The organism is Mycobacterium sp. URHB0044 (genome assembly GCF_000620625.1).
GTDB lineage: Bacteria > Actinomycetota > Actinomycetes > Mycobacteriales > Mycobacteriaceae > Mycobacterium.
Map to the genome: position 1 here is coordinate 1 of NZ_JIAW01000018.1, position 115343 is coordinate 115343.

The window sequence follows — 115343 nt, forward strand, 5'->3', positions numbered from 1 at the left end:
CGACGGTGCGACGGGCTTGAGCCGGGAGAGCTCCGACCACGACATGACACCCGGGTTCAGGTGCGGCAGCAGCCCGGTCTCCTCCAGCACCCGGATCGCCATCGCCCGCACGTAGTCCAGCGTTGAGTCGTACCCCCGCTCGTCGAGCCACTGTCGAGCTTCGTCCCAGCGCTCCTCCGGCCGGTCACCGAGGGTGAAAAGTGCTTCCTTGCAGCCCAACTCGGCACCCCGGCGGGCGACCTCGAGAATCTCGTCGGGCTCCATGTACATGCCCATGCCCGCCGCGCGCAGCTTGCCGGGCACCGTGACGAAGGTGCAGTAATGGCAGGTATCGCGGCACAGATGCGTCACCGGGATGAACACCTTGCGCGAATAGCTGATGGGTAGCCGTCCGGCCGGACCCCGCCGGCCCGCCGCCTCCAGACCCGCGTCACGCACCCGCGCGGCGCTGGCACACAGGTCGGCCAGATCATCGCCGCGGGCAGTCATCGCGATCGCGGCCTCATCGACATTGAGCGCCACCCCGTCACGGGCCCGTCTCAACACCCGCCGCAAAGCGGCCACATCAGAACTCATTCGATAACTCGCTCAGAGGTTTCCGGGCTTGCTCAGCTGGTCCTGCCAGCGCCGTTCTGACTCGGTCACGAGAGCCCCTGCCATCCGTTCGATTGGTATGCGCAACAGAGCTCGCATCACAACGCCTGAACCGGGCACCAAGGCAATGAACCGGCCTCGCCAACTTATAGCGCACCCGTCCGCTTCCTCTTCGAGTGAAACCTCGCCCTGATAGTCCCTGACCGGCGTCCAGCCCAGTAATACATACTGCTGGCCGCGTGGCGGCACCGCCTCAACGATCAGCTCACGTACGACTAGACCAAGGGGGAAGGTCAAGCGTCGAGTTGCCTGCGCCCCCGACGGCACGTCGGGCGGGGGTTCCCACCGGCTGGAACGTACTCCCGGCGCCCACGTCGACCAGCTCGGCACGTCGTGCAATGTGTCGAATACCACCCCTCGAGGTGCCCGGCACAATCGTCGTACCTCGAAACTCAGGGGCTCACTCACTTTGGGGTCCGGCGTCAGCTGGGCACAACTGCATTGGCCAAGCCTACGTAGCCGATGCCCGCTGGCGGTCCATCAGACTTCGTGCCGCGCAACGCCGCAACCAGCCGACCCATATTCGCCGCTGAGTCCATTGCTAGGCTGAGATCACCCGCCGGAGCGTGATCGAGCAGGATCAGCTCGTCGACACCCGCTTCGACGTACGCCTTGAGCCGTTCCGCGACGTCCTCCGCGGTCCCGCTCACATGCGCGACGTCGCTGACCGCTTGCGGTGATACCTTGCGCGCCTCGGTGTACCACTCCTCTTTCGTCATCCGCTCGGGAACCAGGTGCCGCGCGTAGCCATAGTCTGGGCCGGCAGGATGCGTGAAACCATGCTGATCCCAATCGCTTCCGCGAGCGCAGCCGTAGATGTATGCATTCCATCGCATGTAGTCGGTCGCAGCTACCCGCTCGATGACCTCGGGATCGTCGTGCATCAGCACCATGGCAACCGCAGTGAACCCCAGCTTCTCGGGATCGCGTCCATGACGCTCTGCGGCTTCGCGAACCTTCACAATGTCGTCGGCCACCTGCTCGGGACCGCCCTGACAGAAGGACGGGATCACCGTCATCATCCCGTCGTAGCATTCGCCGATGATGTCGATATTGTCGGACGACGAACCGCAGGCGCCGTAAATTCGGGCGGTATTGTCACCGTATTGCGGGAGGTCGATTATTCCGCCCTTCATCGAGTACTTTTCGCCGTTGTATAGAATTGGCTCGCCAGGCCGATCAAGAATTGCGCGGATAATGCGCGAGGCGTCGTAGAACTTTGCCGTAGCACCGACACGTGAATGCCCGTACTGGAGCGCATTCTTGGCCTCCGAAACGCCCAGCGCCACTGTCGCCCGGCCGCCGGAGAGATGGTCGAGTGTGAGTATCTGCTGCGCCAGTCGAGTCGGCGAATTGCGGAGGGTGTCGATAGCCGCGATCGTTAGTCCGATCTTCTCTGTCTGGGCCGCAACCACGCCGGCAAGCATCAGCGCGTCGCAGAAACCGTGCTGGTGCTTCCACATCTTGGCGATCTCGAGGTCATAGAACGCCTCGTTGGGAACATTCCCCGAAATCTGGTCGGTGAAAGCGACGACATCCAGGCCGAGCTGTTCACACGCGATCGCCTGATTTACCGAATCGCGAACAGGCGTAAACATGCCCCCATAGACGCCGATTTTCAGATCTTTCCCAGTCACAGACGACTCCTAAGTAGTAGAGATTCCGCGCCCGCCCGCGGTAGGCAGGTCGTCAGATCGCAATGTCAGCTTGCATCGCCGCGGCTGGCTCGCTGTGATTACGATCACGGCGCGCAGATACATTCTTTCCACACACCTTTACAACTGTCAAGGTTGAACTTTCAGCATGACGAAAGTCCAAAACAAGATTGACTGCGGCAAGGCGTTCAGCCGCTAAAAAAGGGGCCAAAATCGTCACCATCACTAAAGACACGTTCACGTGGACGTGTACGCGTAAACACGGCGCGATCGCCGACGAGGACACCCTGGCAGCATCTACCGAGGCGCACGGCTACTCGACGGCCCTGGACCGAAGATGGAGCCGACCTCGCGTCCGATTCTGTTCCGCGAAACCTCACTGGGCATCACGACTAGCCCGCCGAAGGCGCCAAATTACCCACCCGGGACCAGTCCCGATGATTTCACGGGGTCACGTCTTTGTGACGTCGACCCGCAACCGCCGCAGCTTCGTCTCCTTGATATACCAACGGCCGCTGGCTTTTTCGTACGTCTCGAAGTAGTGGCCGTAACCATGAGCAGTCTGGTTCGATGACTCGTCGCCCCATCGCAATAGGTCTTCCATCGCCCAGATCCCCGTCGCCGTCGAATCCGACGTGATCTCGATCTCCGGGCAGTGGCCGTGATGGATGCTGTCGCATCCGGCAAGGAGACGGCTCACCTCATCGGCGATTTCGGGCCCGATCAGCACACGGCCCGCGACGTCGTCGCCGAAGTCCAAACGTCCGTCCGGCGCGAAGACCGCCTGGAAGCCATGCCAGTCCTTGGCATCGACGCAGCGGAAGTAGCGGGCCTTCAGATTCTTGATTTCTTCTATGGCTAACAGCTTTTCAATGCCGTCCACGTCCGCCGCTCCTTACCGCGATCGTCAGTTCGATACATCTTGGCGCCGCGGACCCCAAATGGTCATGGAGACCGTCGACAGGTCGAGAGTTTCGCTCAGCGGCATCTTCCCTTGTGCCATGCGGGCCATCAACCCCGCGAGCACATCGTCAACTTCCCCATCGAGCTCGTACACAGCGAGATAACGATGCGAAGGCGGTGGCAAAGTCGGCAGATCATCGCCGACAGGCGGCTCGAACACGGTCATGTCATACCGCCGTGCAGCCACCACGCCGGGACAATCCACCACATCGGGAAGATGCCGAGTGTCGTACCACTCGTTGAACGCTTCGTCTTGACCCTCCAGGGCGTTGCTGAAGACCAACATTAGCGACTTAGACATCGACTACCTTTCTCGAACCGTAAAATGGATGGCACCGTCTACAGCGAGTTATCACACTGCAGCGCTCGCTAATTCACCGACAAACTCCTGATGGGGCGAGTCGGCGATAGGACTCATGGCGGCGTGGACCGTTGTGCCCTCCGCCGTGCTATCGAGACCCTCAACTCGGGCCGGTAGTTCGAAAGAACCTGGGCATCTGTTTCCCGTCGAACCGTAGATGTCAGATTGCCACTCTCGAGGCCGGCGAGTAGGAGTTGTTTGGTCGCCGCCAACGCATCGGCACTGTGGTTACGCAGTTCGATGGCGGCCCGTAACGCTGCGTCGTCGACGTCCTCGTCGGGCCACACCTCGGCTACCATCCCTGCGGCGAGTGCCCCTGCTGCGTCGAGGATGCGCCCACGCAACATCAGATCGGCGGCGCGATTGGTACCAACGACTCTGGGCAAGAGGAAGCTAATGCCCATCTCGGCGGCAAGTACGCCTATGCGCGTCTGGGGAAGGCTGAATGCCGCTGATTCTCCCGCAAAGACGATGTCGGCGCCCAACGCTAGAGCAAGGCCGCCTCCGACGGCGGGTCCACGAACGGCGGCGACGACAACGGCGCGGGAGGCGCGCAGCCGCAACGGAATGTCAGCCAGCCGGTTCATTTGATCGACCAGAACCGCTGCCCCGCCCCGGCTTTCCGGATCGCCATCGTAATCGTTCATGTCGAACCCCGAACAGAACGCCCGGCCAACAGACCGAAGGAGTACCACCCGATGAGACCGCTCAGCTGCGAGGAGATCGAGGGCGCCGTGGATCCTTTCGACAGCGATGTCGTCCAACGCATTGAGCCGGTGCGGTCGGTTCAACGATATTCTCAAGACACCGTCGCTGGGGACATCGACGCTGACCCCGTCTTGGGTCGATGCTTCTTCGAGGCCGTTGGACACCACAGGCTTTCGTGCATTCGGCGATAGAGCGCGGTTCATTGTCGCGTGCCGCACCGACGGCCCCCACTCATGTCACCAACCACGCGAAGGCGATGAGCACCGACGCTACCGCGACTCCCCACAGCTCGTAGAGAACCCTCAAACCGATTGGCGCAGACCTCAACTCCATGAAATCCAGAAGCACCCACCGCACCTTGACGAAGGCGAGCACGATGATTTGTGTCCAGATGAGCGCTTGACTCTCGCTCAATCCGGCGCCGCCATGTCCGACCGTGAGCCAGAAGGCCACTAGTGTGACGCCGAGCAGCAACGCATATGACACGGTTGCTCGTTGGCGCACCAGTTCATTCATGATTCAGCCCCTTAGGTAGAACAGCGCGAACAGGACTATCCACAGGAGGTCCACCATGTGCCAGTAGATTCCACAGGTCTCGATGACCCCCATGCTCTTCGCGTCTGAGGAGACACCGGGACTCAGCGCTCGAATTCTCCGGCGCATGTAGACGAGCACGCCGATGCCCACCGAAGCATGCAACAAGTGCACGAATGTCATGACGAAGAAGAACATGAAGAAGTCGTTGGTGACGGGGGTGATCCCCTGCCCCAGCTTGGTCCCGTACTCGATCAGCTTCAGAACCGCAAAGGCCACGCCCAATGCCAGACCGCCCCTGGCCAGTTTGTCGGCCACGTCTAGCGCGCCCCTACGCGCCGCACTGATCGCCAACACCACCAGCCACGAACTGGTCAGCAGGATGACGGTATAGGCGAGGCCGAACGCCGGGATAACCGTGCTCTGCGCGGCGTGGAAGGCTTCGTAGTGATCGGCGCGATACCAGCCGTATATTCCGAACATCTCGGCGAAGATGAGCATGTCCAGGATCGCGAAGACCCAGATTCCCGGCTCCCCTGGGATGCGCCGCAGCCGTCTGACGCCGTCGCCCTTGACGCCCGAAGTTGTCGCGCTCATGTCAGATCCCCGCAACCGACGGGATGCGAATCGATTGGAGTTCGGTGTCATCGTTCGGCGTCTGGTCGGTGGACGATTCGCCGGCAAGCGCCGCCCGCGCAAGCGGGAGCCGCCGCACCTGCACGATCGCCATAACCAGTACCCACGCGAAGAACGAGACACCCGGCACCCAGAACGTCACCAAGCCGTTGTAGCTGAACGGGCCATTGTAGAAGAAAACCGATAGCGCTGAGAACAATTCGAGTGCGCCCGCCCACAGCGAGAAGTAGCCGGTCCAGCGCGGGAACATCGTCTGCTTGTTGGCGTCACTGAGGATGGCGAACCCGGTGAGCGTCTGCCACAACATGAACGGCGGCCAGGGGATGAGGAACAGGAACCAGATGAGATCGTAGAGCAACTGGGTAGTGTCCGGCGCTAGTGTATCGACGCGAAAGGCCATCGCAGATCCGATGACCCCGCACAGCATGCCGATCAACGCTCCTGTGAGACCTGTCAGGATTAGAACGCCGGTGGCCAGCGGTGACGAATTCGCGTACTTGCGAATCTGATAGGCGAGCGTCAGCGACCATGTGAGTAAGAAGGTCAGGCCACCGACGAGGACCAGCAGCATACCGATCAGAATCTGATACTTGATGTCCGATAGGTGCGCGGCCAGTTCGCCGGGTTTCGTCGAGGGCGACCAAACGGGCAGCAGCCCCGAAGCACCGAAACCTCCTCCGCAGATGATGACCCAGGCGATACCCGACCAGCCGCCAAGCCATTCCAATCGCCTGTCGTAACTGTCCGGATCTACCCGTCCCGTCGAGGTCATCTCCAGCTCCTCCGCTTCGTTGGGTGTGCTGCGCGTCGCGCCGCCGCCCCGATGCCTATTGGGCGCCACTGGCAAATATACGTCTGCGCTACAGCAATAGCAATGTGTAGCGTGATTAGTCTCCGGTCCCACCGTTCGCCGAACCCAAGCGCGCCAACGCAACCCGAAGGCGCAGCGACGCGCCCGCCGTCAGTCCACTTGGCGTGCAGCGTCATCGGCGAGCACATTCTTTCCGTCCCTGACCTGACGCATCACGATGAGTTCACCCTTGTAGCCCCGGTGATCCCACGGTCCGTACGAGATGTGATTGCCGGGGCCGCCCGCGGCGGCGTCGAGCCGGCGAATCGTCTCGAGGCCGCGGCGCAACCCGTCACGCGAATGCGGCCGGGACCGAGCCAACCCGTGCGCGACGACGTTGCCCATGTCGTAGCCCTGTGCGGTGTAACAGTGCACGGGTCGGCGGCCGAACCGCTTCTCGAAGCGATCGAGCATGGACGTGAACGTCGCGTTCCGCTCGTCGAACTGGTCGACTCCCACCCAGCCCTCGAAGTTGTCGATCAGTCCGACGTAGGGGGTCAACCCCTCGATCGTGCCCATGAAGATCGACATCGTGATCCGTGCCGCGTCGTACCCGTCGGCGGCCAGCTTCTGCGAGGCGCCCAGGATCGCGAATGCGTTGGCGCCGAATCCGACGTACACGTACGCCTGGGCGCCCGCGTCCTTCATCGCGGTCACTGCAGCCAGCGCTGCGTCGCCGTCGATGAACGACCCCACCGGCACGTCCGCAACCACCGAGACGCCGCGCGCATGAGCCCGACTCTTGAGGTAAATCGTGTACTCGTCACCGAGCAGGTTGTCCTCGCGGATGATGCCGATCCGGCTGGCGCCGCACACGTCGACCGCGTGGTCGACGATGATGATGGCCTCATCGGAGAACGTTCCATTTGGCGTCAGGAACGTCCACGGCCCCGCGAGATCGAGCCCGCCGCTCTGCGCGATCAGCGGGATTTCCATCTTCTCGACATAGGGCTTGACTACAGGCACGTTCTCGGACGTGTGGGGTCCGATGAGCGCGATCGGTTGAAAGTCCCGGATCACCTCGTCCACGGCCTCGAGCACGCTCGTCGCCCGCGCGTACGGCAGCCCCTCGAGTTCGACGACCTTCAGTTCGACGGGGCGGTCCAGCAGTCCGGACTCGGTGGCCTCGTCGAACGCCAACTGCGTCGCGTCGTACTGATCGTGGAGGGGCTGCAGTCCGACACCCCAGTCTTGGATGATCGCCACCCGATGAGGCTCCTTGACGCCGGAGCCAACCTTGGACAGCGTGCTGGAGATTGCTTCTGGGTAGTCGGCCACGGCCACTCCTCTGTGGGTCGGACGAACCGCTTGTGACATGTCCTTGCCGAACGATGCCGTGGGTCGTACGCTAGGAAGGAATCGACTCACTTGTCAAGTACGTCCAGACGCCGACATGCACGCAATGCCCTGCGAAGCAGGGCCTTTCGCACAGGCGCAACGCCATGACTTCCGACTGACAGTGGATCGGGGCCAATCGCTCGGCACGTCGCTGGCCAGATGGTGGTGGTTGACGGCGACTCCACCCCAGGCGTCACGCGGTGAAAGCATTCTTGACAAGTGTGTCGGCTCACGCATACCGTAATCAAACGCCGCATACGTCAACGATTCGCGGTGACTTCTACACGGCGCCGGCCACGCGGCGAACCGATTGAGCTGAAGGACAAGTACATGGGCAAGTTGGACGGCAAGGTCGCCTTCATCACCGGTGCAGGCAGGGGCCAGGGCAGGGCGCACGCGGTAAGGCTCGCCGAAGAAGGCGCCGATGTCATCGCCGTCGACATCTGCGCCGACCTGCCCACGGTGCCGTACTCACTGTCCACGCGCGAAGACCTCGAGCACACCGCCAAGCTCGTCGGCGACACGGGTTCGAAGATCGTCACCAAGATTGCCGATGTCCGTGACATCGCTGCACTGCGCGCTGCGTTCAACGACGGCGTGGCGGAACTCGGTGGACGGATCGACATCGTGGTGGCCAACGCCGGGATCATGCACTTCGGCGACGTCGACGAGAACCACGAGGACGACGACGCGTCGTGGGAGCTCGCGGTGGCAGTCCTCCTCGGGGGCGTGCGCAACACGATCAAGGTCAGCCGTCAGGCGTTGATCGACGGCGGGCGCGGCGGCGCGATCATCATCATCAGCTCAGCGGCGGGCCTCAAGGGCATGTCCGACGGCAACGGCGGACCCGATGGCTACGTCGCCTCCAAGCACGGCGTCGTCGGATTGATGCGGACCTACGCCAACATCCTTGCCCTGCACAGCATTCGAGTGAACACCATCCACCCCACCGGGGTGATGACGCCGATGATCATGAACGAGTCATTCGCCAACTGGGTCACCACCCACCCGGAGATCGCCGACCGGATGACCAACCCGATGCCGGTGCCCGCGCTCGACCCGACCGATGTCAGCCACACCGTCGCGTTCCTCGCTTCAGACGAAGCGAAGTACATCACCGGCGTGACGCTGCCGGTCGACGCCGGTTTCAACGCACGTTTGTAGGACCGGAGGCGAATTCGTAGGCGAGCAAACGAGGCACTCATGTCGCAGAACGATTCACCCATCCGCGCCACGGTCGATCTCGATCACCATTCGCCGGACTACCGTGACCACGCCTACGAGAAGTTCCGTGCGATGCAGGAATCCGGTTGCCCGGTAGCTTTTTCCGAGCATCACGGCGGTTTCTGGGCACTCGCCGACTACGCTTCTGTCTTCGACGGTGCCCGCGACGACGACCTGTTCAACTCGTATCCCTCCGTTGGGGTGCCAGCGAGCGGGATGCCCTTCGCCATCATCCCTATCGAAAGTGACCCGCCCCAGACCAAGGAGTTGCGCGAGGCAACGCTTCCTCAGTTCTCCCCCGGAGCGGCCGACCGGCTACGGCCACTCACGTTGCAACTGGCCGATGAGTTGATCGACGAATTCATCGAGGACGGCTCATGCGACATCGTCGCAGCTTTCACCACTCCGCTTCCCGCCCGTTTGATCCTGCGGCTGCTGGGATGGGACGAGACCCGCTATCGCGAGTGGTCGTCGTGGGTCCATTCGGTCGTCCACGAGCGGGCGAAGAATCCCGACCTCGCCGGGGCGGCGGGTATGGAGCTGTTCGCCGAGATCAACAAGCAGTTGACCGAGCGACGCGAGAAGGGATTGGGCGGCGACCTGTTCAGCTCGATCATTCGCGGCACGCTGGACGGTCAACCGCTGGACGACATTCAGATCTCGATGTACGGATTTCTGATGATGCTCGGCGGTATGGACACCACCAGCGGGCTGACCGGCAACGTGCTGCTGCGCATCAGCGAGAACGAAGACCTGCGAAAGCGACTCATCGACGATCCTGGGCTGATCGTCACGGGCACCGACGAGTTCCTCCGGCTCGATGGGCCGCTGCTCGGTATCGCTAGGACGGTATCGCGCGACTGCGAGTTCCACGGTCAGCAGCTCGGGGCCGGCGACCGCGCCATCCTCATGTGGGGCGCTGCGAACCGGGACCCCGAAGTGTTCGCCGATCCCGATACGGTCGACCTGACGCGCAAGGAAGCCCGCAAGCACATGGCGTTCGGCATTGGCATCCACCGCTGCCTCGGCTCGCATTTCGCCAAGGTGTTCTTCCAGGTGATGCTGGAGAAGGTGCTCGAGCGCCTGCCCGACTTCGCACTCGCCGGCGAGTACCGGCGATTCGACGACGCGAGCGAAGTTCACGCCGTCTGCAGTCTGCCGATCACGTTCACCCCCGGAAAACGCATTTCGCCGCGCACTTGAACCGTCGCCACCTGCCCCGTGAGCGGTTGAGTCAGTTTCAACGACGAACATTCCGAGTTCGGCGAGACCATGTCGAACCTGCTCGACGTGCCTGCCGTCGGCGCCAACAGCATCAGCGAAGGAATGTTGTGTTCGACCGGCGAATCATGTTGCTACACAATCTGAGCAACCGTCAGGCGAGGATGTTCTTGCCATCGCGCACTTGCCGCACGACGATATAGTCGCCCTTGTATCCGCGGTGGTCGTTGGGCCCGAAGCTGATAACCGTGCCTTTGCCTCCGTTGGCGGCCGGGAGCATCCTCACTTGCTCGAGGCCCTCGCGGAACCCGTAACGATCTTTGGGTTTCGACAGCCCTATGCCTTCGGCGGCCGCCATGCCGATGTCCCAGCCGATCGTGGTGTAGCAGTGGTCGGGGCGGCGACCGTAACGCTTCTCGAATCGGTCCAGCATCGCCTGACCCACTTCGTTGTTCTCGGAGAATTGATCGATGCCGGCCCAGCCCTCGTACATGTCCAGCGTGAAGCCGTAGCCCAGTCCGGGGATGGTGCCCATGAACATCGAGGACATGATTTTGACTGGGTCCCAGTCCATCTTCGGCATCACGTTGAGAATGTTCGGTCCGACGGGCGTTCCCCAGCCCATGAATGCCAGCGATTCGGCTCCGGACCGCTGCACTGCCTCGAGGTGCGCCGCCACCGCACTCTCGGTTGAAATTGTGTCGACGATGCGAAGTTCCTTGATCGTCAGGCCCACCCGGCGAGCGGCGAGTCGAAAAAATTTGAAGTACTCGTCGCCCAGTAGGTTGTCCTCTTGGATTACGCCGACTGTCTTCACACCTTGTGAGTGAAGCCACCGAGCCATGATGATGCCTTCGTCGCAGAAGGTTCCGTTGGGAATGTCGAAACACCAGGGACCGTCAAAGTCCAGCGTTCCGCACATGCTGATGGTCGGGATCTCCTCCCGATTTATATAGCGACCGAAGGACTTCATGTTTTCGGTGACCCACGGGCCGAGCATGCCCATGATGTTCTCTTCGCCTACGAGTTTGCGCCAAGTGTTGAGCAGCGGCTCGAACTGGCCGTAGGGCCAGGCCTCTTGCTGGCGCACAACGAGTTCGACAGGTCGATCAAGTATTCCGCATTCGGCCGCTTCATCGAATGCCAAGCGCATGGCATCGAATTGATCAGTGATCGGGTCGCAGTCGACGGAGAAGTCTTGCAACACACCGAGTCTGTACGGGTCCAGGTAGAAGTCGAGACCCATCTTCGCCGCGGATCGAGGTGCAGTTCCGCTGTCATTCACGGCCATGATTCTCCCGTACCACAGTCGGAGCTACTCGCCGTGGGTGCGAGCTACCAACATGTTCGATGATGAAGTGAGCATACTGACTTGGGACATACATGACAAGAGTGTCGATTATTGGACCGACGCGAGACTGCGGACGATCGGCTTGCGCCGCTTGATAGAAGATGGCTTCGAAGCCGTCCATGAAGCGCGCGTCATGAAAGTGCTCCTAGATCCCAAGCAGTGCCTCGGAACAATTATCTCGGGTACTTCGCGTTCGCCGGCGCATAGGCTGACGCCATGCCAGTCGACCTCGAGCGGACCGATTGGACCGCGCTGGGGTAACCACGCTCGCGGTCGGACGTCGCCCGAATGCGGTGGAGACCGGTCGACTGGGCCGCGATCGACGAGACCCGAGCCCGTCAGGGTTCCGACAGGCTCGCCATCATCACCGTGGTTGTCGCCCACTGCCCAGACGTCATCGCGCCGTCGACCGTGAGGATCTGGCCGTTGACGTAGGACGCGCCGTCGCTGCACAAGTAGGAGACGGCCGAGGCGATGTCATCCTCGTTGCCGAGGCGGGCCGCGGGAATGATGCGACCGACATCGGCGAGCAGGCCGGCGGGCAACAGCTCGAAGGTCTTGCCCATGTCGGTGATTCCCGAAGCGATGCTGTTCACCCGTACGCCGCTGCCCGCGAGTTCCATTGCCGCGGTGCGCGAAACCATGTCCAGCGCCGCCTTGCTTGCCGAGTAGGTCGCCAGAAACGGCGCAGGTTGACTGCCTCCGATGCTGCTCATGTTGACCACGACGCCGTATCCTCGTTCGGACATGCCCGGCGCGAACGCCTTCATGAGGCGCACCGCAGCGAACACGTTGACGTCGAAGATCGTCTTCCACGCATCGAGGTCGGCCATCGTGATGGGTGACCACTGCTCCTCTGCGGCAGCGTTGTTCACCAGGATGTCGATCGGCCCCGCCTCGGCACACAGACCTTCGACATGCGCGTCATTGGACACGTCTGCGGTGATTACCCTCGCCTGGCCGCCCGCCGCCTCGATCTCGGCGGCCACGGCCTCGAGCGCATCGCGGCCCCGACCGACCAGCACGGTGTCGGCCCCCTCCGCCGCCAAGCGGCGCGCCGACGCTCGACCTAGGCCGCGACCCGCCCCGGTGACCAACGCGGCCCGACCGTCGTGTGATCGCTCCATCCGGTCGGTCACGGGACGTACACGCTGTCGTGCAGGAACACGATGCGACCAATCACCAAGATGAGTGGCTGTGCGATGAAGATGGCGACGTTCATCGTGGCGATCCACACGGCGAGTCTGGCGAACTCCCGCGTCATGCCGACGGGCAGGGTGTGGACGCGAAAGAGCTTCTCGTTCTGATAATTTCCATCGTCATCCTCGCGAAGCGTCAACGTGATGAACACCGCGAAAAGGAGGAAGGGAATTGCTGGCCAGACGAAGGAGAGCGACCCACGATCCGAGGTCCACGCCAAACCGACTGGCTCGACGTAGCTGTACCAGCCCGCCAACGTCATCAAGCGCTCACCGAGGATGTCGACGACGTAGAACACCGCCATGCACGACGCGATCAGGAGTGCGGTCGGAGCGACCTTCGGCAACATGCGCTGCAATCCTGCGTGGATCTTCGGCACCACCTTCAGGAGGATGACGCACTCGACGGCGAAGAAGACGCCGTAACCGAAGATGACCCCGACCGGTTTCCAGTACGTCTGATACCAGGTCGACGTCCATCCGCTGAACTGCAGGAAGTCCCGGTTGTACACCAGGTACGAACCCCAGTCCGCCGGCCACTCGATCCAGAACATCGTGGTCCCCGCGAGGAAGAGTAGGGCGGGCATGGAGAACGTGCGCGTGCGCACCAGTTGAACGGCGAACGAGATGAACAGCACCGCCCACACCGCAGGGAACACGTAGGTGAAGACCCAGGGCACGTACGCGTCGTCGAGATGATCGGAAGGGTAAGGGGGTTCGACGACCGTGGCGCTGTTGTCTGTCAGCACCAGGGTCCCCACTACCAGCGCCGTGAGTACGGCGACCACCACCCACGGCAACCACGCAGCGGTCCGGGACGGCGGAGTGACGATTGCACTCGCCGGCGGCGCCTCCTTCGGTGAATCTATGGACATCGTCGTCCTCTCATCTGTGGTTGCAAAGTCATTACCAAGCAACTGCTTTGGCCGCGCTGCGACCGATGACACCCGCTTCGCGGAGACCGCGATACTCCTCGTCCGAGAGTCCTACTTGCCCCAGCCAGACCGCGTCGTCGTGTTCACCGAGCATGGGTGCGGGACCTGCCAGACGCTGCCCTGCAATCGACGACCAACGCACGGGAATGCTGGCGTGGGTGTTGACCCCCGTCTTCGCGTGCTCGATCGTTTCGAAGAACCCGCGGTGCTCGAGTTGTTCCTGTTGGGGCACCATGTGGCCCAACACCACTTCTCCGACTGCGACACCACCAGTCAACAGTGCACCGACGACGTCGGCGACCGTGCTGCCGGATGTCCACTCGAGGATCGCCGCGTCGATCTCGTCGTGCCGTTCGCGCCGCTGCAACACCGACCACGGCGCCCAGTCCGTCCGCTCGATGAGTGCACAGAGGGCCTGCCAGCTCGCGTCGTCGACAACGGACAGGGCCACCCAGCGTCGGTCCCCAAGGCCCACCGGATCCGGCTCGGAGGTGGGGTAAACGCCTTGTGGTGCGTACATGTTCGAGCGGTTGCCGGTGCGCTCACGATCGACCCCGTACGCGCTCTGCTCAATGACGACTTCAGCGGCGACGCTGAGGGCCGCGGAGATCATCGGGGCCTCGACCAGCACACCGTCTTCGCCGGCGGCCACCCGCTCGAGGGCCAGGATGAGCGCGAGCGTGGCGTGACTGCCTGCGATGGGATCACATGGTCCGTTGGGGATTTCGGGCGTCGAATCGGGCCAGCCCGTCACGCTGGCCATGCCCGAGGCCATCTCCATGGTCTGCGCGTAGCCGCCGCGGTCGCGCCACGGGCCATCCAAGCCGTAAGCCGGCATCCGCACCATCACCGCTCGCGAATTCACCTGGTGCACTTCGTCCCAGCTCAGTCCCCAGGACTCCATCACGTGGGGGCTGTAGTTCTCGACCACGACGTCGCACGTGGCGATCAGCCGGCGGGCCAGTTGACGTCCCTCGTCGGTGCTCATGTCGACCGTCACCGAGCGCTTGCCGGTGTTGGTGCCGGCGAAGATGCCCGAGAATTCGGGCCAGTCCGGATCGGACATTGGCTTGCACGTGTTGTTGCGGATCGCGTCGGGCCGCTTGCCGCCCTCGATGTGAATGACCTCCGCCCCGAGGGTGGCAAGGAGGTGGCCGACGATCGGACCCGCCCAGTTCGCGGTGAAGTCGGCGACACGAACACCTTCGAACGGCCTGCCGCGCTTGGGCTCGGGCGTCGATGGCGACCAGTCCGGCAGGCGGCCCGAACCGAGCACGGGGGCCGGACCACGCTGCGGTTGATCCACTCCGTGCATGCGCCACGGCACAGCGGGCTGTAGAAACCCGCCGCTGGCATTGGTCTCGAACGCCTTGCGCTCGGCGAGGTGTTCCACTTCGGGGATCGAAGCGCCCGTACCCACCAGTGCCGCCGGCACCCGCAGTACGTCGGCGATCTCAAGTATCTCGGCACAGGTGCGCTGCGAGGCCCACTCGTCGATCGCACCCATGAGCTCGTGGCGTCGGCGGAAGCGGTGCGCCATGATTCCCAGCTCGGCGTCGTCCATCCAATCGGTGCGATCGATGAGCGAACAGAAGTCCAGCCACTGCTGACCGGTGACCACCATGAAGCCGACGTAACCGTCCTTGGTGGCGTGGATGTCAGGGAGGTTGCGTGCTCGGATCGGCCGCAGCGGTGTGCCCGCGATGGTGTACCAAGACACCGGATGCACGGTGGTGGCCAAGATCAACGACTCGAGCAGCGACACGTCGAGAAGTGCTGCGCCTCCGCCGAACAGAGCGGCGCCCGTGTGGACGGCGGCGAACATTCCCGCCACCCACTCGCCGAGCCGGCCGCCGGCCATCAGTGGCGGCCGCTCCGGCGCCCCGCGTTGACCGGGACCACCCGACATGGCTTGCAGCGTGAGGTCGGTCGCGGGCCGGTCCACCCAGGGGCCGTCCAAGCCGAAGTCTGTGATGGCCGTGATGACGGCACCTGCGTTCAGCGCCCTCATCTGGGCCGGGGGCAGCGCTCGGGCGATGTCACTGTGCGGTGACCACAGAATCACGTCGGCTGCGCTGACCGCGGCCCGTAGCTCGGCGGCCTCCGTCACCACCACTGATGTGGCCCCTGCGGCCAGGAACTGGAACAGCGCTCCGTCACCGCTCGCCGAGCCGGAATGCGACCACGCGCGAAGGGGATCTCCAGCCGGATCCTCCACGCGCACGACCTCGGCGCCGCAGTCGGCGAGCAACCTCGCGCAGTAGCCACCGGCGAGGTCACCGGCCAGGCTGAGCACCCGAGCGGTGGCAATTGTCGGTGCGGTCACGTGTGTGGCCCTCCCAGTAGTCAGCGGCCTCGCCGCAGCGCCGCAGTCGTCAAATCACCTGCGCACGATCCGAATCAGCAGAAGCCCGTACTCATTCGAGCAGCCGACCTTGCGCTGTGCACAAAACCGACTGTATTGTCGATTTTATAGCAATGTGGCGTCGGCCTCAATAGGCTTCGCCATCTGATTCAGCCCCACGTAGCAACGGGAGGAAATTGTGCTCAAGCTTTTCAGCGTCGACGACCACATCGTCGAGCCGGCAGACGTGTGGACCAAACGTCTGCCTAAGAAGTTCCAGGAGAAGGGCCCGCACGTCATCGAGGCCGAGGAACGTCAGTTCTGGGTGTACGAGGACCAGCGCTCGGCCACCATGGGACTGAACGCCGTCGCGGGCAAGGCGCCCGAGGACTGGGGCACGGATCCGGTGCGCTTCACCGACCTCATTCCCGGTTGCTACGACGCGGCCGCCCGTGCCGACGACTTCCGCGCCGACGGCATCGTCGGTAGCGTGCTGTTCCCGTCGCTTCCCGGATTCGGCGGCCGCGTGTTCTTCGAGATGAAGGATAAGGAACTCGCCGACCTCTGTGTCCGCGCCTACAACGACTTCGTCATGGACGAGTGGTGTGCCGCGGCCCCGGACATCTTCGTTCCCACGATCATCACGCAGTTGTGGGACCCGAAACTCGCTGCGGCGGAGATGCGCCGGTGCGCCGACAAGGGAGCGCGGGCGGTGTCGTTCCCCGAGAATCCGGCTTACCTGAAGCAGCCGTCGCTGCACACCGATCATTGGGACCCGATGTTCCACGCCTTCGAGGAGACCGGTCTGGTGTGCTCCATGCACCTGGGCTCCAGCGGCCACATCCCAATGCCAACGCCTGATTCCCACTTCAGCGTCGCCATCACCGCGGCACCCGCGGTGGTCGGCATCGAGACGATCACCGACATGTTGTTCGGAACGCTGCCCCGCCGCTTTCCCGACGTGCAGTTCGTCATGACCGAGGGCGGCGTCGGTTACATCCCCTACGTGCTCGAGCGCGCTGACTTCGTCTGGGGCAAGCACCGCTTCTGGGCACCGTTCGGCGATGTCAAGCCGTCCGAGATCTTCCATCGCCAGTTCGCCGTCTGCGCGGTCAACGAAGCCTTCGGACTGAGCCAGGAGGCCATCGACCTGATCGGCATCGACAACATCCTGTGGGAATCGGACTACCCGCACTCGGAGACCACGTGGCCCGGCAGTCAGACCGAGGCCGCCAAGGTGCTGGGCCACCTGACCGACGAAGAGCGCGACAAGATCACCTATAAGAACGCCGAGCGCATCTTCAACTTCCCCGTGTCCGCGGAAGCCGGAGTCGGCGGGCGGGCCGAACGCCCGAAGAACGTCTACGGCAACGGTGTTCGACCCGAGGCGATCAAGGCGTACAAGATCGACGTGTCGACCGACGACGACTCCGGACCTGATGCCACCAGCATCGTGGCGGGGACGCAAGCGACCAGGTAGGGCGGCACCAGCTGAACGGATCGACCGGTGGGGAGCTGGCCGGTCCGTTCAGTTCGGCTACCCCGTGGCGACTGGTACGCGCGGGAAGTTGAGCATGCGGCGTGCGCTTTCCTCGACTTGCGATCAATCGATCGGCGGTTGCGTGCGTTGTCCACGCAACCTCTCCGCGATCCTCTGCAAGGCATCCAGCCTGACCTGTTGTGCCGCGATCTCCTCGTGATCAACAGGATCGGCAGCGTTGAGTTGCTCGACTAGCGACCGCGTATGGGCGAGCTCCTTGAACAGCCGCGCGTCGGCCTCTTGGAAGGTGATCAGATCCATTTCTTCGGCAAGCGGATCGTGTTTTGGCGCAATGCCTTCACTGCTCATAAGACTTCTTCCTCGTTCGTGTACCTACACCGAATCCAATTCCGTCAACACTTCCTCGGTGTGCTCCCCCGGCGCGGGCGCGTGGCGTCGTACTTCGAACGGTTCGCCGTCCACGATGGCCGCCGAACCGACATACGCCACCGGACCCGCAACGGGATGCACGCCCTCGACGAACACGTTGCGTCGCGCAACATGGGGATCAGCCGCGACTTCCGCGACGCTCTGATGGGCTGCGCCCAAGGCGAATCCGTGCTGAGCGGCCAGCCGCAACCATTCGCCCAGCGGCTTCGTCGCGATCACGTCCGCCACGAGTCGCCGCTCGGCGGCGTCTCCCCAGTCCACCGAAGAATTGGACGAGTCGGCCTGACGCCCCACTAGGTCTTCACGACCGGCGGCGACCGCCCACTTGTCCCAGAACCGCTGTTCGATGCACCCGAACAACACGACTCGCGAATCGGCCGTTTCGTAGAACTGGTAGCGCGATCCAGTCAGCTCACCATCGGACCGAGCCGCCATACCGGATCGATCCGTGATTCGATCCGCGTTGCGCTGCAACACTATCGGTAACCATGCTGTCGCCGCCGTAGCATCCGACCCCGCCACGTCGATGTAGGCACCCTTGCCGGTCTCACGCGCGCGTAACAGCGCCGCGACGGCGTGCAGGGCGGCGTGTAACGCTCCCACACTGGTGGCTTCGCCCCCCAGGTTCGCCCCATCCTGGTCGAACGTGCCGTGTCGCAACAGCCCGCCCTCGCACCGTTCTACCGCGTGCGCACCGACGAGCGCGTTCATCAACATCCCATGCGTCGGAATGTTGGCGTACGGTCCATCGGCGCCGAAACCCGTGTGCTGCACATAGACCAGCGAGGGCTTGCGCCGCCGCATCTCGTCCGGGCCGATTCCGAGTCGGTCGCAGACGCCGGGCCGATTGCCGTCCACGAACACGTCGGCGGTATCGATCAATCGCCAGAACGTCTCACGATCGGCGTCGGCACGCAGGTCCAACAGGACCGAGCGCTTGTTGCGGTTTACCTGAGCGTGCGCCACGCTCACGCCGGGAACGATCTGGCCAAGGAAGTAGCGCAGATAATCACCGGCCGGCGGTGCTTCGACCTTGATGACGTCGGCACCGAGATCACCCAAGAGCATGCCGACGGTGTCGCCGTTGAGCAGTACCGCCGATTCCACGACACGCACTCCGTCGAGCAGATTGGCCATTCGTCCTCCGTAGCTGTGCGGGAAAGCGTGTCTAGCGCAACAGGAGGGGGGATCCCGCCCGGCGGTGTTGGGGTGCGCCGAACACGGGCGCGTTCATGTGTCCCGGCGGTGCGGCGACGATGCTGGGTATCGCATTGACGAAGGCCGCCACGGACGTCCACGACTGTGAGTCCATCCAGTGCTCACCGCCGGGGTCGCTGACGTGCCCGCCGTGACGGACGCCTTGGGCGAACGACTGACCACGTGCATAGCGGACCTGCAGCGACGGCGTTCCTTCCACGGTGATGATCCAGTCGTTGTCGACGTCCCAACCCGGCAGTTCCAGATCGCACACCCACCGGCACGTGATCCGCACGAACGGTGCGCCGTCGATCAACCCCGTCCAGGAGAACTCGGTACCCGCGACCGTTCCCGGTGGTACCGGAGCGGTGACGTCCGTCAGCTCTCGTTGCGTGGTTGCGAACCGGGCGTCGACGACGACCTCGTCGAGCCGCTGCCCCAGTTGAGCGGCCATCGCGTACGGAGTCTGCCGGTACATGTGGTCGAACATCGCGATGATCTGATCGCGGGGAAAGTCCTGCGGCTTCGCGCCGAACCCGAGCAACGGATAGACGTGGGCGTCGAGATCCGTGCAGTCCATTCGTTCGAGGACGTCGACGTGGTCCACCTCCAACGTATGTCCGGCGAGGGTGATCGCCAGGCGTTCTGCAACGAAACCGGGAGAAGATCCAACTGCCAGCACTGTCGAACCACCGCGCCGGCATGCGTCTTCGACTTCGCCGGCGTAGTCGGCGCTGATTCCTGCCGGGAAGAAGTAGTCATGCGCGAGAAGGAGATTCTTTCCGCTGGCTAGCAGACGCAACGCGTCGGCGTGACTTTCGCTGGGCCCCAATGCGACTAGCGGCGTGAAGACCACGACATCGGCATCGAGCGCATCGATCTCTGACCGCGCTCTGGTAACTCGGACACCGGTCGGCGCAAGGCCGACGAGCTCTCCCGCGTCACGCCCCTCCTTGTCTTCGGAGAAGGCGAAGACGCCGACGACGTCGAACTCGTCGGGACGTTGCAAGAGCACCCGCAACACGAATCCACCCAGCCGGCCAGGTCCCCAGACGACGACCTTCGTCCGGACTGTCACAAGACAGCCGCCGTGGAAGCGACTAGGTTTCGGGACGGCGTCAACGGAAGGTCGAGCGCCGAGATCAAACCGGTGGGAGCACCGGCCATCTCAGGGATCAGGTTGACCATCCGCATCGCGGTACCGCTGACGGACCCCCATACATCGCCGCTGCGGCCCAGATCGAGATCGCATCGCATGGATGGGTTTCCCTCGATCACGATGCGATAATTGGATTCGCCGACGCCGTCGAACCTCGGCCAGTCGGGTGCCACGTCGGCGGCCATCCTGGTGATGTGTTCTGCGGTGATCACCGTGCGCCCGGCGACTCGGCCCTCACACGCCACGCGACGGGCGACCACGGTGCCCGCCTCCATCAGACCCACGGAGGTGTTCAGGTCTGCGTCGTGGACCGCGAAGTCGTTCGTTCCCACCACTTCGTCGAGTGCGACGCCCATGCGGTCGGCAAGTTGGTGCACCATCGGGCCCCAGAACGCCACGAAGGCTCCGCCGCTGGCGATCGGCGCCTCGTAGGACGGTGAATGACCGAAGCCCATGATGCCGCGAATGACCGGTTCCACGTCGTAGTGGTCATAGATGCCGATCTCCTGAACAAGGACGTGCTCAACCGTGTCCGACATCGTCAACAGCGCCATCGGCAGCAGGTCGCTGGAGAAGCCGGGGTCGAGACCCGTCGACAGGAACGTCGACCCGCCCTTCGCGGCCGCCGCTTCGAGCGGCTCCCTCAACGTGGCGGGGCCGACAGGTGGGTAGAGCATCCCGAGCAGGGAGATGGTCACGACGTCGATGCCGCGCTCGAGCGCCGTCGCGATCTCGGCGACCACGTCAGCTTCCCGACCGAGCCCGTTCGCGCAGTAGCTCAACACGTCGGGATTACCGGCGAGCGCTTCTTCGAGGGAGCCGACCGCCGCGATGCCCACGCCATCCATCCCCACCAGTTCGCCGGCGTCACCGCCGACCTTGTCGGGCGTGGAGACCCACAGGCTCACCAGCTCCAAATCGGGGTGACCGATGATGCCCTTCAGCGCTTGCTGCCCGGTGGCACCCGTGCCGACGTGCGCTACTCGGACTTTTCGCCCTCGCGTAGTTTCCCTTACCGACATGGTGATCTCCAATGATCGACGAACACTTATCCGACACACTAGTCGATTATATGGCGGGCTGTGCCAGACTTCGGAATTCACCCATTCAGGATGTGCGCCCAGCCTGCATCACATTCTTCGTGGCGTCGGTAGCCAGGAAGGGTCCGATCACGGCACCGCTGCGCTGGCAGGCCCCGCAAGCAAACGCAAGGCCATCAACGGCAAAATGGTCGTCAAGAGGAAGGTAACGTTCAGCATCACGATCCACGACACCAAAATTGAGAGCTGACCGGGTTTACGTCGCACTACGGTCCGTGCAATAACCTCAAAGACGTCCTCGCCCTTGGTGTTCCGCCACGTTAGCCCAAATACTACGAGCACCATGAACGGGACCTGCTCCAAGATCGGCCACAGCAGTGGGAAGCGCCCCTCGCCGACGGCGACCGTCGGCCCGAACGCGTACTGGTACTGCCACCACCCAAAACCATGTGCTGCGCCCTCGAGCGTCAGATCGAAGACGTAGAACAGCGGAAATGACACGATCGTGGTTGCGAGGTACGGGTTGGCCTCCGGCCAGCGCTCCTTGGCAACGTGAAATGTCTTCTCGAGCGCCAGGAAGAACGTCGTGTAGAAGAAGACGTATCCGGGGATGAACCACCAGCATCGCACCGGTGAGGTCCAGATGGTCTCGCCCCATTCATACGTCGAAAAGGCCGGACTGTAGAGCAGGTAGGTGCCCCAGTCTCCGTAGGTCTCCTGCCAGAACGCCGTGGCGGAAGCGATCGCAATGAGCAGGACGCGACTAAGTCTGCCTTCGCGCACCGATTGCGCGAACCCGATGCCGACAATGACGAGCGCGATGGCCGTGACGCCCAGTTCCCACGGCAGTCGTCCCGCGGGGCGCAGCAGTGTGCCGCCGCTGTGCCCGGCGACGAAGAGGACAAGGACCATCAGCGCAATTGCGCAGAGGAGAGCGCCCACTGCGCGCCCGCGGCCGGCACCGGAAGCACCCCTCAAGTAGCGCGCCGCCACCGTCCCGGATTGATCTGCTTCTGCTACCACGCACACCCCTACCACTGGTCCCATTGCGCTACCGCCCGGGCGAGGTGAATACCGCGTCACCCGGCGGTACCTTGAATCAACCAAAAACCAACAGTCTTGTCAATAGGTTGCGGGCGGCGCGACGCGGTGGATGAGATCGAGCAGCGCGCGGAAGTCCCGATGATTGCCGCGCAATGCATTCCGGGGAGCCGTTGTAGCTATATGTATCTGGTTGATCTGCTGTGGTTGATCATGTTCAGCCAGCTGTGCCGGTGAACTGCTCAGCCCGCCGGTTCAGCGTGCGCGCTGGCCCAGATCAGGTGAGCGATGCTGTACGCGACCATCGATTGCTTGACGGGCGCACCTGCCACGCGCCAGTGGTACCAGAACCGCTCCATCATCGACTGAATTGCCAGCCCCTGAACCATCGGATCAACGCCGGGCAGCCGCTTTCCGCCACGCAATTTGAGCAGTGCCTGGCCCAGGATCTTCGCGCCGGTCATCTCCGCGTTGACGCTCCACTCACGAAGTTCAGGGTCGGCATACGCGGCCTGGAACGCGGCGTAGACGAACGATCCGTGCTGATCCCAGAAGCCGAAGTACTCCTCCACCCAGCGCGCTACGTCCTCGATCGAGGAATTCACAGACAGCCGGCGCAACCCCTCCGCCGCCACGATGCCCGCCTCCTCGGCATCGTGCCCGATCGCGAGGAGCACGTCCTGCTTGCTGGTGAAATACGTATAGAAGGAGGCCCGCCGAATCTCGCTGGCCTCGGTGATGTCGTTGATGGTGGTCGCGTCGTAGCCCTTCTCCAAGAGGAGTCGCTTCGCTTCGCGAAGGATTCGCGTCTTGGTTCGCAGACCCTTGTTGCCCAGATCTGCCACCGGACCGGCTTGGCGAACCTGCGTTTGCGGACGTGGAGACGTTCTCGGCATGTACCAATTTTGACATGACTGTCGGCCGAGCGAGCGTTGACCACTCAAACGTCGTGCCAACTGACCTAACGCGCCGGCGCGCGCTTCCGTCGGGTGTCGCGCCGCAGCCCTTCCATCAGTAGGTCGAGACCGTAGATGAAGGTGTTCTGCGCATCGGCGGCGGAATGCCGAATCGCGGGGCTTTCGGCAGCAGCTGCGAGGTGGGTATGCCCCTTCACCTCACGCGGTATCGATCTCTTCGGCGCGTTCAACCAGGCCTCACGACGTTGAACATCACCAGTCACGTAGGTCATCAACGCCTCCAACGCACGGGCCGCGTCCACGGGCGCGAAACCACCCTTGGCCAGCAGCGCCATCGATCCTTCGGCAAGTCGTAACCCGTGTGGGGTGGCGAAGTACGGCACGTGCTTCCAGACGAATGTGGCCAGCCCGGCGGTCTCGCCCATCGTGCGCCACGTCGACAAACACAGTTCGCGAAGTGCGGAATCCCACCGACCAGTGGGCACTTCGACCTGTTGCAGCAATGCGTCTGCGACGAGGACGAGAAGGGCCTCCTTGTTCGGCACGTGTGAGTACAGCGTCATCGGTGCCTTGTCGGTGGCCTCGGCCAATCTACGCATCGTGAGCGCCGCGAGTCCCTCCTCGCGGGCGATCCCTACGGCCACCTCGATGAGTACGTCCCGCGACAACGTCGACCGAGAAGCGTCATCCGAGGGATGAGTCGATGTCACGGTCACGATTCCTTCCCGATCCGATGAGCGGCAACTGTTCTCATCTCCACGCAGCATGGTACGCGGGGAACCGAATCAACGACCGAAAAGCTTTGCCCCCTTGACGCGCTGACCCCTTCGACGTAGCGTCGCAGCGACCTACCCGTACATAGTACGGGTAGGACGCAATCACCTCATCCCTCGACGAAGAGGAACGCCAGAACATGCCAGCCGAGCTCGACCGCCTGTTCCGCCTCGATGCACAACGCGTCGTAGTCATTGGCGGTGCAGCGGGAATCGGGCGAGCCACCGTCCTGCTCCTGGCGGAAGCCGGCGCTGAAGTCATCGTTGCCGACCGTGACGAGGCAGCCGCTAAATCAGTCTCCGAGGAAGTGAGACAGAACGGCGGAACAGCTGAGAGCGTGGGCGTCGACATCACCTCTGAAGACTCAGTGAAGGATCTGTTCAGCGGGGTTGGTCGCATCGGTGTCTCGGTAAACTGCGTCGGGATTTACCCGAAGACACCGCTCCTCGAAACGTCCACTGCCGCCTGGGATTCAGTGCATGACGTGAATCTCAAGGGCGCGTTTCTGTGTATTCGCGAGGCCGGTCGTGCCATGGTTGCCGACGAGGTGGCCGGCTCGATCATCAGCGTGTCGTCGATCAGTTCACTTCATCCGGCGGTCATCGGAAACGCCGCATCCGGCGCCTCCAAGGGCGGGCTGAACGTCCTCACCAAGACGGCAGCCCTCGAGCTCGGCCCACATGGAATCCGCGTCAACGCCCTACTCCCGGGTGGAACGCTCACTGAGAATGCGATGCGCCCAAGCCCGGTAACACGCACGGGCCCCATCCTCGGCGAGGGGCGCGTGCTGATGGGCCGCATGGCGCAACCGGTGGAAATGGCCGCGGGAATACTCTTCCTAGCCGCCCCTGCTTCCAGCTACATGACCGGCCAGATGATCGTCCTCGACGGCGGCTTCCTCGTCACGTAACCGCCGACTACCCGACCCCAGAACTCGAACGAGAGGCAGCAATCGTGGTACATCGCGTAACACAGTGCCGCACAGGTCAATTCGGCGCTCCCGCGTTCATTCGGGCCGCCATCGAGTGGGCGGGACTCGATAGATCATGGCGATAGACCGCAACGTTGTCGGACGGCGTGTCGTCGAGGACTTCGACCACATGTCGAACGAGTTTGCCGCGGATCCGCACGGTTCCTTTCGTGAATTGCGGGAGCGTTGCCCGGTTTCCTACTCGGAGAAGCATGGCGGCCATTGGCTACTCACCCGCTATGAGGACGTCGCCGCCGCGCTGAAGAACGACGACGCCTTCTCTTCGGCTCGACCCGCGGGCACGGACGGAGTGGCGGTACACATTCCGTCGATGCCTGCTCCCATGCAGATTCCCATTGAGATGGACCCGCCGGAATCGCTGAAGTACCGTCGTGCCCTACATCCGTTCCTGTCTCCGGCCGCCGTCGCAGCGCGGGGGCCAAGGATTCAGCAGCACGTCGAGAAGTGTGTCGACGCGTTCATCGAGCGCGGCGAAGGTGACTTGATCATCGATCTGGCCAGTTTGGCGCCGGCATACGTGATCACCGACATGATTGGCTTGCCGATCGAATACGCCCCGCGTTTCTCGGTGATCATGCACGCCATCACCTCCCATATCCCCCACAGTCCTCCGTGGGAGGAAGCCGTCGCGGACATTCCGTGGCTGATCGGCGTCATCAACGAGGCGATCGCGCAACCGACGGACGGCGTCGATGGAACTGTGCTGAGTTCGTTGGCCGGCGCGGCCGTCGACGGCGAGCCGATACGGCCGGAGATCATCGAGTCGATGGTCATGCTGTTGATAGGTGGTGGCGTAGACACCACCACGTCATTGGCCGGCCAAGCGTTCATGTGGCTGCACCAGCACCCTGACAAGCGAGAATGGTTACGGCACAACCTCAACGAGTTGAGCTGGATCTCCGAGGAGTTCCTGCGATATAGCTCGCCGGTTACTACCCAGGCTCGCACCTGCGTTCAAGCGATCGAAGTTGGTGGACAGGTACTGCAACCGGGTGAGCGAGTGTTGTTGTGCCTCGCCGCGGCGAACCACGATCCGGACCAATTCCCCGATCCCGACGACGTTCTGTTCGACCGCGAGGTCAACCGACACTTGGCCTTCGGGGTGGGCACACATCGTTGTATCGGCTCGAACCTGGCCCGAGCAACATTCGAGGCGATGGTCATCCAAGTCTTGACCCGCCTACCCGACTACCGCGTGAACGAAGAGCTCGCTGCGTTGTATCCGGCACAGGGCCTCGTCAACGGCTACGTCCGCCTGCCCGTGACGTTTACCCCCGCCCTCCGGTCGGACGTGCGTTGACGCCCGCGAACCAGCCTCGACAGCTCCATCGGTCGGACGCCAAAACGACAGCACAACAGCGTGATCCGTTCCGCATCGGGTACATCCAGGACTGGGGTATCGGAATCACCGCGGTGGACGAGATGATCTCGGCCGCGCGCATGGCATTTGACGACGCGTATGAGACTGGAATCATCGATCGACCAGTCGAACTAGTGGTGCGCGAGGTTGACGGCATGCCACTGCGGCAGTTCCACGTAATGCGCGACGTGTATCTCGATCTCGTACACGAGGAACACTGCATCGGCATCATCGGGCCACACTTCACCGACCAGGTCACCAGCCTGCTGCCCATCATCGAACGCGAGCGGGTGCCAATGCTCACGATGTGCAGTTCGGCCGACGTCCCAGGCGAGTATTGCTTCACCCTGGGCAACATCTCCACCACGGACGAAGCGGTGGTGATGGCCGAGTACCTGCAGCTGCACGGCGCCAAGGCCGTCGCGGTGCTGCGGGAGGACAACTACCTCGGCCAGGAGTTCAACACGTATTTTCGCGCCGCCGCCAAACGGCTGAGCTTGCCAATAGTCGCCGATCGACTGCTTCCGGCGTTCGTCGACGCGCAGGCGGCTCGCGACGAGGTCGCACCGCTGCGCACCGCGGAGGCTGACGCGATCGTCTACATGGGCCTTGGGCTCACTGCGCAGCAGGTCCTCACGACAGTGAACGACATGACCTCCTCCGACTGGAACCCCGTCCGCCTGTGCAGCTCGATCTTCGTCGGTTGGCCGCTCGACGGCTTCTTCGGTTTGACCATCGGGAGTTACGAGGGGTGGATCGGCACCGATGAGTTCGACGAGCGCAATGACGTCTTCGCAGTACTGCGCCAACGCTTCGCCGCCAAGCATCGAGGCGACTCGTGGAGCCCACACTGCTATGCCGCACTGGGTTACGACGTCGGCCAGGCGACTGCGTGGGGGCTACACATGGCCAAACCACACGACCCGGAAGGTCTGAAGCGCGGCCTGGAGCGTGTCCATCGGCTTCCCGCCGCTGCCGGAGGCCCAGGAACCTACATCAGCTTCGGCCGCCATGACCGACGCGGATACAAGGGCCCCTTCGTCGTGTTGCGCCGAATTCGAAATGGCCACTGCGAACGCGTTTCGTGACTCTTGAACGACCGGCAAAGGAGGGAGAGTGGGATGCGAATTGATGTCGACCTTGGACGATGCCAGGGTCATACGCTTTGTGCCATAACGGCACCCGAGCTGTTCGACCTCGATGACAGCGACGGCCACGCGGTGGTCAAGGTGGCGGACGGCCTGGCGCCGGCGGCGTTGGAGGCGCAAGCCCACCGCGCATTTCAGACGTGCCCCGAACGAGCAATCACCCTCGCACCATGACCAGCTGACCCAATAGGACACCGCGATGACGAATTACATGCCGTTGAACGGCATCAAGGTACTCGACCTCGGCATCCTCGTGCCCGCGGCGTTGGCCTCCGGCAAGTTGGCCGCGTTGGGAGCCGACGTGGTCAAGGTCGAGCAACCGCCCGCCGGTGACCGCATCCGGCTAATACCTCCTTACGCCGACGATGGAAAGAGCCCCCAACACATGGCTCAGAACTGGGGCAAGCGGTCAATTGGGCTCGATGCCAAGACCGACGAGGGGCGCGAGTCGATCCTTGCGCTCATCGATGTCGCCGACGTGATCGTCGAGAATCAACTAGCCGGATTCTGGGCACAGTGCGGGATCGATTTCATCGCCTTGCGTGCAAGGCGCCCCGAGCTGATCGTCTGTTCCATCACCGGGTTTGGCCAGTCTGGACCATGGTCTCGGTTACCCGCGCACGGGCTCAACATGGACGCCTTGGGCGACGGCCTCAACGTTGAGTGGAAGGACGGGCAACCCCATTTGGGGTGGGCATACACCAGCTGGGGGAACGAACTCGGCGCGACGTCGGCAGCTCTGGCCGTATGCGCGGCGCTCATCTCCGTCAAGGCCGGTGGACCCGGTGAGTGGATCGACGTCTCGTGTTGGGACGCGCTTGTCGAGACTCATCGGACCGAGATCGCGATGACTCAGCGCACTGGCCAACCCTTCTCCCTGCGTGAGATGCCCGCCATGTCCCTCTACACGACGTATGCGGCAAGTGACGGACGGCCGGTGATGTTCGGGGCACTCGAACCGAAGTTCTGGCGCCGGTTCTGCGAGGGCATAGGCCGCGATGATCTCGTCGCCGCTCACGACCAGACAGCTATCTCCTTTGCCGACAACGCATTAGACCTCCGCAAGGCGCTCGAGGCGGTGTTCGCAACGGCGACCTCCGATGAATGGCTTCAGCGGTTCCTCGATTGGGACATTCCCGGTGGCCCCGTCTACGACGTGCCGGCCATCATGCAGACCGCGCACTACTCCGCGCGCCAATTGGTCGAAGGCGATCCCGGATCCTGGCCTCAGGTCAAGATGGCCTTCAGGTGGCAGAAGAGCAACAGTCGCGCCGGATCGGGGCTGACACCGCCACCTGAATTCAACCAAGACGAAGCAACGGTGCGGGCGCAATGGCTGAGCGAGGTTCCATGCGGCGGGACTGTGTAACCACCAGCGTCTTCGAGCAGGACTATTATCCGACGGTCTTGTCAAGAATGGGCATTCGAAGGTAAGTTGACCTGGTCTCGTCTGAGACCCAACGCGATCGAGGGAGTCACGTGCCGATCACCAACCCACCGGTCGAACTGCTACCGAAACCCACCCTCCTCATCGGAGACCAACGCATCGACGACAGTTCGGGCGGAGTCTTCGGCCACGTGTACGGGGCAACGGGGAAGGGCACGGCCGACGTCACCCTGGCGGGTGCGCGGGAGATCGATCTTGCGGTCGCGGCGGCCCGCTCGGCGCTGCCCGCATGGCGCGCAACCACGCCCGATCAGAGACGCGAGCTCCTGCTTCGTGCCGCCGCGCTGTTGCGCGAGCATTCCGACGAACTCGTCGCGATCTCTCAGGTGGACAACAGCATGCCCGTGTTCGCGGCCACCGGTGGCCCGGCCGTGGCGGCGGACGCCTTCTCGTACTACGCCGGGTGGGCCGACAAGCTGACCGGCGACGTGGTGCCTACCTGGCCGACGCCGTCATTGGACTACGTGACCCACAATCCCTACGGCGTCGTCGGGATCATCATTCCCTGGAACGGCCCGATCTACGCCGTCGGCATGACCGTGGCTCCCGCATTGGCTGCAGGCAACTGCGTTTTGTTGAAGCCGCCGGAGTTGGCCCCATTCGCGGCGATTCGCATCGGGGAACTCTTCCTCGAGGCCGGTTTCCCGCCGGGGGTGCTCAACGTCGTGGCGGCCGGACCAGAAGGCGGCAACGCCATGGTGGCCCATCCCGGCATCGACAAGATCCACTTCACGGGCAGCGGGGCGACGGCGAAGCGGATCCTCGACACCGCCAAGGACGGACTCAAGCCCGTCGGCCTCGAACTCGGGGGCAAGTCGGCAAACCTCATCTTCGCCGACGCCGACCTCAACAGCGCGGCGATGCAAGCCGTGTTGGGCATGCAGGGCAGTGGCCAAGGGTGCATCAACGGCACGCGCGTCCTGGTCGAACGTCCGGTGTACGAGGAGGTGCTCACCCTCATCCAGGGCATCCTCGGTGGTCTCGAGGTCGGCGATCCCCTCGTCGCGAGCACGTTCTTCGGGCCCGTCATCAATGCGCTTGCGGCCGAACGGATCATGGGCGTCATCGACACCGCCAAGCGTGGAGACGCGCGGCTCGTCGCCGGCGGTGACCGGCTTGGCGGGGAACTGGCCGACGGCTACTTCGTCGCGCCGACGGTCTTCGCCGACGTCGACAACTCGTCCGCGCTCGCGCGCGAGGAGATCTTCGGCCCCGTCGTCGCCGTGATGCCGTTCGACACCGAAGAGGAGGCCGTGCGCATCGCCAACGACTCCCCCTACGGCTTGGCGGCTTACGTCCAGACCTCGAACCTCAAACGTGCGCACACAGTGGCGCAGCAATTGGAGGTGGGGCTGGTCTGGGTGAACGGCTTCCTGGGCATCCCCACCTCGGTGCCGTTCGGCGGCGTCAAGCAAAGCGGGTGGGGGCGTTTGGGCGGCCTCGAGGGCATCCGCGAGTTCACCCAGCCCAAGAACGTTTTCGTCAACTTGATGTGACTGGAGTAGAGAAGCGGATGACTGAGACCGAAAACGCAACCGCGCGACCAACCATCGACTTCGACCACCACTCAGCGGAGTTCGCAGACAACTGGCGCGCGGCGACGAGTGAGTTGCGAACCCAATGCCCCGTCGCCTGGACCGAAGCGCACGGCGGTTACTGGGTGGTGTCCCGCTACGAGGACGTCAAGACTGTCGCGCTCGACGATAAGACGTACTCCTCCGACAACGACATGACCGGCGAACGCAACGGATACAAGGGCACGGCCATCCCGCCCGCACCCATGCAGCTGATCCCACTCGAGGTCGACCCACCGCGCTTCAATCAGTACCGCCAACTACTGAACCCGAAGTTCTCCCCCGCCGCCGCCGAACCGTGGCGCCCCTTCCTGCGGCAGGTTTCCGACGCGCTCATCGACCAGTTCTGCGAGTCCGGACAGTGCGACTTGGTGAAGGACATCGCCAGCCCCGTGCCGGCCATGCTCACCATGAAGCTACTGGGACTACCGCTCGCGGACTGGGAGGACGTCGCCACACCGTTCCACGAAATCTCCTGGGCGGTACCCGGTTCGGAGATGTACCAGCGCGCCATCGAGGGCATCTTCCGTGTCCTAGGGCGGCTGTCCGAGGAACTTGCCAAGCGCCGCGACGAACCAGCCGACGACCTGCTGACCTTCTTGTTGAACTCCAAGATCGACGACCAGGCCCTGTCCGAGGAGGAAATCCTCAAGATCTGCTTCCTGCAGCTCATCGGAGGTGTGGACACCAGCACCGGACTGCTGTCCCACGCGTACGCGTGGCTGTCCGAACACCCGGACGAACGTGCGCGCCTGCTCAACGAGCCTGAACTGCTGAAGCGGGCCACCGAGGAATTCCTACGGTGGGCGTCGCCGGCACCCGCGCTCGCGCGCACCGTCGCGGTCGAGACCGAACTTGGCGGCCAGCGCCTATGCCCGGGCGACCGGTTACTGCTGTCCTGGGCCTCGGCCAACCAGGACGCCGAAATGTTCGAGGACCCGGAGGAGGTCAACCTGGACCGTTGGCCAAACCGGCACCAAGCCTTCGGTCTTGGTGCGCACCGCTGCTTGGGTTCGAACTTGGGCCGCGTGCAGTTCCAAGAAGTCCTGAAGGCGACGCTGCGTCGCATCCCCGACCTCAAGGTGGACCTCACCGCCGCGCAGCGCTATCCGTCGCTTGGTCAGGTCAACGGCTTCTCAACGCTGCCAGCCACGTTCACCCCGAGCGCGCCCGTTGGCGAGCAACTGCCGCTCGGCTGAGGGTCACTGGCTCCACTCGCTCAGTAAGGTGCCTGCATCCATTGGTTCCGTCGGAGGCGGTGTAGGGATGGGTGGCTGGCTGCGGGAGAACCGTGGGGCCGGCATGGGCTCGAGGTTGTCGCCATCTTGAAAGAACGTGCCGCGTTCGGTGATGTGCGGCTCGGTCTCCACCTCGGCGAAGCTCAGCACCGGGGTCACGCAGGCATCACCTAGTCCCGTCGCTTCGCTCGCCCCCATGGTGCCGTCGAACACCTTGGCCCAGTGGTCGCGGTCGTGGGCGGCGAATGCCGCGGTGAAAGCGGCCCGCAACTCGTCCCAGCGGCCGACGTCGTTCTGGCCGGGCAGCGCGGCGGGGTCGAGTTCGAGACCGGCCAGCAGCTGCGCGTAGAACTGTGGCTCGATGGCGCCGACCGCGACGTAACGCCCGTCGGCGGTCTCATAGGTGTCGTAGTACGGCGCCCCGGTGTCGAGCATGTTGGTACCCCGCACGTCGCTCCACACCCCCAAACTCCGCATGCTCCACATCATCTGGATGAGCACCGACGACCCGTCGACCATCGCCGCGTCGATCACCTGGCCCTTGCCCGAAGTCTGCCGCTCCCACAGCGCCGCGAGAATGCCGACGAGCAGGAACATCGACCCGCCGCCGAAGTCACCGGCCAAGTTCAGCGGCGGCACCGGCCGCTCGCCCTTGCGCCCGACGGCGTGCAGCAGCCCGTTGAGCGAGATGTAGTTGATGTCATGGCCGGCCTGCTGTGCGCGCGGTCCCGTCTGACCCCACCCGGTCATGCGCCCATAGACCAAGCGCTCGTTGACCTTCGCGCATACCTGCGGACCCAAGCCAAGGCGCTCGGTGACCCCGGGCCGGAAGCCCTCGATCAAGACATCGGCCTTGGCGACAAGCGCCAGTACCAACTCGCGACCCTCGTCGCTCTTCAGATCGGCGGCCACCGAACGTCGGTTGCGCAACATGGAATCCCTGCCCTGGGCGAATCCGCCGGCGCTGCGAGGCCGCTCGACGCGCACCACGTCCGCACCCAAATCCCCGAGGATCATCGCGGCGTGTGGTCCCGGCCCGATGCCCGCCAACTCGACGACACGTAAACCCTCGAGTGGTCCACCCATTTAGCTGTTCGTCCACTCGGGTGCTCGCTTCTCGGCGAAGGCGACGGCCCCCTCCCTGGCGTCCTTGGACGCAAACACCGGTCCGATGATTTCGAACTGCCGAGTCCACCGTTCCTCTGCCGGCCATTCGCGCGACTCGATCATGACCCGCTTGGTGGCCGCAACGGCCAGCGGTCCATTGGCGGTGATCTGCTCCGCCAACGCAATCGCGCCTTCGAGTGCGCCGCCGGGCTGGGTCAGCACGTTGACCATGCCCAACTCGTGCGCCCGAGGAGCGGGGAGGTTCTCCCCCGTCAGTGCGAGCTGCATCGCGATCGCGGAGGGAATCCGCAGCGGGAGGCGAAACAATCCTCCACCACCGGCGACCAGCCCGCGCTTGACCTCCGGAATGCCAAACGCAGAATCCTCTGCGGCGACGATGAGGTCGGTGGCCAGGGCGACCTCGGTGCCGCCCGCGAGCGCATACCCCTCGACCGCGGCGATCAGCGGCTTCGAAGGAGGACGCTCGGTGAAGCCCAGCCCGCGGCCTTCGACGGCGACGTTCTCCCCGCGCGCGAAGGCCTTGAGATCCATCCCAGCACAGAAGGTTCCGCCTGCGCCGGTGATGATGCCAACCGAGAGGGAGGGGTCCCCGTCGAGCCGGTCCATGGCATCGGCGAGGCCCTGGCTCACGGCGGCGTCGATGGCATTCTTCGCACGGGGCCGGTTGATGGTGACGATCAGAATTCGGTCCCGTTGTTCGACGAGCACCGGGTCGTTGCCGTTGATGTCTTCACTCACGGCTTAACATTATAATTATATGTCGGATTGTCAAATGTCGTCCACGCGGCGGTGCCGGCTGCCTATACGCGTATGGTTAGCGTCGGAACACGATCGAGGACAGCCGGAGAGACAGTGGTCAAGCGACGAAACGTAGTCGAGCGGACTCCGCTTACCCGCGCGCTGATCGCCTCGGTCGCTGCCGACCTGATCAGGGCGGAGGGGCTCGAGGCGCTCACGATGCGCAGCGTCGCCGCCAAGCTCGGGGTTTCGGCAATGGCCCTCTATCACCACGTCGAGGACAAGGACGAGATCATCCGCCTGGTGGGTGACGACATTCTCGGAGGCATCGAACTGCCGGACCCCGAATCCGGCGATTGGCGTGAGCTTCTCACCACGACGGCGTTCGCCGCGCACGAGGCATTGCTGAGCGTGCCCGGAATGACGTCGGTCCTGTTGACGCACAAGCTGCTTCCCAACGCTCGTCGGATACTCACGTTCTGCCTGCGGCAGTTCGAGCGCGCGGGATTGAGCAGAGCAGAGGCCAACGTCGCCTACGCCGGTCTGCATCAGCTCAGCGTCGGCAGGCTACTGATCGAAACCGGCGCCAACTTCGAGGTGCACTCCCGTCTTTCAGACGACGAGGAGCTCGCGATGTACATGAAAGCCCTTCACAGCAAGGCATCGTTCGAGCAAGCGATGTCAGCGCTACTCGATCAATACGACCGTTCCGCCAAAGGTCGGGAGCCCTCGTCGAAGCGGCGTCGCTGAGCACGCGACGGACCTGGTATACACGTAAAGCAATCGTCGGCGGCGCCGGCTCGGATGCCCGTAGGAGGACCTCATGGCCAGCTTCGACCCGGTGGACTACGGACTACCAGACGAACTCGTGGTGCAGGCCGACGGTCCGGTGCGCCTGGTGACCCTGAATCGTCCGGGCGACCTGAACGGCGCCAATCGCCCCATGCACCAGGCACTTGCCGGATTGTGGGCTCAACTCGACCGGGACGACGACGCGCGTGCAGTCGTTCTCACCGGCAGCGGGAAGGCATTCAGCGCCGGTGGCGACTTCGACTACATGCAGGAGAACATCGACGACGAGGCGATGCGCGCGGCGACGATGGCCGAGGGTCGCGCCATCATCGAGGGCATGGTCCGGTGCCGGCTTCCGGTGATCGCCGCAGTGAACGGGCCCGCCGTCGGGCTGGGCTGCAGTCTGGCGTTGCTCTGCGACATCGTGCTCATGGCGGAAGGCAGCTTCCTGGCGGATCCACACCTGCGCATGGGGCTGGTGCCCGGCGATGGAGGGATGACGTGGCCTGCCCTCATTGGTTTGTCGCGCGCGAAGGAGTACCTGTTCCTCGGCGCTCGCGTTCCAGCCGAGGACGCGGTCCGAATGGGCCTGGCGAGCCGCACCGTGGCACCCGCGACACTGCTCGACGAGGCACTCGAACTCGCCAGAAAGTTGACGCAGGTCCCCGCCGCGGCGCTGCAAGACACCAAGCGCGCGTTGAATTCCTATCTCGAGGTGCAACTGGACCATGCGTTCGCCGGCGGACTGTCCGGCGAGCTCACCAGCATGAGCTCCGACGAACACAGGGACGCGGTCGCCGCCGCACGAGCCAAGGCCGCCAACCGGAGTCGGTGATCCGACTATGTGCGCGGTCGCAATGCCCGCCGCATGACCTTGCCGGTCGCGGTCTTGGGAATGTCATCGACGAATTCGATGGTGCGCGGGTACTTGTACGCCGCCATGCGCTCCCGGCAGAAGGCGATCAACGTCTCCGCGTCGACGGCGTAGCCATCGCGCAGCGAGACGAAGGCCTTCACCGTCTCCCCGCGATATGCGTCGGGCTGCCCGACGACGGCGGCCTCGCGCACGGCTTCATGGGTGTAGAGCACGTCTTCCACCTCCCGCGGCCACACCTTGTAGCCACTGGCCACGATCATGTCCTTCTTGCGGTCCACCAAATAGAACCAACCGTCGTCGTCCACATAGCCGACGTCACCGGTCAGCAGGCGCCCGTCCCGGAAGGCGGCCGCGGTCTGTTCGGGCTGACACCAGTAGCCGGGCACGACCTGCGCCCCCGACACAGCAAGCTCGCCGAGCTGACCGGCTGGCAACGGCGCCCCGTCGCCGTCAAGCACAACGACATCGGCGCCGAACATCGGCTTGCCGACCGACAGCGCCCCGGTCTGCGGATCCACCGGAGCATGGCCGCCCAACGGAACGCCGAGCACCGGGGACGTCGTCTCCGTCATCCCATAGACGTTGTGCAAGTAGGTGCCGAAGCGTTCCCGGAAGCGCTCGAGCACGCCCGAGGCCACCGGCGCACCGCCGCAGGCGACCGTGGTGAGGCTCGCCAAATCCGCACGCGTGGCGCCCGATTCGAGTAGCGCGATGAAGGCGGTCAGCGCGCCGACTGTGAACGTCGGGCGGTGCCGACGCACCGCGTCCACCACCACGTCCGGACGGAATCGATTGCAGAGCACCAACGGCGCTCCCGCGGTGATCGCGGTGGCAATGTGCCCGCTCAGTCCGGTCACGTGGAACAGCGGCGCGATTCCGAGCACCGAATCACCGGCACCGAGCCCGAACCACTGGCAGTAGGAGCGGCCGCCCACCGCGATGTTGGCGTGCGTGTTGGGGGCGCCCTTGGGCTTTCCCGTAGTTCCCGACGTGTACGTGATGACGGCGACGTCGTCGGGTGCCGGAGCCAGGTGCGGCGGACGCTCACCCGCGTGACCGCCGATCAGCCCGCGCAGCTCGTCGGTGTCGTGGGCGGCCGCGCCGTCGAGGGCGCTGGTGGTGATCACCCGCTCGATCGACGTTCCGCCGAGGGCTTCTGCCAACTGTGTCGTGTGCAGTTCGTCGAGCGCGATCAGTACCTCAGGCGTGGCGTCGTCGCACAACTTGGCGACCTCGCCGGGTGTGAGCATGGGATTGACCGGCACCGCGATGCCACCGAGCTTCCAGATGGCCAGCAGCGAGATGACGTACTGGGGCATGTTCTGCATGTACAGCGCCGCCCGCTGACCGGCATCGAAGCCGCCTTCCGCCAACGCAACCGCCAACGCGTCGCTCTCGATGTCGAGTTCGCGATACGTCGAGACCGCGTCGAAGTAGGCGAGCGCCGGCCGCTCGGGTGCGTCGGCGACCCGTTGCCGAAAGACGTCGAGCAACGTCGTCACCTCAGCGCTCAGTTCAAGCCCTCAGCCAGCTTGATGCCGTTCTCGCGGAGGAAGGCACGTTTGACCGTGTCGTCGAGACCGTCGACCCGGTTCCAGAAGTCAGCTGGTTCACGCAGCCCCTCCGCATGCGGCCAGTCCGATCCCATCAGAAGCGTTTCGGTGGAATCGAGTCTCTCGATGAGGCCGACGGTGTCGTCCTCGGGATACGGCACCACGCGGACGTGCTTCTTGAAGATGGTGCTGGGCCGCTCCGTGAGCTGTCCGCCCAACCACGGCCCGCCGCGGGCCATTCCGCGACTCTTGTCCATGTGGCGAATGAAATGTGGCACCCACTCGGCGCCGAACTCGCTGACGAGGACCTTGATGTTGGGATACCGACCGAAGACGTTGTCGAAGATCAGGGCCGACAACGTATCGGTGATCGGGCGTTCGCCGTAGGTGTTCTGCCACTGCCACGCCGAGAACTGGAACGGCGGCTTCACTTCCCAGCCCCAGTGCGATGCAACGTGTTCCTGATAGTGGAACTCGGCAATGTGGAAGCACACCACGGCGCGGGCCTCGTTGATCCGGGACCAGATCGGGTCGAAGTACGGGTCGCCGGGCGACCTTCCGTAGGCCGGCCCCGCAGGCAACACGATGAAACGAGCGCCCGCATCGAGGACTCGGTCGAGCTCTTCGACGGCACGATCGAGGTCGCGGAAGGACAGCATCGCGGGAGCGTAGATGCGGTTTTGGTGCGCGAAGCCCCAGTCTTCGTTGATCCACTTGTTGAAGGATTCGATGTTGTCGTAGAGCGGGTCGATGCCGGTGAGGAACTGTTCGGCCATCAGCGCCCAGCCGCCGGGATACATGATCGTCCGCTCGATTTGTTGCTCGTCGAGTTGCTTCAGGCGCGCGTCCTTGTCGCGGTATTCGGTCTGCATCGGTTCGTAGAAGCGGTCGGCATCGGTCGCCTCACCGGAGGCCCGCTGCTTCAGCATTTCCACGAGGGATCCCGGCACGTACGCCTGATCCATGTCGTTCTCCAACGCGGTGACGATCCGGTCGTTTGCGAGCAACACCTTCCGTCCGCTTGGCGCAACAATGGTGCGAACCGCGGTGTCCAGCTTCGCCTTTGGCATGAACCGCGAGAAGCAGTCCTCCGCCTCGTAGGAGTGCTGGTCGAAGTCGGTGAGTAGGTACGGAAGTTTCCCGACAGTGCCCTCGATGATTGCCATGGGTGATGTCCTCTCGCCTGGGCTCGCTCGGAACTATACATGTAAAGCTGACACCGTAAAAGAGCGCGCCGAAGGGCGCGACTGACTACTTCCCCGTGAACATCGGCGGACGGCGCTCGAGGAACGCCGCCTTGCCCTCTTGCGCATCGGCGGTGGATCCCACCCATAGCACCGCCTGTTGGGCGTCGCCGAGCGACGTCGCCAGTGTGTTCTCGAGCGCCCTTCGCATCATGAACTTCACTGCCCGCAAGGCCAACGGCGCCGCGGAGGCGAACCGGCTCGCCAGCTCCTGAGTGCGCTGCCCTAGCGCGTCGTCGTCGACGACTTCGGTCGCCAAGCCCAGCCGGAGCGCCTCGGCGGCATCGTAGAGCTCCGACAGCGCGACCATGCGAAAGGCCTTGTCGTATCCCATGGCTCGCGGGAACAGCCATGCGCCACCCTCGTCCGGGAGCAGTCCGGCTCGCGCACTGGTATCGCCCATCCGCGCGCTGGCGGCCACGATTCGGACGTCACACGCGAGCGCGAAGGCAAGCCCACCGTTGACGGCGATGCCATTGACGGCGCAGATCACCGGCTTGTCGAGCTGATGCAAGGCCGTGATGACGGCATGTGCGTCCTCCCGCAATTCACGGGCCCGTCCCAGCTGGTGTCCGAGCGCCTCGGCGAATCCCGCATCGGGCGATACGTCGCCGCCCGTGCAGAAGCCGCGCCCCTTGCCGGTCAACACCATGACGCGGATGTCGTCGTCGAGCCGAATCTGCCGAATGGCGTCGAGGAGCTCGGTACACATCTGGGGCGTGTAGGCGCCGAGCCGGTCGGGGCGATTGAGCGTGACCACCGCGACGCCGTCCCCCGGCGTGGAGAACTCGGCGTGAGGCGCCGAGCTGTTCATAGCCTGGCCGCCGAAGGTACCGATCCCGCGGCGAGGAGTTCGCCTCCGATGTCTGTCGTCGATGCCGCCCAACCGCCGTACAGGGCATCCAGCACGCGGCTGCGTTTGACGTAGCCGGGCAGCGCGTGTTCGGTGGTCAGCCCGATCGCGCCGCACACTTGCAGGCAGGCCCGGCTCGTCGTCTCGACCGCGCACCCGGCGTACGCCTTGGCCGTCCGCGCATCCCACGCGCTGCCGGTGCGCCACGCCACGCGGGTCAGCTCAGCGGCCCCGCGCACCAACGCGTAGCTCTCGGCCAGCCGATGCCGGGGACTTTGATTCGCGCCGATGGGGCGACCGAATTGGATCCGGTGGGTGATTTGGTCGGCCGCCAAACGCAGCATTGCAGTCCCGTTTCCCACCAGTTCGGAGCACAGCGCCCGCTGGGCGGCGGCGGTGACGTCAGCCCAGTCCACCTCCACCTGGAGCGCCGCGGCACGCTCGACAGCGAGCCGAACCCGCCGTAGCCCTGAGCCGGAATCGAACCCTCCGACCGCGGTCACGGCCGAATCCGGGACGTCGACGACGAAGGCTTGCTCGAGCGTCGCAACTACGACCGGTTGGTCGACCTCCCCCAGGACCACGCCGTCGATCTGGACCACGTTGCCGACGATGCGTGCGGACGCAACCCCGTTCACAGGGTGGACGACCCGAGCTCTGGTGCCGTCCGCCAGTTCGGCGAAGGCCACCATGTCCAACGCCGACGAGGACCGCCCGATCGCTCCTTGCTCGGTGAACAACAAGTCGAGGGCGGCCGCGGGGTCATCGGCGACGACGTCACTCCAGCCGAGCTCGTCCAGACCGCTGACGATGTCGCCGTCCCGGGCCTCGAAGAGGTCGCGGATGGAGCCCTTCAGCAGGTCGCGTGTCTCACTGTCCATGTGGCGTCCTACTCGCATTCTCCCTGGGAAGATGCAGGATTCGGTCGGCGACGATGCTGTATTGGACTTCGCGTGCGCCGCCGTAGATGGAGGCGGCCCGCGAGTACCACCATCGGTCGCGCCAGGCGGCCGCGCTCTCGTCATCCGAGATCAGCACGTCGGAACCAAGCAGCGACATCGCGGCGTCCAGGACGTCCTGCTCCGCCGTCGACAGCAGCAGCTTGTCCACGCTGGTCTCCGATCCCACCGTCACGTTCGACGCGAGCTTGCCCAGCGTGTCCGCGGTGCGGGCGCGCAATGCGGCCAGGTTCAAATACGCCCGCCCGACGATGGCAGCACTGCGCGAATCCAGCGCGGTGGGAGTGCAATTCAGGGCACGGAGGAGCTGTTGCAGATACGCCGTCGCAGTTGCCATCCGCATCCATGCGTACGTTCCGCGTTCGTACTGCAGGAGATCCATGGCGACCGCCCAACCGCCCCCATCGGTTCCGATCACGCGCTCGGCGTCGACGACGACGTCGGTGAAGAAGACTTCAGCGAGTTCCTCGCGGCCACTGGCCAGTGCGATGGGCCGCCGTTCCACGCCGGCCGCGTCGAGGTCGACCAGCAGCATGACCAGGCCTCGATGTCGATCACTCACTGCCCCGCTGCGTGCGAGCAGCACGATGCGATCGGCGAATGCGCCGTACGACGTCCAGATCTTCTGACCGTTGATCAGGTAGGTGCCATCGTCCTGTTCGACGGCCTTGGTGCGCAACGCGGCCAGGTCGCTGCCCGCCTCGGGTTCAGAGAACCCCTGGGACCACAGTTCGTTGCCGCGCAGCGCCGCTGGAAGCCGTTCCGCGGCGAGCTGCGGAGCGTGCTTGACCACCGCGGGGCCAACCACCTCCAGCACCAGCAGGTGTTCTGGGATGTCGTAACCCGCCAGGGCCAGCCGTTCGAGCAGTTGAGCGCGAATGAGTGCTGAACCACCAAAACCGCCAACGGCTTCCGGCCATCCCCAACGCAGCCAACCGCCGTCGTGCAGCCAATTCATCATGCGCCGGGAATGTCCGAGTTGACCGGCCATGTCGGTGGCCGGTACCCGTAGGGGTGCCAATTCGTCCGCAGAATCCCGCAGGGCCGCCTCGAAGTCGTCGAGGATCTGATCGGTATCGGCGACGGCGGTCACGTCTGCGCTCCAAGGTGCGGCTCCGGTGTCATCTTCGACCTCCTCGACGTCCGATACCGAACTATACATGTATAGGAGACTGCCACGGAATGCCGGACGCTGGAAGGCATATGGTTATATGATTCTGATGTATGGCGAACGGGAGGCCAGAGTGGTGAACGAGGCGAAGGTGGCCACGCTCGTCGAGCGTATTGCGCTCGAAGTGTCGGAGGGCCGCCTCCCCAGCGCGCAGGTAGCAGTTGGCCACGGCGGACGACTCGTGGCCTTCCACACCTTCGGCGACGCCGACGATACGACTCGGTACCGGCTGCAGTCGGCGAGCCGGCCCTTCGTAGCGGGCGCACTGTGGAAGGTGATCGACGAGCACGGCGTCGACATCACCGCGCCGGTGTCCACGTGGATTCCCGGCTTCTGCGAGGGCGTCACGTTGGAGGACATCGCCACCCACAGGGCCGGACTCGCCTACGCACCCTTGGGCGCCAAGCGCATGGCGACGCGCCAATCGCGACTCGACGCCATGTCGCGCTGGCAGCCCGACCCCGAAAGCCGCGGCCACCTTCAGTTCTCGTTGACGTCGTCGGGATGGGTGATCTGGGAGGTCATCGAAGCGCTCACGGGGTTGGCCCTTCCGGACTATCTCGCCAAGCACATCGCCGGCCCGCTGGGCCTCTCCGCCCAGCTCGCGGTTCCGATCGAGGAACAGGCCGACGTGGCTCCAATGGTGCTGTTGGGCGATGCATCCGACGAGTTGGATCCCTGGGGCCCGTGGTACCTGGATCCGGCGGAAGTGCTGGCCAGGGGCGAACCTTCGCACAGCGTGGTGGCGACGGCGGCCGACGTGGCAATGCACTATCAAGGCATGTTGCACTCCGACGTATGGTCGAAACGTGCTGTCGCCGAGGGCAGCCGGGTGTACGTCACAGAGCCGGTACACGGCCCCGCCGTCCACGGTGGCACCGACTACCCGATCTCCATCGGGCTGTTCGTGACCATCCGCGGCGAGTCCTGGCAGGACGGTTGGATGCCGGCCACCGGTTCGCCGCAGACCTTCGGACACGGCGGCGCACCGCTGCAGCAGTCCTTCTGCGACCCGACCACCGGCCTCAGCTTCGCCTTCCTGACCAACGGCTATCCGGCTACGGGCTACGCCTTCGACCGCTGGGGCAAGAACCTGTCGACCGTGGTGCTCGACTTGGCCGGCGACATCGTCTGAACGACGGGCGAACTCACACGGTCGCTGCGACCGACGGTTCGAACACGATGGGCAAGTAGGTGACGTTGCGTACCGCGACGTTGTCGTAGACCAACTGCTCGTCGGCCGCGACCGCGAAGTTCGGAATGCGCGCCAACACCTCTTCGATGGCCAGCCGCATCTCGAGCCGCGCCAGGTGCGAACCAAGGCAACGGTGTGTGCCACTGGCGAACACGATGTGGTTGGGGCGACGGGAGAAGTCGACGGTCAGGGGATCCGGGTAGGCGTTGGGGTCGACGTTGCCCGCTGCCCAGATCGGGTGCATGGCTTCGCCCTTCTGGATGACGAGGCCGTCGCCAAGGTCGATCTCGTCCTCGGCATATCGCATGCCCGACGGCACCGGTGACTCGAAGCGCATGATCTCCTCGACGGCCGCGGGAATCAATGACGGATCCTCGACGAGCCGCTGACGCTCCTCGGGGTGCTGCGCCAACCAGGCGAGGGTGCACGACAGGGACGACGTGACGGTGTCCAGTCCGGCGAACATGAAGAGGAACAGAATGTTCAGCAACTCCAGGTCGGTCAGCGGCGCTCCCTCGACCTCGGCCGTCAGCAGCGAGCCGATGATGTCGTCGACGTCGGGAGCCGCCCTCCGCTTGGCGAGGAAGTCGTTGAAGTAGGTGAGCAACTTTGCGCCCGCGACGGCCATGTTGGCATTCATCTCGTCGAGCGAGTCGCCCTTGGGGTGTATGACGCCGTCCTTGAACTCCAAGAAGAAGTCGAGATCCTCGACCGGCGCACCGAGCAGCCGTAGAAACGTCAGACAAGGCAGGGGAACGCAGAAGCTCTCGGCGAGGTCGACCTTGCCCTTGTCGGCGAACTCGTCGATCAGTTCACGCGCGAGCTGACGGACCGAATCCTCCAGGCGCGCAACCTGCTTGGGCGCGAACAGCGGGTCGAGCAGACGCCGCCACTTCCGATGATCGCTACCGTCGATCTCGAGCGGAATCAACGCGCCATCGTTGCCGAAGCTACCGCCACGACCACCGGTGCCCAATACCGCGGGATGTCGATTGATGGCGACGATGTCGGCCTGACGGTAGAGGTGCACGACGCCCTCGATGCGCTCGGCGCGCACATTGGCAGCCTTTTCGTAGTACACGGTCTGCGGCGTGGCCATGTCCGCCACGGACTGCGTGAACTGCGAAATCCGGGGGTCGAACCGTTCACCCTCTTGCATGCGTCCTCCAAAATGTGTGACTTACTTTACACCGTACATCTACCTTGACGAATATCACAGTGCCGGGGGCGAGCGAATCTGTAGATCACACCTTGGTCGCGCCCATGTCCACTGTCAGCTGGGTACCGGTCACCGCCCTGGACAAGTCCGACGCCAAGTAGACGACGGCGTCGGAGATGTCCCCCGGCTCTGCGATCGGGATGGTGGGCAACAGGCTGGCGAACGATGTGCCGTAATTGGGGTGCGCCGAGAGCAATTCGACCATTTTGGCGTCCTCGGCGGCCATGGGCGTGAGCACACCCCATGGATGAATGGAATTGACCCTGATGCCGTACTCACCGAGTTCGATGGCGGCGGTCTTGGTCAGCCCCACGACACCATGCTTGGCTGCGCTGTAGTGCGCCTGCCCGGGGAGCGACTTGATTCCGGAAACCGAACTGATGGTGACGATCGATCCGCCGTTGCCCGCCGCCAGCATGTGAGGCACCGCGGCCTTCAATGTCCGCCAGACACCGGTGAGGTTGACGTCGATCAGCGTGCTCCACTGGTCGTCGGACATTTCCCAGAAGCGTCCCCAACTCACGATGCCCGCGTTGGCCACGACGACGTCCAACCGACCGCCGAACTCGCCAACGCCATGCGCGAGGACCTTGTCGAGTGCCTCCGAGTCGCGGACGTCGGCAGTCGTCGCATGGATTCGTCCACCGCCTTGCTCGACGAGTCGTACCGTCTCGTCGAGGTCCGCCTCACTCGCAGGTGGATAGCCCTCGTAGTCCGAGACGCGCGCAGCCACATCGACGGCGATGATCGACGCCCCCTCCAGGGCGAGCCGCTGAGCGTGACTTCGGCCCTGTCCACGTGCGGCACCCGTGACGAACGCAACCTTGCCGTCGAGTAATCCCATTGCTGCTACTGCCCTTTCATGTTCGAACGATAGGTGGACCGTCGACTGATGTCAGGTGGCCAGCGCGATGTCGTGCAACTGACCGTTCAAGAAGTCCGGGCGGCCCATCATTCGAGGCAGCAGCCGCCGCCGCGCAAACCGCCATCCGGCCTCCGTGCGGATGACGTCGTCGCGGTAGACGCCCAGGAACAGGATCCCGCGTCCGTCCTTGCTGCGCCTGGCCCATTCCGTGATGGTGAAGTGCGTGGTCGCAGTGTCGCCGTCGACCTCGACGAGGCCCTGGTGCAGCGTCTGGAAGACGAAATCCAGGCTCGAGACCGTGCGCCCGATGGTCTCGGCGATGGCGGCTCGGCCGACCGCGTCCTCGGTGGTCGGGGTGGACAGCACCCCGTTCTCGGCATAGGCCTCGACGGCTTCCTCGACGGCGAAGCGGCACATGGCCTCCGAGTACGAGGCGGCAAGGTGGTTGATCGCGATGATGTCGGCGACTTGCTGCGGGTCGGGTTGGGTGAGGATCACGATGCTCCTTCGGTCCGTTCGAGCTGCTGACGAGTCAGACGCACCAGCGCCGTGGCCACGACGTTGGTCTCGTCATCGTCCTGATGCATTCGCGCACTGACGAGCACCGAGCCGCCCACGTCCGAGCGCACCGATGCAGTCGCGACGAACGGACCCTTCTTGCCCGCCTTGACGATCCGGACGTCGAAGCTCTCCACGCGGGTCGCACCACCAGGTGCTTGCAGCGCCGCCGCTTCGAGCGCGACCATGATCGGCCCGTGGTGCAGGACGATGCCGCCCAGCCGCGGGGTCAGCGCCTCGATGACGTAGCTGCCGTCGGCGCGTCCCTCGGCGCCATACGCGGCGGCCAGTGGAGGTAGATCGGCCGTGTCCTCCACTCCCGGCCCGGGGTCGATGTACTCGAAACCGCTTGCGGTAGGTGTGATCACGGTCCAGTCGGCGGTGCCGATACCGATGAGTCGACTCGGGTCGGCAGCATCGGTGAAGGTGGCTTCGGTGAAGATCTGGCTACGCGCCTGTCGCGTCAGCGAGCCCTGCACGTCGATGGCGACAACACCAACGGCGGGCCCACACAATTGAACGCTGACGTGCGTGAGCGCAAGTTGCCAGTGTCTGTCGACGGCGATGCCCGCGGTGTCCAACATGGCGACCGCCACGGGAGCAGCCAGTAGTCCTTCGCCGTGGCGCATGTCGCTGCGTATCGACATGTGACCGCGCGCCCCGAAGCCGTCCCCGAGTACCGACCGGCAGCCGAGGTACCGGTAGCTCATCAATTCGGCGACGGTCTGCGACCAGACTCCGTAGATCTCGGTGTCCATCTACGCTCCCCGGCAGTCGGCAATGACCTTAATGAACTAACTATATACGCGTAAAGACGTCACGCTAGCGGTCGCCCGCGAGCAAGGGTGCGAGCCGCGTGCAAATGGTCTGCACGTTGCGAGCCACGTCCGCTTCGGCCATGCCCCCGATCGATGCCCACAGGAACACTGTCTGCACCGGGGCTCCTGCGGTGTAGTCACGAATCTGTTCGGCCACCACCTCCGGCGTCCCGTACATGAACGAGCCAAGCGGTCCGTCGCGGCCCGACTGCACCAGCCGCTCCACGTCGACGGGCTTGGGCGGCGGCGCCTCGGTGCCTTCGACCATGTGTCGCCGGTACGAATCGAGTTGGTGCGCAAGGTGTTCGCTGACCATGGGCCAGTCCCGTTCGGGATCGTCGGAGACCCAACCCTGGATGCCGCCAGCCATGACGCCGGCCGACGCAGGATGCCCAGCCTCGGTCAAACCCGCGGCATACGACTCCCACAGTCCGGCATTTGCCGAAAGCAGGGGTGCCCCCAACCGGCCCGCCCGCCGCGCGCCCTGCGGCCCCTGGTAGCCCAACCACACTGGCACCGGGTCCTGCACCGGGCGGGGGCGCACTCCGTCCGGACCCCACAGCTCACGCAGGCGCCGCACCGTGTCGTCGGTCTGCTTGTACCGCGCAGTGAGCGAGGCGTCGAAGAGTTCGAATTCTGGGACCCGATAGCCGGTGCCAAGGCCCAGGTCCAGCCGTCCGTCGGACAGGATGTCCACGACGACGCTCTGTTCGGCGATCTCGGCCGGGTGGTGAAGTGGGGCGATCAGGATCGCGGTGCCGAGTCGCATGCGGCGCGTGCGTGCCGCGGCGGCAGCGGCCATGGTGAGCGGACTGGTCAGATAGCCGTCGTCGAACAGGTGGTGCTCGGAGAACCACGCGGACGATGCGCCGAGCCGCTCGGCCTCCTCACACATCTCGAGCGTGAAGCCGTACAGCCTCGACGGGTTCTGCGCCCACTGCGCAGGATTGCGCAGGTCGAAGTAGACGCCGACCTCGATTCCGGATTGGTTCGTCGGCTGTGTCATGCGGTTTCACGACGTCGGGGCACGGTCGCCTCCCATGGACAAGCGTTGATGTTTGACCATTTTACACTGTAACGTTGCTAATCGTAGATACGATTCGATACAAGCTCCGCGCAGCGGAGCAACTGCGATCTGGAGGCTGCAAGTGGGCACTACCAAGCGAGCCGTCGTCATCGCGATCGGAACGACGGCAGTGGCGCTTGGGCTGGCCACACCCGCCGCGGCGGCGCCAGGTGACGACCCGTGCCCGCTCGCGATGGCCTTCCTGTGTCGCATGCTTCCCGTCGCGCCGGACCTCGACCACGACATCGATCTCACCCAGGATTCGGCCACCATCAACGGCGACGTGCTCCCCCAGATGCCATCAGCTCCCGAGGGCGCCGCGGACACCGACGGCCAGCCACCAGCATCACCCTGACTGAACAGCACGTGTCGAGTCAGTCCTCGATGGTGATCGCGAGCTCCGGGCACGCCGCCGCGCCGTCGCGGGTCGCCTGCTCGTCGCCTGGCTTCACCTCGTGATCCTCGAGGATCGAGTAGCCAGAGTCGTCGATCGGGAAGAGGTCCGGATGGACGGCGTAACACTGGGCGTGACCGACGCACTTCGATTGGTCTAGCCGAACCTTCATGAGTCAAATCCCTACTCGGGTCACTGAGACCACGTCCCGACACCCGATCTATATCGATAACTTATTGCACTGTATGCAGCGACGATACCCAACAGCACGGCAGTAGGTCAGCAGGCCACCCGAATCGAGTACCGCTGCGAAATGCGTGCGCTGGGATTCTTGGCGTCGAAGCCCATCGCCGAACCCTTGATCTCGTAGGTACGGCCGATCTGCACCACCGTCGGAGCGTCGCCGAGCCCTTGCCAGTAGCTGCCGGTAAAGCCGTCGACACTGCGCAACTCAACGGATCGAGCCGCGAGGCCGCCAGTGCTATCGATGGTCGCAATCGTGCCTTCACCGTCCTTTCCGGTCACGATGGTGGTCTGCGCACCAGCGGGGCTACAGCGGACCAATTCAGACGCGACGAGCGGCTGTCCTGCGATGCTTACTTCCGACATACCCGCACCCAACACGCCGGGTCCCGGGGTCGCCTGCGGCGGGCTCGAACATGCGGCGAGGCTGCACGCGAGCAGACCTCCAGACATCGACGCCACGACGACACCAAGCACTCTCATAGTGCGGCAAAGCATAAATCATTTATCTCATTGCGGGGTAGAGTCAGCACGAGTTCCACGCAGAGATCTTCCGGGAAGGCGTCGATGACCATGAGGGTTGTGACTCTATGTGCGCTGGCATCGATGCTGCTGGGGGCCTTCGTGACCACCGCAGCACCGGCGAATGCAGACAACAGGCGCCTGAACAACAGCGTCTTCCTCAACATCTACACGATGCAGCACCAGGCCGGCTGCACCACGGAAGCGAAGGTCGACGGGCGCCTCGTCGAGGCGGCTCACCGCCAAGCGCTCGACGCCGTCAACAACCCGGACCTCAACGGCGACCTGGGTACGGACGGCTCGACACCTCAGTCCAGGGCCAACGATGCCGGTTTCGAGGGCACCGTGGCGCAGACCGTGGCGACCAATCCCGCGCTCGCCATCAACGGCATCGACATCCTCGGGCAGTGGTACTGGGATCCGGTCGCCAAGGCGACGATCGAGAACTGTGCCAACACCGCGATCGGGGTGTGGTCGGAGAACAGCCTCGCCCGGTCGGTGGTCGTCGCCGTGTACGGCCAACCCGCATGACGCCCCGGCGCTAGAAGACGTAGCGGGCAATCAGGTCGGCCACTGCGGCCGGCTTGTCGACGCCTTCGATCTCGATGGTGTGACGGACCGTCAGATTGATTGTGGAGTCGTCGACCTTCGCGGCATCAGTAAGCTCGGACCGCAGGCGAATTCGACTCCCCGCCTTCACCGCCGACAGGAAACGCACCTTGTTGAGCCCATAGTTGATGCCCATCTTGGCGTTGTCCACCCGGTAATTGCCCTTGCTGAGTCCGGGGATCAGCGACAGCGTCAGGAATCCGTGCGCAATCGGCGCGCCGTAGGGACTCTCGGCCTTCGCCCGCTCGACGTCGACGTGGATCCACTGTCGGTCCAGCGTCGTCGTCGCGAAGTCGTCGATGCGGTCCTGCTCGATCACGAACCAGTCGGTCACCCCGAGCACTTCCCCCACCGCTTCGACAGCCTCGTCTATCGATGCAATCACCTTCACCTGACAACCTCGCCTTCTTCGAGTGGTATTAGTTTATCTATTTAACGGTATACGCTCGACCGAGTCGACGGCGACCCCACCGCCGTGCGTGAGAGAAGGGATCTGAGATGACGGAGTTGATTGCGGAGCACCTCTTCCGCGTCGAAGGCGACCGCGCGGTGCTGCTTGGGTCACGTCGCCGGTCCACCGGTGTCGTGAAGTTCCCCGCGGAACGGCCGGAGCTGTTCGACGGCACCGACGACATCGAGCCGGTCGAGTTGGTGACCGAAGGATCGTTGTTCACCTTCACCACCCAGGAGTTCCCGCCGCCGCTGCCCTACCGCGGCAAGCGGTCTCCCGAAGACTTTCGACCGTATGTCGTCGGCTTCGTCGAACTCGCCGACCACGTGCTGGTGGAATCGCTCATCGTGGGCGCATCCGCCGACAACCTGCACATCGGACAGCAGCTGGTCTCCACAACCACGGCGATCGAGTTCGACGACGGACGATCCGTGCTGACGTTCGCCTTTCGTCCGGCCTGATCGCCCACCGACGTTCCCTTGCAGTGCAGCTCTATCCCGGCGAGCAGACTTCGCCGATACGTTTAATCCGGTATATAGTTAAAGCGTTTAACGCGACCATGGCGGAGGTATGACATGACGACCAAGCCCGAGATCGCCATCATTGGTGTCGGTCTGCACCCGTTCGGCAGGTACCCGGACAGGTCCGCGTTGGAAATGGGAGCCGTGGCGATCGGACGCGCATTGGCCGACGCCGGCGTGGCGTGGTCCGACGTGAACGGCCTCTGGGCCGGCAGCCTCGAAGTCGCCAATCCGGAGGCAGTCACGGGGCTGGTCGGCATGACCGGTCTGCCCGCCCGGTCGACACTCAGTGGCTGCGCCACCGGCAATTCGTTGCTGACACTCGCCGCGCGCGACGTCGAACTGGGTGAGGCGGACATCGCCGTGGCCGTCGGACTCGACAAGCATCCGCGCGGCGCCTTCGGTGCCGATCCCTCGGTGTCCGGGCTGCCCCAGTGGTACGGCGAGCAAGGAATGTTTCTCACCACCCACTACTTCGGCACCAAGATCATGCGCTACATGCACGATCACGGAATCAGCGAGCGGACCCTTGCACGTGTCTCCGCCAAGAATCTCTCCAACGGGGCGCTCGCACCACACGCATGGCGGCGCAACCCCATCAGCATCGATGCCGTGCTGGAGTCTCCGGTCGTCAATGCCCCACTGCGGCAGTTCATGTACTGCAACCCGAACGAGGGTGCCGCCGCGGTCGTGGTGTGCCGCGCCGACAAGGCCAAGCAATACACCGACACCCCGATCTACTTGCGGTCGACCGCGCTGCGCAGCCGCCGCGAGGGCGCCTACGAGCTACTTCGCACCTCGATCGAATTGCCCCTCGTTCCCGGCACTACGGCCGAGGCCGCTGCTGCCGCGTACGAGCTCGCGGCGGTGGGACCCGAGGACGTCGACGTCGCCCAGCTCCAGGACACCGACAGCGGATCCGAGCTCATCCACATGGCTGAGACGGGGTTGTGCAAGGACGGCGAGCAAGAAGCATTGCTCGCCGACGGTGCCACCACCATCGGCGGTCGCCTGCCCGTGAACACCGACGGCGGACTGCTCGCCAACGGAGAGCCGGTGGGCGCCTCAGGGCTGCGTCAGATCTACGAACTGGTACACCAACTCCGCGGTACCGCCGGCGACCGTCAGGTGCCCAACGACCCGCGGGTGGCGCTCGCACAGCTCTACGGCGCACCCGGCACCTCGGCGGTCGCGATCCTCAGCCGATGAGTGGGATGTCGGTCGACGAGACCGAGGAACTCGCGCGCGCCGTTCGCGCCGTGTGCGACAAATACGCACAGCCAGAACAACTTCGGGCGGCATGCTACGACGGTGTCGGCGGCGATTCCGCGCAGAGCGAGCTGTGGACCGTCTTGTGCGGTCAGGTCGGCATCGCGGCCATCGCGATTCCGGAGCAGCTCGGCGGGGCCGGCTACGGCGCCACGGCACTGGGTGTGGTCGCGCGCGAACTCGGACGGGCGTTGGCGCCGGTGCCCTTCCTTTCGTCCTCAGTGCTCGCGGCGGGACTGCTCGCAGATGTCAGCGGCCACGACGCGGCCGCAGCGCAACTCTTGCGCGGCCTCGCCGACGGAGCGCGCACGGCCGCGGCGATCCTCACTGCCGACGGAGGATGGTGGGCTCCTGCAACGGCTCCCTTCGCGGCCCGTCAGAACGGTGACGCCTGGACGATCGACGGAGTGGCCCGCCACGTGCTCGCCGGTTCGGGTGCCGACGACTTGATCGCGTTGGCGACGATCGGCGACGAATTGGCGCTGATGGTCGTCGACCCCACGTCCGCCGGTGTGACCACGAGCCCCGAGCGAACCCTCGACGGCACCCGCCCGATGGCCACGGTGACGTGTGACGGCTCGCCCGCGGTCCGGCTCACCGGGCCCGATGAAGTCGCGGACCTCGTCGCACGCAACGTCGCGCTCGCCGTCGCCGTGTTGTCCGCCGAGCAGGTCGGCACGTGTGAGCGGATCCTCGAAATCACCTGTGAATATGCGCGTTCCCGCGTTCAGTTCGGTCGCGCGATCGGCAGCTTCCAGGCCATCAAGCATCGCTGCGCAGACATGCTGGTCGACCTGGAATGGGCCCGCTCGGCCTCGCAAGCCGCACTGCAGGTGCTCGACGGTGCTCACCCCGCGAGCAACGAAAGTGGTTGGCGGGCAAGCATGGCCAAGGCGGTGTGCTCCGAGGCGCTGCGCGCCGCCGCACACGCCAGCGTCCAGATTCACGGCGGTATCGGCTTCACCTGGGAAGGCTCACCCAACCTCTACCTGCGCCGCGCGCGCACCGACGAGGTGCTGTTCGGGTCCCCCGGTCTGCACTGGAATCGGCTTTCCCGGCAGGTGCACGCCGCAGCGACCGCGAGCAATTCCACGAATCCCGACGCAACGCTCGCGGATCCATCGGGCGCTTCCGCAGTGCGCGCAGAAATCCGCGACTTCCTCACAGCAGCAACCAAACCCGCAGGGTTGCGCAACTACGGACCCACTCCTACCCCGGCCGACGTCGATCCCGGCCGGCAGTGGCACCGCTTCCTCGCCGACCATGGCTACGCATGCTTGCACTGGCCTGCCGAGCACGGAGGAGCGAATGCATCGGTGCTACGGCAGGCGATCTTCGCCGAGGAGTGCGCCCTGGCGGGGGTGCCCCGGCAGCTCAGCATCACCGGTGTCGACCTCGTCGGACCCGTGCTCATCGCCTACGGCTCCGACGGCCAGAAGCGGCGGTACCTTGAGCCGATCCGGCTGGGCGACGACGTCTGGACGCAGCTGTTCTCCGAACCGGGAGCCGGATCGGATCTGGCCGGAATACGCACCAAGGCCGAGCGCACGGCGACGGGTTGGCGGGTCGACGGGCAGAAGGTCTGGAGCTCGGGCGCTAGTTCAGCGGCCTACGGCCTGCTTTTGGCCCGCACCGGACCCGAATCACACGATGGTCTGAGCATGTTCGTCGTGCCGATGGACGCCGACGGTGTGACGGTGCGACCACTACGGCAGATCGATGGCGAGAGCAAGTTCAACGAGGTGTTCCTCGATTCGGTCGCACTGCCCGACGACGCGCTGATCGGCGAGGTCGGCCAGGGCTGGAAGATCGCCATGCTGACCCTCGGTCGGGAGCGGTTGACGTTGGGCTCGCAGGCGGTCGGGATGTTCCAGCGCCACGCCCACATGACCGCCGCAGCCCGCCAGCGCGGACTTCTCGACCAGGTGCTCGAACGGTCACTGACCAAACTGTGGGCGCGAATGTGGTTGCTGCGCTTCACCTGGGAGCGCGCCGTCGCCGAGGGGGACACCGCTTCGTCGGCTTTCTCGGTGCTCAAGTTGATGACCTCGGAGACCGATCAGGAGCTCGGCGACCTGGCCACCGACGTGCTCGGGACGGACGCCTGCGTCGATCCCGCCGATGACGAGCTGGTGCAGCACATGCTGGTGGCGCGGGCCCAGACGATCCTCGGGGGTACCAGCGAGATTCAGCGCAACATCCTCGGCGAGCGAGTGCTCGGGCTACCAAGAGAACCGCGGTGAATCGCATCGCCACGGACAGCGGCTTGGCTGCCTCACTGCGAGCCCGATTACGTCCCGGCATGACCGTCGCCCTTGGCGACGGCGTCGGCGCGGTGCGTTGTCTTCAGGACGGCACCGCAGTCGGTGCAGTACTGAGCGCCGCCGCACGCGACGTGGGCGGCATCCGGCTGTTGTTGGGCTGGCTGCCCATTCCGCTCGTCGGCCTCGAGGTCGACGCCTTCGCCGAGGTCGTTGCCTTGATGCCGGGTTGGGGTGTGCGCGACGTGCTTCGCCAACCCAACGCTCGATTCGTGCCGACCAGGCTGACGGGATTCACCGCATTACTCGCAGGCCCGCTGCGCCCCGACCTGTTGCTCACCCGCCTTGGCCGACGCGGCGGAGACCTGTTCTTCACCACCGAGGTGTCATGGCAGCGCGCAGTCATCGATGGCGGAGTCCCCACCATGGCCATCGTCGACGAGTGCGCGCCGATTGCCTGCGACCGCCCAGTCGAATCCGCCGCGGTCACCGTCGTCGGCTCGGCCACCGACGGCCCCGTCGAACTCCCCGTCAAGGAGCCGGCACCCGTCCACGAGGCGCTTGCCGACGAGGTGCTGCGCTGGATCCCGGCTGGGGCGCGCCTGCAGTACGGTCCCGGACAGCTCGGGACCGCCCTGCTGCGGCGCACGGCGGTGCCACTGCAACTCGACACCGGTCTGCTCACCGACGCGGCGCTGGACCTCGACCGTCGCAAGCTGCTGATCGGCACTCCCACGGCGACCTACCTGCTGGGCAGCGACGCGCTTCATCGGTGGGCCGACGGTCGCGGTGTGTTGCACGGCATCGAGTTCACCCACGACCTGACGCGGATTACCCGTGGTGATCCGCTCATCACGGTGAACACCGCCATCGAGCTGGACCGCTTCGGACAGGTGAACGTAGAAGGGCGCGGCGACAAGGTGATTGGCGGCATCGGCGGCCATGCCGACTACTGCCTCGCGGGCCACGTCAGTACCACCGGCCTGTCGATCATCGCCATCGCGAGCGCGGTGGACGGATGCTCGGCACTGGTCGATCAGCTGAGCCGGCCGGTGTCGACGGCCGCGCACGACGTCGACGTCGTCGTCACCGAGGCCGGCAGTGCCGATCTCCGCGGCGCGAGCTGGGCACAACGGGAAGCGTTGATCACCAAACTGTTCAACGCCTAGGGAGGACAACGGACATGGGACTGCTTGACGACAAGGTCGTGCTCGTGACCGGCGGGGGGCGCGGCATCGGCCGGGCGCACTGCCTCGAGCTCGCCGCACAGGGCGCCGCGGTGGTGGTGAACGACCCGGGCGTCGGCAAGGATGGACAGTCGGCGACCGATGCCACCCCACCGGCCGAACAGGTCGTTCGGGAAATCGTCGCGCGTGGGGGTCGGGCGGTTGCTCACTTAGGTTCGGTGGCTTCCTGGGACGACGCGGCCGACATGGTGCAGGCGGCGGTGCGCACCTTCGGGGCGCTGACCGGGGTGGTCAACAACGCGGGCATCGTGCGCGACGGCATGATCGCCGGCGCCGAGGAGGCCGACTGGGATGCGGTGCTCTCCGTGCACCTCAAGGGCACGTTCGCCGTCACCCGGCACGCCTGTGCCCACTGGCGCGCGTTGGCCGAGTCCGGCACGAAAGTCGACGCGCACGTCGTTAACACCGTGTCCGGCGCAGGACTCTGGGGCAACGTCGGCCAGAGCGCATACGGGGCCGCCAAGGCTGCAATCGCCAACCTGACGGTCGTGACGGCCATGGAGATGAAGCGGTACGGCGTTGCGGTGAACGCGATCTCGCCGCTGGCGGTGACTCGCATCAGTGCCGAATTCTTCGGCGGCGACCAGGCCGACGATCCGGCCCTGGACCCCGCTCGCAGCTCAGCGGTCGTGGCATGGCTGCAATCGGCCGATTCGGCCTGGCTCACCGGGCAGATTCTGCGCGTCAACGGCCACGTGTTGAGTCGTGTCGAAGGCTTCCACGAGACCGCCGAGCGGTACCACGCGAAGGACGGTGTCGCACTGCAATTCTCAGAGCTCGGACAGGCTGCATCCTGGTTGTACGGCACATCCCCACGGGGCCTCGCCGGCCCGCTGCCGATCCGATGAGCGCTCGGCCCACTGCCGCCCGAGGCGCACTATGCTTTCTCATCGCGAACTGTTTAACTAATTGTAACGATATGCACTTCCAAGCCGACGAATGAGGTCTTCGATGTCCACCTCGACCAAGGCCACGCCTGCCCGAGACGCGATCGACTACGTCACCGACGTCGCTCAGTTCCGGCAGGACTTCCGCAACTACCTGCGGGACTCCCCCGAACTCGCCGGGTGGCGGGCCGCTGCCTTCGACAATGCCGAGGATCAGATGGCACATGACAGCCGGGTGATGTCGCGGCTGTGCGACGACGGCTGGAACCGATATGGCTGGCCCGAGGCCATGGGCGGGTTTGGTGGCGACGCCATTCACCGCGCGGTGTACTACGAGGAACTGGGCTACGCGATGGTGCCCATTCCCGCGCAGCAGTGGTCCCTCGAGGTGATGGGTCCGGCGCTGCTGAAGTACGCACCGGAACTCGCGAAGCGGCATCTACCCGACTATCTGGCAGGCAACGAGTGGTGGGGGCAGGGCTTCTCCGAGCCGGAGTCCGGCAGCGATCTCGCGTCGCTGCGAACCAGGGCGGTCGACGACGGCGCGGGCGGGTTCGTCGTCAACGGCCAGAAGATCTGGACCAGCCAGGGAGGAACGGTCAAGCGACTCTTCGTCCTGGTCCGCACCGGTGCGCCGGAAACCCGCCATCGCGGGCTGACGATGCTGTTCGTCGACACCGACACACCAGGAGTCACCGTGCGACCCATCGCACTGGCCAGTGGACGACGCGAGGTGGCCGAGGTGTTCTTCGACGACGTCCGCGTCCCGAGAGAGCGGCTACTCGGTGAGGTCGGCGGAGGCTGGACTCTGACCATGTTCCTGATGCAGTTCGAGCGCGGAATGTACGGCTATGCCGTGCTCAACAAGGTCTTGACGGAACTGGGCAGGCTCAGGAGCCACATGGTGATCCATGGTTCCTCGGAATCGGCACGACAACGCCTCGCTCGGGTATACGTGGAAGTTGCTGCGGCACAGGCACGGACAGCGGCCACCGTCCGCCGGATCGCGCGGGGTGAGGTCATCGGTCCCGACAGCAGCGTCGACAAACTCCTGTTCGGCAAGGCCGAGAAGACCGCCAACGATCTGATCCTCGACGTCCGGCGAAGTTGGATGATCGGCGGACCACCAGGACGGAAGTCGAACGAACTCGACACCGCGCGCGCCGAGTGGTGGTATTCCCGCGCCGCCACGATCATGGGCGGCACCGCGGAGGTTCAACGCGGCATCATCGCCGACCACTTGCTGGGTCTACCCAAGGAGAAGCGATGAACACGAGCACGAGCCGTTCGACGCCGGTCGAATCCGTCGACGAGTCATGGCCGATGGTCGAGGAGGCGGTGTTTCGACTCTTCGAGCAGATCGCCGCCGACGGGGGCCACGTCGCGATCGGGCCCCGGCTCGAGGAACTTGGCTGGGCGGACATCGAGGCCGAGTACCCGCTTGCCGCCGGCGCGCTGCTCTTCGAGGCCCAGGGCCGGTCATTGGCCACGACGGATTGTCTCGATCGCGTGATGATCGCCGAACTTGGTGCCCTCGTCGATGGACCGATCGATGGCGTCGTCATCCCCGAGCCCACCAACGGTTTCGGGCCGGTCTCGGAAAGCGGCCGTATCACCGGGCTCGTGCTCGGACCGCTGCGAGGACGGATCATCGTGCCGGTCGCCGGCGAGCTGGGCGGCATGTCCATCGGCGTCGTCGACGCCGGCAACCTGCAGGGCGGGCGCTTCGACACCTTCGACCCGTCGGTCGAGTGGACCAGGGTCGACGGTGCTGTGGACGTCGAGCTGGTCGATGCATCCGCAGAATGGGAGCGAGCGGTAGCCGCGGCGCAGCGCGCGCTCGGCACGGAGCTGATCGCGCTGGCCGGACGAGCCTTGGACATCGCCATCGAACAAGTCAGTGCGCGAATGCAGTACGGCGTGTCGATCGGGTCACTGCAGTCCCCACGGCATGCCTTGGCCGACGCCGCGGCGACGGTGGCCGGTGCACGAGCCCTGCTGGACGAATCCTGGCGCTTCGGTGGACGGCTGTCCGCGGTTGCGGCCAAGGCAGCCGCGGGACGCGCACACCGCACGGTCGCCGACGTGACGCTGCAGGTGTGCGGGGCCATCGGGTTGACCGCCGAGCACGCGCTTCATCGCTACGTGTCGCGGGGGTTCCAACTCGACGCACTGTGCGGATCGGCCGAGCAGCTGGAGTCGTGGCTGGCCGAGTACCTGTTCGAGTCGAACACCACCGAGCAGGCGCTGCCTGCCATCGTCACCTGGGCTTAGCCCGCAACCGGAGGAACACCATGCGCCGCAACATTTTCGAGGACGTTCACGACGACTTCCGGGCCACCGCTCGTAAGTTCTTCGAACGCGAGTGCGTCCCCTACGTCGACGACTGGGAGCGCGACGGCAAGGTCAGCCGGAAGGCCTGGCGCGCCGCAGGCGATGCCGGCCTCATCGGTTGGGAATTCGATCCGGAGTACGGCGGTCTGGGGATCAAGGACTTTCGCTTCAATCAGATCATCTCCGAAGAGATGTTCTTGACCGGTTCGGTCGGAATCGGGCTTGGCGTGCAGAACGACATCCTCATGCCGTACCTGAACAATCTGACGACCGAAGAGCAGAAGCAACGGTGGTTGCCGAAGTTCATCTCGGGCGAGTACATCGGCTCGATCGCGATGTCGGAGCCCGGGGCGGGATCCGATCTGGCGGGTATCAAGGCGACGGCGCGCGACGACGGCGACCATTGGATTGTCAACGGTCAGAAGACGTTCATCAGCAACGGTCTTCAGTCCAAGCTCATCCTGACGGCGGTCAAGACCGATCCATCCGCACGCCACAAGGGCATCAGCCTGCTCATGGTCGAGGACGGCATGGAGGGCTTCAGCAGGGGCCGCAAGCTGGACAAGATCGGTCAGTACTCCGCCGACACGGCCGAGTTGTTCTTCGAAGACGTCCGAGTTCCGAAGGAGAACCTGGTCGGTGAACTCAACCGGGGCTTTTACCACCTGGTCTCCAACTTGCCCAGCGAACGCGTCGGTGTGGCCTGCTACGCGTTGCCCGCCGCCCGGCGCGCGCTCGACCTGACGAAGGCGTATGCGTTGGAGCGCACTGCGTTTGGACAGCCGATCGGCAAGTTTCAGGTGAACCGTCACTTCCTCGCCGAGATGCAGACCAAGCTCGACGCCGCCCAAACCTATCTGGACCAGTGTGTGCTCTCGGTGAACGACGGCACGCTGACCGACGAGGATGCCGCCGGTTTGAAGTGGTGGACCTCCGAAGTGCAGTGGGAGATCGTCGACCGCTGCCTGCAGCTACATGGTGGCTACGGGTACATCAACGAATACGAGATCGCCAGGTTGTGGCGCGATTCGCGGGTGCAGCGTCTGTACGCGGGCACCACCGAGATCATGAAGGACCTGATGGGCAGGTCGATGGGCTACTGACGCCCTATTTCCGCTTGCGGAAGGCCGCCACGCGCTCCTGAAACTCCGGGGTGGTGAACGAGATGAGCTCCTCGGCCAAGGCATACTCGAGGATCCCCAGCGCGGCGCGCGAAAGATGCATGTTCATCGCCACCTTGGTGGCGCGCAGTGCCTGCGGCGGCAACGCGGCGAGCTTCTCGCCGATCAACAAGGCCTCGGCGACCACGGCATCATCGTTCACGACCTTCGTGACGAGATTGAGCTTCTCGGCGTCGGCGGCGGTGATGCGATCCCCGAGCAGCACGTACTCCTTGGCCTTCATCAGACCGATCAGCAGCGGCAGCATCGCCGCTCCACCGTCACCGGCGACGAGACCCACCGCGACGTGCGGGTCGGACAGGTAGCTGCTCTCACCCATTACCATGAAGTCGCTGAGCAGCGCTATCGAACAGCCCAACCCGACGGCAGGTCCGTTGACAGCGGACACCAGCGGCTTCGGGAAACCGATCACCTCGAGGAAGACCGTGCGCGCCTCGTGGATCTGAAACTGTCGTGCGACGGGATCCTCGATCAGGCGGCCGAACATCACCATGTCGCCGCCGGCCGAGAACGCCTTGCCCACTCCGGTGGTGACGACGGCGCGGACGTCGTCGTCCGCGGCGAGCGCGCGCCAGATGGTGGCGAACGCATGATGCACGGATTCGTCGACGGCGTTGAACGCCTCTGGACGGTTGATCCGCACGACGTGCACGGCACCCACCTTCTCGACGAGCAGCGAGGGTGCGAACTCCTCGTAGCCGGGCAGAGTTGCGGATTCAATGGTGGTCATCGGGGACTCCTGTCAGTTCTTGTCGATGGAGAGAATGGTTACCGCTGAGGCAGCGGTTGGTCCGCCGATGTTGTGTGCCAGCGCAATACGCGCGTCATCGACCTGGTTCTCCGCCTGCCCGCGGAGTTGATTGAAGAGCTCGTAGCACTGTGCGACCCCGGTCGCGCCCGGGGGGTGGCCCTTCCCCTTGAGTCCGCCGCTCGGGTTGACGGGGATGGCTCCACCTACGTACGTGTCCCGACCCTCTATGAGCTTGTAAGCCTCGAACTTGTCGGCGAAGCCCAGATCCTCGTAGCTGATCAACTCGACGCCGGTGAAGCAGTCGTGGACTTCGGCAACATCCACGTCGCGTGGCGTGACGCCTGCCATCTTCATCGCAGCCTTCGCGGCCCGCACCGTCGGTGGGAACGTGGTCATGTCCGACTTGTGTTGGTGCATCACCCGATCCATGCCCAATCCCACGCCGCGGACCCACACCGGCTTGTCCGTGTACCGGTCGACGACGTCCTCTGCGGCGAGGATCACGGCCGCGGCACCATCGCTTTGCGGTGTGCAGTCGTACAAGCCGAAGGGTTCGACGACAATCGGCGCGGCAAGCGCCTGCTCCACGGTGATCTCGAAGCGCAACTGGGCGTAGGGGTTCGTCAGCGCGTGGTAATGGTTCTTCACCGCCACCATCGCCATGTGCTCCTTTGTTGCCGGTGATTCGTGTAGGTACCGGATCACGTGCAACGCGAAGTTCGCGGGGGCGACGAGCCCCAGCGGATAGTCCCAGGCGTTGTCGCGGGTCATGGCGGCCCAGTCCCAGAAGGTGGTGTTGGACGCCGTTTCACGGACCTTGTCGGCACCGACCACGAGGACCACGTCGTACCACCCGGCGGCGATGGCCATCATGCCGTTGCGAATCGCGTCATTGCCGGTGGCGCAGGCATTCTCGACGCGCGTCACCGGGATGTCCGTCAAATCCAGCGTGTCGGCCAGGATCCCCGAAGGAAACCCGTCGGTCGTCGAGAGCTCTCCGAACCAGGCTGCCTCGATGTCCGCCTTGACGATCCCCTTGTCGACCCGGCTGGCCGCTTCGGCGTACGCCATGGGGATGAGATCCTTGATCCCGAGATCGAAGTGCTCGCCGAACGGCGTCATACCCGCGCCCACGATCGCGACGTTTCTCATGCCGGTACCTCCTGTCGAGTGCGGCCCGGCCAGAATGCGTATCCATAGTCGGGAATCCCTGCGCGCATGGCGATTCTGCGGAGGACGACCGAGCCGGCTTGCCCAATGGACGCCTCCCCGGCGGGAACGCCGGTGACCTTCAGCAGCACCCGTACCGGGCTCTCGTCTAGGACTACCAAGGCAAGGGAATAGGGGCTCGGCAAGTCGGGCACGGGTATCCGGATGGTCGTGTGGGTGTACACCGTCCCGGTGCGAGGAAGGGGTTCGAGCCGGTAGTCGGCAGCGAGCACTCCCGAATCGTCTACTCGGGCGCGCGGCGGAAACTGCGGCGTGCCATCAATCCCCGGCCGCTCGTCGAAGACAGCCGCCTCCCAACGGATCTTCGGCTCGAAGGCCCTCGCGTAGGCCGGCAGCGACATCGGAATGCCGATGCCTTCTGCAATCGTGGTCTTCGGCAGTTCGCGCGGATCCGCCTCGTCGCGGGAGATTCGTGCTGCAGTTCCGGTCGCCGTGACCTCCGCGACGCCGATGGTCGCTTGCTCGATGGCGACGACGAGCCCGGGCACGTTCGTCTCCAGCGCGGCTGCGAGCACCCGGATCAACGCACTCGCCGAACTCGTCACCTCCGTCACCGCCGACGAGGCGTCTAGATGTGCTCCCAACAGGTCAGGCTTCGCACCCACCACCGCCGCGACCGGCTTGCCCTCATCGAGTCGGAGCAGGGCAGCGGTGGCCCGCACGCCCACCTCTCGTTGCAGCCGAGGGTCGGCGTAGGCATGGCGTGATCCAGCATTCGTGCGTGCCACCAAGGGCAGGCTGCGCGTCTGGCGGTCGACGGTGGTCAGCGTCGGCCCGTCACCGCCGGTCAGCAGCGCGGCGGCCCCGGCGAACCCGGAGTTGTCGTCGGCCGCGATCACCAAGGTGTCGGGTCCAGCGCCCACGATCTGGTCCAGCACCGCCGGCGCCCCGCCGAGTACCTCGGCTACCGCGGTGTCGGCGGACAGCGACAACCCGGCGAGTAGCACCGCGGCGTTCCCACCTTCGAGCAGCGGGAAGTCGCGCGAAACCAGGATCACGCGTTGGGCGGCGGCAGCGGGGTCCGCGGCCCGGCCGGCTGCCACCGCCATGGTGAGCGCGTCCTCGTCAGGACCACGTACCCGACGGCCACCACTCGTCCACGGTGGAAGGTAGGTGCCGATTGCAGCCACCTGCGTCATGTCGACCCGTCCTCTCGGCGCGGAGAACCGCGCATTCAATGAGCTATATAGTTATATCATTGTATTGACGCGGGCTGGAGCCCGGGAGGGAGTTCTGGCATGAATTCGGTTGGCTCACGTTCGTTGCAAGGTCGGGTCGCCGTGGTCACGGGGGCTAGTCGCGGCATCGGCCGCGAGGTCGCCCTCCGCCTGGCGTCCGCGGGTGCATCGGTCGCGCTGCTCGCCCGCACCGAGACGCCGAACCCGAAGATCGCGGGCACACTCGGCGACACCGCTGCCGCCATCGAGGTCGCCGGCGGTCAGTCCTTGCAACTGCGCTGCGACGTCCGCGACTCCGATGCCGTTGCGTCTGCCATGGCCGCGACGATCGACCAGTTTGGCGGCATCGACATCGTCGTCAACAATGCCGGAGCACTCGATCTGCGCGGTTCGGACAAGCTGTCCCCCAGCACCTTTCGCCGCCTCTTGCAGATCAACGCCGAGGGCGCGTACGCGGTGGTTCATCACGCGCTGCCATGGCTTCGCCAGTCCGACAACGCACACATCGTCAACGTCTCCCCGCCGCTGAACCTGGCACCCGCGTGGGTCGGCGCGCACGTTGCGCACACCGTGGGCAAGTACGCCGAGAGCCTGCTCACGTTGGGGTGGGCCGCTGAGTTCGCAGCCGTTCCGATCGCGGTGAACTCGATCTGGCCCGCCACCACGGTCGCCAGTACCGGGATGATGACCGCGATGGGTGAGGCCGTGGTCCGCGCGCAGGGCCGTTCGCCTCGCATCATGGCCGACGCCATCCTCGCGCTGGTCACCCGACCAGCCGGGCAGTGCTCCGGGAACTTCTACACCGACGCCGACATCTTGGCCGACGAGGGCGTATCCGAGCTGTCCGAATACCGCCTTGCGGCACGTGAAGAGGACCTGGTTCCGAACTTCTACCTGGCCTCGTCTCCCCTGCCGGCAGTCTGACGGCGAGTCGGCTCTACAAGGTAGCGGTGTACGGCCCCTGCGTAGCGCAGACCGAGACGTACAGCGGAGCGGCCGACCCGCACCCCGTCCCCGTGCTCTTATACGTAGCGCCGGGACGATACGGCGCGAAATACACCTGCGCGGGGTTGTACCCGCCCTGATGGACGCATTGCGGTGCCGCGCCACCTCCCTGGAGTTCGACGCACACCGTCAAGTCGTTGGGCAAGATGCCGTCGGTGCACGGCAACGACGAGAACGTGGCGGACACCATCTGGTGTCCGGAGACCTCGACCAGGAACGGCTTCGACAGCGTGTAGACGCACGACGGCTGTCCTTGCCCGTCCGCCGGCTCGGCGTACGCGGTGGCACTGCCGCCAAGTGCGATCAACGCTGTGGCACAGACGAATCCGGCACCTACGGTTCGTGCCATCCTGTTGCTCACGGCGCCACCGGCGGCGCCAGCATCGATTGCCATGACCGTTCCTTCGGGCCGGTGCTCGCCAAGTTGGACTGCGTGTACACGTGACCATCTGGCCCCACGTACGTGCCCGTCGCCGGGTCGTATTGGACCGCTGCAATCGGCGCGGCCTGCGCTGGCGGCGGTACCGCAGCCGGAGGCGGCGCACTGGCTGGTGGCGCATCCGGGAAGTAGCCCGGCGGTACGGGCTCCCCTGGCGCGAACTCGGGGACACTCTGGCCCGACAACGTGGCGTTCGGGTCGCCCTTCCAGTTGAAGCCGTCGTTGAGCGGAACGTACTGTTCGTCGCTCTCGCACAGCTTCACCGTGGCCGCCCGCTTACCAGGTTTCGTCTCGCACGGGATGTTGCGGGCGCCGCGCACGTTGTTGGGCGAATCCTGCGGAATTCGGCAGTACAGCGTGCCCTTGGGTGCATCGGGGTAATCCTCGAGGCTGGCTGAGCGCATCTGCTGGGCCGGCAGGAATCCGGTGGTGCAAGGGACCGGCAGGTTCTCGTTGAGGTTGAAGCTCAGGAACTGCCCGCCTGCGTAGGCCCCCTTCGAGTTTCGGGTTGGCACACCGATGGCTTGTGCGAACGACGTGCCGGTCGGCAAGAGCACCAGGAGCTGTTCGATGTCGGCACGATAGGTCAGCCCGACCTGCCCGAGGCTGACGAGGTTGGCCAACACCACCGGAAGCGTCGGTTTCAGCCTGTCGAAGAGCGCTGTCACTTCGTCGGCCGCAGCGGGCGAGTTCTGGAGCACGCCGCGCAGCGCACCGTCGTTGTTCTTCAGCGAGGTCGTCGCGTCGGCGAGGTGGGCTGCCCAGGCCTGCACCGCATCCGCAGTGTCGGTCTGCGTGTCGAGGATCGGCCCTACGTTGTCCACGACGTTGTTCAACTCGGCGAGATTGGCCTTCGCATCACTCGCCAGCGCGGCGCCACCCTTGATGAATCTGGCGATTTCGGGGCCGAGCCCGGCGAACGCCGTGTAGCCCTCGTCGACGGCGGTCTTGAGGTTGTCCTGCGGAATGGCCTCCAGGCCGCGGTTGGTTGCATCGAGCAACGCGTTGATGTCCGGCGGCACAGAACTATTGGCGCTCGCCACGACGTCCCCGTTCTTGAGGGGCGCGGACGTCGAATTGCGCGGCAACAGCTCGACGTACTGCTCCCCGACCGCGCTCGCGCTGTGCACCTCGGCTTTGAGGTCCGACGGGATCTTGACGTTCGAATTCAGGGAGAGCACTGCGTCGACACCGGAATCGGTCAACTTCACGTTTTTGACTTCGCCGACCTCGCTCCCGCGGTAGGTGACGTTGGCGCGCTCGTACAACCCGCCCGCCTCCGGAAGCTGAACCGTAACCTGGTACTGGCCGACCCCGAGAAGGTCGGGGACTCGGATGAATCCGAACACCATGACGAGGACGGCCACCACCGAAATGGTGAGGAAGACCGCGATCTGTATCCAAATCCTTCGGGTCATCCGCATGTCAGGGCCCCTGGTTGAACTGGTAGGGCGCGACGAGCGGGTTTCGCGCGGTGTACGGGCTCGGCATCTGGCCGATCGTCCGGCCCCACTGCAATTCCAATTCCGTGAGCTCGCCTTCGAATCGAGTCCCTGTCAGCAGACCGGCATCGAGGCGGCTCAGCGTGAGATCGATGATCGCGGTGAGGTTTCCGGAATCGCCGCGCAGCCACTTCGCCAAGGTTGGGCGTGGAAACGGGAATGTCGCGAAGAAGTCCGCCGACCGGGTCAGCGCGGGGCCGGCGTCGGCAAGGGACTTCAGCACCGGACCGAGATCCTGAAGTTCCTTGACCAGGTTCTCCTTGGTCATGTTGACGGAGTCGGCGGCCAGTGCGCTGAACTTGCCTAGACTGTCGAGCGCGTCGACCAAATGGCTACGCTGGTCGTTGAGGACGGCCAGCGCTTCGGGAATCGTCTTGAGCGCCTTGTCGACAACGGGCTTCTGCTCGGCGATTTGGCCCGCAAGTTTGTTGAGACTGTCGGAGGCGGCGATGATGTCACCGGTCTGGTCGTTGAGGTAGCTGACGAACTTGTCGAGCTCACCGAGCAGGCTGCGCAGATCATCCTCACGCCCGTTGAATGCGGTGGCCAGGGTGCTGACGATGTCCTGGATTTGTCCGATGCCACCACCATTCAGCAATACCGAGACGGCGGCCAGGGTCTGCTCCGTCGATGGGTACGCGCCGGCCGACGACAGCGGGATCACCGCACCGTCCTTCAACTTGCCCTCTGGCGGCACGTCTTTCGGCGCCGCCAATTCGACGTGCAGCGAGCCGAGCAGACTGGTTTGGCCGATCGTCGCCGTGGCGTTGGCGGGCAGGTCGACGTCGCCGTTGATCGTCATGGTCAGCAGCGCGTGCCAGCCCTGGCGCTGGATGTCGGTGACGTTGCCCACGGTGACGTCACCGACGCGGACGCGCGAGTTCCGGTCGATGTTGTCGACGTCGGGTAGCTGAACCTGAATGGTGTAGGACCCCGCGCCTCCGCCCTTGGTACCTGGCAGCGGTAGCGAATTCGCCCCCCTCCAGTCGGAACATCCGGTCATGGCGATCACCATCGCCAGTGCGACGCCGATCAGCCGCAGCGGGCGGGCGATCACGAGCCCGCTCCGCCGGGCACCATGAGTCCGGAGAGTCCGGCGTTGGGGTCCGTGTCCTGCACCGGCCCCGGCGGTATCGGGTCTGGCAGGCGGGCAGGCACGAACGGTGCATCCCCGTGATAGGGGTCGGCCGGTTCACCGAATTTGGTGAAGGGCAGGTTGGCCGGAGGCAGCGGACCGGGCGCACCCGGAGTGGCCGCCTCCGCCGCCAGCGCGGGACCTCCCTGCGCGGGTGCTGCGCCGGTGGGAGGTATGTAGTCCGGACGCAGCCGGTCCTCGCTGTAGGTGAGCTCGTTGGGCCGCGCGGACTCACCGACGAACGGGTTCATGCCGGCTGGCAGGAAGTTGTACTGCCGGTTCTTGATGATGGGCGCGAGGTACTGCACGCAGAGTTTCGCCGACTGCTCCGCACCGAGTCGCGATGCCGCTTGGATTGCGCCACAGAGGAACTGGATTGGGTTGGCGAGCTGGTTCACCGCCAATGCACCGGTGAACGCACCCTGCGACGGCTGGTAGATGTTCAGGAAGTTCTGGAACGAGTTGGGGAAGACGTGCAAGGCCTGCTTGATGTCGTCCAGGCTCTGCACCAGCGTGGTCGAGACCTCACCGATCTTGTCCGTCGCCGTGCCGAGCGACTCGCGGTTGTCCGCGACGAACTTCTGAACGTCACCGACGACGGAGTCGACGTCCGATACCGCCGATCCGAGCTCGTTGGGTCGGTCGGACAGTAGGCCCGTGGTAACCGCCAAGTTCTGATTGAGGTTGCGCATCAGGTCTTGGCTGCTCTGCAACGCCGAGACCAGGATTGAGATGTTCTTGATGGTGCCGAAGAGGTTCTTGCTGTTGTCGCCCAGCGCAGAGAAGGCGGCAGACAGCTTGATCAGGGTTTCGCGAATGTTGGTGCCTTGGCCGCGGAGGTTGTCGGCGGCGGTGTTGACGAACGAACCCAGACTGCTGGTGCCGCCCGGTTCAGTGGGCTGCAGGGTGTCGGTGAGCCGCTCGAGTTGCTTACGGAAATCATCGAACTCGACGGGGACCGCCGTCCGGTCCTGACCGATGGAGGTGTTGTTCGCCAGCACCGGTCCGCCCGTATAGGCCGGCGTCAACTGAATCGCACGGACACTCACCAGCGACGGCGCGATGACGACGGCCTTCGCGTCCTGGGGCACCTTGTACTTGTCGTCGTACCAGAAGGCGATCTTGACCCGCTCGGCCTCCGGTTGGATGCTCTCGATCTTGCCGACCGGGACACCGAGGATCCGGACTTCGTCGCCGACGTAGACACCGTTGCTGTTGTCGAAGTACGCCACGACGTTCACGCGTCCGACGCCCGTGGCAGATCTGAATACCATCGCCAGTCCAGCGACCAGTGTCACGGCCAGCAGGATGGCGAGTCCGATCCGGGTGTATCGCGGGTTCCGCATCACTGTCCCCCTTCCGGAGCAGGTTGCGCCTCGTTGGGTGCTGGCGCGGTGACGTCGGCGCCGTTCGGATTCAACTGCGGGCCGGTCAGCGGCTGCCCGGGTGCGGGCAGGTTGATCTGATTCGAAGGCGCGCCAGTCGTCGACGGATCGTTCGGTGGCACCTCCAGCGCGGGCGGTCCCGGCGGCGGCCCACCGGGCGCAGGCGCGGGCAGCGGCTCCCGATAGGGGTAGCAGCCTGGCCCGGGCAACGCGATGCCGGGCGGCCCACAGTGCTGATCTTCGGGATTGCCGGTGATGGCGTCGGGAAGGGTCATGCGCGGTTCACCACCCTGACCGGTACGGGGATACGGCATCGGAAGGCCCGGGGTGCCGGGCTGGCCGACCTGCGGATCGCTGCGCTGGGACGGTAGCAAGACGGTGGGGTCGAGTCCGAGGTCCTTGAAGGCGGCATCGATGAACGGTTGCACGAACTGGCCGGGAAACAGGTTCGAGATATACGCCTTGAAGAACGGTCCCGATCCCACGGACTCCCCAAGCCCAGTCGCGTAATTGATGAGCCCCTTGATCGCCTTCTGCAATTGCTCCTTGTGGCCGTTGACGATCGCGAGCACACCGTTGAGCTTGTCCACCGCGGGCTTGAGGGAGTCACGGTTCTCGCCGATGAACCCCTTGATCTGCTGGGTAACCGCCGAGATGCTCCCCGATATCTGGTCCAGTGCTGCACTCTGGGACTGCAATTGGGCCAACAAGGCGTTGGTGTCCTGCACCAGCCTCAGCACTTGATCGCTTCTCTCCGAGAGCACGCCGGTGACCTTGTTCGCGTTCTGCAGAAGCTTGCGCAGCTCGCCGTCACGCTTGTCCAGCGTTTCGGAGAATCTCCCGATGCCCTCCACCGCTGCCTTCAGCGCAGGGGGCGTATCCGCGAACGTCTCGGACAACACGTCGAGCGAGGTGGACAACTGATCGGTGTCGAGCCCGCTGATGGCGCCCGTCAGATCCCCTAGCGCGTCGGGCAATTGGTAGGGCGACTGCGTGCGGTCCAAGGCGATGGGTTGACTCAGTTCCCCATCCCCGCGCGGGGTCACTTCGAGGATCTTCGAACCCAAGAGACTCTTCGTCTTGATGGCAGCCTCGGTGCGGTCTCCGATGCGGATGTCCTTGATGACGCTGAACTTGATCAGCACGCGAGGTCCGTCGAGGCTGATGCTGTCCACCGAACCGACCTTGAAACCCGACACCTGCACCGCGGCACTGGGAGTCAGCCCACCGGCCTCCGCGAAGTAGGCTTCGTACTGTGTGGTCTGGTCGAAACCAGGGATCTTCTGGTAGTTGAGGGCCAAGAGCACCAAGCCAAGAGTGAGGGCGGCACCGATCGCTCCGATGACGAACGGGTTGCGCTCCGAAAAGGACTTCATCGCGGCGCGCACCTTCCCGAATCCTGACCTGCCATCTTGACGTACACCGGCTGGCCGCCCTTTCCATTGAGCTTCAGCACGATTTCACACAGGTAGAACGTGAAGTAGTCGCCATAGAGACCCTGCCGGTTCAGTATTTGGTACGAATCGGGCAACGTGGCCAGCAGGTTGTCGACGTATTCCTTGTCGGCGACGACGATCCCCGCGGTGCGGTCGAGTTGGGGCACAAGGGCTTTCAGCGGAGGCCTGGCCTGCCTCAACAGATCCGCCACACCCGACGCCGCCGCGTTGGCATAGGCCACCGAGTTGCTGATGTCGCCCTTGCGTTCGCTCAGACCGGAAATCAATTGGGAGAGCGAGTCCACGGCCTTGGCGAATTGCGTGTTCTGGTCGCCGATGGAGCCGAGCACGGTGTTGAGGTTCGTGATGACCTCGCCGACCAACTGGTCGCGGTCGGCCAGCGTGTTGGTCAGCGCCCCGGCCTGCGTCAGGAACGAGTTGATGGTGCCGCCCTGTCCTTGGAACGCGCGGATCAGCTGATTCGTCAATGCGTTGACCTGCTCGGGATTGAGCGCACGGAAGAGCGGACGGAATCCGCCGATCAACGCGTCGAGGTCTAGCGCGGGCGAGGTACGCGCCAGCGGGATGGTGTCACCCGGGTTGAGCTTCTTGACGCCGCCGGCGCCCTCTTCCAAACCCAGGTAGCGTCCGCCGATCAGGTCGCTGTAGCGGATGACGGCTCTGGTGCCTTCAGTCAGCACCACCGAGTCGTCAGCACCGAAGACCACCAGCGCGGTCGTGTCCGGCTGGATGGTGATCTTCTTGACCTTGCCGACCTCGACGCCGGCGATCCGAACGAATTGGCCGACCTCTAAACCCGTCACGTTGGTGAACTGCGCCTCATAGGTCTGTTCGTCCTGGAACCGCAACTCGGCGAACACGGCAAACATCGAGAAGATCCCGAACACGCACACGGTCAGGAAGATGGCAAGGCGCAATACCGCGCCACCCAAGTTATCCCTCACGGTCGAAACCTCTCATTGTGTTCGCATTGCGTTGGTTGCCAACGACTTTGGTCGATCACTGACCCGGGATCGCCGGCGACGGTGGCGGCGGTCCCGGGGTTGGGTTCACCTCAGCGGGATTCGGCACCACGAACGGTTCGGCGCCAAGCGCCGGAGGCCCGGGCAAGGGCGCACGGCCAGGCGGTGGGGCATCCGGCAGCCCCGGGTACAACGGAGTGCCGTCGGGTGCGTAGAGCTGGGCGCCGTACGGCGGTGCGCCGGGGTACGGGACCGGACCAGGCGCCGGAGGCCCGTCATAACGTCGCCGCGGGGGCTCGGGGTAGGCACGCGTGGTCGGCAGGTAGTACTCCGTGCCGGGGAATCCGATCCCCGGGTTGGGCCTGTTGTCGAGGCCCGTCCCAAAGCCGGTGTCGGTAATCAGTTGTCGCGCAGGCCAGTTCTTGGCCACGTCGGGAAGGGAGCCGCAACCCCCCGGCACCCCGCCCACCCCGCCCCTGGCGTTGGTGATCGGAAGGTTCTCGGGGTATCGGTACGGGTCGTCGCCGAGGAGCAACGCAGCATCGACGATGGCCGACTTGCCGTTCAGGCCGCCCGCGGCCTGACTGAAGCCAAGGTCGAGCACGTTCTTGCCGCCGACCAGCACGCAGGTCAGTTCAGGGTCGTACCGGTGCAGCAGCCCAGCGGTCGGCTCGAGGGTGTTGACCGCATTGACCAGGTTGTCCTTGTTTGGACCGAGCAATTCGATGCCCTTGTTGGACAGTCCCGTAACACTGAGCAGCACCTTGTCCAATTGGTTGGACTGCTCCACGATCGTCGTACTGGTGGTGCTCGCGGCGTCCAGCACGGTGACGATGTTTTGAGCCGCCACTCCGTACGTGTCGCTGAACCCCTTCAAAGACTGCCAGTCGCGACGGACCAGCTCGGAACGCGAGTTCAGTTGTTGCAGCACCTGATTGCCATCCGTGATGGCCTGGCCGAACGTCTGGGCCTGACCACGCAAGCCATCACCGAAGGCGGAAAGCACGCCGTTCAGCTTGGCCGGATCGATTTGCTTGAGCACGCCGCTCAGGTTTTGAAAGACCGTGTTGACCTCGGTGCTGACGTTCTCCGATCTGATGACGGCACCGGACTGAAGTCGCGCGGCGACGGGATGCTTGGGATAGATGAGGTCGACGTACTTCGCGCCGAACGCGGTGGTCGCCCGGATCCGCGCCTCGACGTTGGCGGGAATGTACTGGGCTTGGTCGGGATCGATCTCGAGCTTGAGGTTGACCGAACCGGTGCCACTGCTGATGGTGCCGATCCGCCCCACCAGTACACCCCGCAACTTGACCTTGCCGCCCGGCTCCATGACCAGGCCTGCGCGGTCGGACGTCAGCGTCACGGGGACGAAGGAACGGAACGTCCCGGCGAACGCGGTCAAGGTCGTCACGAGAACCGCCGCAATGACCGCGAAGAAGATCGCAGTCCACCACGCGGGGTGCAATCGGGAGTCGTCCTTCTCATCCATCGTGTTATCCCGACAGGTTGAAATGACCGGACTGACCGTAGAGCGCCAGTGACACCAACAGGACGGCCAACACGGCGGCTACGAGGGACGAGCGGACGGCGCGACCAACGGCTTCACCGACTCCGGCCGGTCCACCCGAGGCGTTGAACCCGTAGTAGGTGTGCACCAACATGATCACCACGGCCATCACGATGGCCAACAGGAAGGAATAGATGACGTCCAACGGATTGAGGAACGTTCTGAAGTAGTGGTTGTAGACGCCCGTCGACTGACCGTAGAAGAAGGTAACGCCGAGATACGTCGCCAGATACGAGGTCAGGATCGCGATGCAGTACAGCGGGATGACCACGATTACACCCGCAAGCACCCGACTGGAGGCCAGGTAGGCGATCGACCTGATGCCCATGACTTCGAGTGCGTCGATCTCCTCGCTGATGCGCATGGCACCGAGCTGAGCCGTAGCTCCCGCACCGATGGTCGCGGCCAAGCCGACACCGGCGATCAGCGGTGCTGCAAGGCGAGTGTTGACGAAGGCTGAAACGAAGCCCGCCAAGGCATCTACCCCAACCTGCGCGAGTTGGTTGAACCCGACGATTCCCACCAAGCCTCCCGCCGCAAAGGTCAGGAATCCGACGATGACGACTGTTCCGCCAATGATCGCGAGCGCGCCATTGCCAAGGCTCATCGACGCAATGAGCCTGACCACCTCGACGCGGTAGTACGTCACGGCATCCCAGATGCCCCTGATCGTCAGGACGTAGAACCGGGTCTGGCGACCGAGGCGATTCCACCCGTTTGCGAAGTTGCGGGTGGTTCTGCGGACGCGCGGGAATTGTGTGCTTGCAACGGCCGAGCTCATGACGGCCCCCACTATCCGTACGTCACTTGCTGCTCGACGACGGTCGCGATCACGTCGATCACGAACAGCGCCATGAACGTGTACACGACCGTCTCATTGACCGCGTCACCCACGCCTTGCGGACCGCCGCCGACCGAAATGCCCTTGTAGCAGCCGATGAGCCCTGCCGCCAACCCGAATAGTGAAGCCTTGACGAGGCATGCCATCACCTGCGGCAGGCCCACCAGGAGTGTCAGCCCGGACGCAAACGCACCCGGTGTGACGTGTTGAAAGAACACCGAGAAGAGGAATGCCCCAACGATTCCCACCATGGTCACCAGCGCCGCGAGCATGGTCGAAACCAGCATGGCGGCGAGCACTCGTGGTACGACCAGTGCCTGAATCGGATTGATGCCCATGACGCGCAGCGCGTCGAGTTCGTCGCGGATGGTCCGCGCTCCAAGGTCCGCGCACATGGCAGTGGCGCCGGCGCCCGCGATGACCAACACCGTGACGAGCGGCCCGATCTGAGCGACGGTGCCAAGGGCAGCACCGGTTCCGGAGAAGTCTGCGGCTCCGAGCTCGATCAGCAGGACGTTCAGAGTGAACGTGACCAGTACGCAGAACGGAATGGACAGGGCGATGGTCGGAAAGAGCGAGACCCGCGCAACGAACCAGCTCTGCAGGAGGAACTCGCGCCACGCCCATGGCGGACGGAACATGAGGACGATCGCGTCCAGGCACATCGCGAAGAAGTCGCCGAGTGCCCGCACCGGCTTGGCAGCCGCGGCCGGCATCACCACCTGACGGCCACTTCCCGTGATTGGTGCTTCCTCAAGGGCCATTCCCTTCGCGATGCAACTCTCTTATTTTTGCGCACCTCTCACTGGCTGGTGGCTGACGTGAAAGGTACACCATTAATTTGGGACCGAGCAACCAAACCGACGATATGGACGCGGTCGCGTCGAGCTCGACCGGCAGGCGAGCTCGATTTGCTCAATGACCCGTGCGACGGATGAGGCTTCGAAGTCTCACCAGCATCAGCCCACCGCACGGCACGCACCCGGGAGACCTAGTTCGACCGTTGAGGGATTCAGCGGGTAGTTGCATGAGCGCAGATAGAGCGCCGGTTAGCCCCGCAACGTCGAACTGTCACAATCGTCAGTTCCCGGACCGGCATCGGCCTGTGCAACACCGGGGATGCCGCCTCCGGTCGTCGCCCACGGTCGTTGCTGAACTGCCGGACCAGCACTGGGTTGACTTGTTGATCCGAAGCTCGGGAACAAGAATTCGAATTAATAGATTGGCTTGCTATACGCGTCGATATGTACACGTAAAGGCTGCAATTGATCGGCTATCACTCAGTGCCCAATACAAATGCTCAAGCGCGCGCTATTTCGTCGTTTTTGACACCTTTACACCCTCGAATTGCCGCTACGGTTGCGGTCGCGTGGACCATCTTCGGACGCGCTGCGCATCCCACAGCCAGCCGCGAAGAGTGACTGCGACCACACCAAACGCGCCAAGTCGGCCGACGATCGCGACACAGCCGCATGTCCTCTCCGAGTACTCACTCCGGAGAATCCTTGGCCGCGCAGTAAATCCAAGCCGGGCCACTACGGGCGAGCGCTTAGCCCAACAAACAACCGAACGACTTAGCATCACAAATATCTACCTAATTAACCGCTAGCGCCGCCGCGTAGTTTTCTAGCGATCTACTCTCTTTCGACGCGCAGTGAGGCAACCCGGCCCTCAACTGGCAACGTTGCTCGATCCAGCCCGCGGCAGCGCCGAAGAGCGGCCATGGAGAGCCCGGTCACGTAACCTCTGGGTGTGAGCTCCGTCCACGAAGCGCCAGTTGACGATGGCACGGTGAGAGACCGGCTGATCAAGGCGGCGGACGCGGAAATCGCCCTTCACGGAATCGGTGCGGTGCGGATGGAGGCGGTCGCCAAGCGAGCTGGAGTGTCGCGTGCCACCGCGTTTCGCCAGATAGGCACGATCTATGAACTCTTGGTCGAAGTGGCACTCAGCCACGCCAAGCGCCACGAGACGGCGGTCCGGGCCGCAATGGCGGAGGTCTGTGACACGTTGGCCAAGCTGGAGGCCGCCCTTATCTACAGCGCGCGGGAGCTGCCCCTCGACCGTTCCGTGTACGGACTGATCACGGAGCACTCCACCTCGGCTCATCACCCCGGCATTCATCTCGCGGGCGTGCGAGTATTCGAATCCGTCCTGCTGGACGGTCGCAACAGCGGCGAAATCCGAAGCGATGTCGCCACCGACGAACTGGTGGACTTCGTCCTTGAGCAGGTTTACCTGGCGGCAGAAGCCGATGATCGCTCGGAGGACGCGGTCCGACGCCGCTTTCGCCAGTTCATCGTGCCCGCGCTGACGACTCCACGGGCGGAGGAGCACGCTCCTCCGATCAGCGAGCAAGAACTGCAGACCGCCGTCCGGACGACGTTGACCGCCGTTGAGGACCTTGCCGAGAAGCTACGCGGTCACGTAATCATATAAATTGTTCAACCATGAGCTCCGCACTCGAAAACCCGACCCTTCGCATCGAGCCGCGGTGGACCGACCTGGACCCCGTTGGCCACGTGAACAACAGCGTGTTCCTCGTCTACGCCGAGGAGGCCCGCGCACGCTACCTGCGCGTCGTGCTGCCCAACGCGTGGGGCCACATCGTCGTCGTCCACAACTCCATCGATTACCACAGTTCGGTGGAGGTTTCGGACTTCGTCGACGTGACGTCGTACGTTGAGTCCGTTGGTACTTCGTCCTTCGTGACGGTCAACGTCATCTCGGTCGATGGCCGGCTGTGTGCGACGGTCCGCACGGTTCAGGTCGTGCTCGCCGACGATCGGCAGGCCTCCCGACCATGGACCGGCGACGAGCGCAGTGCACTGACCGATGCGATCGGGACTCCCCCACGTGCAAATCCGTGACCATCAGAGGCTGAGCAAGCCGGCGATCGTCGTGTACCCGTCGGGTACCGCGGTCGGCTTCGGCGAACTCGAGGCGCGGGCCAACCAACTCGCCCACTACTTCCGGCGGATTGGGCTGCACGCCGGTGACACCGTGGCGATCGTGATGGAGAACAACGAGCACATCCATCCCGTCGCATGGGCGGCCCGGCGGTCGGGTATGTACTACGTGCCCATCAACACTCATCTGACAGCGGCCGAAGCCGGATACATCCTCACCAACGCAAAGGCCAACGCGGTCGTTGGTTCGCTCGCGATGGAGCCGCTGTGTCGCGCACTCGAACCGTATCTGTCGGACATGGCGCCCGAACGTCGACTGCTCGCGGACGTCGATGCCGCCGGCTGGGTGCGCTATCCCGATTGCGTCGCAGCGGAACCGACGACACCGATCGCCGACGAAACCGAAGGCGACCTCCTGCAGTACTCGTCGGGCACCACCGGTCGCCCCAAGGGTATTCGCCGCGCGCTGACCGGACACTCGCCATCGGAAGCACCGAACCTGTTGTCACCGCTACTCGGTGCGCTCGGCATCTCCGCGAGTTCCGTCTACCTCAGCCCTGCGCCGCTCTACCACACCGCGCCATCGGTGTGGTCGATGTGCGTGCAGGCATTGGGTGTTACGACGGTCGTGCTGGAGAAGTTCGATGCCGAACAGGCGCTCGAGTGCATTCAGCGCCATCGAATCACCCACGCGCAGTTCGTACCCGCGATGTTCGTTCGAATGCTCAAGCTGCCCGACTCGGTGCGGCTGGCCTACGACGTGTCGAGCCTCCAGCGGGTGGTGCACGCCGCTGCCCCGTGTCCGCCAGACATCAAGCGCTCGATGATCGAGTGGTGGGGTCCAATCGTCGACGAGTTCTACTCGTCGTCGGAGGGCGCGGGCATCACCTTCATCACCGCCGACGAGTGGCTCGACCGTCCGGGGTCGGTGGGACGCGCGTTGCTCGGCACCCCGCATGTCGTCGGTGAGGACGGTGCCGAGGTGGCCACTGGTCGAATTGGTGACGTCTATTTCGAGGGCGGTGTCCCGTTCGACTACTTGGATGACCCAGGCAAGACGGCAGACTCACACAACGGCCATGGTTGGGCCACCGTCGGAGACGTAGGGTACCTCGACGACGACGGGTACCTGTTCCTCACCGACCGACGGCACCACACGATCATCTCCGGCGGTGTCAACGTCTACCCGCAGGAGGCCGAGAGCGCCCTGGTCAGCCATCCGAGGGTCGCGGACGCAGCGGTGTTCGGCGTTCCCGATGCCGCCATGGGTCAGGCCGTGGTCGGCGTCGTGGAAACGGTCGACCCCGTGGATGCGTCGGATGCGTTCGGCGTCGAACTACTCGACTGGCTCCGAGCGCGGCTGGCGCACTACAAGTGTCCGCGCACCATCCACTTCGAGGATCGGCTACCCCGCACCGACGCGGGCAAGCTCTACAAGAAGGCGTTGATCGAGAAGTATTCGTCGGGGCAACCCGTGAGAAGGAGCCCAATGTGACCGTCGACGCCGGCTATCAACGACCACAGCTGAGATTGGTCCCGAAACCGACCGCTGAATCCCACGCGTTCTGGACCGGCGGCGAACGCGGCCAACTACTCATCAACCGATGTCACGCCTGTGGACACTTCTTCCATCCGCCAGGCCCGGCATGTTGGCGTTGCCGCAGCACCGACGTGGCGCCAGAGCCCGTGTCGGGGAACGCGACCGTGGCGGCCTTTACGGTCAACCGGCAGCCGTGGATTCCCGGGTTCGAGCCACCGTACGTCGTCGCGATGGTCGAGTTGGATGACGAGCCCGACGTCCGGCTGGTCTCCAATGTGGTGGGCGCGGCGATCGAGGAGGTCCACGTCGGCATGGCGGTCGGGGTCTTCTTCGAGGAATGGACGCCGCCATCGGGTGACGACGACGGTCGGGTGTGGATCCCGTTGTTTCGGCGAAGGTGACCCGTCGATTGGCGGAATCGTCGGATGCGAGCCCAATGTGCTTCTTCGTCTCCGACGGTGATGGCTATGTACCAACGCATTTGGCACGCTGTTCGACGAGACGGGGCCGATCGGCAGCGGGGTGGCGACGGCATTGTTGAACCCGGATTCGCGCCAGCGGCGTCAATGGTCGTCGATGCGGCCACTACTTCCGAGTCACGACTTCCACCGCAACCCATGTCTCGTTGAACGCCGACATCTGGGACAGCGGATCTTCCTCGTCGAGCGCGGTCAGTAGATTGCGGTTGGCACCCTGCTGATCCGGCAGCGCCCCGCCACGTGGATCGAATACCCTTGATCCCCAACCATGTTCGACCACGACGACCCCGGGCCGCGGTGAATCGGTGACGACGACGTCGAGCTCGATGGCACCGGTGAGCGATCGCACCCGCGCTCGGTCACCGTCTTTCAGACCGAGGGCGACGGCGTCGCTGCCGTTGATCTCGACCTGATTGCGGTCGAGCAGTCGGCGCGTGCCCGGCAGGTCGTTGAGGTAGGAGTTCATCGAGCTGAGCCGGCGCCGGTTGCCAAGCTGAAACGGCCGGTTGGGCGGGGTCGTGATCACCTCGGATGCGAGTTGGCGGCGCGCCTCAGCCAGGAATCGGCCCGGCGCCAGCTGGATCTTGTGGTCGGGCAGGTTGACCACGCCGCGGGCGTGCCCGAATTCCTTGCCGCCCAGGACGATTCCGTGCCGATGCGCCATCAGTTCGGCCCAGGTGGTCCGGCCGCCACGTTCGACGGCCTGCTGCCAGGCTCGCTCGGGATCGAATGGGCGGTCGTCGGGCCCGTACTTCGGCAAGCCCATCGCGCGACCAAGGCCTTCGTAGAACTGCCACTCCGGTTTGACGTCTGGCGGCGGTTGCAGCGCTTGGGTGGAGTACTGGGCGAACGGAAGCTCCTGCGTCACTGCTGCATAGGGGGCCAGCTCACCACGTTCGAGCCAATGCGTACCGGGGATGAGCCAGTCGGCGTGGCGGTGACTCTCACGTTGCACCATGTCGATGGCGACCAGGAGGTCCAGCCCGGCCAAGGCCCGATCGAGTTGGTCACCTTGGGGTCCGGAGATCACGGGGTTGCCGTGGTCGATGAACAGGGCCTGAACCTGGCCAGGGCCGGGCGTCGTGATTTCGCCGGGAAGCTCGGCTAGCGAGTGGCACCCTTCGATGGCGGGGCGGCCTGCGACGCGGGACACGTGTGCATCCGTGTCGTACGCGGGCATGTAGACGGGTGCGTATCCGCGTTGAAAGTACCTGCCGCCCGGTCGATCCCATCGGCCGGTGATGACGTTGAGCACCTCGCACAGCCATAGGGCGAGGGTGCCGCGGCTGGTTTGCGAGACGCCCGTGCGCGCCAGGGCCATGGCCGTGCGGGCCCGTCCGAATTGCCTTCCCGCCGTCTCGATGGCTGCCGAGGACACGTCCGCCCGTGCGGCAAGCATGTCGAGGGGCGCCTCGTCGGCGAGCTGACGCAGTAGCGCGACGCCCTGTTCGACGTCGCACGCGTGCCGATCCTCCAACTGTTCGTCGAAGATCACCTTGACCATGCCGAGTAGGAATGCCCAGTCCTCACCGGGCCGCAGTGCCCAATGTGACGTCGCGGCCTTGGCGGTCGCGGTGCGATATGGATCGAGCACCATGAGCGCCGCGCCGCCGGCCACTCGTTGCTTGATGCGCCTCCAGCCGTCGGGCACCGAGGACAGCCAGCACATCTTGCTTTCGGCCGGGTTCATCCCGACGAAGAGGAAGCAGTCGCAATCGTCGACGTCGGGGATCATCGGAAGCAGGTTGACGCCATACATCTCGCCGCACACCACGGTCTTGGCGTTGGTGTCGATCGAGCCCCAATTGAACAAGCTGGCGCTGCCGAGGGCTCGCATGAACCGGTTGAGCGCCGGGATGGCCGCAGAGTTGAAGCCCGCAGGATTGCCGTAGTAGGCCGCGACGGAGTCGGCGCCACCCCGCGCGACGATGCCCTGCAGTCGCTCGGCAATGTCCGCGAACGCTTCGTCGTAGCTGGCCGCTTCGTACCGGTCGCCCACTCGACGCATCGGCGACGTGATGCGCCGGGGGTGTTCGACCAGTTCAACTGCGGTACGGCCCTTGACACAGAAGTCACGCCACGACAGCAGATTCTCCTTGTCGGGACCAATGTGCACGGCTCGGTTGTCTTCCACGGTGACGGTCAAGCCGCACCGTTGCGCGCAGATCCGGCAGTTGGTGTGAACCTTGGCCATCTGCGACCTTTCGGTAAGTACGATAGAAAGGTAAATTATATATCTCTATGCGCAGGCCCTCTACTAGCAACTCTTGGGAGACACATGGCCACCACCACTTCTCGCGCTGCCATCGTGGCCGCCGCCCGCACCGCCATCGGAACCGCCCGCAGAGGCACCTTGGCGAACGTCCCCGCGATCGAACTCGCCAAGCCGGTGGTGCAGGCCGTCGTCGAACGCTCGGGACTCGAAGCCGTCGACTTCGACGACTTCGTGTTGGCCGAGGTGATGCAGGGCGGTGGAGACAGTGCCCGTTACATCGCGGCGGATCTCGGCCTGCTGGACATCCCGGGGTTGGCCGTCAACCGCCAGTGCGCATCCAGCCTGTCGGCGATCGCCGTTGGCGCCGGGCAGATCGCCGCCGGCATGAGTCGGGCCATCCTCGCCGGCGGCATGGAGTCGCTGTCCACGGGCCCGATCATGCAGAAGCGCAAGGCCTTTACCACCGGCAAGTCGCCCGAGGACTACGAACAGTGGCTCCCGGAGTCCCATCCCCCGACCACGGAGGCGCCCGCGTTTGACATGTCCATCACCGTCGCGCACAACTGCAACGTCCAGTACGGACTTACCCGCGAAGATCAGGACGAGTGGGCGCTGCGCAGCCATCAACGCGCGATCAAGGCCATCGACGCCGGGGCGTTCGTCGACGAGATCATCCCCATCCAGGTCCCCCAGGCTGACGGCACGACCATCACCTTCGCTCAGGACGAACATCCCCGCCACGGCAGTTCGATGGAATCGCTGGCCGGTTTGAAGGTGCTGCATCCCGAGATCGAGGGATTCTCGGTGACCGCAGGCAACTCGTCGGGCATCAACGACGCCGCCGCGGTCGTCGCGCTGGCGGCGCCCGACAGGACACAGGACGTGCTCGCCCACGTGCTGTCGTGGACACAGGTCGGTCTCGACCCGACACGTACGGGCAGCGGGCCGATCAAGGCCATCCCGAAGGCGTTGGAACTGGCCGGGCGCAAGCTCGAGGACGTCGCCCTGTTCGAGATCAACGAAGCGTTCGCCGCACAAGCCGTGGCCTGCACCCGCGAACTCGGACTCGACGAGGAGCTCGTCAACGTCTACGGCTCGGGCATCAGCCTTGGCCACCCGATCGCCGCCACGGGCGCCCGCATGGTGACCTCAGCGATCTACGAATTGCGTAGGCGCGGTGGTGGAATCGGCGTGCTGTCCATGTGTGCCGGCGGTGGCATGGGCGCTGCGATGGTCATCGAGGTGATCTGACATTCTCCGGGCGCCAGCGCCTGAACCGACCCGCGACTGCACGAGCGAATCGGGCCGACCGTGACGCCTTGGGCCCACCACATACAGTTCGACGATCGTCAGTCGCTGGCTGGCAACGGCTTGGCTTCCTTGAGCGCCAGCACCGTCGTGCCGATGGACAACGAGCCGGCACCGGCCTTGGTGACCAGCACCTCGGCTCCGCCCTCGTCGACGTACCGCTTGCCCATCAGACTGCCGTCGGCAAAGGCAGGGTCGGGTGTGCCGTGCGACAGCGGCCCTGCGTCCAACGCCAGCATCGGGTGACCGCCGCACCGGAGCTCGTCGAGACTATCGGCGGACTTTACGACGATCACCTGGGTATCACACACCTGGCTTCGCAACCGCGTGCCGTTCTTGAACATATTGTCTCCCTTGTTAATCGACTTCGGCATCGATGAGGCTTGCGACGATGTCGCGGCGAAGAAGTTTCCCGGTGGCGTTCGTCGGCAACTCGTCGCGGAACACGATCCGGTCCGGCGTACGCGAACCCCTCAAGATCCTCCGCACGTACTCCCGCAATTCGTCGGGGTCGGGCTCGATGTCGTTGGCCGGCACGACGACGGCGACGATGGCCTGACCCCACTGCGGATCCGGGACGCCAACGACGGCGACCTCCCGCACGCGCGGATGCTCGACCAGAACGTCCTCCAGCTCAGCCGGGGCAATGTTCTCCCCGCCGCGAATGATCGTGTCGTCCGAACGCCCGGTGATGAACAGATAGCCGGCCCCGTCCAAGGTGGCGATGTCCCTGGTGGCAAACCACCCCTCGTCGTCGAGCACCGAGCCGATACCGGTGTACCTCCCCGACACCTGCTCGCCCCGCACGAACAGTTCACCGGTCTCGTCCGTGTCGAGGACCGTGCCGTCCTCCGCACGGATCTGCACTTCGATCCCGGGCACCGGTTGGCCGACCGAACCGAGCCGACTTGCCACCAGTTCGTCCGGGTGACCGTGGAATTCGCGGTGGTCGTCCGGCGTCAGCACCGCGACGGTCGAGCTGGTCTCGGTCAGCCCGTATGCGTTGACGAATCCGACATGCGGCAAGCGGTCAAGCGCTCTGCGCACTAACGGAAGTGGGACCTTCGACCCGCCGTAGGCCAGGTTGCGCAGCGACGGCAGCTCGACCGGCTCCTGCTCGAGGACGGTGACGATGCGGTCCAACATGGTCGGCACGACGGTCGCGGTGGTCACCTGCTCGTCAGCGACGAGGCCCACCCACCCGCGTGCATCGAAGTTCGTCAGGTACACCATCTTCCGACCCGCATAGAGGTTGGACATGGCCGCGTTGACTCCCGCGATGTGATAAGGCGGCACGCAGATCAGGGCCGCATCCGTCGCGGCCGCCGATCCGAACTCGACGGTGCCAGTGATGTAACTGGTTAGGTTCCCGTGGGACAACTCGACCGCCTTGGGCTTCGAGGTGGTGCCCGACGTGAACAACACGATCGCGACGTCCTCGGCGTCGGCGAACTCCGCGGCGGGCTCAGCGCCGCGCGCAGCAGCCAGGAAGTCTTCGGAATCGATGACGTGCTGGGCAACGTCGCCGATCACTTCGCGGTACCGCCCGTCGACGACCACCAGCGGAGCGGGCAGCCGTGCGATCAATTCCTGAACGCCCTGGCCACTCAACCGGTAGTTGATCGGGGTGTAGGGCACTCCGGCGCGCGCCGCCGCGAAGATCAGCAGCGGCTGCATGACACCTCCCGCGCCGACATAGACGACGTGTTCGACATCGCTGCCTGCAATGACACCCGCACCCCCGTCGGCGAGAGCGCTGAGCTCACCGACGGTCCACCGGTCGACGGCATCCACTAGCGCGACACGCTCCGGGTGCTCCGAAACTGCCATCTCCAACAACAGCGAAACGCTCAAGGCCGCGCCTTTCCTCGACCGAAGGTGAAACTGGGCCGAATTCAAGATACAGCTATATAGTTAGTTATTTACTCTGGGGGCTGACGGCGATGGAGACGTGGGGCGCTCGCCAAGCCTGCCAACCCTGGTTCAGGTCAGCATTCGACTAGCCTGACCTGAAGGTTTGATCGAATCGCGTGGTACTCGACCGGTGGAGGTTGCAATGGAGGTCACCAGCCTTCGCGAACCCAAGATGGCCGATCGCGTGGCCACGGTGCTCCGTCGAATGTTCATCCGGGGTGAAATCGCCGAAGGCACGATGCTCCCACCGGAGTCGGAGTTGATGGAGCGCTTCGGCGTTTCGCGGCCGACACTGCGTGAGGCGTTTCGTGTGCTCGAGTCGGAGTCCCTGATCAGGGTTGAGCGTGGGGTGCGCGGCGGCGCTCGCGTCACGCGGCCCACGCGAGCGACGCTGGCGCGTTACGCCGGCCTGATCCTCGAGTACGAGGGTGTCACCGTCAAGGACGTTTACGACGCACGTGTGACACTCGAAGTGCCGATGGTTCAGCAGTTGGCCAAGCAGCGGAACGCGAAGGCAATCGCGGAGCTCGAGCAGATCGTCGAACGAGAAGCGCAGCTCAGTCCAGGCAATGAAGCAGTGGACCAGCTCACGGACTTTCACGCCGCCATTGCACGGTTGTCCGGCAACGCGACGCTGCAGATCGTGAGCGACATGCTGCACCACGTGATCGAGAAGGCCAACCGCTCGCTGCAGCCCACCGCGGGAACCCGTGCCGAGCAGGCGGTCCGGCGGTCGGTCAAGACCCATCGAATGGTGCTGGACATGATCAAGGCAGGCGACGCGGACAAGGCGGGCGAGCTGTGGAAGCGCCACCTCCAGAAGGCGGAGGAATTCGTTCTGACGGGTTCCGAGATGTCCACTGTCGTCGACCTTCTCGAGTGACGGGAACGCGACACCTAGCAGCGGCCGTCGCCGCCCTGATGACGACGCTACCGCGAAACGGTGGGGGTGGGTGATCGATCGTCGTAAATGAGTTATATAGTTAAGCGCAATCGAGCGAGATGTAGCGACTGCTGCGCTACTCGCCTCAACGACGCTGCACGAGGAGAACTGGTGACGATACGGCAATTCGAAGGCGCATCCGCGATCGTCAGCGGCGGCGCGGGCGGTTTGGGCGAGGCCGCCATCCGCCGACTCCACGCCGAAGGACTCGGGGTCGTCATCGCCGATCTCTCCGCGGACAAGGGCAAGGCGTTGGCCGACGAACTGGGCAGGCGCGCGGTGTTCGTCAGCACCGACGTGACGAGCGAGGAGAGCATCCATGGAGCCGTCGAGCAGGCCAACCAACTTGGTCAGCTGCGCTATGCCGTCGTCGCACACGGCGGTTACGGTGTGGCACAACGGATCGTCCAGCGCGACGGTAGTCCGGCCGACATGGACGGCTTCGCCAAGACCATCGACCTCTACCTCAACGGCACGTACAACGTCGCTCGGTTGGTGGCGGCCTCGGTCGCCACGGCCCAGCCGCTGGAAGACGGCGAGCGGGGCGCCCTGGTGCTCACTGCATCGATCGCGGGATACGAAGGTCAGATCGGCCAGAGCGCCTATGCCGCAGCGAAGGCCGGCGTCATTGGCTTGACCATCGCCGCCGCACGCGACCTCAGTTCGGTGGGCATCCGCGTCAACACCATCGCACCCGGCACGATGAAGACACCGATGATGGAATCCGTCGGCGAGGAGGCCCTCGCCAAGTTCGCCGCCAACGTCCCTTTTCCGAAGCGACTGGGCACACCCGCCGAGTTCGCCGATGCAGCGACGTTCCTACTGAGAAACGGTTACGTCAACGGCGAGGTCATACGTCTCGACGGGGCGCAACGCTTCACCCCGAGGTAGCGGTCCCTAGCGGCTAGCGCGGCCGGCGCCACACCTTGGGGCGCCGACTGTGGACGTGACGAGATTCTCGGGCCGATTTCATCGTGACGCGCACAGTGGCGGGCTGTGGATGAGTTCGACGGCAGATCGGACGCAAGGCGCACCATCCGCACATGTCATCACCGCCCTGGCCGTTCATCGGCACTGAAGTTCTGTCGGCCGGATCGCTGCCCGAGCACACCATCCGCACCCGTTACACGCAGCTCTGCCCCGGCGTCTACGTACCGACGGGCGCCGACGTGTCGGCGATCCAACGCGCCACGGCGGCCTGGCTGTGGTCGAAGAGGCGCGGCATCTTGGCTGGGCAATCGGCGGCCGCCGTGTTGGGGACCGACTGGATCGAGGGCGACGACCCGGCCGAACTGATTCACGACAACCGCCGGGCACCGACGGGGCTCGTCGTCCGGACCGAAGACCTTCAGCCCAGTGAGGTGACAACCGTCGGCGAGACGCGGGTAACCGCCCCGGCCCGGACGGCTTTCGACATCGGCAGGCACACCGTCGGCAGGGTCCAGGCGATCAAGCGCCTCGACGCGCTCGCCAACGCAACAGGCGTAACCATTGAAGACGTTGTAGCCATTGCCGCCGCGCACCCCGGTGTGCGCGGGCTGCACCGGCTCCGCCACGTCCTCCCGCTTATGGACGGCGGCGCGGAATCGCCCCAGGAAACCGAGGCTCGCCTGGCCTTGATCGACGCCGGATTACCCGCGCCTAGGACTCAGCACGTCATTCGAGGCCGCTACGGCGAGTTCATCGCGCGCGTCGACATGGCCTACACGGGCGTCAAGGTCGCCATCGAATACGACGGCCCGCAGCATTGGACCGATCCGATCGTCCGACAGCGTGACATCGACAAGGGGTACGAACTCCACGACCTGGGCTGGGCCGTCATCCGAGTGAGCCGTGACCTCCTGTACTACCGACGTGCGACCTACGTGCGCCGCGTCGAAATGCTCCTTCGAGAGCGCGGCATGGTCTGGTGACCTCGCGACTGTGCGCCTGACGAGATCTGAGCGCCGATTCTCTCGTCAGATGCACACTCGCGCAACGAAAGAGCCCCTGGGCAAGTACCCAGGGGCTCTTTCGCAAAACAACTACCGGTAGTCGCTGAAACCGTAATCGTCCAGCGGCACCGCGGCACCGGAGGCCTGGCCGAAGTCCGGGCTGTAGTACTGATCCTCGTAGGACGGGATCGTGTACGCCGCAGCGCGGGCCTCTTCGGTCGGCTGCACCTGGATGTCGCGGTAACGGGCGATGCCGGTACCGGCCGGGATCAGCTTGCCGATGATCACGTTCTCCTTCAGACCGTTGAGCCTGTCGCTGCGGCAGTTGATCGCCGCATCGGTCAGGACTCGCGTGGTCTCCTGGAACGACGCTGCCGACAACCACGAATCGGTGGCCAGCGACGCCTTGGTGATACCCATCAGCACCGGGCGTCCGGCCGCGGGCTCAGCACCCTCGGCCACGACGCGACGGTTCTCGGCCTCGAACTCCGCACGCTCGGTCAACGAACCGGGCAGGAATTCCGTTGCGCCCGAGTCGATGATCGTCACGCGACGCAGCATCTGCCGCACGATGACCTCGATGTGCTTGTCGTGGATCGACACACCCTGGGCGCGGTAGACGTCCTGCACCTCGTTGACGAGGTGGAGCTGGACGCTGCGCTGACCCTGCACGCGAAGAACCTCGTGCGGGTTGGCCGAACCCTCCATGAGCTGCTGGCCGACCTCGACGTGGTCGCCATCGGAAAGCAGCCGCTCGGTGCCGTCCTCGTGCTTGAACACCTTGAGCCGCTGGCGACGAGAGACCTTGTCGTAGACCACTTCCTCGCTCCCGTCATCGGGAACGATGGTGATCTTGTAGAACTTCTCGGTCTCCTCCAGGCGAATCCGCCCGGAGACGTCCGCGATGGGCGCGGTGTTGCGCGGCACGCGGGCCTCGAACAGCTCCTGCACGCGGGGCAGACCACCGGTGATGTCCTCACCGACGCCACCCTGGTGGAAGGTGCGCATGGTCAGCTGCGTACCGGGCTCGCCGATCGACTGGGCGGCGACGATGCCGACCGCTTCGCCGATGTCCACCAGCTTGCCGGTGGCCATCGAACGGCCGTAGCACATCGCGCAGACGCCGGTGCCCGTGGTGCAGGTCAGCACCGAGCGCACCTTCACCTGCGTGATGCCTGCTTCGAGCAGCGCATCGATCGCCGGATCGCCGAGGTCGTGACCGCGGGCGACGATGACGTTGCCCTTGTCGTCGACCGCGTCGGTGGCCAGCGTCCGTGCGTACGCCGACGTCTCGATGTGCGGATCGCGCACCAGTCCGGCGTCGGCCTGCAGCTCGGCCAGCGTGACGTTGATGCCACGCTCGGTCTCGCAGTCGGTCTCGCGAACGATGACGTCCTGGCTCACGTCGACCAGACGACGGGTCAGGTAACCCGAGTCAGCGGTACGAAGTGCGGTGTCCGCCAGGCCCTTACGAGCGCCGTGCGTGTTGATGAAGTACTCCAACACGGTCAGGCCCTCGCGGAAGGACGACTTGATGGGTCGCGGGATGAACTCACCCTTCGGGTTCGTCACCAGACCCTTCATGCCGGCCAGCGTGCGGGTCTGGGTGAGGTTACCGGTGGCCCCGGACTTCACGATCGTGATGATCGGGTTGTCCTCCGGGTAATACGCCTCCAGCGCCTTGCCGACCTCTTCGGTGGCGTCCTGCCAGATCTTGACCAGCGCGTCGGTGCGTTCCTGCTTGGTGAGACCACCGCGCTGGTACTTCTTCTCGATCCCGTCGGCTTCGCCCTCGTAACGGTCGAGGATCGCAACCTTCTGCGGCGGCACCAGCACGTCGGCCATCGCCACCGTGACACCCGAACGGGTGGCCCAGTGGAAGCCGGCGTCCTTGAGCTTGTCGACGGTCTGCGCCACCACGATCATCGGGTACCGCTCGGCGAGGTCGTTGACGATCCGCGCCTGGACCTTCTTGTGCATCTGCTCGTCGACGAACGCATACCCCTTGGGCAGCAGCTCGTTGAACAGGACGCGGCCCAGCGTGGTCGTCGCCGTCCACGCGTCGCCCGCCTTCCAACCCTCGGGGAACAGTTCGTTCTCGATGTCGGCAGGCGGACGCAGCTGGGTCAGCCGCACCTTGATCTTGGCCCGGACCGACAGCACGCCGCGGTCCACGGCCATCTGCGCCTCGGCCGGCGAGCTGTACACGCCGAACTCGGCCTGATCCTTGGCGCCCGGCACGTACTCGCCGATGTCGCCGGGGACCTCGGTGGTCAGGAAGTACAGACCGGTCACCATGTCCAGACGCGGCATGGCCAGCGGCCGTCCCGACGCCGGGGACAGGATGTTGTTCGACGACAGCATCAGGATGCGTGCCTCGGCCTGCGCCTCCGCGGACAGCGGAAGGTGCACGGCCATCTGGTCACCGTCGAAGTCGGCGTTGAACGCCTCACACACCAGCGGGTGCAGCTGGATGGCCTTGCCCTCCACCAGCTGCGGCTCGAAGGCCTGGATACCGAGGCGGTGCAGCGTCGGTGCGCGGTTCAGCAGCACCGGGTGCTCGGCGATGACCTCTTCGAGGACATCCCACACCTGGGGACGCTGGCGCTCCACCATCCGCTTGGCGCTCTTGATGTTCTGCGCGTGGTTCAGGTCGACCAGACGCTTCATCACGAACGGCTTGAACAGCTCGAGAGCCATCAGCTTGGGCAGACCGCACTGGTGCAGCTTGAGCTGCGGGCCGACCACGATGACCGAACGGCCCGAGTAGTCGACGCGCTTGCCGAGCAGGTTCTGACGGAACCGACCCTGCTTGCCCTTCAACAGATCCGAGAGCGACTTCAGCGGGCGGTTGCCCGGTCCGGTGACCGGACGGCCACGACGACCGTTGTCGAACAGTGCGTCCACCGACTCCTGCAGCATCCGCTTCTCGTTGTTGACGATGATCTCGGGAGCACCGAGGTCGATCAGTCGCTTGAGGCGGTTGTTGCGGTTGATCACGCGGCGGTACAGGTCGTTGAGGTCCGAGGTGGCGAAACGGCCACCGTCGAGCTGGACCATCGGACGCAGTTCCGGCGGGATCACGGGTACGGCGTCGAGCACCATGCCCATCGGCGAATTGCGGTTGGACTGGAACGCCGCGACGACCTTCAGACGCTTGAGGGCGCGAAGCTTCTTCTGGCCCTTGCCGTTCTTGATGGTGTCGCGCAGGCTCTCGGCCTCGGCGTCGATGTCGAAGTTCTCGATGAGCTTCTTGATCGACTCCGCGCCCATGGCGCCTTCGAAGTACTCGCCGTAGCGGTCCTGCAGCTCGCGGTAGAGCACCTCGTCGACGATCAGCTGCTTGGGAGCCAGCTTGGTGAAGGTGGTCCAGATCTCGTCGAGCCGGTCCAGCTCACGCTGGGCCCGGTCGCGGAGCTGACGCATCTCGCGCTCGCCACCGTCGCGCACCTTGCGGCGCACGTCGGACTTGGCACCTTCCTTCTCCAGCTCGGCCAGGTCATTCTCGAGCTTCTGCGAACGCTCGGCCAGATCCAGATCGCGCTGGTCCTCGACGGCCTTCTTCTCGACGACCATCTCGGCTTCGAGCGTGGAGAGCTCGTTGTGCCGCATCTCGGTGTCGACCGCGGTGATGACGTACGCGGCGAAGTAGATGATCTTCTCGAGATCCTTCGGCGCGAGGTCGAGCAGGTAACCCAAGCGCGACGGAACGCCCTTGAAGTACCAGATGTGCGTGACGGGTGCGGCCAGTTCGATGTGGCCCATCCGCTCACGACGCACCTTGGCACGCGTCACCTCGACGCCGCAGCGCTCGCAGACGATGCCCTTGAAGCGAACGCGCTTGTACTTGCCGCAGTAGCACTCCCAGTCGCGAGTCGGTCCGAAGATCTTCTCGCAGAACAGGCCGTCCTTCTCAGGCTTCAGCGTTCGGTAGTTGATGGTCTCAGGCTTCTTTACCTCACCGTAGGACCACTGACGGATGTCGTCCGCGGTGGCGAGGCCAATGCGGAGTTCATCGAAGAAGTTGACGTCGAGCACGTAACTCCCTTTCCCCTTGCGGGCTAATGACTAATAACTAGGCGAGGTCTTCGACGGACGGAGACTCGTTGCGGGACAAATTGATTCCCAGGTTGGCGGCAGCACGTTCGAGGTCTTCGTCGTCCGTGTCGCGCATCTCGATTCGTTGACCCTCAGAAGACAACACCTCGACATTGAGGCACAGCGACTGAAGTTCCTTGAGCAGCACCTTGAACGACTCGGGGATGCCCGGCTCGGGGATGTTCTCGCCCTTGACGATCGCCTCGTACACCTTGACCCGGCCGACGGTGTCGTCGGACTTGATGGTCAAGAGCTCCTGCAGCGTGTACGCCGCGCCGTAGGCCTGCATGGCCCAGCACTCCATCTCGCCGAACCGCTGGCCACCGAACTGCGCCTTACCACCCAGCGGCTGCTGCGTGATCATCGAGTACGGACCGGTGGAACGGGCGTGGATCTTGTCGTCCACCAAGTGGTGCAGCTTCAGGATGTACATGTAGCCGACCGTCACCGGGTACGGGAACGGTTCGCCACTGCGGCCATCGAACAACTGCGCCTTGCCCTGCGCGTTGACCATGACGTCACCGTCGCGGTTCGGCAGAGTCGACTCGAGCAGACCTTCCAGCTCGCCTTCGCGGGCACCGTCGAACACCGGCGTGGAGACGATGCTGTCCGGACCGGCCGACAGCAGTTCCTCCGGCAGCTTCGAGGCCCACTCGGGTGTGCCACCGACGACGTCGATGTTCCATCCGGTCTTGGCGACCCAGCCGAGGTGCGTCTCGAGGATCTGGCCGATGTTCATCCGTCGCGGCACACCGTGCGTGTTCAGGATGATGTCGACCGGGGTGCCGTCCGGAAGGAACGGCATGTCCTCGATGGGCAGGATCTTGCCGATGACACCCTTGTTGCCGTGGCGTCCGGCGAGCTTGTCGCCGTCGGAGATCTTGCGCTTCTGGGCCACGTAGACGCGGACCAGCTCGTTGACGCCTGCGGGCAGCTCGTCGTCGTCCTCGCGGGAGAACATGCGGACGCCGATGACCTTGCCGGACTCACCGTGCGGCACCTTCAGCGACGTGTCGCGGACCTCGCGTGCCTTCTCGCCGAAGATCGCGCGCAGCAGCCGCTCCTCCGGGGTCAGCTCCGTCTCGCCCTTCGGCGTGACCTTGCCGACCAAGATGTCGCCGTCGCGGACCTCGGCGCCGATGCGGACAATGCCGCGCTCGTCGAGATCTGCCAGCACCTCGTCGGAGACGTTCGGTATGTCCCGGGTGATCTCCTCGGCGCCCAGCTTGGTGTCACGCGCATCGATCTCGTGCTCCTCGATGTGGATGGACGTCAGGACGTCCTCCTCAACCAGGCGCTGCGAGAGGATGATCGCGTCCTCGTAGTTGTGACCCTCCCACGGCATGATCGCGACGAGCAGGTTCTTGCCAAGCGCCATCTCACCGTTCTCGGTGCATGGGCCGTCGGCGATGACCTGTCCGCTCTCGACACGCTGCCCGGAGTCCACGATCGGACGCTGGTTGGCGCAGGTGCCGTGATTGGAACGGGCGAACTTGCGCATCCGGTAGGTGTGCCGGGTGCCGTCGTCGGCCATCACGGTGACGTAGTCGGCGGACACCTCCTCGATGACGCCGGCCTTCTCCGCCACGACGACGTCGCCGGCGTCGATGGCGGCACGAAGCTCCATGCCGGTGCCGACCAACGGGGCCTCGCTGCGCACCAGCGGAACCGCCTGGCGCTGCATGTTGGCACCCATCAGCGCGCGGTTGGCGTCGTCGTGCTCGAGGAACGGAATCATCGCCGTCGCGACCGACACCATCTGGCGCGGCGAGACGTCCATGTAGTCGACCTCGAGGGACGAGACGTACTCGACCTCGCCGCCCTTGCGGCGGACCAGGACGCGGTCCTCGGTGAAGCGACCCTCGTCATCGATCGGCGAGTTGGCCTGCGCCACGACGTGGCGGTCCTCCTCGTCGGCGGTGAGGTGCTGGATCTCGTCGGTGACGACACCCTCGACGACCTTGCGGTACGGCGTCTCGATGAAGCCGAAAGGGTTGACCCGCGCGTACACCGACAGCGATCCGATCAGGCCGATGTTCGGGCCTTCAGGGGTCTCGATCGGGCACATGCGGCCGTAGTGCGACGGGTGGACGTCGCGGACCTCGAGGCCCGCGCGCTCACGGGACAGACCACCGGGGCCCAGCGCCGACAGACGACGCTTGTGGGTCAGACCCGACAGCGGGTTGTTCTGGTCCATGAACTGCGACAGCTGCGACGTGCCGAAGAACTCCTTGATCGCCGCCACGACGGGACGGATGTTGATCAGGGTCTGCGGCGTGATCGCCTCGACGTCCTGCGTGGTCATCCGCTCGCGGACGACACGCTCCATGCGCGACAGGCCGACCCGGATCTGGTTCTGGATCAGCTCGCCGACGGTGCGCAGGCGACGGTTGCCGAAGTGGTCGATGTCGTCGGTCTCCACCGGGACCTCGACGCCGCCGGGGGCGGTCATCGTGGTCTGGCCCTCGTGCAGCCGGACCAGGTACTCGATGGTGGTGGCGATGTCCTCGGGCGTCAGCGTCGAGCTGGTGATCGGCGTGTTGGCGTTGAGGCCGAGCTTCTTGTTGACCTTGTACCGGCCGACGCGAGCGAGGTCGTAACGCTTCTCCTTGAAGAACAGGTTCTCCAGGAGGGTCTGCGCCGATTCCTTGGTGGGCGGCTCGCCCGGTCGCAGCTTCCGGTAGATGTCCAGCAGCGCCTCGTCGGAGCCTGCGGTGTTGTCCTTCTCGAGCGTCGACATCATGATCTCGGAGAAGCCGAAGCGCTCCACGATCTGCTCGTTGGTCCAGCCGAGCGCCTTCAGCAGCACGGTGACCGGCTGGCGGCGCTTGCGGTCGATGCGGACGCCGACGGTGGCGCGCTTGTCGACGTCGAACTCGAGCCATGCGCCGCGGCCGGGGATGACCTTGACGCTGGTGAGGTCGTTCTCGGTGGCCTTGTCCTTGGACCGGTCGAAGTACACGCCGGGCGAACGGACGAGCTGGGACACGACGACACGCTCGGTGCCGTTGATGATGAACGTGCCCTTCTCGGTCATCATCGGGAAGTCGCCCATGAAGACCGTCTGGCTCTTGATCTCACCGGTCTGGTTGTTGATGAACTCAGCGGTGACGAACAGCGGCGCCGCGTACGTCTGGTCCTTTTCCTTGCAATCGTCGACGGGTGCCTTGACCTCGTCGAAGCGCGGATCGGAGAAGCTCAGCGACAGCGTGCCCGCGAAGTCCTCGATCGGCGACAGCTCGGCGAGAACCTCTTCGAGGCCGCCGACGGGGTTGGGCTCGCCGCGTTCCAGAGCCTTCTCGCGCCAGCGCTCGGAACCGATGAGCCATTCGAACGAGTCGGTCTGAACGTCCAGCAGCCCCGGAACCTCGAGCGGTTCACGAAGCTTGGCGAAGGAAACTCGACCAGGTGCTCCCGGAACGGAATTGTTGGTGTTATCGACTGACTTGCTCTGGCGAGAGACTGCCAAGATGCATCCTTCCAGCACCCGTGCGACGATCGAATGCCTGGTGGAGCCAGACCCGTACGCCGCGTTATTTGCTTCGGTTTGGCCGGCTCTCGCCTGTCCGCATCACGGAAACACGGCACGCAACTAGATCACTGAGCAGGGCTCAGGCTAGGACCACGGTGTCTGTGCGGGTGAGGTGGGCAGGAGGCAGCCAGCGCAACGTCCAACAATAGCGCAGGACGGCGCATTCCTCAACAAGCCCATCGCAGCCACATGCTGGGGGCTATTAGATGCTGGCTGGCGTCCTGAACCCGTGCAACACATGCTGCCCAACAGACTGGCCCGTTTGGGCGCTTCCGTCAAGAGTTCACACGCGGTTTCATGTGGATGGATTTCGCCGGTTCCCGGCCCCGGACACGGTCGGCGACCACGCCAGGGCGCAGCGGGACGCGACGGATCGATCCAACACCGCGGGCGCCTTCACTGCGGCTGGGCTCCCCGGTCGTGTCGACCGGGGACCGGTCACTCCTTGGCGACGGGAATGGATGCCGTCGGCGAGTCGTCCTCGGTCTGGCGGTGACGTGCCTCCGCGTCCACCGGGAGCTCGTGGGCGGCGTACTTGTGGGTGCCTTCGAGGTCGTCGCGGATGGCTTCCTGCGCGGCGGGCGGCAGGGTGTGCATGATCTCGCGCACCCGGGCCTGGCGACGGCCGACGGCCTTGCGCTCGGGCATGCCCGGCGTGGCCTGAATCTGCGGCGGCACGCCCTCGATCTCCTCCATGCCACCGTCGTGGTGACCGGCGTCGGCGAGGGCCTGCTCCTCGGCCATCGTGCCTTCGTCCTTCTCCTCGGACATGCCGATCGGGCCGATGCGGCGACCGTTGAGGAACTGCTTGACGACGGGCTCGTCGGAGGTCAACAGCACCTCACGCGGTCCGAACATCACCAGGTGCTTGCGGAACAGCATGCCCATGTTGTCGGGCACCGTGCGGGCGATGTTGATGTTGTGCGTGACGATCAGGATGGTGCAGTCGATCTGCGCGTTGATGTCGATCAACAGCTGCGACAGGTAGGCGGTACGCACCGGGTCGAGACCGGAGTCGGGCTCGTCGCACAGGATGATCTGGGGGTCGAGCACCAGCGAGCGGGCCAGCCCGGCGCGCTTCCGCATACCGCCGGAGATCTCACCGGGGAACTTGGTCTCGTCACCGGTCAGACCGACCAGGTCGAGCTTCTCCATCACGATCTGACGGATTTCGCTTTCCTTCTTCTTCGTGTGCTCACGAAGCGGGAACGCGGTGTTGTCGTACAGGCTCATCGAGCCGAACAGCGCGCCGTCCTGGAACATGACGCCGAACAAAGTGCGGATTTCGTAGAGCTCCTTGGCGGAGCACTCGATGATGTTGGTGCCGTCGACGATGATCTTGCCGCGTTCCGGGCGCAACAGGCCGATCAGCGACTTCAGGAAGACCGACTTACCGGTACCGGACGGACCCAGGAGCACGCTGACCTCGCCAGCGGGAATCTCGAACGTCACGTCTTCCCAGATTCGCTGGGGCCCGAAGGACTTGGTCAGTCCCTCAACCTGAATACCGATGCCCACGCGCGATCCTTCCGCCAATTCTGCTTTTCACCACACGCCACCCACCTGTGGCTTGAGTCACTGTAGCTTACCTGCCAGGGGCATAAGACCGTATGGGCAGTGCGGCAGTTGAATGCCCAATTGAGACGACTGTGGGGCCGATCTGTTTGCCAGATCGACCCCACAGTGCGGATTTCGTCGAGCTTGCCGACGTACCGCGGAAACTACTTGACGGTCACCGAAGCGCCGGCGGCCTCGAGCTTGGCCTTCGCGTCCTCGGCGGCGTCCTTGTTGACCTTCTCGAGCAGCGGCTTGGGCGCGCTGTCGACGAGATCCTTGGCCTCCTTGAGGCCCAGGCCGGACACGATCTCGCGGACGACCTTGATGACGCCGATCTTCTTCTCGCCGGCACCCTCGAGGATGACGTCGAACTCGGACTGCTCCTCGGCGGCCTCGGCCGGGGCACCGGCGGGGCCGGCGGCGGCGACGGCGACAGGAGCGGCCGCGGTGACGTCGAAGGTCTCCTCGAACGCCTTGACGAACTCCGAGAGCTCCAACAGGGTCAGTTCCTTGAACGCGTCGAGCAGGTCTTCGGTGCTGAGCTTGGCCATGATGTGGTCCTTTCCTTACTTACTTACTTGCTTGGTGGGTTGGGGTAGTGCTTATTCGGCGGTTGCCGGTGCTTCTGTCTCTGCCTCGGCGGGGGCCGGTGCGTCTGCCTCGGCGGCTGCCGGTGCGTCAGCCACGGCGGGTGCCGATGCCTCGGCGGGCGCTTCCGCGGCCCGCTTCTCCTGCAGCGCGAAGACGAGGCGGGCGACCTGCGATGCCGGGGCGGCGAACAGCGCCGCGGCCTGGCTGGTCTTGGCCTTCATCGCGCCGGCCAGCTTGGCCAGCAGCACCTCGCGGGACTCGAGGTCCGCGATGCGGTTGACCTCGTCCACGGACAGCGCCTTGCCGTCCATGTAGCCGCCTTTGATGACCAGCGACTTGTGGTCCTTGGCGAAGGTCTTGATCGCCTTGGCGGCGTCGACGGGCTCGCCCTTGATGAACGCGATCGCGGTCGGACCGGCGAACAGTTCGTCGAGGCCTTCGACACCGGCCTCGCTGGCTGCCCGCTTCACCAAGGTGTTCTTGGCGACGGAATAGGTGGCGGAACCGCTGAGCGAGCGTCGAAGCTCGGCCAGATTGGCAACCGTCAGCCCGCGGTACTCGGTGACGACGGTGGCCGTCGCCTCCTTGAACTGTTCGGCGATGTCAGCGACCGCGGTGGCCTTGTCAGCCTTGGCCATGCATGCCTCCTCGTGGATGGTTTCGGGTGTTTCACCGGGACCGACACGGAGGGCCAGAAATGACGAACGCCCCGACGCAGAATGGCCGGGGCGCGCAAGAATGCAACTACCTCGTCCTCCTGCGTGGGCCGCCCGGACAAGTCCGGGACCTTCAACCGATTTCTCGGTGACCGACGGTCTTCGGTGGAACGCCGACAAGAATAGCTTGCGATCAGCCGATCAGCCAAAACGCGTCAGGCGGCGGCCCGGTCGAGGTAGCCCGGACAGTAGGCCGCGGCGGATTCGACGAGGAACACGGCGGTCTGGTGGATGGTGAGGTCGGTGTTGGCCATGATGTCTGCGCCGATGCCGGCACCCGTCTCACCGTCGGCGAGATACGCACAGACCCGGTGCGCGTCCTGGACGGCGGCTCGCGTCGAGTCGAACACGATGCCCGCGACGTGGAGGTTGGTCAGGAACTCGTCGTCGATTGTGCGGGCCCCCGCGGCCCCGATTCCCACGACGAAGGCGACGACGAGAGCGCCGACGACCGTGACGAGGGCGACGAGAGTGCTGAGACGGCTGAACATCTGGGCGGTTTCCTATTCACTGTCCGGTCCCGCGTCGTGCGAGGTGCGAACAGCGTCGGGTGCGGCCCTTGGCGGATTCTTGGCGTCCCGGACCGGTGAGCTTATTGTGCGAGCGCCGCTGCGCCGACCAGGCCCGCGTCGCCCCCGAGCTCGGCGGGCAACACCCGTAACGCACGGATGAAGTCGAGGCCGGCGTAGGTGGCCAGTGCCTCCCGCACCGGGTCGAACAACAACGCGCCCGACTTGGCCACCCCGCCGCCGACCACGACGAGGTCCAGGTCGCATACGGCCGCCACCGAGGCGATCATCATCGCCACCGCGGTCGCCCCGCGCCGGAACGCCGCAAGGGCCACGGGGTCGCCCGCGTTGGCGGCGTCGGCCAGTTCCTTTGCGTCGGCTCCCGGCGGCGCGTCCCAGCCGTGTTCGCGGGCCCAGCGGGCCAGGTGCGGTCCCGCGGCAACGGTTTCGACGCAGCCGCGCCCTCCGCAGGTGCATGGCGCACCCTCGGGCTCGACGACGACGTGCCCGACATGACCCGCGTTTCCGGTCCGGCCGTCGTAGGGGGCGCCGTCGAGGACCAGCCCACCCCCGATGCCCGTCGACACCACCATGCCGAGCAGGAACTGCGCGCCCCGGCCAGCGCCGCGCCACCGCTCGCCCAGCGCCATGCACAATCCGTCACCGCCGAGGCGAACGGGGCGGTTCGTCACGGCGGCGACGCGCTCGACGATCGGAAACCGTTGCCACTCGACGATGTTGATCGGGCTGACGGTCCCGGCGTTCAGATCGATCGGGCCCGCGGAGGAGATTCCGACCGCGGTCACCTCGGCGGTCGCCTGCTCCAGCGCCTCCGCGATCAGCGCCTCCGCCACCGCCCACACGCCTTCGGCGTCGCCGTCCGGAGTGGGCCGCTGCGCCCGGTGCACCAACGTCCCGTCGGCGTCGACCAGGCCCACGGCGATCTTCGTGCCGCCGACGTCCAGCGCAAGGGTGAGCGTCATCAGTGTTTGTGGGTGTTGTCGGGTTGGCTTGGGTCGCCGGGATGTTCGTAACCGGGGGCCAGTTCCACCAGCACCGCCCGTCGGGCGTCCAGCCAGACCCGGAAGCTGCGGCGACGGGCGGCGCCGAGCAGGTGCTCGGTGATGGCAGGCCCGACGTCGGCAAGGCTGGGGGCGGCGGTACGGCGGTGCCAGCCCCGGGCGCCAGGGGCGACACCGGCGAAGCGGAAGGGGTTGCGAGCGTGGTAATCCGCGACCGCTGCTGCACTGACGTTCACGTCGGCGGTGACGTGCGCGAACAAGGCTCGGCCCAACGGGTCCTCCAGCGCCGCCGCCGCGATGCTGCCGATCTCGAGCCGGGCGGCCATGTCGGGCAGTAGCTCCTGCTCGTACGGCGCGCCGTCGGCGCCCACCCCACGCGCGGCGGCCTCGGCGGCAACCACCCGTTCGGTGACGAGCAGTTGGGTGAGCCACCGCCGCAGCTGCCGCCCCTCGCTGGTGTCTGCGCGCGGCAGCGCGGACGCCAGTTTCGATGCGCGAAGCCGTGTTTCGCGCAGGTCGACGTCGCTCACCAACACCGGGGCTCCACCGACCGTGGCGGCCACCTGCTCGCTCATCGCACCGTCACCTTCACCGCGGGCGTGTAGATCAGGTGGCCGGCGCAGGCGATCCGGATCAGCGCCCACCACTCCCCCGGCTCGACCCATGCAGGAGGTGCCACGTCGAAGTCGAGGGCGACGGATCCGCGCGCGGGCACCGCCGCACTGATCGCGTTGGGGCCCAACCATTCCCATGTGCCCCACGGACTGATCAGATGGGCTTCCGCTGCGAGGTCGGCGTTGGCGTCGGTACCGATGGTGACGCTGAGCGTGGCGGTGTCGCCTGCCGCGACGTCGACGGCGCGCGGTTCGGCGAGCAGCCGGAGCACTTTGTCGGCTGTGTCGCCGACCGATACCACGCAGACGTCCTCGACCACCTGGCGCCACGAGGCGGGGATGGACCCGTTGCCTGTGACCGCGAGTTCGGCGCGCACCGGGTATAGACCGGGCACCACGCTCTCGGGCATCGTCAGCGCGACGGTGGTCTCCAGGTGTTCGCCCGACGGAAGCATGAACGGCAACTCGTCGGGTTCGGCCACCCACCCGGACGGAACGACCAGCCGTACGTGGCCGTGCAGCACCGCATCGCTGCAGTCACTTGCGGCGGTCAGCTGCACCTGGATGGGTCTCCCCGGTTCGGCCGCGACGACGTGCGGGCTCAGGTGGGCGACCACCGGCAGACCGCCGAGCGGCGCTGGCCCGCGATTGTGCAGCCAGTAGCGCGCGTAAAGAGGTTGCGCGACTTCGGCATCCGGAGCCAGCGGGGCGTGGTCGCCGTCGATGACGCGCGGCATGTTGAGCGACGCCCGCACTGTGGCGATCTCGTAACCGTGCAGCCGCAGTGCATCCCCGGCCGGCCCGCGCGGCTGCTCCAGCAGGTCGAGACGCTCGGGCGTGGCGACGGTGCGCAGTCCCGAACGGACCGTGACGTCGGTCGTGCGGCCGTGGGTTTCGACGAGCCGCAACGCGATGCCGTCGCCGGCGTCGAGATGCTCGGCGCTGCCGCGCGTGATCGGGTTGCCCGCCACCTTCAGCGCACCAAGGGATATCGCGCCGGCGGGCTCGATCTCCAGCAGCGAGCCCCACTCCGGGAGACCACCCGCTGATGACGCGGTCCCGACGACACCGATCAGCGGTTGACCGAATTCTGCGCTCCTGGCGGGCAGTCCGGCGTCGCGCCAGTCGCCGTCGGCGGCAATCAGGGAGTAGTCGAATGTGTGGGTCCAGTGCTGGAGTTGGAAGTTCGATCCATCGGGAGCGGTGCGACGCGGCGGGTCGATCCAGGTGCCCGACGGCCATCCGGTGCACGACCGCATGAGCGACGTGTGCAGCGTGCCGTCGGTGTCGACGGCGAAGCCGGGCACGCCACGGTTGAGCACCGCGACGGTCCGGGGCTCGAATCGAGAGATTCCGCTGGGGGCGGTCTGGTCGACGGTCACCTCGGCATCCGCGAGGTCTTCGACCAGCGCGGCGACCGCCGACTCGAAGCCGGCGCGGCCCGCAACGATGAGGACGGGAAGCGCACGGACGTCGCGCAGGTCGGCACCCGGTACCCAGCGCTGTGCCAGCGGGGCGTCGCCGGGTACCCATACCCGCGCGATGCCGTCGGCCGCGAGCTGCCGGTCGAGCTCTTCGCTGTAGGCCGCACTCGCCGCACCAAGAACTGCTGCGGTGAAGGCGTTCTCGCTCGGTCCACCCAGCGCGATCCGGGCATCGGGAAGGTTCGAGTCGACGGTGAGGTCGCCGTAGCGCGGCTTGTCCGCACTGCTGCAGGTCGCCGTGACACCGGCCCGAACGAGGGCGACCATCAGGTCACGGGTTGCGGTGTCCTGGTTCGGTGCCACCACCTCGGCCACCGACACCGCACGCGTGCGCTGGCCGACGCGCACCCGCAGCGCCGACGAGATCCCGAACCAGCCGAACGCGGGGTTGTCCAGCGTGTAGGGATGTTTCGCGGTATCGACGGCGTGGGTGTGATCGTGGTCGTGCATCAGGCCGAATCCGCGGCCGATCACCGCGTCGCCCACCTCACTCACCGGCATCCCGCCGGGCACCGGGCAGGGCCAACGCAGCCGGAGCAAGCGGTCGGCTCCGGTGAATTCGTCGATGGTGGTACGGCAGTCGACGCGGTCGACACCCTTCCACAACGTGATGGTCTGGGTGTACCGCAGCAGCCCGTCGATGTGACCGGTGATGGTGAGCCGCTCGCCGAGCGGGCTGCGCTGCGCCCGTACCTCGGCGGGATGGTCCGACGACCTGACCACCGGCCCCTTGGGCAACAGGTGCCACGGCCCTTCGCCGGCGTCGGGGTGGGCGGGATACTCGTCGTAGACGGCCAATTCGTTGCCGACGCGGCCGTCGGCGATCAGCTCGCCCCCGTCGGTCGTCAGCGACACGACCCCTCCACCGCGAGCGGGGTCGACGCCCAACCGGTACGTCTCGTTGCCGATCTCGTTGCCGTCGAATGGCTTCCAGCCGGCCGCTTCACCGTCGGCGAGCCGGTAGGCCCGCCATCCCAGGGAGGGCACGTCGCGCGCCACCCAGCTGATCGAGTGTCCGTTGCGCTCGACAAGGGAGGGCACCTCGTTGCCGTCGTGGTCGACGACCCTTCCGCCGACCGGCTCGTCGAGGTGGACGGTGACGACGTCGGTGCGATTGTGCGCCAAGGGGTTCCACACGACCGCCCGGCCGTCGACGGCGCTCGACAGCAGCGACAGTGCGTTGTCCCGGGCGGTCCGGCCGAGCTCCCACGCGTCGCGCCAGCCCGTCAGCAGATCGAGGTACACCTGGTCGGATTCCGAACCGGTGACGGCGTCGTGGTGCGCACCGTAGGCCAGCTGCACCCACGCCTTGGCCAGTGCGGCATGGGGATACGTGGCTCCGGCAAGCAGGTCGGCGAACACCGAGAACCGCTCGGCCTCCAGCACCGCGTGCTCGGCGGCGCGGTTGGCTTGCTTGGTGTCGATGTAGGAAACGTGGCAGCCGGTGTAGATCGGATTCATGTCGCGGGTCTGCGGCGACGCCGAACCACCACGCTCGTCGAGTTCGGCCCGCACCGCGGCGAAGAACTCGCGGGGCAGCGCGCAGACGAACCGCGGCCAGGTGTAGCGCGCGTTCCAGTCCCGATGGATCTCGGTCACCCACTTGTTCGGTGGGGTGTAGTCGGTGCCGACGGGCAGGAGCACGTTGCGGGTCAACGCGACTCGCCTCAACCGCGAGAACAGTTCGTAGGTCGCCGCCTCGGCCTCGGCCAGCGACGGCGACGAGTCCATCCACCATCCGCCCGCATAGTGGGCGGGCATGTAGTGCGTCAGCAGGCCGCGGCCCGACGGCGCCATCCACTCGAACTCGCTGGCGAACTGCATGCGTTCGGGGTCGCCGTCGCCCGCCATCGGGCCCCACTGATGATGTGGGCCGCGCGCCCACGAGCTGGACGTCAGCCCGGCGTCGGCCGCCATGCCGGGAAACTGCGGGTCGTGCCCGAACACGTCGAGCTGCCAAGCGGTGGCCGGGTCAGCGCCCATGACGTCGCGCTGAAAGCCGATGCCGTGCACGAAGTTCCGGATCGCGGTTTCCGGGCTGGTGAGGTTGGTGTTCGGTTCGTTGTACGTGCCGCCCATCACCTCGATGCGCCCGTCGGCGAGCAGGCGCCGCAGGTCGTCGCGGTCCTGTGGGTGGGTGTCCCAGTAGGGTTTGAGATAGTCGACCTCGGCGAGCACGAACTTGTATTCGGGTTCGCGCCTTGCCATTTCGAGGTGAGCTGCGACCAGATCGAATCCATTGGTCTGGCGGCAGCGCCCAGGCGGGTCCTCCGTCCACAGGCTGGTGTACGGCGCCTGGGTGTTCCACCAGACCGGGTCGTAGTGGAAGTGGTTGATCATGAACATCGTCCAGCCGGGCTCGGCGACGGTGAAGTCGAAGGCGACCTCGGAGTCGGCGGCGACCGCGCGCGCCTTCCGTCGGCTACCGACGTCCCCTTCCGCCACCCGCACCGATACCTCCACCGACCCGTCACCCGGCTCGGTCGTGGCCGGCGCAACCGTTTCGATGCCCTCGCCGACCACGCGCACGGGCGTCGGATCGAGGCAACCGGTGTAGAAGACCCGCACGACCTGGTGCGGTGAATCCGCCGTCCCGGTGAACAGCTCCGTCGACTCCGCGGAGATCAGTTCGACCGGCATGACCGCACTGTACGTTCGCAAGTCGGCGGCCGGTAGGCGAATTCGAGCTGAACCCGCGTTGACTTCCCTATCGGTGTCATTGGGCAGCAATTCATTTCACCGACAGCCCGTCGTCGCCGTGCGTCCCGTGCCGATATCCCGATCGTGTGTCACAGTGGAATCATTGTGAAAGACGATGCGAGACCGCCGAAGGATGCGCCCGTGTGGCGTGACCCGCTGTCGCTGTCGTTCGAGGCCCACCGCGGGGTGCTGCTGTTGCGCCTGCGCTGGCATGCGTCGGCGGCTGACCGGCGGACCAGGCGTGCGCCGCTGGGGCGAGCGGGGAGACCATTGCGTCACCTGCGCCCGAAGCGCTGACCCTACGTCCGCGCTACCGCCCGGTGCAGGCGCTCGGCCACCAAACGCACGGCGTCGACCACCTCGGGTGGTGACAGCACTTCGAACTCGTATCCCGGCATGCTGAGCCACGGGACCATCCGTTCGGGATCGTCGGCCCCGGTGGTCACGATGCAGGCATCGGCGCCGTCGGGCTCGATCTCCGCCGATGATGGAGGAAAGACCTGCGCGATCTGCTCCTGAGTGGCCTGGTACCGGACGCGTGCGGTGTACCGGTACGGCGACGTCGAGATGGAGCGCCGCACGTAGGCCGCGGCGTCGGGCGCCTCCCTGGGAGTGAACGTGCTGCCCAGCGCCCGCACGTCGGCCATCCGGTCCAGCCGCAGACTGCGCCAGTCTTGGCGGTCGCGGTCGTAGGCCAGCAGATACCAGCGGCGACCGGTGGTCACCAACTGATACGGCTCCAGGCGCCGTGACGTCGGCGTTCCCGATCGGTCGACGTAGCCGGCGGTGACGTGTTCGCGGTCGCGTGAGGCCCGCGCCAGCGTCATCAGGACGTCGGGCTCGACGGGCGAATCGGACTGCTCGTGCGTCAACGTCACGGTGGCGTCGTGCACCGCCGAGACCTGCGACCGCAGCCGCGCCGGCATCACCTGATCGAGCTTGGACAGCGCACGCAGCGCCGACTCCCCCACGCCCGCGACGCTGCCGCCTGCCGCCAACCGCAGGCAGACGGCCATGGCGACCGCCTCGTCGGGGTCGAGCAGCAGCGGAGGCAGCGCCGCGCCCGCGCCGAGCTGATACCCGCCGCCGTGCCCCTTGCTGGCCTGCACGGGGTAACCGAGGTCGCGGAGTCGTTCGACGTCACGACGCACGCTGCGAGTCGTGACGCCAAGCCGGTCGGCCAGCTCCTCACCGGTCCACACCCGTCGCCCCTGCAAGAGTCCGAGTAGTTGAAGCACCCGGCTGGTCGTTTCGGACATGCCAAGAGTCTGCGCCATTCATAGGACCGAAACTGTCCTATATCGCTGAGATGCTCATTTCATGAGCACCAAGACAGACAACCTGACCAGTCATCTCGCCTTCCAGCTCGACTTCCATTGGAGCCAGCAGCTACGCCCACGCCTCGACGGCCTGACCGACGCCGAATACTTCTGGGAACCCGTGCCCGACTGTTGGACCGTGCACCAGGACGGGTCCGTCGACTTCACGTACCCCGAGCCGCAACCGGCGCCGGTCACGACGATCGCCTGGCGGTTGGCGCACCTCATCATCGGAGTACTCGGGGCGCGCGTCCACTCGCACTTCGGCGGACCGGCTGCCGACTACCAGACGTGGAACTACGCGACGGACGCGGCGACCGCGCTGCGTCAGCTCGACGACGCCTACGCCGCCTGGTCGTCGGGCGTCGCCAACCTCTCGCCGGCCGATCTCGACGAGCCGTGCGGCCCGGCCGAGGGCAAGTGGGGAGAGCTGCCGATGATCGATCTGGTGTTGCACATCAACCGCGAGGTCATTCACCACGGCGCCGAAATCGCCCTCCTACGAGACCTTTACGCTCACCGCACCGACAACAAGGAGAACTGAACCATGCCCGGACAAGCCCCCATCGTCGGCGACGAGCGCGATGCCCTGCGGGTCTTTCTCGACTATCACCAGGGCGGCTACTTCGCGATCGCCTACGGCCTGACCGACGAGCAGGCGCGCTCGACGCCGTCGGTCAGTGCGTTGTCGATCGGCGGACTGATCAAGCACGCCACCGGCGTGCAGAAGGGGTGGATGGAACGGGTGGCGGCGGCACCGGACTTCCCGCCACCGGATCCGCGGCCGGTCGAGGAGCAGATCGCCGCATATCAAGACGAGTACGTGATGCGCGAGGACGAAACCCTCGATCAACTGCTCGACGGATTCAGAAAACAGAACGCCGAGACGCTGCGCATTCTCGACGAGGCCGATCTCGACACCCCGGTCCCGGTGCCGCAGGACGTCCCGTGGTTTCCGAAGGGTCTCGACCACTGGACGGTGCGCTGGGTCATCCATCACCTGATCAACGAACTGGCCCGGCACTCCGGCCACGCCGACATCATCCGCGAATCCATCGACGGCGCAACGATGTACGACTTGATCGCGGGTCTGGAGGACTGGCCGGAGACCGACTGGATCAAGCCGTGGAAGCCAGGCCGCGTCGCGGAAGCGAGCACCCGGTAGCCCGGTGAGATGCCCGCCTGTCAGCGACTTCCTCACCACTACGAGAAGTCGCTGACAGGCGGGCAAACGGCCGTTCCACGAGGGCGGTTACCCAAGTGGCCGGTGTGGCTGACGTGCCAGAGGGGGCGCGGACACGGCGCAGTCAGTGTGACCCACCACACACCACTTTCGCCTGATCTGGGCTCTTGAGAGACACTGCAAGGTATGACAACTCCGCCCACGAAAGGCAAGCACCGCGAGGTGGCCCGGCTGGATCGGGTGCCGTTGCCAGTCGAGGCCGCCCGCATCGGCGTGACGGGATGGCAGATCACCCGCACCGGCGCCCGCGTCGTCAGCAAGCTCACCGGCCGCGGTTCGCTGCAGCAGAAGGTAATCAAGCAGATCCCCCAGACGTTCTCCGACCTTGGCCCTACCTACGTCAAGTTCGGCCAGATCATCGCGTCGAGTCCCGGCGCATTCGGCGAACAGCTGTCGCGGGAGTTCCGCAGCCTGCTGGACCGCGTACCTCCGGCCGACCGGGACGAAGTGCACAAGCTGTTCAAGGAGGAGCTTGGCGACGACCCAGCGAATCTGTTCGCCACGTTCGACGAGCAGCCGTTCGCCTCGGCGTCCATCGCCCAGGTGCACCACGCCACGCTGCACTCTGGTGAAGAGGTCGTCGTCAAGATTCAGCGGCCGGGCATCCGCCGTCGCGTGGCGGCCGACCTGCAGATCCTCAAGCGCGGCGCACAGCTCGTCGAGCTGGCCAAGCTGGGCCGCCGGCTGTCCGCCCAGGACGTCGTCGCCGACTTCGCCGACAACCTCGCCGAGGAGCTCGACTTCCGGCTGGAGGCGCAGTCGATGGACGCGTGGGTGTCGCACATGCACGCCTCGCCGCTCGGGAAGAACATCCGCGTGCCGCAGGTCTACTGGGACCTGACGAGCGAGCGGGTGTTGACGATGGAGCGGGTGAACGGCATTCGCATCGACGACGCCGCCGCCATCCGCAAGGCCGGCTTCGACGGCACCGAGCTGGTTAAGGCGTTGCTGTTCAGCGTGTTCGAGGGCGGGCTGCGACACGGGCTGTTCCACGGCGACCTCCACGCGGGCAACCTCTACGTCGACGGGGACGGCAAGATCGTGTTCTTCGACTTCGGCATCATGGGCCGCATCGATCCGCGTACCCGCTGGCTGTTGAGGGAGCTGGTCCACGCGCTGCTGGTCAAGAAGGACCACGCCACGGCGGGCAAGATCGTCGTGATGATGGGCGCGGTCGGCACCGTGAAGCCCGAGGCGCAGGCCGCCAAGGACCTGGAGAAGTTCGCCACGCCGCTGACCATGTCGACGCTTGGTGACATGAGTTATGCCGATATTGGCAAGCAGCTTTCGACGCTGGCCGACGCCTACGACGTCAAGCTGCCGCGTGAACTGGTGCTCATCGGCAAGCAGTTCCTCTACGTCGAGCGCTACATGAAGCTGCTGGCGCCGAAGTGGCAGATGATGTCCGACCCGCAGTTGACGGGGTACTTCGCCAACTTCATGGTGGAGGTCAGTCGCGAACATTCCGAAGAGGTCGAGGCGTAGATGGAAATCCGTACCGGCACCGCACGTTCGGGCGATCTGGACATCTACTACGAAGACATGGGCGACCGCAACGACCCGGCCGTCCTGCTCATCATGGGCTTGGGTGCGCAACTGTTGTTGTGGCGCATGGGTTTCTGCGAGCGCCTGGTGAACCAGGGGTTGCGGGTCATCCGCTACGACAACCGTGACGTCGGCCTGTCCAGCAAGGTCGAGGGGCGCCACACCGGAGCGAAGCTGGCCCCGCGCCTCGTACGTTCCTATCTGGGCAAGGCCAGCGAGTCGGTCTACACCCTGGAGGACATGGCCGACGACGCGGCGGCGCTGCTCGACCACCTGGGAATCGACAAGGCGCACGTCGTCGGCGGCTCGATGGGCGGCATGATCGCGCAGGTCTTCGCCGCCCGCTACCAGCACCGCACCAAGACCTTGGCGGTGATCTTCTCCAGCAACAACCAGGCGCTGTTGCCACCGCCGGGGCTCAAGCAACTCCGCGCCATCACCACCAGACCCAAGGGCACGACGCGAGAGGCGATCATCGCCAACGCGGTGGCGGTGAACAAGATCATCGGCAGCCCCGGATACCGGGCGCCGGAGGAGCAGGTGCTCGCCGAGGCGACCGAGGGCTACGACCGGTCGTACTACCCCGCAGGGATCGCCCGCCACTTCAGCGCCATCATGGGCAGCGGCAGCCTGTTGCGGTACGACAAGCTCATCACCGCGCCGACCGTGGTGATCCACGGCCTCGCCGACAAGCTCATGCGGCCGTCGGGAGGTCGCGCCATAGCCAAGGCGATTCGACGGGCACGCCTGGTGACGTACGACGGCATGGGCCACGATCTTCCCGAGCCGTTGTGGGACGACATCGTCGGCGAACTCAAGACCACCTTCGCCGAAGTGCCATGAGCAGCGGCACCAACTCGGATTCGGTTGACCTTGACCCAACCGCGTAATATCTCCCAACGAGTGCATCACGGCGCGGGGGAAGTCAGAGTCGACTCCAGCCTGCCGCTGACCAGCCAGAAAGGCACTTCGACATGGCAAAGACGGCGCGCAAGAACAATCTGAAGCCGCACTTCGACGACGTTCAGGCGCACTACGACCTGTCCGACGACTTCTTCCGGTTGTTCCTCGACCCGACCCAGACCTACAGCTGCGCCTACTTCGAGCGCGACGACATGACCCTCGAGGAAGCGCAGCTCGCGAAGGTCGACCTGGCGCTCGGCAAGCTGGGCCTGCAGCCCGGTATGACTTTGCTGGACATCGGCTGTGGCTGGGGCGCGACGATGATGCGCGCGATCGAGCGCTACGACGTCAACGTGATCGGTCTGACGCTGAGCAAGAACCAGAAGGCACACGTCGAGAACGTGTTCGCCGAGTCCGACAGCCCCCGCTCCAAGCAGGTCCTGCTGCAGGGTTGGGAGCAATTCGATCAGCCCGTCGACCGGATCGTGTCGATTGGTGCGTTCGAGCATTTCGGCAGGGACCGTTGGGACGACTTCTTCGCCATGGCGTACCGGGCGCTGCCCGACGACGGCGTCATGCTGCTGCACACCATCACCGCGCTGACGCTGCCTCAGATGACGGAACGCGGTCTGCCGCTTACCTTCTCGATCGCACGCTTCGTCAAGTTCATCCTCACCGAGATCTTCCCGGGCGGCTATCTGCCGACCACCGAACTTGCCGCTGAGCATGCCGAGAAGGCCGGCTTCAAGCTGACCAGGACGCAGTCGCTGCAGCCGCACTACGCCAAGACGCTCGACCACTGGTCGGCGGCGCTGGAAGCGCACAAGGACGAGGCGATCGCCCTGCAGTCCGAAGAGGTCTACGAGCGCTACATGCACTACCTGACCGGCTGCGCCAAGGGCTTCAAGGACGGCTACATCGACGTCTGCCAGTTCACCCTGGCAAAGTAAGCACGTTTAGCCGCTCAGGCGGCGCGCGTACTGTTCGAGGCATGGCCGACCTAACGCCTCACTTCGAGGACGTGCAGTCCCACTACGACCTGTCCGACGACTTCTACCGGCTGTTCCTAGATCCGACGCACACCTACAGCTGCGCATACTTCGAGCGTGACGACATGACGCTGCAAGAAGCTCAGATCGCCAAGATCGACCTTGCGCTGGGCAAGCTAGACCTGCAACCCGGCATGACGTTGCTCGACATCGGTTGCGGCTGGGGCGCCACGATGTTGCGGGCGCTCGAACGCTACGACGTCAACGTCATCGGCCTCACCCTGTCGGAAAACCAGTGCGCCCACGTCGAAAAGGCATTCGCGGATTCGGTCAATCCGCGCTCGAAACGCGTATTGCTCAAGGGCTGGGAGCAATTCGACGAGCCGGTCGACCGGATCGTGTCGATCGGCGCGTTCGAACACTTCGGCTTCGACCGCTACGACGACTTCTTCGCGATGGCCTACCGGGCGCTGCCTGACGACGGCGTCATGCTGCTGCACACGATCTGCGGCGTATCGATGGAGTACGCCAGGGCCAACGACATTCCGTTGACCATGGAGCTCGCCCGGTTCGTGAAGTTCCTGATGACCGACATCTTCCCCGGCGGTCAGCTGTGCAAGACCGAGATGGTCGGCGAACTCGCCGGGGCGGCGGGCTTCACCGTCGCGCGGACGCAATCCCTGCAGCCGCACTACGCCAGGACACTGCGCATCTGGGCCGATGCGCTGGAATCTCACCGCGCCGAGGCCATCGCGGTGCAGTCGGAGGAGGTCTACGACCGCTACATGCACTACCTGACTGGCTGCGCGCGAACCTTCGAGTTGCGACAGGCCGACGTCAACCAGTTCACGTTGGTCAAGTAGCCAGGTGAATTGGAGTCCGGCCGCGGGTAACCGATAAGGTATACGCCTTAAGGCGCTAGTTAGCACGTCAAGCGCCCCACGGCGGGTAGGGTGCGGTCACAGCGAAACCGCTCAAGTGGTCGGTCGTGCCAGCAGATCTACCGGAAAGGCCTAGCAGCGAAACATGTCTGAGAACTCCACGGGCACGAAGGACTTACAGCCACACTTCGAGGACATCCAGGCTCATTACGACCTGTCCGATGACTTCTTCGGCGTCTTTCAGGACCCGACACGCAAGTACAGCTGCGCCTATTTCACCGGGCCGAACGTCACGTTGTCCGAGGCGCAGGTCGCCAACGTCGACCAGCACCTCGACCGCCTCGACCTGAAGCCGGGCATGACCCTGCTCGAGGTGGGTTGCGGCTGGGGCCTGACGCTGCAACGGGCGATGGAGAAGTACGACGTCAACGTGATCGGCCTGACGTTGAGCAAGAACCAGCAGGCCTACTGCACGCAGCTGCTCGACAAGCTCGACACCAAGCGCACGCACGAGGTCCTGCTGCAGGGCTGGGAGCAGTTCCATCGCCCGGTCGACCGGATCGTCTCCATCGAGGCCTTCGAGCACTTCGGCTTCGAGCGCTACGACGACTTCTTCAAGAGCTGCTTCGACATCCTCCCCGACGACGGCCGGATGACCATCCAGAGCAGCGTCGGATACCACCCGTACGACCTGGCCGAGCGTGGCAAGAAGCTCACCTTCGAGTTGGCTCGCTTCGTCAAGTTCATGATCACCGAGATCTTCCCTGGCGGTCGCGTGCCGACCACCAAGATGATGGTCGAGCACGGTGAGAAGGCCGGGTTCGTCGTGCCCGAGACCTTGTCGCTGCGCAACCACTACATCAAGACCCTGGGCATCTGGGCCGAGCGTCTCGAGGCGCACAAGGACGAGGCCATCGCGGCCACCGACGAGGAGAACTACCACCGGTACATGAAGTACCTCACGGGGTGCCAGTACTACTTCATCGACGAGGCCATCGACGTCAGCTTGGTGACCTACCTGAAGCCAGGCGCAGCAGCCTAGGTCAGACACGACAACGCCCCGACACCGGAAAGGTGCCGGGGCGCTTTCGTCTCGGTTAGCGCTTTCGTCTCGGTCAGGCCGCGGCCTTCTCGCCCGCGTCGGCCGTGTCCTTCTTGGCGTCGTCCTTCTTGACGGCGTCCTCCTTCTTCGCGTCGTCCTTCTTGACGGCGTCGTCCTTCTTGACGTCGTCCGTCTTGACGGCGTCTTTCTTGGCATCCTCGGGCGAGGCCTTCTCAGCCTTCTGGTCGTCGGCGTTGACCTCGGTGGCGGGCTTCGCCGGCTCAGGCGTGGCCGTCTCCTCGGGCTTGGTGACGGCGGTGTCGTCCGTTGCCACCGGAACCGGCTCGGTCGCGGTGGGTGTCGTAGGCGTGGCCGTGGCGTCGTCCTTGGCCGGGGTGGCGTCGACGACCTTCACCGCATCGGTTTCCGACTCGACCGGCTCCGACTTCTTCGCCGACTTCAGCGACGTGACGGTGGCCAGACTCTCCGACGCGTCGGCCTCGACGGGCTCGGTCGAAGTGGCGATCGACCGCGCGGCCAGCGTGGACGTCGTCAGCGGGGCGGGCACGGCAGGCGCCAGTGTCGGTCCCCCGTTGAGCGCGTCGTGGATGCCCTGAATGACCGCGTTGATCAGGTTGATGCCGATCGGGATGGGGTTCTGGAACGGATTGAACGGCAGGATCGACAGCGGTGTCGGCACGCCCGGGTTGCCCGACCAGTCGTAGCCCAGGTCGGCGAGCACCTTGTACACCGGGGAGATCAGGTCGACCAACGGCTTGACGATGGGCTTCAGCGCTCCGGGCGTCAACGACATGACGAGGTTCATGATCGGCAGCGACGTCGCGGGGATCATGATGTATTCGTTGCCGTACTGGTCCTTGCGGCAGTTCACCCCGACGGTGCACACCAGCTGCGGGGCCAGCGTGCCATTCGGCCCGGGCGTGTACCCGTACGGCAGCGTCGCCGTCGGGTCGTTGGCGTTGGGCGCCAGGTAGTAGCCGTGCACGTTGTCGAAGGCGGCGATGGCGTTGAGCATTGCGAACGGGTTGCCCCAGTAGCGCGGAGCGTAGACCACCGGGTCGTACTCGAAGCCGATGGTCGTGGTCTTGATGGCCGGATCGACCGGCATCGGCGGAGCGAACGTGATGTTGAGAATCGGGATGTACCGCAGGAACGCCAGCCGCTGCCAGAGGCCGCCGTCGGGGTTCTCGATTCCGCCGATGGTGACGACCTCGATGCGGGCCTTCTCCTCCTCGGTCAGGCCGTAGTCATGCAGCACCTTGGACACGACGGCGCCGCCCTGCGAGTAGCCGAAGACAACGATGTGCTGCTCCGGTGAGGCCAGCGCGTCCGCGAGCGCGGTGGTCAGACCGTCGGCGCCCTTGCCCACCGATTCGTCCCACTTGTCGCAGCCGTCCGGACCGGACCGGCACCAGCTGGGGAAGATCGCCAGCGGCCAGAACGATGCGGGGTAGTCGATGCCGGTGAGATCGGTGCCGACCGCGCAGTTGGTCTGATCGGTACACGCGGTGCCCTGCATGTAGTAGTCGCGCGCGTTCGCGAGGTAGCTTCCGACGACGTTCGCGTTGGGCGTGCCGGTACCGGGCACGACCAGTCCGATCGCACCGAAGGCCAGCGCCGAACTGAAGGCCGAGCCTACGGCGAGGACGACCGCGGCCAGGAACGAAATGACGACGAGGCAGAGCGCCTTCGCTGTTTTACGCATGTGTCAAACGATCACACAACGACTCGTCTCGAGATGGCGAAAACAGCGAACTCTTTCTCGTGAATCTTTCGACCGGTGTCGGATTCGCGTCGTGCCGTTCGTCGAACCGGTAGAGAGTGGAACGCAGGGTTCCGCTCACCAACCCGGAGGTATCCCGATGCACTACTTCGCGCTTCTGCTCGGCCCTGAAGGCGCACGACCCGCTGACCCCGACGAACAGGCCGCCGAGATGGCCGCGTACCAGGCCTTCCACGCCAGCGCGGCGTCCGCGATCCGGGCGGGCGATGCGCTGCTGCCGTCGGCGACCGGCGTGCGGATCACCGGCGGCCCGGACAAGCCGAGCATCACCGACGGCCCCTTCGCCGAGAGCGCCGAGGTGGCCGGCGGCTACTACGTGTTCGAGGCCGACAATCTCGACGACGCCATCGCCCTGGCCCGTGACATCCCCGCCGCCAAGTACGGTGCGATCGAGGTCTGGCCGATGGTGATGTGGAACGCGCCGGAGAAGCCGCTGGAAGGAACGCACTGGTTGGCGCTGCTTCTCGAGCCTGCCGAGGAGACCAACACGCCCGGCTCACCGGAATGGGAAGCCGGCATCGCCGCGCACGGTGAGTTCGGCGCCGCCGCGGGCGACCGCATCAAGGGTGGTGGCGCGCTGCATCCGACGACGACGGCGACCACTGTCCGGGTGCGCAACGGCGAGGCCACGGTCACCGACGGCCCGTACGTCGAGGGTGCCGAGGTCGCCAACGGGTTCTATCTGCTGAGCGCGGCCGATCAGGACGAGGCCGTCAAGATCGCGGCCATGATCCCCGCCACGGCCGTCGAGGTGCGGCAGCTGGCCGGGGTATCGGGGCTGTAACACTCTCGATGACCAACCTGGACGGCGTCTTTCGGCGCGAGTGGGGACCCGCCGTCGCGGCGCTTGCCCGCTGGTCCGGCGACCTCACCGTCGCCGAGGACGCCGTCCAGGAGGCATTCGCGGAGGCGCTACGCGCCTGGCCGCGTACTGGCGTGCCCGACAACGTGGGCGGCTGGGTGCTGACCGTGGCACGCAACCGCGCACTGGACCGCTTGCGTCGCGAATCAGGCCGGCCGGGAAGGGAACTCGCCGCCGTGGTCGAGAACAGCTGGCCCCGCATCGAGGGTGAACCCGTACACCCGGTGCGCGACGATGAACTGCGGATGATGTTCACCTGCGCGCACCCGGCGTTGGATTCCGCGTCGCAGTTGGCGCTCACCCTGCGGTTGATCTCCGGGCTCACCGTCGCCGAGATCGCGAGGGCGTTGCTACAGTCGGAGGCCGCGGTCGGACAACGAATCACGCGGGCCAAGAGCAAGATTCGCAGCGCGAACATCCCGTTGCGGGTGCCGCCGGCGGAACTGTTGCCGGAGCGGACACCGCACGTGCTGGCATGCATCTATTCGGTTTTCACCGAGGGGTACTGGTCGACGGCGGGGCCATCTGCGGTCCGTGACGAACTGTGCGACGAGGGCGTGCGTCTCGCCGGTGAGCTGTGCTCGTTGCTGCCAGAATCGTTGGACGGTCACGCATTGGCGGCGCTGGTACTGCTGCACGATTCGCGGAGAACCACGCGGGTCGACGCCGATGGCGCATTGGTTCCGCTCGACGAGCAGGATCGCTCGCGGTGGGATCGGGGCCGGATCACCCGCGGCCTCGACCGGTTGCGGTTGGCGGCGGGCGCGGGCGGACCCTACCTTCCTCAGGCGGTGATCGCGGCGGTGCACGCGACCGCACCGAGCTGGGAGCAGACCGACTGGGTGACCATTTGCGCCGCCTACGACCGGCTGATCGCGATCACCGGCTCGCCCGTGGCGCGGGCCAATCGCGCGCTGGCCGTCGGTTTCCGCGACGGCTTCGAGAGCGGCCTATCGGCGCTGGACGAGGTCGCCGCCGATCCGCGCCTCGCCCGGTCGAACACCGTGGCGACGATCCGCGCCGATCTGCTGCGGCGCTGCGGACGCTTGTCCGAGTCAGCGCAGTGGTATCGGATCGCGTTGAACCACAACGGCTCCGCCCCGGCGCGGGAGTTCCTGGCTCGGCGGCTGGCCGAGTGCTCACCGACCTAGGGTCGGTATGCGGAACACACCGATGCGGCGGTAGCGCGGGCATTCACCGGCGCCGCACGACGCGCAGTCGGAGCCGCGGCGATGGTGTTGATGAGCGGCACGGTCGTGGCCACAGGTACAGGTCCGTCGCATGCCCCCACACTCGCCGCTCCGGCTGAGCCCCCAGTGACAACCGCCCATGAAACGGCTGAGAAACCGCATGAGAAGCCGGCGCACCACATTCCACCTACGCTGTTGGCGTGGACTCGCATACCAGGAGCGCGCTTCGCCTGGCATCGACGCTGGTGGCGATCGCCATACTGGCTTCCTCGATCACCCTGTCGCCCAAGGCATCCGCCGCACTGACCCTCTGCCCTGGTTCGGGAAACGTGACGTTTCTCGGCGATTCCTTCACGCAGGGAACCCCTCAGGGCGGCGGACAAGCGGGGTCGTGGATCTGGCAACTGGGCAGGCGATGCGGATACCAGAACGTCGTGAACGACGGCCGCGGCTCCACGGGCGCCATCGTGACGAGCGACACATCGGCGAACTACGTCACCCGCGCCACTACTGACGTCGCGCCGACCAACCCCGACATCGTGTTCATCACCGGTTACTACAACGACCGCGGCCACCCGCCGGCAGACATCGCCGCCGCCTTCGGCACCACCATCGACATCGTTGCTCAGCTACCCACCCACCCCATGATCGTCGTCACGGGGACATACGATCCGAAGGGGCTCAACGGCTCTCCGTACCGGCAGATCGATGCGGGTTTGCTCGCGGTGTGCACTCAGCGCGGCGTCCCCTTCGTCGAGCCGAGCACGGGCAACGTGTACGACTCAGCTGGACGTGTGGTCACTTCCGCGGGGCCGTGGATCACGCCGGACAACAAGGAGCACTACGTCGGCCCCGACGGTGTGCACCAGAGCGTCGACGGTCAGGCGTACATGGCCGACCGCATGTTCGACGCCGTTCGCGCACTGTCTGGCTGAATCTGCTCGAGATGTACGTCCGCGCAAGCGTTGGTACCGTCACGTCATGACAGGCGGCATCGACGTGATCATTCCCGTCCGCAATCTTGCGGAGCAGGTGGGTGCGTGCCTCGAGCCGATCCGAAGCCAACTCGGCGGGGGCGATCGGATCGTGGTCGTCGACGATGCATCCACCGACGGCACGGCCGATGTGGCGAGGGCGCTCGGCGCGGCGGTGATCAGCACCACTGAGAGCCGCGGACCCTATTACGCCCGCCAGGTCGCCGCCGGCACGTCGACGGCGGACAACCTGCTGTTCGTCGACGCCCGCTGCCGTGCGCTGCCAGGGCTGCTCGATCGGCACCGCACCATGCTCGGCCAGCCCGG

General features: G+C 65.1%; 105 protein-coding genes and 1 pseudogene (1 of these 106 running past the window's edge). 44 read left to right on the plus strand and 62 right to left on the minus strand.

The genetic code is table 11. The annotated features are described in order from the left end of the window. The 10 genes and pseudogenes from N536_RS39615 to N536_RS0127195 all read right to left on the minus strand — a co-directional run. Positions 1–576 (minus strand): annotated as a pseudogene (locus N536_RS39615) (radical SAM protein); the annotation flags it as partial. Between the two features lie 12 nt (positions 577–588). Further along, a complete protein-coding gene (locus N536_RS43630; RefSeq protein ID WP_197040247.1) occupies positions 589–1062 on the minus strand; it encodes an SRPBCC family protein in 474 nt (157 codons plus the stop codon). 14 nt (positions 1063–1076) lie between these two features. Next, the gene (locus tag N536_RS0127160; RefSeq protein WP_155948748.1) at positions 1077–2291 is read right to left on the minus strand and encodes an LLM class flavin-dependent oxidoreductase; all 1215 of its coding nucleotides are present in this window, start codon (positions 2289–2291) and stop codon (positions 1077–1079) included. Between the two features lie 469 nt (positions 2292–2760). Then, complete coding sequence (locus tag N536_RS0127165; RefSeq protein WP_029116489.1) at positions 2761–3192, minus strand: nuclear transport factor 2 family protein; 432 nt, start codon at positions 3190–3192, stop codon at positions 2761–2763. A gap of 24 nt (positions 3193–3216) precedes the next feature. Further along, positions 3217–3573: a DUF4286 family protein gene (locus N536_RS0127170; protein ID WP_029116490.1), complete on the minus strand. Its 357-nt coding sequence runs from the start codon at positions 3571–3573 to the stop codon at positions 3217–3219. 113 nt (positions 3574–3686) lie between these two features. Continuing rightward, positions 3687–4505: an enoyl-CoA hydratase/isomerase family protein gene (locus N536_RS39620; protein ID WP_197040248.1), complete on the minus strand. Its 819-nt coding sequence runs from the start codon at positions 4503–4505 to the stop codon at positions 3687–3689. 67 nt (positions 4506–4572) lie between these two features. Beyond that, entirely contained in the window at positions 4573–4857 is a 285-nt protein-coding gene (locus N536_RS0127180) for a cytochrome C oxidase subunit IV family protein (RefSeq protein ID WP_029116491.1), read from the minus strand. A 3-nt stretch (positions 4858–4860) separates the two neighbouring features. After that, complete coding sequence (locus N536_RS0127185; protein WP_029116492.1) at positions 4861–5472, minus strand: cytochrome c oxidase subunit 3; 612 nt, start codon at positions 5470–5472, stop codon at positions 4861–4863. A 1-nt stretch (position 5473) separates the two neighbouring features. Beyond that, positions 5474–6283 carry a hypothetical protein gene (locus N536_RS0127190; RefSeq protein ID WP_029116493.1) on the minus strand — a complete coding sequence of 270 codons (810 nt, stop codon included), beginning with the start codon at positions 6281–6283 and terminating at the stop codon, positions 5474–5476. A 189-nt stretch (positions 6284–6472) separates the two neighbouring features. Continuing rightward, on the minus strand, positions 6473–7639 hold the full coding sequence (locus N536_RS0127195; protein ID WP_197040249.1) for an ABC transporter substrate-binding protein: 1167 nt from the start codon (positions 7637–7639) through the stop codon (positions 6473–6475). Positions 7640–8029: 390 nt separating this feature from the next. Here N536_RS0127195 and N536_RS0127200 point away from each other — a divergent pair, with 390 nt between their 5' ends. After that, a complete protein-coding gene (locus N536_RS0127200) occupies positions 8030–8863 on the plus strand; it encodes a mycofactocin-coupled SDR family oxidoreductase (protein ID WP_029116495.1) in 834 nt (277 codons plus the stop codon). 39 nt (positions 8864–8902) lie between these two features. After that, the gene (locus N536_RS0127205; protein WP_029116496.1) at positions 8903–10126 is read left to right on the plus strand and encodes a cytochrome P450; all 1224 of its coding nucleotides are present in this window, start codon (positions 8903–8905) and stop codon (positions 10124–10126) included. A gap of 172 nt (positions 10127–10298) precedes the next feature. Here the strand turns inward: N536_RS0127205 and N536_RS0127215 are convergent, their stop codons facing one another. From N536_RS0127215 to N536_RS0127230, 4 genes are all read right to left on the minus strand, one after another. Further along, entirely contained in the window at positions 10299–11435 is a 1137-nt protein-coding gene (locus tag N536_RS0127215) for an ABC transporter substrate-binding protein (protein ID WP_081809401.1), read from the minus strand. A 398-nt stretch (positions 11436–11833) separates the two neighbouring features. Next, entirely contained in the window at positions 11834–12634 is an 801-nt protein-coding gene (locus N536_RS39625) for an SDR family NAD(P)-dependent oxidoreductase (protein WP_051574803.1), read from the minus strand. Beyond that, positions 12631–13569 carry a hypothetical protein gene (locus N536_RS0127225; protein WP_029116498.1) on the minus strand — a complete coding sequence of 313 codons (939 nt, stop codon included), beginning with the start codon at positions 13567–13569 and terminating at the stop codon, positions 12631–12633. Before N536_RS0127225 ends, N536_RS39625 begins: the two co-directional genes overlap by 4 nt. Positions 13570–13600: 31 nt before the next feature. Beyond that, on the minus strand, positions 13601–15955 hold the full coding sequence (locus N536_RS0127230) for a CoA transferase (RefSeq protein WP_029116499.1): 2355 nt from the start codon (positions 15953–15955) through the stop codon (positions 13601–13603). Positions 15956–16172: 217 nt separating this feature from the next. On the opposite strand from N536_RS0127230, the gene N536_RS39630 reads away from it, so the two are divergent. Then, entirely contained in the window at positions 16173–17453 is a 1281-nt protein-coding gene (locus N536_RS39630; protein WP_064751592.1) for an amidohydrolase family protein, read from the plus strand. A 123-nt stretch (positions 17454–17576) separates the two neighbouring features. Here the strand turns inward: N536_RS39630 and N536_RS0127240 are convergent, their stop codons facing one another. The 5 genes from N536_RS0127240 to N536_RS0127260 form a co-directional block, all read right to left on the minus strand. After that, positions 17577–17822 carry a hypothetical protein gene (locus N536_RS0127240; protein WP_029116500.1) on the minus strand — a complete coding sequence of 82 codons (246 nt, stop codon included), beginning with the start codon at positions 17820–17822 and terminating at the stop codon, positions 17577–17579. 24 nt (positions 17823–17846) lie between these two features. Next, the gene (locus N536_RS39635; protein WP_051574805.1) at positions 17847–19040 is read right to left on the minus strand and encodes a CaiB/BaiF CoA-transferase family protein; all 1194 of its coding nucleotides are present in this window, start codon (positions 19038–19040) and stop codon (positions 17847–17849) included. 31 nt (positions 19041–19071) lie between these two features. Next, entirely contained in the window at positions 19072–20178 is a 1107-nt protein-coding gene (locus tag N536_RS0127250; protein WP_029116501.1) for a hypothetical protein, read from the minus strand. Then, positions 20175–21281 carry a hypothetical protein gene (locus tag N536_RS39640; RefSeq protein ID WP_064751595.1) on the minus strand — a complete coding sequence of 369 codons (1107 nt, stop codon included), beginning with the start codon at positions 21279–21281 and terminating at the stop codon, positions 20175–20177. Before N536_RS39640 ends, N536_RS0127250 begins: the two co-directional genes overlap by 4 nt. A 147-nt stretch (positions 21282–21428) precedes the next feature. Next, positions 21429–22292: a spirocyclase AveC family protein gene (locus N536_RS0127260; RefSeq protein WP_029116502.1), complete on the minus strand. Its 864-nt coding sequence runs from the start codon at positions 22290–22292 to the stop codon at positions 21429–21431. 156 nt (positions 22293–22448) lie between these two features. Here N536_RS0127260 and N536_RS43380 point away from each other — a divergent pair, with 156 nt between their 5' ends. Further along, positions 22449–22577: a hypothetical protein gene (locus N536_RS43380; RefSeq protein ID WP_255358509.1), complete on the plus strand. Its 129-nt coding sequence runs from the start codon at positions 22449–22451 to the stop codon at positions 22575–22577. A 5-nt stretch (positions 22578–22582) separates the two neighbouring features. On the opposite strand, the gene N536_RS0127270 is transcribed toward N536_RS43380, so the two are convergent. Both N536_RS0127270 and N536_RS0127275 read right to left on the minus strand, forming a co-directional pair. Continuing rightward, positions 22583–23185: a TetR/AcrR family transcriptional regulator gene (locus N536_RS0127270; RefSeq protein WP_029116503.1), complete on the minus strand. Its 603-nt coding sequence runs from the start codon at positions 23183–23185 to the stop codon at positions 22583–22585. A 116-nt stretch (positions 23186–23301) separates the two neighbouring features. Then, positions 23302–23973: a TetR/AcrR family transcriptional regulator gene (locus N536_RS0127275; RefSeq protein WP_197040250.1), complete on the minus strand. Its 672-nt coding sequence runs from the start codon at positions 23971–23973 to the stop codon at positions 23302–23304. Positions 23974–24170: 197 nt separating this feature from the next. On the opposite strand from N536_RS0127275, the gene N536_RS0127280 reads away from it, so the two are divergent. The 7 genes from N536_RS0127280 (at position 24171) to N536_RS0127310 (ending at position 31750) form a co-directional block, all read left to right on the plus strand. Then, a complete protein-coding gene (locus tag N536_RS0127280; RefSeq protein ID WP_029116505.1) occupies positions 24171–24941 on the plus strand; it encodes an SDR family NAD(P)-dependent oxidoreductase in 771 nt (256 codons plus the stop codon). 190 nt (positions 24942–25131) lie between these two features. Next, on the plus strand, positions 25132–26322 hold the full coding sequence (locus N536_RS0127285) for a cytochrome P450 (RefSeq protein ID WP_197040251.1): 1191 nt from the start codon (positions 25132–25134) through the stop codon (positions 26320–26322). A 122-nt stretch (positions 26323–26444) separates the two neighbouring features. Continuing rightward, positions 26445–27470, plus strand: a complete 1026-nt coding sequence (locus tag N536_RS0127290) for an ABC transporter substrate-binding protein (RefSeq protein WP_255358511.1) — start codon at positions 26445–26447, stop codon at positions 27468–27470. Positions 27471–27503: 33 nt separating this feature from the next. Beyond that, on the plus strand, positions 27504–27704 hold the full coding sequence (locus N536_RS0127295; RefSeq protein WP_029116508.1) for a ferredoxin: 201 nt from the start codon (positions 27504–27506) through the stop codon (positions 27702–27704). Between the two features lie 25 nt (positions 27705–27729). Next, positions 27730–28899 (plus strand): CaiB/BaiF CoA-transferase family protein, encoded by a 1170-nt coding sequence (locus N536_RS0127300; RefSeq protein ID WP_029116509.1) that lies wholly within the window; start codon positions 27730–27732, stop codon positions 28897–28899. A 110-nt stretch (positions 28900–29009) separates the two neighbouring features. Next, on the plus strand, positions 29010–30473 hold the full coding sequence (locus N536_RS0127305; protein WP_029116510.1) for an aldehyde dehydrogenase family protein: 1464 nt from the start codon (positions 29010–29012) through the stop codon (positions 30471–30473). Positions 30474–30490: 17 nt separating this feature from the next. Continuing rightward, positions 30491–31750, plus strand: coding sequence for a cytochrome P450 (locus N536_RS0127310; protein WP_029116511.1), 1260 nt, complete (start codon positions 30491–30493; stop codon positions 31748–31750). 3 nt (positions 31751–31753) lie between these two features. On the opposite strand, the gene N536_RS0127315 is transcribed toward N536_RS0127310, so the two are convergent. Then, positions 31754–32875 (minus strand): CaiB/BaiF CoA-transferase family protein, encoded by a 1122-nt coding sequence (locus N536_RS0127315; RefSeq protein WP_029116512.1) that lies wholly within the window; start codon positions 32873–32875, stop codon positions 31754–31756. Further along, complete coding sequence (locus N536_RS0127320; protein WP_029116513.1) at positions 32876–33655, minus strand: crotonase/enoyl-CoA hydratase family protein; 780 nt, start codon at positions 33653–33655, stop codon at positions 32876–32878. A 114-nt stretch (positions 33656–33769) separates the two neighbouring features. Here N536_RS0127320 and N536_RS40930 point away from each other — a divergent pair, with 114 nt between their 5' ends. Both N536_RS40930 and N536_RS0127330 read left to right on the plus strand, forming a co-directional pair. Next, positions 33770–34405, plus strand: a complete 636-nt coding sequence (locus tag N536_RS40930) for a TetR/AcrR family transcriptional regulator (protein ID WP_029116514.1) — start codon at positions 33770–33772, stop codon at positions 34403–34405. 73 nt (positions 34406–34478) lie between these two features. After that, a complete protein-coding gene (locus N536_RS0127330) occupies positions 34479–35282 on the plus strand; it encodes an enoyl-CoA hydratase/isomerase family protein (protein WP_036437788.1) in 804 nt (267 codons plus the stop codon). 5 nt (positions 35283–35287) lie between these two features. Here the strand turns inward: N536_RS0127330 and N536_RS39650 are convergent, their stop codons facing one another. From N536_RS39650 to N536_RS0127355, 5 genes are all read right to left on the minus strand, one after another. Continuing rightward, positions 35288–36826 carry a class I adenylate-forming enzyme family protein gene (locus N536_RS39650; RefSeq protein WP_036437791.1) on the minus strand — a complete coding sequence of 513 codons (1539 nt, stop codon included), beginning with the start codon at positions 36824–36826 and terminating at the stop codon, positions 35288–35290. 8 nt (positions 36827–36834) lie between these two features. Further along, positions 36835–38043: an amidohydrolase family protein gene (locus N536_RS0127340; protein ID WP_029116516.1), complete on the minus strand. Its 1209-nt coding sequence runs from the start codon at positions 38041–38043 to the stop codon at positions 36835–36837. An 85-nt stretch (positions 38044–38128) separates the two neighbouring features. After that, positions 38129–38935: an enoyl-CoA hydratase/isomerase family protein gene (locus N536_RS0127345; RefSeq protein ID WP_029116517.1), complete on the minus strand. Its 807-nt coding sequence runs from the start codon at positions 38933–38935 to the stop codon at positions 38129–38131. After that, positions 38932–39855, minus strand: coding sequence for an acyl-CoA dehydrogenase family protein (locus N536_RS0127350; protein WP_029116518.1), 924 nt, complete (start codon positions 39853–39855; stop codon positions 38932–38934). Before N536_RS0127350 ends, N536_RS0127345 begins: the two co-directional genes overlap by 4 nt. Further along, entirely contained in the window at positions 39845–41095 is a 1251-nt protein-coding gene (locus tag N536_RS0127355) for an acyl-CoA dehydrogenase family protein (RefSeq protein WP_081809407.1), read from the minus strand. The genes N536_RS0127350 and N536_RS0127355 overlap by 11 nt, the downstream gene beginning before the upstream one ends. Positions 41096–41144: 49 nt before the next feature. Here N536_RS0127355 and N536_RS0127360 point away from each other — a divergent pair, with 49 nt between their 5' ends. Next, complete coding sequence (locus N536_RS0127360) at positions 41145–42239, plus strand: serine hydrolase (protein ID WP_064751593.1); 1095 nt, start codon at positions 41145–41147, stop codon at positions 42237–42239. Between the two features lie 13 nt (positions 42240–42252). On the opposite strand, the gene N536_RS0127365 is transcribed toward N536_RS0127360, so the two are convergent. The 5 genes from N536_RS0127365 to N536_RS0127385 all read right to left on the minus strand — a co-directional run bounded on the left by N536_RS0127365 (position 42253) and on the right by N536_RS0127385 (position 46765). Further along, positions 42253–43458 carry a cytochrome P450 gene (locus N536_RS0127365; protein WP_029116521.1) on the minus strand — a complete coding sequence of 402 codons (1206 nt, stop codon included), beginning with the start codon at positions 43456–43458 and terminating at the stop codon, positions 42253–42255. Between the two features lie 85 nt (positions 43459–43543). Further along, positions 43544–44362 carry a mycofactocin-coupled SDR family oxidoreductase gene (locus N536_RS0127370; protein WP_029116522.1) on the minus strand — a complete coding sequence of 273 codons (819 nt, stop codon included), beginning with the start codon at positions 44360–44362 and terminating at the stop codon, positions 43544–43546. A 51-nt stretch (positions 44363–44413) separates the two neighbouring features. Further along, complete coding sequence (locus N536_RS0127375; protein WP_029116523.1) at positions 44414–44881, minus strand: nuclear transport factor 2 family protein; 468 nt, start codon at positions 44879–44881, stop codon at positions 44414–44416. Then, a complete protein-coding gene (locus N536_RS0127380; RefSeq protein ID WP_029116524.1) occupies positions 44878–45699 on the minus strand; it encodes a hypothetical protein in 822 nt (273 codons plus the stop codon). The genes N536_RS0127375 and N536_RS0127380 overlap by 4 nt, the downstream gene beginning before the upstream one ends. 64 nt (positions 45700–45763) lie before the next feature. Then, positions 45764–46765 carry an LLM class flavin-dependent oxidoreductase gene (locus tag N536_RS0127385; RefSeq protein WP_231514652.1) on the minus strand — a complete coding sequence of 334 codons (1002 nt, stop codon included), beginning with the start codon at positions 46763–46765 and terminating at the stop codon, positions 45764–45766. A 142-nt stretch (positions 46766–46907) separates the two neighbouring features. On the opposite strand from N536_RS0127385, the gene N536_RS39655 reads away from it, so the two are divergent. Then, positions 46908–47180 carry a fibronectin-binding protein gene (locus N536_RS39655; protein WP_231514653.1) on the plus strand — a complete coding sequence of 91 codons (273 nt, stop codon included), beginning with the start codon at positions 46908–46910 and terminating at the stop codon, positions 47178–47180. Between the two features lie 19 nt (positions 47181–47199). Here the strand turns inward: N536_RS39655 and N536_RS0127395 are convergent, their stop codons facing one another. Both N536_RS0127395 and N536_RS0127400 read right to left on the minus strand, forming a co-directional pair. After that, positions 47200–47391 (minus strand): ferredoxin, encoded by a 192-nt coding sequence (locus tag N536_RS0127395; RefSeq protein ID WP_029116526.1) that lies wholly within the window; start codon positions 47389–47391, stop codon positions 47200–47202. 107 nt (positions 47392–47498) lie between these two features. Further along, entirely contained in the window at positions 47499–47828 is a 330-nt protein-coding gene (locus tag N536_RS0127400; protein ID WP_051574808.1) for a lipoprotein LpqH, read from the minus strand. Positions 47829–48035: 207 nt separating this feature from the next. On the opposite strand from N536_RS0127400, the gene N536_RS0127405 reads away from it, so the two are divergent. Continuing rightward, positions 48036–48515: a CAP domain-containing protein gene (locus tag N536_RS0127405; RefSeq protein ID WP_369798476.1), complete on the plus strand. Its 480-nt coding sequence runs from the start codon at positions 48036–48038 to the stop codon at positions 48513–48515. A gap of 10 nt (positions 48516–48525) precedes the next feature. Here the strand turns inward: N536_RS0127405 and N536_RS0127410 are convergent, their stop codons facing one another. Beyond that, entirely contained in the window at positions 48526–48984 is a 459-nt protein-coding gene (locus N536_RS0127410; RefSeq protein ID WP_029116529.1) for a MaoC family dehydratase, read from the minus strand. A 107-nt stretch (positions 48985–49091) separates the two neighbouring features. Between N536_RS0127410 and N536_RS0127415 the strand changes: the two genes are divergently transcribed. From N536_RS0127415 to N536_RS0127450, 8 genes are all read left to right on the plus strand, one after another. Next, a complete protein-coding gene (locus N536_RS0127415) occupies positions 49092–49505 on the plus strand; it encodes a Zn-ribbon domain-containing OB-fold protein (RefSeq protein ID WP_029116530.1) in 414 nt (137 codons plus the stop codon). 114 nt (positions 49506–49619) lie between these two features. Next, positions 49620–50774: a thiolase family protein gene (locus N536_RS0127420; protein ID WP_029116531.1), complete on the plus strand. Its 1155-nt coding sequence runs from the start codon at positions 49620–49622 to the stop codon at positions 50772–50774. Further along, a complete protein-coding gene (locus N536_RS41815) occupies positions 50771–53077 on the plus strand; it encodes an acyl-CoA dehydrogenase (protein WP_029116532.1) in 2307 nt (768 codons plus the stop codon). The genes N536_RS0127420 and N536_RS41815 overlap by 4 nt, the downstream gene beginning before the upstream one ends. Before the next feature lie 59 nt (positions 53078–53136). Next, entirely contained in the window at positions 53137–54264 is a 1128-nt protein-coding gene (locus N536_RS0127430; RefSeq protein ID WP_081809409.1) for an acetyl-CoA hydrolase/transferase C-terminal domain-containing protein, read from the plus strand. A 14-nt stretch (positions 54265–54278) separates the two neighbouring features. Further along, positions 54279–55190 carry an SDR family NAD(P)-dependent oxidoreductase gene (locus tag N536_RS0127435; RefSeq protein WP_029116534.1) on the plus strand — a complete coding sequence of 304 codons (912 nt, stop codon included), beginning with the start codon at positions 54279–54281 and terminating at the stop codon, positions 55188–55190. Between the two features lie 103 nt (positions 55191–55293). Further along, positions 55294–56499 (plus strand): acyl-CoA dehydrogenase family protein, encoded by a 1206-nt coding sequence (locus N536_RS0127440; RefSeq protein ID WP_051574809.1) that lies wholly within the window; start codon positions 55294–55296, stop codon positions 56497–56499. Further along, positions 56496–57503: an acyl-CoA dehydrogenase family protein gene (locus tag N536_RS0127445; RefSeq protein WP_029116536.1), complete on the plus strand. Its 1008-nt coding sequence runs from the start codon at positions 56496–56498 to the stop codon at positions 57501–57503. The genes N536_RS0127440 and N536_RS0127445 overlap by 4 nt, the downstream gene beginning before the upstream one ends. Before the next feature lie 20 nt (positions 57504–57523). Beyond that, positions 57524–58666, plus strand: a complete 1143-nt coding sequence (locus N536_RS0127450) for an acyl-CoA dehydrogenase family protein (protein WP_029116537.1) — start codon at positions 57524–57526, stop codon at positions 58664–58666. Between the two features lie 4 nt (positions 58667–58670). Here the strand turns inward: N536_RS0127450 and N536_RS0127455 are convergent, their stop codons facing one another. The 3 genes from N536_RS0127455 to N536_RS0127465 are packed head-to-tail and all read right to left on the minus strand — an operon-like array spanning position 58671 to position 61864. Further along, positions 58671–59474, minus strand: coding sequence for an enoyl-CoA hydratase/isomerase family protein (locus N536_RS0127455; protein ID WP_029116538.1), 804 nt, complete (start codon positions 59472–59474; stop codon positions 58671–58673). Positions 59475–59486: 12 nt separating this feature from the next. Continuing rightward, a complete protein-coding gene (locus N536_RS0127460; protein ID WP_029116539.1) occupies positions 59487–60647 on the minus strand; it encodes a beta-ketoacyl synthase N-terminal-like domain-containing protein in 1161 nt (386 codons plus the stop codon). After that, the gene (locus N536_RS0127465) at positions 60644–61864 is read right to left on the minus strand and encodes a Zn-ribbon domain-containing OB-fold protein (RefSeq protein ID WP_029116540.1); all 1221 of its coding nucleotides are present in this window, start codon (positions 61862–61864) and stop codon (positions 60644–60646) included. Before N536_RS0127465 ends, N536_RS0127460 begins: the two co-directional genes overlap by 4 nt. Before the next feature lie 99 nt (positions 61865–61963). Between N536_RS0127465 and N536_RS0127470 the strand changes: the two genes are divergently transcribed. Beyond that, positions 61964–62827 (plus strand): SDR family oxidoreductase, encoded by an 864-nt coding sequence (locus N536_RS0127470; protein WP_036437800.1) that lies wholly within the window; start codon positions 61964–61966, stop codon positions 62825–62827. A gap of 13 nt (positions 62828–62840) precedes the next feature. Here N536_RS0127470 and N536_RS0127475 read toward each other — a convergent pair whose 3' ends face one another. The 9 genes from N536_RS0127475 to N536_RS0127515 are packed head-to-tail and all read right to left on the minus strand — an operon-like array spanning position 62841 to position 72915. Further along, positions 62841–63302 (minus strand): hypothetical protein, encoded by a 462-nt coding sequence (locus tag N536_RS0127475; RefSeq protein ID WP_051574810.1) that lies wholly within the window; start codon positions 63300–63302, stop codon positions 62841–62843. Continuing rightward, positions 63266–64771, minus strand: coding sequence for an MCE family protein (locus N536_RS0127480; protein WP_029116543.1), 1506 nt, complete (start codon positions 64769–64771; stop codon positions 63266–63268). Before N536_RS0127480 ends, N536_RS0127475 begins: the two co-directional genes overlap by 37 nt. A gap of 1 nt (position 64772) precedes the next feature. Further along, positions 64773–65864 (minus strand): virulence factor Mce family protein, encoded by a 1092-nt coding sequence (locus N536_RS0127485; protein WP_051574822.1) that lies wholly within the window; start codon positions 65862–65864, stop codon positions 64773–64775. 38 nt (positions 65865–65902) lie between these two features. Further along, the gene (locus tag N536_RS0127490) at positions 65903–67330 is read right to left on the minus strand and encodes an MCE family protein (RefSeq protein ID WP_029116545.1); all 1428 of its coding nucleotides are present in this window, start codon (positions 67328–67330) and stop codon (positions 65903–65905) included. Beyond that, complete coding sequence (locus N536_RS39660; RefSeq protein WP_081809422.1) at positions 67330–68745, minus strand: MCE family protein; 1416 nt, start codon at positions 68743–68745, stop codon at positions 67330–67332. Before N536_RS39660 ends, N536_RS0127490 begins: the two co-directional genes overlap by 1 nt. Next, positions 68742–69770: an MCE family protein gene (locus tag N536_RS0127500; protein ID WP_029116546.1), complete on the minus strand. Its 1029-nt coding sequence runs from the start codon at positions 69768–69770 to the stop codon at positions 68742–68744. Before N536_RS0127500 ends, N536_RS39660 begins: the two co-directional genes overlap by 4 nt. A gap of 55 nt (positions 69771–69825) precedes the next feature. Next, positions 69826–71280, minus strand: coding sequence for an MCE family protein (locus N536_RS0127505; protein ID WP_029116547.1), 1455 nt, complete (start codon positions 71278–71280; stop codon positions 69826–69828). Between the two features lie 4 nt (positions 71281–71284). After that, a complete protein-coding gene (locus N536_RS0127510; RefSeq protein WP_029116548.1) occupies positions 71285–72139 on the minus strand; it encodes an ABC transporter permease in 855 nt (284 codons plus the stop codon). A gap of 11 nt (positions 72140–72150) precedes the next feature. Further along, positions 72151–72915 carry an ABC transporter permease gene (locus tag N536_RS0127515; RefSeq protein ID WP_036437842.1) on the minus strand — a complete coding sequence of 255 codons (765 nt, stop codon included), beginning with the start codon at positions 72913–72915 and terminating at the stop codon, positions 72151–72153. 1075 nt (positions 72916–73990) lie between these two features. On the opposite strand from N536_RS0127515, the gene N536_RS0127520 reads away from it, so the two are divergent. The 4 genes from N536_RS0127520 to N536_RS0127535 are packed head-to-tail and all read left to right on the plus strand — an operon-like array spanning position 73991 to position 77049. Next, positions 73991–74638, plus strand: coding sequence for a TetR/AcrR family transcriptional regulator (locus tag N536_RS0127520; RefSeq protein WP_231514654.1), 648 nt, complete (start codon positions 73991–73993; stop codon positions 74636–74638). Between the two features lie 11 nt (positions 74639–74649). Beyond that, the gene (locus tag N536_RS0127525; protein WP_029116551.1) at positions 74650–75069 is read left to right on the plus strand and encodes a thioesterase family protein; all 420 of its coding nucleotides are present in this window, start codon (positions 74650–74652) and stop codon (positions 75067–75069) included. Next, entirely contained in the window at positions 75056–76603 is a 1548-nt protein-coding gene (gene fadD4 / locus N536_RS0127530; RefSeq protein WP_029116552.1) for a fatty-acid--CoA ligase FadD4, read from the plus strand. Before N536_RS0127525 ends, fadD4 begins: the two co-directional genes overlap by 14 nt. Further along, positions 76600–77049, plus strand: a complete 450-nt coding sequence (locus N536_RS0127535) for a Zn-ribbon domain-containing OB-fold protein (RefSeq protein WP_029116553.1) — start codon at positions 76600–76602, stop codon at positions 77047–77049. The genes fadD4 and N536_RS0127535 overlap by 4 nt, the downstream gene beginning before the upstream one ends. A gap of 184 nt (positions 77050–77233) precedes the next feature. Here N536_RS0127535 and N536_RS0127540 read toward each other — a convergent pair whose 3' ends face one another. After that, a complete protein-coding gene (locus N536_RS0127540; protein ID WP_029116554.1) occupies positions 77234–79321 on the minus strand; it encodes a molybdopterin-dependent oxidoreductase in 2088 nt (695 codons plus the stop codon). A gap of 84 nt (positions 79322–79405) precedes the next feature. On the opposite strand from N536_RS0127540, the gene N536_RS0127545 reads away from it, so the two are divergent. Continuing rightward, positions 79406–80593: a thiolase family protein gene (locus N536_RS0127545; RefSeq protein WP_029116555.1), complete on the plus strand. Its 1188-nt coding sequence runs from the start codon at positions 79406–79408 to the stop codon at positions 80591–80593. Between the two features lie 98 nt (positions 80594–80691). Here the strand turns inward: N536_RS0127545 and N536_RS0127550 are convergent, their stop codons facing one another. Both N536_RS0127550 and N536_RS0127555 read right to left on the minus strand, forming a co-directional pair. Continuing rightward, positions 80692–80994: a hypothetical protein gene (locus tag N536_RS0127550; RefSeq protein ID WP_029116556.1), complete on the minus strand. Its 303-nt coding sequence runs from the start codon at positions 80992–80994 to the stop codon at positions 80692–80694. A gap of 13 nt (positions 80995–81007) precedes the next feature. Further along, complete coding sequence (locus tag N536_RS0127555; RefSeq protein WP_029116557.1) at positions 81008–82504, minus strand: class I adenylate-forming enzyme family protein; 1497 nt, start codon at positions 82502–82504, stop codon at positions 81008–81010. 202 nt (positions 82505–82706) lie between these two features. Between N536_RS0127555 and N536_RS0127560 the strand changes: the two genes are divergently transcribed. The 3 genes from N536_RS0127560 (at position 82707) to N536_RS0127570 (ending at position 85420) form a co-directional block, all read left to right on the plus strand. Continuing rightward, the gene (locus N536_RS0127560; RefSeq protein WP_029116558.1) at positions 82707–83447 is read left to right on the plus strand and encodes a FadR/GntR family transcriptional regulator; all 741 of its coding nucleotides are present in this window, start codon (positions 82707–82709) and stop codon (positions 83445–83447) included. Between the two features lie 171 nt (positions 83448–83618). Continuing rightward, on the plus strand, positions 83619–84398 hold the full coding sequence (locus tag N536_RS0127565; RefSeq protein ID WP_029116559.1) for an SDR family oxidoreductase: 780 nt from the start codon (positions 83619–83621) through the stop codon (positions 84396–84398). A 152-nt stretch (positions 84399–84550) separates the two neighbouring features. Next, the gene (locus N536_RS0127570) at positions 84551–85420 is read left to right on the plus strand and encodes a hypothetical protein (protein WP_029116560.1); all 870 of its coding nucleotides are present in this window, start codon (positions 84551–84553) and stop codon (positions 85418–85420) included. Positions 85421–85531: 111 nt separating this feature from the next. On the opposite strand, the gene N536_RS0127575 is transcribed toward N536_RS0127570, so the two are convergent. From N536_RS0127575 to N536_RS0127620, 10 genes are all read right to left on the minus strand, one after another. Next, positions 85532–89479, minus strand: coding sequence for a DNA-directed RNA polymerase subunit beta' (locus tag N536_RS0127575; protein ID WP_029116561.1), 3948 nt, complete (start codon positions 89477–89479; stop codon positions 85532–85534). A gap of 37 nt (positions 89480–89516) precedes the next feature. After that, a complete protein-coding gene (locus N536_RS0127580; protein WP_369798477.1) occupies positions 89517–93008 on the minus strand; it encodes a DNA-directed RNA polymerase subunit beta in 3492 nt (1163 codons plus the stop codon). Between the two features lie 501 nt (positions 93009–93509). Continuing rightward, a complete protein-coding gene (locus N536_RS0127585; protein ID WP_029116563.1) occupies positions 93510–94589 on the minus strand; it encodes an ABC transporter ATP-binding protein in 1080 nt (359 codons plus the stop codon). Positions 94590–94792: 203 nt separating this feature from the next. Beyond that, positions 94793–95179: a 50S ribosomal protein L7/L12 gene (rplL, locus tag N536_RS0127590; protein ID WP_029116564.1), complete on the minus strand. Its 387-nt coding sequence runs from the start codon at positions 95177–95179 to the stop codon at positions 94793–94795. A gap of 51 nt (positions 95180–95230) precedes the next feature. Beyond that, a complete protein-coding gene (gene rplJ / locus N536_RS0127595) occupies positions 95231–95857 on the minus strand; it encodes a 50S ribosomal protein L10 (RefSeq protein ID WP_029116565.1) in 627 nt (208 codons plus the stop codon). A gap of 233 nt (positions 95858–96090) precedes the next feature. Continuing rightward, a complete protein-coding gene (locus N536_RS0127600) occupies positions 96091–96426 on the minus strand; it encodes a DUF732 domain-containing protein (RefSeq protein ID WP_029116566.1) in 336 nt (111 codons plus the stop codon). 101 nt (positions 96427–96527) lie between these two features. Then, complete coding sequence (locus tag N536_RS0127605; protein WP_029116567.1) at positions 96528–97427, minus strand: ROK family protein; 900 nt, start codon at positions 97425–97427, stop codon at positions 96528–96530. Next, a complete protein-coding gene (locus N536_RS0127610) occupies positions 97427–98041 on the minus strand; it encodes a hypothetical protein (RefSeq protein ID WP_029116568.1) in 615 nt (204 codons plus the stop codon). Before N536_RS0127610 ends, N536_RS0127605 begins: the two co-directional genes overlap by 1 nt. After that, on the minus strand, positions 98038–102204 hold the full coding sequence (locus N536_RS0127615; RefSeq protein ID WP_029116569.1) for an NEW3 domain-containing protein: 4167 nt from the start codon (positions 102202–102204) through the stop codon (positions 98038–98040). Before N536_RS0127615 ends, N536_RS0127610 begins: the two co-directional genes overlap by 4 nt. Before the next feature lie 359 nt (positions 102205–102563). Then, positions 102564–103523: a YafY family protein gene (locus tag N536_RS0127620; protein ID WP_029116570.1), complete on the minus strand. Its 960-nt coding sequence runs from the start codon at positions 103521–103523 to the stop codon at positions 102564–102566. Positions 103524–103584: 61 nt separating this feature from the next. Between N536_RS0127620 and N536_RS0127625 the strand changes: the two genes are divergently transcribed. From N536_RS0127625 to N536_RS0127655, 7 genes are all read left to right on the plus strand, one after another. Beyond that, positions 103585–104127, plus strand: a complete 543-nt coding sequence (locus tag N536_RS0127625; RefSeq protein ID WP_029116571.1) for a DinB family protein — start codon at positions 103585–103587, stop codon at positions 104125–104127. Positions 104128–104130: 3 nt separating this feature from the next. Beyond that, entirely contained in the window at positions 104131–104748 is a 618-nt protein-coding gene (locus tag N536_RS0127630) for a DinB family protein (protein ID WP_029116572.1), read from the plus strand. 204 nt (positions 104749–104952) lie between these two features. Then, positions 104953–106311 (plus strand): AarF/ABC1/UbiB kinase family protein, encoded by a 1359-nt coding sequence (locus N536_RS0127635; RefSeq protein ID WP_029116573.1) that lies wholly within the window; start codon positions 104953–104955, stop codon positions 106309–106311. Next, the gene (locus N536_RS0127640; protein WP_029116574.1) at positions 106312–107214 is read left to right on the plus strand and encodes an alpha/beta fold hydrolase; all 903 of its coding nucleotides are present in this window, start codon (positions 106312–106314) and stop codon (positions 107212–107214) included. A gap of 131 nt (positions 107215–107345) precedes the next feature. Then, positions 107346–108224: a cyclopropane mycolic acid synthase family methyltransferase gene (locus tag N536_RS0127645; RefSeq protein WP_029116575.1), complete on the plus strand. Its 879-nt coding sequence runs from the start codon at positions 107346–107348 to the stop codon at positions 108222–108224. A 41-nt stretch (positions 108225–108265) separates the two neighbouring features. Then, entirely contained in the window at positions 108266–109126 is an 861-nt protein-coding gene (locus tag N536_RS0127650; RefSeq protein ID WP_029116576.1) for a cyclopropane mycolic acid synthase family methyltransferase, read from the plus strand. 163 nt (positions 109127–109289) lie between these two features. Next, a complete protein-coding gene (locus N536_RS0127655) occupies positions 109290–110186 on the plus strand; it encodes a cyclopropane mycolic acid synthase family methyltransferase (protein ID WP_029116577.1) in 897 nt (298 codons plus the stop codon). A gap of 73 nt (positions 110187–110259) precedes the next feature. On the opposite strand, the gene N536_RS0127660 is transcribed toward N536_RS0127655, so the two are convergent. Continuing rightward, the gene (locus N536_RS0127660) at positions 110260–111912 is read right to left on the minus strand and encodes a PE-PPE domain-containing protein (RefSeq protein ID WP_029116578.1); all 1653 of its coding nucleotides are present in this window, start codon (positions 111910–111912) and stop codon (positions 110260–110262) included. Between the two features lie 157 nt (positions 111913–112069). Here N536_RS0127660 and N536_RS0127665 point away from each other — a divergent pair, with 157 nt between their 5' ends. From N536_RS0127665 to N536_RS39665, 4 genes are all read left to right on the plus strand, one after another. Then, positions 112070–112774 (plus strand): YciI family protein, encoded by a 705-nt coding sequence (locus N536_RS0127665; RefSeq protein WP_029116579.1) that lies wholly within the window; start codon positions 112070–112072, stop codon positions 112772–112774. Between the two features lie 8 nt (positions 112775–112782). Next, positions 112783–114003, plus strand: a complete 1221-nt coding sequence (locus tag N536_RS0127670) for an RNA polymerase sigma factor (protein ID WP_029116580.1) — start codon at positions 112783–112785, stop codon at positions 114001–114003. Between the two features lie 239 nt (positions 114004–114242). Then, a complete protein-coding gene (locus N536_RS0127675) occupies positions 114243–114977 on the plus strand; it encodes an SGNH/GDSL hydrolase family protein (RefSeq protein WP_081809411.1) in 735 nt (244 codons plus the stop codon). Between the two features lie 46 nt (positions 114978–115023). Continuing rightward, a protein-coding gene (locus tag N536_RS39665) for a glycosyltransferase family 2 protein (protein ID WP_051574811.1) crosses the window boundary here: on the plus strand, positions 115024–115343 show its beginning. The gene runs 550 nt beyond the window's last position; 320 of the gene's 870 nt are visible here — the first part of the coding sequence; the start codon lies at positions 115024–115026; the stop codon falls past the right edge of the window.

Excerpts from the sequence above, each read along its gene's own strand:
- N536_RS0127170 (WP_029116490.1), bottom strand. The coding sequence starts at position 3,573 with ATGTCTAAGTCGCTAATGTTGGTCTTCAGCAACGCCCTGGAGGGTCAA.
- N536_RS0127180 (WP_029116491.1), bottom strand. The coding sequence starts at position 4,857 with ATGAATGAACTGGTGCGCCAACGAGCAACCGTGTCATATGCGTTGCTG.
- N536_RS0127185 (WP_029116492.1), bottom strand. The coding sequence starts at position 5,472 with ATGAGCGCGACAACTTCGGGCGTCAAGGGCGACGGCGTCAGACGGCTG.
- N536_RS0127190 (WP_029116493.1), bottom strand. The coding sequence starts at position 6,283 with ATGACCTCGACGGGACGGGTAGATCCGGACAGTTACGACAGGCGATTG.
- N536_RS0127200 (WP_029116495.1), top strand. The coding sequence starts at position 8,030 with ATGGGCAAGTTGGACGGCAAGGTCGCCTTCATCACCGGTGCAGGCAGG.
- N536_RS0127205 (WP_029116496.1), top strand. The coding sequence starts at position 8,903 with ATGTCGCAGAACGATTCACCCATCCGCGCCACGGTCGATCTCGATCAC.
- N536_RS0127215 (WP_081809401.1), bottom strand. The coding sequence starts at position 11,435 with ATGGCCGTGAATGACAGCGGAACTGCACCTCGATCCGCGGCGAAGATG.
- N536_RS0127225 (WP_029116498.1), bottom strand. The coding sequence starts at position 13,569 with ATGTCCATAGATTCACCGAAGGAGGCGCCGCCGGCGAGTGCAATCGTC.
- N536_RS0127240 (WP_029116500.1), bottom strand. The coding sequence starts at position 17,822 with ATGAGCAGTGAAGGCATTGCGCCAAAACACGATCCGCTTGCCGAAGAA.
- N536_RS39635 (WP_051574805.1), bottom strand. The coding sequence starts at position 19,040 with ATGGCCAATCTGCTCGACGGAGTGCGTGTCGTGGAATCGGCGGTACTG.
- N536_RS39640 (WP_064751595.1), bottom strand. The coding sequence starts at position 21,281 with ATGTCGGTAAGGGAAACTACGCGAGGGCGAAAAGTCCGAGTAGCGCAC.
- N536_RS0127280 (WP_029116505.1), top strand. The coding sequence starts at position 24,171 with ATGCCAGCCGAGCTCGACCGCCTGTTCCGCCTCGATGCACAACGCGTC.
- N536_RS0127285 (WP_197040251.1), top strand. The coding sequence starts at position 25,132 with ATGTCGAACGAGTTTGCCGCGGATCCGCACGGTTCCTTTCGTGAATTG.
- N536_RS0127290 (WP_255358511.1), top strand. The coding sequence starts at position 26,445 with ATGATCTCGGCCGCGCGCATGGCATTTGACGACGCGTATGAGACTGGA.
- N536_RS0127295 (WP_029116508.1), top strand. The coding sequence starts at position 27,504 with ATGCGAATTGATGTCGACCTTGGACGATGCCAGGGTCATACGCTTTGT.
- N536_RS0127300 (WP_029116509.1), top strand. The coding sequence starts at position 27,730 with ATGACGAATTACATGCCGTTGAACGGCATCAAGGTACTCGACCTCGGC.
- N536_RS0127310 (WP_029116511.1), top strand. The coding sequence starts at position 30,491 with ATGACTGAGACCGAAAACGCAACCGCGCGACCAACCATCGACTTCGAC.
- N536_RS0127315 (WP_029116512.1), bottom strand. The coding sequence starts at position 32,875 with ATGGGTGGACCACTCGAGGGTTTACGTGTCGTCGAGTTGGCGGGCATC.
- N536_RS0127330 (WP_036437788.1), top strand. The coding sequence starts at position 34,479 with ATGGCCAGCTTCGACCCGGTGGACTACGGACTACCAGACGAACTCGTG.
- N536_RS0127340 (WP_029116516.1), bottom strand. The coding sequence starts at position 38,043 with ATGGCAATCATCGAGGGCACTGTCGGGAAACTTCCGTACCTACTCACC.
- N536_RS0127345 (WP_029116517.1), bottom strand. The coding sequence starts at position 38,935 with ATGAACAGCTCGGCGCCTCACGCCGAGTTCTCCACGCCGGGGGACGGC.
- N536_RS0127350 (WP_029116518.1), bottom strand. The coding sequence starts at position 39,855 with ATGGACAGTGAGACACGCGACCTGCTGAAGGGCTCCATCCGCGACCTC.
- N536_RS0127355 (WP_081809407.1), bottom strand. The coding sequence starts at position 41,095 with ATGTATAGTTCGGTATCGGACGTCGAGGAGGTCGAAGATGACACCGGA.
- N536_RS0127360 (WP_064751593.1), top strand. The coding sequence starts at position 41,145 with ATGATTCTGATGTATGGCGAACGGGAGGCCAGAGTGGTGAACGAGGCG.
- N536_RS0127365 (WP_029116521.1), bottom strand. The coding sequence starts at position 43,458 with ATGCAAGAGGGTGAACGGTTCGACCCCCGGATTTCGCAGTTCACGCAG.
- N536_RS0127370 (WP_029116522.1), bottom strand. The coding sequence starts at position 44,362 with ATGGGATTACTCGACGGCAAGGTTGCGTTCGTCACGGGTGCCGCACGT.
- N536_RS0127380 (WP_029116524.1), bottom strand. The coding sequence starts at position 45,699 with ATGGACACCGAGATCTACGGAGTCTGGTCGCAGACCGTCGCCGAATTG.
- N536_RS0127385 (WP_231514652.1), bottom strand. The coding sequence starts at position 46,765 with ATGACACAGCCGACGAACCAATCCGGAATCGAGGTCGGCGTCTACTTC.
- N536_RS0127395 (WP_029116526.1), bottom strand. The coding sequence starts at position 47,391 with ATGAAGGTTCGGCTAGACCAATCGAAGTGCGTCGGTCACGCCCAGTGT.
- N536_RS0127400 (WP_051574808.1), bottom strand. The coding sequence starts at position 47,828 with ATGTCGGAAGTAAGCATCGCAGGACAGCCGCTCGTCGCGTCTGAATTG.
- N536_RS0127405 (WP_369798476.1), top strand. The coding sequence starts at position 48,036 with ATGAGGGTTGTGACTCTATGTGCGCTGGCATCGATGCTGCTGGGGGCC.
- N536_RS0127415 (WP_029116530.1), top strand. The coding sequence starts at position 49,092 with ATGACGGAGTTGATTGCGGAGCACCTCTTCCGCGTCGAAGGCGACCGC.
- N536_RS0127420 (WP_029116531.1), top strand. The coding sequence starts at position 49,620 with ATGACGACCAAGCCCGAGATCGCCATCATTGGTGTCGGTCTGCACCCG.
- N536_RS41815 (WP_029116532.1), top strand. The coding sequence starts at position 50,771 with ATGAGTGGGATGTCGGTCGACGAGACCGAGGAACTCGCGCGCGCCGTT.
- N536_RS0127430 (WP_081809409.1), top strand. The coding sequence starts at position 53,137 with ATGACCGTCGCCCTTGGCGACGGCGTCGGCGCGGTGCGTTGTCTTCAG.
- N536_RS0127435 (WP_029116534.1), top strand. The coding sequence starts at position 54,279 with ATGGGACTGCTTGACGACAAGGTCGTGCTCGTGACCGGCGGGGGGCGC.
- N536_RS0127440 (WP_051574809.1), top strand. The coding sequence starts at position 55,294 with ATGTCCACCTCGACCAAGGCCACGCCTGCCCGAGACGCGATCGACTAC.
- N536_RS0127445 (WP_029116536.1), top strand. The coding sequence starts at position 56,496 with ATGAACACGAGCACGAGCCGTTCGACGCCGGTCGAATCCGTCGACGAG.
- N536_RS0127450 (WP_029116537.1), top strand. The coding sequence starts at position 57,524 with ATGCGCCGCAACATTTTCGAGGACGTTCACGACGACTTCCGGGCCACC.
- N536_RS0127455 (WP_029116538.1), bottom strand. The coding sequence starts at position 59,474 with ATGACCACCATTGAATCCGCAACTCTGCCCGGCTACGAGGAGTTCGCA.
- N536_RS0127460 (WP_029116539.1), bottom strand. The coding sequence starts at position 60,647 with ATGAGAAACGTCGCGATCGTGGGCGCGGGTATGACGCCGTTCGGCGAG.
- N536_RS0127465 (WP_029116540.1), bottom strand. The coding sequence starts at position 61,864 with ATGACGCAGGTGGCTGCAATCGGCACCTACCTTCCACCGTGGACGAGT.
- N536_RS0127470 (WP_036437800.1), top strand. The coding sequence starts at position 61,964 with ATGAATTCGGTTGGCTCACGTTCGTTGCAAGGTCGGGTCGCCGTGGTC.
- N536_RS0127475 (WP_051574810.1), bottom strand. The coding sequence starts at position 63,302 with ATGGCAATCGATGCTGGCGCCGCCGGTGGCGCCGTGAGCAACAGGATG.
- N536_RS0127480 (WP_029116543.1), bottom strand. The coding sequence starts at position 64,771 with ATGCGGATGACCCGAAGGATTTGGATACAGATCGCGGTCTTCCTCACC.
- N536_RS0127485 (WP_051574822.1), bottom strand. The coding sequence starts at position 65,864 with ATGGTGATCGCCATGACCGGATGTTCCGACTGGAGGGGGGCGAATTCG.
- N536_RS0127490 (WP_029116545.1), bottom strand. The coding sequence starts at position 67,330 with ATGCGGAACCCGCGATACACCCGGATCGGACTCGCCATCCTGCTGGCC.
- N536_RS39660 (WP_081809422.1), bottom strand. The coding sequence starts at position 68,745 with ATGAAGTCCTTTTCGGAGCGCAACCCGTTCGTCATCGGAGCGATCGGT.
- N536_RS0127505 (WP_029116547.1), bottom strand. The coding sequence starts at position 71,280 with ATGGATGAGAAGGACGACTCCCGATTGCACCCCGCGTGGTGGACTGCG.
- N536_RS0127510 (WP_029116548.1), bottom strand. The coding sequence starts at position 72,139 with ATGAGCTCGGCCGTTGCAAGCACACAATTCCCGCGCGTCCGCAGAACC.
- N536_RS0127515 (WP_036437842.1), bottom strand. The coding sequence starts at position 72,915 with ATGCCGGCCGCGGCTGCCAAGCCGGTGCGGGCACTCGGCGACTTCTTC.
- N536_RS0127525 (WP_029116551.1), top strand. The coding sequence starts at position 74,650 with ATGAGCTCCGCACTCGAAAACCCGACCCTTCGCATCGAGCCGCGGTGG.
- N536_RS0127540 (WP_029116554.1), bottom strand. The coding sequence starts at position 79,321 with ATGGCCAAGGTTCACACCAACTGCCGGATCTGCGCGCAACGGTGCGGC.
- N536_RS0127545 (WP_029116555.1), top strand. The coding sequence starts at position 79,406 with ATGGCCACCACCACTTCTCGCGCTGCCATCGTGGCCGCCGCCCGCACC.
- N536_RS0127550 (WP_029116556.1), bottom strand. The coding sequence starts at position 80,994 with ATGTTCAAGAACGGCACGCGGTTGCGAAGCCAGGTGTGTGATACCCAG.
- N536_RS0127560 (WP_029116558.1), top strand. The coding sequence starts at position 82,707 with ATGGAGGTCACCAGCCTTCGCGAACCCAAGATGGCCGATCGCGTGGCC.
- N536_RS0127570 (WP_029116560.1), top strand. The coding sequence starts at position 84,551 with ATGTCATCACCGCCCTGGCCGTTCATCGGCACTGAAGTTCTGTCGGCC.
- rplL (WP_029116564.1), bottom strand. The coding sequence starts at position 95,179 with ATGGCCAAGCTCAGCACCGAAGACCTGCTCGACGCGTTCAAGGAACTG.
- rplJ (WP_029116565.1), bottom strand. The coding sequence starts at position 95,857 with ATGGCCAAGGCTGACAAGGCCACCGCGGTCGCTGACATCGCCGAACAG.
- N536_RS0127600 (WP_029116566.1), bottom strand. The coding sequence starts at position 96,426 with ATGTTCAGCCGTCTCAGCACTCTCGTCGCCCTCGTCACGGTCGTCGGC.
- N536_RS0127605 (WP_029116567.1), bottom strand. The coding sequence starts at position 97,427 with ATGACGCTCACCCTTGCGCTGGACGTCGGCGGCACGAAGATCGCCGTG.
- N536_RS0127610 (WP_029116568.1), bottom strand. The coding sequence starts at position 98,041 with ATGAGCGAGCAGGTGGCCGCCACGGTCGGTGGAGCCCCGGTGTTGGTG.
- N536_RS0127615 (WP_029116569.1), bottom strand. The coding sequence starts at position 102,204 with ATGCCGGTCGAACTGATCTCCGCGGAGTCGACGGAGCTGTTCACCGGG.
- N536_RS0127620 (WP_029116570.1), bottom strand. The coding sequence starts at position 103,523 with ATGTCCGAAACGACCAGCCGGGTGCTTCAACTACTCGGACTCTTGCAG.
- N536_RS0127625 (WP_029116571.1), top strand. The coding sequence starts at position 103,585 with ATGAGCACCAAGACAGACAACCTGACCAGTCATCTCGCCTTCCAGCTC.
- N536_RS0127630 (WP_029116572.1), top strand. The coding sequence starts at position 104,131 with ATGCCCGGACAAGCCCCCATCGTCGGCGACGAGCGCGATGCCCTGCGG.
- N536_RS0127635 (WP_029116573.1), top strand. The coding sequence starts at position 104,953 with ATGACAACTCCGCCCACGAAAGGCAAGCACCGCGAGGTGGCCCGGCTG.
- N536_RS0127640 (WP_029116574.1), top strand. The coding sequence starts at position 106,312 with ATGGAAATCCGTACCGGCACCGCACGTTCGGGCGATCTGGACATCTAC.
- N536_RS0127645 (WP_029116575.1), top strand. The coding sequence starts at position 107,346 with ATGGCAAAGACGGCGCGCAAGAACAATCTGAAGCCGCACTTCGACGAC.
- N536_RS0127650 (WP_029116576.1), top strand. The coding sequence starts at position 108,266 with ATGGCCGACCTAACGCCTCACTTCGAGGACGTGCAGTCCCACTACGAC.
- N536_RS0127655 (WP_029116577.1), top strand. The coding sequence starts at position 109,290 with ATGTCTGAGAACTCCACGGGCACGAAGGACTTACAGCCACACTTCGAG.
- N536_RS0127660 (WP_029116578.1), bottom strand. The coding sequence starts at position 111,912 with ATGCGTAAAACAGCGAAGGCGCTCTGCCTCGTCGTCATTTCGTTCCTG.
- N536_RS0127665 (WP_029116579.1), top strand. The coding sequence starts at position 112,070 with ATGCACTACTTCGCGCTTCTGCTCGGCCCTGAAGGCGCACGACCCGCT.
- N536_RS0127670 (WP_029116580.1), top strand. The coding sequence starts at position 112,783 with ATGACCAACCTGGACGGCGTCTTTCGGCGCGAGTGGGGACCCGCCGTC.